At 71.7% G+C, this 112,488-nt stretch carries 106 protein-coding genes and 7 tRNA genes (2 of these 113 cut by a window edge); 27 read left to right on the forward strand and 86 right to left on the reverse strand.

The window, feature by feature from the left end; translation table 11 throughout:
* From carB to pyrR, 6 genes are all read right to left on the reverse strand, one after another.
* Window positions 1–1,260: the start of a carbamoyl-phosphate synthase large subunit gene (carB, locus tag ACH4UM_RS10270; RefSeq protein ID WP_398176111.1), read on the reverse strand. Its footprint begins 2,049 nt before the window's first position; only the first 1,260 of its 3,309 coding nucleotides appear in the window; its start codon is at window positions 1,258–1,260; its stop codon lies off the left edge, out of view.
* Window positions 1,253–2,410 carry a glutamine-hydrolyzing carbamoyl-phosphate synthase small subunit gene (carA, locus tag ACH4UM_RS10275; protein WP_398176112.1) on the reverse strand — a complete coding sequence of 386 codons (1,158 nt, stop codon included), beginning with the start codon at window positions 2,408–2,410 and terminating at the stop codon, window positions 1,253–1,255. The genes carB and carA overlap by 8 nt, the downstream gene beginning before the upstream one ends.
* Window positions 2,407–3,000 carry a hypothetical protein gene (locus ACH4UM_RS10280; RefSeq protein ID WP_398176113.1) on the reverse strand — a complete coding sequence of 198 codons (594 nt, stop codon included), beginning with the start codon at window positions 2,998–3,000 and terminating at the stop codon, window positions 2,407–2,409. The genes carA and ACH4UM_RS10280 overlap by 4 nt, the downstream gene beginning before the upstream one ends.
* Window positions 2,997–4,283 (reverse strand): dihydroorotase, encoded by a 1,287-nt coding sequence (locus ACH4UM_RS10285; protein WP_398176114.1) that lies wholly within the window; start codon window positions 4,281–4,283, stop codon window positions 2,997–2,999. Before ACH4UM_RS10285 ends, ACH4UM_RS10280 begins: the two co-directional genes overlap by 4 nt.
* Window positions 4,284–4,288: 5 nt before the next feature.
* Window positions 4,289–5,320, reverse strand: coding sequence for an aspartate carbamoyltransferase catalytic subunit (locus ACH4UM_RS10290; RefSeq protein ID WP_398176115.1), 1,032 nt, complete (start codon window positions 5,318–5,320; stop codon window positions 4,289–4,291).
* A 99-nt stretch (window positions 5,321–5,419) separates the two neighbouring features.
* On the reverse strand, window positions 5,420–6,004 hold the full coding sequence (gene pyrR, locus ACH4UM_RS10295) for a bifunctional pyr operon transcriptional regulator/uracil phosphoribosyltransferase PyrR (RefSeq protein ID WP_398176116.1): 585 nt from the start codon (window positions 6,002–6,004) through the stop codon (window positions 5,420–5,422).
* A 253-nt stretch (window positions 6,005–6,257) separates the two neighbouring features.
* On the opposite strand from pyrR, the gene bldD reads away from it, so the two are divergent.
* A complete protein-coding gene (gene bldD / locus ACH4UM_RS10300) occupies window positions 6,258–6,761 on the forward strand; it encodes a transcriptional regulator BldD (protein WP_018570201.1) in 504 nt (167 codons plus the stop codon).
* 181 nt (window positions 6,762–6,942) lie between these two features.
* Here the strand turns inward: bldD and nusB are convergent, their stop codons facing one another.
* The 18 genes from nusB to ACH4UM_RS10390 all read right to left on the reverse strand — a co-directional run bounded on the left by nusB (window position 6,943) and on the right by ACH4UM_RS10390 (window position 25,974).
* Window positions 6,943–7,386 (reverse strand): transcription antitermination factor NusB, encoded by a 444-nt coding sequence (nusB, locus tag ACH4UM_RS10305; RefSeq protein WP_398176117.1) that lies wholly within the window; start codon window positions 7,384–7,386, stop codon window positions 6,943–6,945.
* Between the two features lie 2 nt (window positions 7,387–7,388).
* Window positions 7,389–7,955: an elongation factor P gene (gene efp / locus ACH4UM_RS10310; protein ID WP_014671526.1), complete on the reverse strand. Its 567-nt coding sequence runs from the start codon at window positions 7,953–7,955 to the stop codon at window positions 7,389–7,391.
* A 48-nt stretch (window positions 7,956–8,003) separates the two neighbouring features.
* On the reverse strand, window positions 8,004–9,110 hold the full coding sequence (locus ACH4UM_RS10315) for an aminopeptidase P family protein (protein ID WP_398176119.1): 1,107 nt from the start codon (window positions 9,108–9,110) through the stop codon (window positions 8,004–8,006).
* Window positions 9,111–9,313: 203 nt separating this feature from the next.
* The gene (locus tag ACH4UM_RS10320; protein WP_398176121.1) at window positions 9,314–10,171 is read right to left on the reverse strand and encodes a Pro-rich N-terminal domain-containing protein; all 858 of its coding nucleotides are present in this window, start codon (window positions 10,169–10,171) and stop codon (window positions 9,314–9,316) included.
* Between the two features lie 182 nt (window positions 10,172–10,353).
* Complete coding sequence (gene aroB / locus ACH4UM_RS10325) at window positions 10,354–11,445, reverse strand: 3-dehydroquinate synthase (RefSeq protein ID WP_398176123.1); 1,092 nt, start codon at window positions 11,443–11,445, stop codon at window positions 10,354–10,356.
* Window positions 11,442–11,924, reverse strand: a complete 483-nt coding sequence (locus ACH4UM_RS10330) for a shikimate kinase (RefSeq protein ID WP_398176716.1) — start codon at window positions 11,922–11,924, stop codon at window positions 11,442–11,444. The genes aroB and ACH4UM_RS10330 overlap by 4 nt, the downstream gene beginning before the upstream one ends.
* A 32-nt stretch (window positions 11,925–11,956) precedes the next feature.
* A complete protein-coding gene (gene aroC, locus ACH4UM_RS10335) occupies window positions 11,957–13,141 on the reverse strand; it encodes a chorismate synthase (protein ID WP_398176125.1) in 1,185 nt (394 codons plus the stop codon).
* Window positions 13,142–13,275: 134 nt separating this feature from the next.
* Window positions 13,276–14,115 carry a shikimate dehydrogenase gene (locus ACH4UM_RS10340; protein ID WP_398176127.1) on the reverse strand — a complete coding sequence of 280 codons (840 nt, stop codon included), beginning with the start codon at window positions 14,113–14,115 and terminating at the stop codon, window positions 13,276–13,278.
* A complete protein-coding gene (gene mltG, locus ACH4UM_RS10345; RefSeq protein ID WP_398176129.1) occupies window positions 14,096–15,850 on the reverse strand; it encodes an endolytic transglycosylase MltG in 1,755 nt (584 codons plus the stop codon). Before mltG ends, ACH4UM_RS10340 begins: the two co-directional genes overlap by 20 nt.
* Window positions 15,851–15,971: 121 nt before the next feature.
* Window positions 15,972–16,436 carry a Holliday junction resolvase RuvX gene (ruvX, locus tag ACH4UM_RS10350; protein WP_398176131.1) on the reverse strand — a complete coding sequence of 155 codons (465 nt, stop codon included), beginning with the start codon at window positions 16,434–16,436 and terminating at the stop codon, window positions 15,972–15,974.
* 25 nt (window positions 16,437–16,461) lie between these two features.
* On the reverse strand, window positions 16,462–19,134 hold the full coding sequence (gene alaS, locus ACH4UM_RS10355; RefSeq protein ID WP_398176133.1) for an alanine--tRNA ligase: 2,673 nt from the start codon (window positions 19,132–19,134) through the stop codon (window positions 16,462–16,464).
* Window positions 19,134–19,493 carry a hypothetical protein gene (locus ACH4UM_RS10360; RefSeq protein ID WP_398176135.1) on the reverse strand — a complete coding sequence of 120 codons (360 nt, stop codon included), beginning with the start codon at window positions 19,491–19,493 and terminating at the stop codon, window positions 19,134–19,136. The genes alaS and ACH4UM_RS10360 overlap by 1 nt, the downstream gene beginning before the upstream one ends.
* Before the next feature lie 9 nt (window positions 19,494–19,502).
* Window positions 19,503–19,955 carry a DUF948 domain-containing protein gene (locus ACH4UM_RS10365; protein WP_398176137.1) on the reverse strand — a complete coding sequence of 151 codons (453 nt, stop codon included), beginning with the start codon at window positions 19,953–19,955 and terminating at the stop codon, window positions 19,503–19,505.
* A gap of 355 nt (window positions 19,956–20,310) precedes the next feature.
* The gene (gene rpsD / locus ACH4UM_RS10370) at window positions 20,311–20,925 is read right to left on the reverse strand and encodes a 30S ribosomal protein S4 (protein ID WP_398176139.1); all 615 of its coding nucleotides are present in this window, start codon (window positions 20,923–20,925) and stop codon (window positions 20,311–20,313) included.
* A 345-nt stretch (window positions 20,926–21,270) separates the two neighbouring features.
* Entirely contained in the window at window positions 21,271–22,626 is a 1,356-nt protein-coding gene (locus ACH4UM_RS10375) for a replication-associated recombination protein A (RefSeq protein ID WP_398176141.1), read from the reverse strand.
* Between the two features lie 69 nt (window positions 22,627–22,695).
* Window positions 22,696–23,352: a vitamin K epoxide reductase family protein gene (locus tag ACH4UM_RS10380; protein ID WP_398176143.1), complete on the reverse strand. Its 657-nt coding sequence runs from the start codon at window positions 23,350–23,352 to the stop codon at window positions 22,696–22,698.
* 640 nt (window positions 23,353–23,992) lie between these two features.
* A complete protein-coding gene (hisS, locus tag ACH4UM_RS10385; protein ID WP_398176145.1) occupies window positions 23,993–25,255 on the reverse strand; it encodes a histidine--tRNA ligase in 1,263 nt (420 codons plus the stop codon).
* An 11-nt stretch (window positions 25,256–25,266) separates the two neighbouring features.
* Window positions 25,267–25,974 carry an MBL fold metallo-hydrolase gene (locus ACH4UM_RS10390; protein WP_398176147.1) on the reverse strand — a complete coding sequence of 236 codons (708 nt, stop codon included), beginning with the start codon at window positions 25,972–25,974 and terminating at the stop codon, window positions 25,267–25,269.
* Window positions 25,975–26,141: 167 nt separating this feature from the next.
* On the opposite strand from ACH4UM_RS10390, the gene ACH4UM_RS10395 reads away from it, so the two are divergent.
* Complete coding sequence (locus tag ACH4UM_RS10395; protein WP_398176149.1) at window positions 26,142–26,966, forward strand: peptidylprolyl isomerase; 825 nt, start codon at window positions 26,142–26,144, stop codon at window positions 26,964–26,966.
* A 138-nt stretch (window positions 26,967–27,104) separates the two neighbouring features.
* Window positions 27,105–28,334: a DUF349 domain-containing protein gene (locus tag ACH4UM_RS10400; RefSeq protein ID WP_398176151.1), complete on the forward strand. Its 1,230-nt coding sequence runs from the start codon at window positions 27,105–27,107 to the stop codon at window positions 28,332–28,334.
* Window positions 28,335–28,419: 85 nt separating this feature from the next.
* Here ACH4UM_RS10400 and ACH4UM_RS10405 read toward each other — a convergent pair whose 3' ends face one another.
* The 16 genes from ACH4UM_RS10405 to pgsA form a co-directional block, all read right to left on the reverse strand.
* A complete protein-coding gene (locus ACH4UM_RS10405) occupies window positions 28,420–30,948 on the reverse strand; it encodes a RelA/SpoT family protein (protein WP_398176153.1) in 2,529 nt (842 codons plus the stop codon).
* Window positions 30,949–31,188: 240 nt separating this feature from the next.
* A complete protein-coding gene (locus ACH4UM_RS10410; RefSeq protein WP_398176155.1) occupies window positions 31,189–31,737 on the reverse strand; it encodes an adenine phosphoribosyltransferase in 549 nt (182 codons plus the stop codon).
* Window positions 31,734–32,852, reverse strand: coding sequence for a protein translocase subunit SecF (gene secF, locus ACH4UM_RS10415; RefSeq protein ID WP_398176157.1), 1,119 nt, complete (start codon window positions 32,850–32,852; stop codon window positions 31,734–31,736). The genes ACH4UM_RS10410 and secF overlap by 4 nt, the downstream gene beginning before the upstream one ends.
* 1 nt (window position 32,853) lies before the next feature.
* Window positions 32,854–34,644 (reverse strand): protein translocase subunit SecD, encoded by a 1,791-nt coding sequence (gene secD, locus ACH4UM_RS10420; protein ID WP_398176159.1) that lies wholly within the window; start codon window positions 34,642–34,644, stop codon window positions 32,854–32,856.
* Window positions 34,645–34,776: 132 nt separating this feature from the next.
* Window positions 34,777–35,274, reverse strand: a complete 498-nt coding sequence (yajC, locus tag ACH4UM_RS10425; RefSeq protein ID WP_398176161.1) for a preprotein translocase subunit YajC — start codon at window positions 35,272–35,274, stop codon at window positions 34,777–34,779.
* A gap of 163 nt (window positions 35,275–35,437) precedes the next feature.
* Window positions 35,438–36,508, reverse strand: a complete 1,071-nt coding sequence (ruvB, locus tag ACH4UM_RS10430; protein WP_398176163.1) for a Holliday junction branch migration DNA helicase RuvB — start codon at window positions 36,506–36,508, stop codon at window positions 35,438–35,440.
* Between the two features lie 22 nt (window positions 36,509–36,530).
* Window positions 36,531–37,136, reverse strand: a complete 606-nt coding sequence (gene ruvA / locus ACH4UM_RS10435; protein WP_398176165.1) for a Holliday junction branch migration protein RuvA — start codon at window positions 37,134–37,136, stop codon at window positions 36,531–36,533.
* Entirely contained in the window at window positions 37,133–37,681 is a 549-nt protein-coding gene (ruvC, locus tag ACH4UM_RS10440; RefSeq protein WP_398176167.1) for a crossover junction endodeoxyribonuclease RuvC, read from the reverse strand. Before ruvC ends, ruvA begins: the two co-directional genes overlap by 4 nt.
* A 148-nt stretch (window positions 37,682–37,829) precedes the next feature.
* Window positions 37,830–38,582, reverse strand: coding sequence for a YebC/PmpR family DNA-binding transcriptional regulator (locus ACH4UM_RS10445; RefSeq protein ID WP_398176169.1), 753 nt, complete (start codon window positions 38,580–38,582; stop codon window positions 37,830–37,832).
* Between the two features lie 50 nt (window positions 38,583–38,632).
* The gene (gene pdxT / locus ACH4UM_RS10450; RefSeq protein WP_398176171.1) at window positions 38,633–39,241 is read right to left on the reverse strand and encodes a pyridoxal 5'-phosphate synthase glutaminase subunit PdxT; all 609 of its coding nucleotides are present in this window, start codon (window positions 39,239–39,241) and stop codon (window positions 38,633–38,635) included.
* A gap of 27 nt (window positions 39,242–39,268) precedes the next feature.
* Window positions 39,269–40,183, reverse strand: coding sequence for a pyridoxal 5'-phosphate synthase lyase subunit PdxS (gene pdxS, locus ACH4UM_RS10455; protein WP_398176173.1), 915 nt, complete (start codon window positions 40,181–40,183; stop codon window positions 39,269–39,271).
* A 266-nt stretch (window positions 40,184–40,449) separates the two neighbouring features.
* Window positions 40,450–40,827, reverse strand: a complete 378-nt coding sequence (locus ACH4UM_RS10460) for a hypothetical protein (protein WP_398176175.1) — start codon at window positions 40,825–40,827, stop codon at window positions 40,450–40,452.
* 249 nt (window positions 40,828–41,076) lie between these two features.
* Window positions 41,077–41,619, reverse strand: coding sequence for a hypothetical protein (locus tag ACH4UM_RS10465; RefSeq protein ID WP_398176177.1), 543 nt, complete (start codon window positions 41,617–41,619; stop codon window positions 41,077–41,079).
* 136 nt (window positions 41,620–41,755) lie between these two features.
* Window positions 41,756–42,919 (reverse strand): glycosyltransferase family 4 protein, encoded by a 1,164-nt coding sequence (locus ACH4UM_RS10470; protein WP_398176179.1) that lies wholly within the window; start codon window positions 42,917–42,919, stop codon window positions 41,756–41,758.
* Window positions 42,916–43,845 (reverse strand): phosphatidylinositol mannoside acyltransferase, encoded by a 930-nt coding sequence (locus ACH4UM_RS10475; protein WP_398176181.1) that lies wholly within the window; start codon window positions 43,843–43,845, stop codon window positions 42,916–42,918. Before ACH4UM_RS10475 ends, ACH4UM_RS10470 begins: the two co-directional genes overlap by 4 nt.
* Window positions 43,842–44,573 (reverse strand): phosphatidylinositol phosphate synthase, encoded by a 732-nt coding sequence (pgsA, locus tag ACH4UM_RS10480; protein ID WP_398176183.1) that lies wholly within the window; start codon window positions 44,571–44,573, stop codon window positions 43,842–43,844. Before pgsA ends, ACH4UM_RS10475 begins: the two co-directional genes overlap by 4 nt.
* A gap of 230 nt (window positions 44,574–44,803) precedes the next feature.
* Here pgsA and ACH4UM_RS10485 point away from each other — a divergent pair, with 230 nt between their 5' ends.
* Both ACH4UM_RS10485 and ACH4UM_RS10490 read left to right on the forward strand, forming a co-directional pair.
* Window positions 44,804–47,011, forward strand: coding sequence for an elongation factor G-like protein EF-G2 (locus ACH4UM_RS10485; RefSeq protein ID WP_398176185.1), 2,208 nt, complete (start codon window positions 44,804–44,806; stop codon window positions 47,009–47,011).
* A gap of 181 nt (window positions 47,012–47,192) precedes the next feature.
* Window positions 47,193–48,860, forward strand: a complete 1,668-nt coding sequence (locus tag ACH4UM_RS10490) for a hypothetical protein (protein WP_398176187.1) — start codon at window positions 47,193–47,195, stop codon at window positions 48,858–48,860.
* Between the two features lie 30 nt (window positions 48,861–48,890).
* Here ACH4UM_RS10490 and ACH4UM_RS10495 read toward each other — a convergent pair whose 3' ends face one another.
* From ACH4UM_RS10495 to ACH4UM_RS10510, 4 genes are all read right to left on the reverse strand, one after another.
* Window positions 48,891–49,448: an HIT family protein gene (locus tag ACH4UM_RS10495; protein ID WP_398176189.1), complete on the reverse strand. Its 558-nt coding sequence runs from the start codon at window positions 49,446–49,448 to the stop codon at window positions 48,891–48,893.
* Window positions 49,449–49,533: 85 nt separating this feature from the next.
* Window positions 49,534–51,510, reverse strand: a complete 1,977-nt coding sequence (thrS, locus tag ACH4UM_RS10500; RefSeq protein ID WP_398176191.1) for a threonine--tRNA ligase — start codon at window positions 51,508–51,510, stop codon at window positions 49,534–49,536.
* Window positions 51,511–51,639: 129 nt separating this feature from the next.
* Window positions 51,640–52,875, reverse strand: coding sequence for a hypothetical protein (locus ACH4UM_RS10505; protein WP_398176193.1), 1,236 nt, complete (start codon window positions 52,873–52,875; stop codon window positions 51,640–51,642).
* Window positions 52,872–53,438, reverse strand: a complete 567-nt coding sequence (locus ACH4UM_RS10510) for a DUF4365 domain-containing protein (protein WP_398176195.1) — start codon at window positions 53,436–53,438, stop codon at window positions 52,872–52,874. The genes ACH4UM_RS10505 and ACH4UM_RS10510 overlap by 4 nt, the downstream gene beginning before the upstream one ends.
* A gap of 181 nt (window positions 53,439–53,619) precedes the next feature.
* On the opposite strand from ACH4UM_RS10510, the gene ACH4UM_RS10515 reads away from it, so the two are divergent.
* Window positions 53,620–54,348, forward strand: a complete 729-nt coding sequence (locus ACH4UM_RS10515; protein WP_398176197.1) for a 3'-5' exonuclease — start codon at window positions 53,620–53,622, stop codon at window positions 54,346–54,348.
* 514 nt (window positions 54,349–54,862) lie between these two features.
* On the opposite strand, the gene ACH4UM_RS10520 is transcribed toward ACH4UM_RS10515, so the two are convergent.
* The 5 genes from ACH4UM_RS10520 to ACH4UM_RS10540 form a co-directional block, all read right to left on the reverse strand.
* Window positions 54,863–54,934: transfer RNA gene (locus ACH4UM_RS10520), tRNA-Val, on the reverse strand.
* Window positions 54,935–54,973: 39 nt separating this feature from the next.
* Entirely contained in the window at window positions 54,974–55,420 is a 447-nt protein-coding gene (locus ACH4UM_RS10525; RefSeq protein WP_398176199.1) for an SRPBCC family protein, read from the reverse strand.
* Between the two features lie 443 nt (window positions 55,421–55,863).
* Window positions 55,864–56,073: a hypothetical protein gene (locus tag ACH4UM_RS10530; protein WP_398176201.1), complete on the reverse strand. Its 210-nt coding sequence runs from the start codon at window positions 56,071–56,073 to the stop codon at window positions 55,864–55,866.
* A gap of 309 nt (window positions 56,074–56,382) precedes the next feature.
* Window positions 56,383–56,454 (reverse strand) — tRNA-Val (locus ACH4UM_RS10535).
* A gap of 111 nt (window positions 56,455–56,565) precedes the next feature.
* On the reverse strand, window positions 56,566–57,030 hold the full coding sequence (locus ACH4UM_RS10540; RefSeq protein ID WP_398176203.1) for a TIGR02611 family protein: 465 nt from the start codon (window positions 57,028–57,030) through the stop codon (window positions 56,566–56,568).
* A 190-nt stretch (window positions 57,031–57,220) separates the two neighbouring features.
* Between ACH4UM_RS10540 and ACH4UM_RS10545 the strand changes: the two genes are divergently transcribed.
* Window positions 57,221–57,634, forward strand: a complete 414-nt coding sequence (locus tag ACH4UM_RS10545; protein ID WP_004002642.1) for an SsgA family sporulation/cell division regulator — start codon at window positions 57,221–57,223, stop codon at window positions 57,632–57,634.
* A gap of 304 nt (window positions 57,635–57,938) precedes the next feature.
* A complete protein-coding gene (locus tag ACH4UM_RS10550) occupies window positions 57,939–58,499 on the forward strand; it encodes a CGNR zinc finger domain-containing protein (protein WP_398176205.1) in 561 nt (186 codons plus the stop codon).
* Between the two features lie 79 nt (window positions 58,500–58,578).
* On the opposite strand, the gene ACH4UM_RS10555 is transcribed toward ACH4UM_RS10550, so the two are convergent.
* The gene (locus ACH4UM_RS10555; RefSeq protein ID WP_189707182.1) at window positions 58,579–58,731 is read right to left on the reverse strand and encodes a hypothetical protein; all 153 of its coding nucleotides are present in this window, start codon (window positions 58,729–58,731) and stop codon (window positions 58,579–58,581) included.
* Between the two features lie 165 nt (window positions 58,732–58,896).
* A complete protein-coding gene (locus ACH4UM_RS10560) occupies window positions 58,897–59,346 on the reverse strand; it encodes a hypothetical protein (RefSeq protein WP_398176207.1) in 450 nt (149 codons plus the stop codon).
* Between the two features lie 216 nt (window positions 59,347–59,562).
* Here ACH4UM_RS10560 and ACH4UM_RS10565 point away from each other — a divergent pair, with 216 nt between their 5' ends.
* Window positions 59,563–60,093: a DsbA family protein gene (locus tag ACH4UM_RS10565; RefSeq protein ID WP_398176209.1), complete on the forward strand. Its 531-nt coding sequence runs from the start codon at window positions 59,563–59,565 to the stop codon at window positions 60,091–60,093.
* Window positions 60,094–60,165: 72 nt separating this feature from the next.
* Here ACH4UM_RS10565 and ACH4UM_RS10570 read toward each other — a convergent pair whose 3' ends face one another.
* The 3 genes from ACH4UM_RS10570 to ACH4UM_RS10580 all read right to left on the reverse strand — a co-directional run bounded on the left by ACH4UM_RS10570 (window position 60,166) and on the right by ACH4UM_RS10580 (window position 62,935).
* Window positions 60,166–60,990, reverse strand: a complete 825-nt coding sequence (locus ACH4UM_RS10570) for a GNAT family N-acetyltransferase (RefSeq protein ID WP_398176211.1) — start codon at window positions 60,988–60,990, stop codon at window positions 60,166–60,168.
* 71 nt (window positions 60,991–61,061) lie between these two features.
* Window positions 61,062–61,883, reverse strand: coding sequence for an aminotransferase class IV (locus ACH4UM_RS10575; protein WP_398176213.1), 822 nt, complete (start codon window positions 61,881–61,883; stop codon window positions 61,062–61,064).
* Between the two features lie 2 nt (window positions 61,884–61,885).
* Entirely contained in the window at window positions 61,886–62,935 is a 1,050-nt protein-coding gene (locus ACH4UM_RS10580; protein WP_398176215.1) for a chorismate-binding protein, read from the reverse strand.
* A 177-nt stretch (window positions 62,936–63,112) separates the two neighbouring features.
* Here ACH4UM_RS10580 and ACH4UM_RS10585 point away from each other — a divergent pair.
* From ACH4UM_RS10585 to ACH4UM_RS10605, 5 genes are all read left to right on the forward strand, one after another.
* A tRNA-Gly gene (locus ACH4UM_RS10585) sits at window positions 63,113–63,185 on the forward strand.
* 37 nt (window positions 63,186–63,222) lie between these two features.
* A tRNA-Cys gene (locus ACH4UM_RS10590) sits at window positions 63,223–63,296 on the forward strand.
* A gap of 1 nt (window position 63,297) precedes the next feature.
* A tRNA-Val gene (locus tag ACH4UM_RS10595) sits at window positions 63,298–63,369 on the forward strand.
* A gap of 23 nt (window positions 63,370–63,392) precedes the next feature.
* A tRNA-Val gene (locus tag ACH4UM_RS10600) sits at window positions 63,393–63,464 on the forward strand.
* A 43-nt stretch (window positions 63,465–63,507) separates the two neighbouring features.
* Window positions 63,508–63,579 (forward strand) — tRNA-Val (locus ACH4UM_RS10605).
* A gap of 99 nt (window positions 63,580–63,678) precedes the next feature.
* Here ACH4UM_RS10605 and ACH4UM_RS10610 read toward each other — a convergent pair.
* The 3 genes from ACH4UM_RS10610 to ACH4UM_RS10620 all read right to left on the reverse strand — a co-directional run bounded on the left by ACH4UM_RS10610 (window position 63,679) and on the right by ACH4UM_RS10620 (window position 65,497).
* Window positions 63,679–63,972 carry a zf-TFIIB domain-containing protein gene (locus ACH4UM_RS10610; protein WP_398176217.1) on the reverse strand — a complete coding sequence of 98 codons (294 nt, stop codon included), beginning with the start codon at window positions 63,970–63,972 and terminating at the stop codon, window positions 63,679–63,681.
* Between the two features lie 80 nt (window positions 63,973–64,052).
* Window positions 64,053–64,997 (reverse strand): phosphotransferase family protein, encoded by a 945-nt coding sequence (locus ACH4UM_RS10615; RefSeq protein WP_398176219.1) that lies wholly within the window; start codon window positions 64,995–64,997, stop codon window positions 64,053–64,055.
* 305 nt (window positions 64,998–65,302) lie between these two features.
* A complete protein-coding gene (locus ACH4UM_RS10620) occupies window positions 65,303–65,497 on the reverse strand; it encodes a hypothetical protein (RefSeq protein ID WP_398176221.1) in 195 nt (64 codons plus the stop codon).
* 601 nt (window positions 65,498–66,098) lie between these two features.
* Here ACH4UM_RS10620 and ACH4UM_RS10625 point away from each other — a divergent pair.
* Window positions 66,099–67,538 (forward strand): protein kinase, encoded by a 1,440-nt coding sequence (locus tag ACH4UM_RS10625; protein ID WP_398176223.1) that lies wholly within the window; start codon window positions 66,099–66,101, stop codon window positions 67,536–67,538.
* 3 nt (window positions 67,539–67,541) lie between these two features.
* Here ACH4UM_RS10625 and ACH4UM_RS10630 read toward each other — a convergent pair whose 3' ends face one another.
* The 8 genes from ACH4UM_RS10630 to ACH4UM_RS10665 form a co-directional block, all read right to left on the reverse strand.
* Window positions 67,542–68,360, reverse strand: coding sequence for a TrmH family RNA methyltransferase (locus ACH4UM_RS10630; protein ID WP_398176225.1), 819 nt, complete (start codon window positions 68,358–68,360; stop codon window positions 67,542–67,544).
* 64 nt (window positions 68,361–68,424) lie between these two features.
* The gene (cobA, locus tag ACH4UM_RS10635) at window positions 68,425–69,657 is read right to left on the reverse strand and encodes a uroporphyrinogen-III C-methyltransferase (RefSeq protein WP_398176227.1); all 1,233 of its coding nucleotides are present in this window, start codon (window positions 69,655–69,657) and stop codon (window positions 68,425–68,427) included.
* Between the two features lie 182 nt (window positions 69,658–69,839).
* The gene (cobT, locus tag ACH4UM_RS10640) at window positions 69,840–74,039 is read right to left on the reverse strand and encodes a nicotinate-nucleotide--dimethylbenzimidazole phosphoribosyltransferase (protein WP_398176229.1); all 4,200 of its coding nucleotides are present in this window, start codon (window positions 74,037–74,039) and stop codon (window positions 69,840–69,842) included.
* Between the two features lie 395 nt (window positions 74,040–74,434).
* Window positions 74,435–75,649, reverse strand: coding sequence for a precorrin-6y C5,15-methyltransferase (decarboxylating) subunit CbiE (gene cbiE / locus ACH4UM_RS10645; RefSeq protein WP_398176231.1), 1,215 nt, complete (start codon window positions 75,647–75,649; stop codon window positions 74,435–74,437).
* A 123-nt stretch (window positions 75,650–75,772) separates the two neighbouring features.
* Window positions 75,773–76,411, reverse strand: a complete 639-nt coding sequence (locus ACH4UM_RS10650; protein WP_398176233.1) for a GNAT family N-acetyltransferase — start codon at window positions 76,409–76,411, stop codon at window positions 75,773–75,775.
* A 164-nt stretch (window positions 76,412–76,575) separates the two neighbouring features.
* Window positions 76,576–77,409, reverse strand: a complete 834-nt coding sequence (locus tag ACH4UM_RS10655; RefSeq protein WP_398176235.1) for a MetQ/NlpA family ABC transporter substrate-binding protein — start codon at window positions 77,407–77,409, stop codon at window positions 76,576–76,578.
* Between the two features lie 64 nt (window positions 77,410–77,473).
* On the reverse strand, window positions 77,474–78,211 hold the full coding sequence (locus ACH4UM_RS10660; RefSeq protein WP_398176237.1) for a methionine ABC transporter permease: 738 nt from the start codon (window positions 78,209–78,211) through the stop codon (window positions 77,474–77,476).
* Window positions 78,208–79,260, reverse strand: a complete 1,053-nt coding sequence (locus ACH4UM_RS10665) for a methionine ABC transporter ATP-binding protein (protein WP_398176239.1) — start codon at window positions 79,258–79,260, stop codon at window positions 78,208–78,210. Before ACH4UM_RS10665 ends, ACH4UM_RS10660 begins: the two co-directional genes overlap by 4 nt.
* 506 nt (window positions 79,261–79,766) lie before the next feature.
* Here ACH4UM_RS10665 and ACH4UM_RS10670 point away from each other — a divergent pair.
* Both ACH4UM_RS10670 and ACH4UM_RS10675 read left to right on the forward strand, forming a co-directional pair.
* Window positions 79,767–80,126: a hypothetical protein gene (locus ACH4UM_RS10670; RefSeq protein WP_398176241.1), complete on the forward strand. Its 360-nt coding sequence runs from the start codon at window positions 79,767–79,769 to the stop codon at window positions 80,124–80,126.
* A 1-nt stretch (window position 80,127) separates the two neighbouring features.
* Entirely contained in the window at window positions 80,128–80,550 is a 423-nt protein-coding gene (locus ACH4UM_RS10675; protein ID WP_398176718.1) for a hypothetical protein, read from the forward strand.
* On the opposite strand, the gene ACH4UM_RS10680 is transcribed toward ACH4UM_RS10675, so the two are convergent.
* The 3 genes from ACH4UM_RS10680 to ACH4UM_RS10690 form a co-directional block, all read right to left on the reverse strand.
* Window positions 80,540–81,037 (reverse strand): GNAT family N-acetyltransferase, encoded by a 498-nt coding sequence (locus ACH4UM_RS10680; protein WP_398176243.1) that lies wholly within the window; start codon window positions 81,035–81,037, stop codon window positions 80,540–80,542. The two genes, ACH4UM_RS10675 and ACH4UM_RS10680, sit on opposite strands and share 11 nt — an antisense overlap.
* Window positions 81,038–81,082: 45 nt before the next feature.
* Window positions 81,083–81,589, reverse strand: a complete 507-nt coding sequence (locus tag ACH4UM_RS10685; RefSeq protein WP_398176245.1) for an RNA polymerase sigma factor — start codon at window positions 81,587–81,589, stop codon at window positions 81,083–81,085.
* Window positions 81,590–81,680: 91 nt separating this feature from the next.
* A complete protein-coding gene (locus tag ACH4UM_RS10690) occupies window positions 81,681–82,859 on the reverse strand; it encodes a glycerophosphodiester phosphodiesterase (protein WP_398176247.1) in 1,179 nt (392 codons plus the stop codon).
* A gap of 275 nt (window positions 82,860–83,134) precedes the next feature.
* Between ACH4UM_RS10690 and ACH4UM_RS10695 the strand changes: the two genes are divergently transcribed.
* The gene (locus ACH4UM_RS10695; protein WP_398176249.1) at window positions 83,135–83,896 is read left to right on the forward strand and encodes a lysophospholipid acyltransferase family protein; all 762 of its coding nucleotides are present in this window, start codon (window positions 83,135–83,137) and stop codon (window positions 83,894–83,896) included.
* Between the two features lie 168 nt (window positions 83,897–84,064).
* Here ACH4UM_RS10695 and ACH4UM_RS10700 read toward each other — a convergent pair whose 3' ends face one another.
* The 5 genes from ACH4UM_RS10700 to ACH4UM_RS10720 all read right to left on the reverse strand — a co-directional run bounded on the left by ACH4UM_RS10700 (window position 84,065) and on the right by ACH4UM_RS10720 (window position 90,061).
* Entirely contained in the window at window positions 84,065–85,576 is a 1,512-nt protein-coding gene (locus ACH4UM_RS10700) for an MFS transporter (RefSeq protein WP_398176251.1), read from the reverse strand.
* Window positions 85,573–86,139, reverse strand: a complete 567-nt coding sequence (locus ACH4UM_RS10705) for a TetR/AcrR family transcriptional regulator (protein WP_398176253.1) — start codon at window positions 86,137–86,139, stop codon at window positions 85,573–85,575. The genes ACH4UM_RS10700 and ACH4UM_RS10705 overlap by 4 nt, the downstream gene beginning before the upstream one ends.
* A 122-nt stretch (window positions 86,140–86,261) precedes the next feature.
* The gene (locus tag ACH4UM_RS10710; protein WP_398176255.1) at window positions 86,262–87,233 is read right to left on the reverse strand and encodes an aldo/keto reductase; all 972 of its coding nucleotides are present in this window, start codon (window positions 87,231–87,233) and stop codon (window positions 86,262–86,264) included.
* A gap of 75 nt (window positions 87,234–87,308) precedes the next feature.
* Complete coding sequence (argH, locus tag ACH4UM_RS10715; RefSeq protein WP_398176257.1) at window positions 87,309–88,742, reverse strand: argininosuccinate lyase; 1,434 nt, start codon at window positions 88,740–88,742, stop codon at window positions 87,309–87,311.
* 122 nt (window positions 88,743–88,864) lie between these two features.
* A complete protein-coding gene (locus ACH4UM_RS10720; protein ID WP_398176259.1) occupies window positions 88,865–90,061 on the reverse strand; it encodes an argininosuccinate synthase in 1,197 nt (398 codons plus the stop codon).
* A gap of 198 nt (window positions 90,062–90,259) precedes the next feature.
* Here ACH4UM_RS10720 and ACH4UM_RS10725 point away from each other — a divergent pair, with 198 nt between their 5' ends.
* Entirely contained in the window at window positions 90,260–90,847 is a 588-nt protein-coding gene (locus ACH4UM_RS10725; RefSeq protein ID WP_398176261.1) for a pyridoxamine 5'-phosphate oxidase family protein, read from the forward strand.
* A gap of 444 nt (window positions 90,848–91,291) precedes the next feature.
* Here ACH4UM_RS10725 and ACH4UM_RS10730 read toward each other — a convergent pair whose 3' ends face one another.
* Entirely contained in the window at window positions 91,292–92,836 is a 1,545-nt protein-coding gene (locus tag ACH4UM_RS10730) for a sensor histidine kinase (RefSeq protein ID WP_398176720.1), read from the reverse strand.
* 29 nt (window positions 92,837–92,865) lie between these two features.
* Complete coding sequence (locus ACH4UM_RS10735; RefSeq protein ID WP_398176263.1) at window positions 92,866–93,597, reverse strand: response regulator transcription factor; 732 nt, start codon at window positions 93,595–93,597, stop codon at window positions 92,866–92,868.
* Window positions 93,598–94,002: 405 nt separating this feature from the next.
* On the opposite strand from ACH4UM_RS10735, the gene ACH4UM_RS10740 reads away from it, so the two are divergent.
* The 5 genes from ACH4UM_RS10740 to ACH4UM_RS10760 all read left to right on the forward strand — a co-directional run bounded on the left by ACH4UM_RS10740 (window position 94,003) and on the right by ACH4UM_RS10760 (window position 98,986).
* Entirely contained in the window at window positions 94,003–95,358 is a 1,356-nt protein-coding gene (locus tag ACH4UM_RS10740; protein ID WP_398176265.1) for a ferric reductase-like transmembrane domain-containing protein, read from the forward strand.
* Between the two features lie 43 nt (window positions 95,359–95,401).
* Window positions 95,402–95,887 (forward strand): FMN-binding protein, encoded by a 486-nt coding sequence (locus tag ACH4UM_RS10745; RefSeq protein ID WP_398176267.1) that lies wholly within the window; start codon window positions 95,402–95,404, stop codon window positions 95,885–95,887.
* Between the two features lie 59 nt (window positions 95,888–95,946).
* A complete protein-coding gene (locus tag ACH4UM_RS10750; RefSeq protein ID WP_398176269.1) occupies window positions 95,947–97,329 on the forward strand; it encodes a ferric reductase-like transmembrane domain-containing protein in 1,383 nt (460 codons plus the stop codon).
* A 75-nt stretch (window positions 97,330–97,404) separates the two neighbouring features.
* Window positions 97,405–98,193, forward strand: a complete 789-nt coding sequence (locus ACH4UM_RS10755; protein ID WP_398176271.1) for an FMN-binding protein — start codon at window positions 97,405–97,407, stop codon at window positions 98,191–98,193.
* A gap of 55 nt (window positions 98,194–98,248) precedes the next feature.
* Complete coding sequence (locus tag ACH4UM_RS10760; RefSeq protein ID WP_398176722.1) at window positions 98,249–98,986, forward strand: FAD:protein FMN transferase; 738 nt, start codon at window positions 98,249–98,251, stop codon at window positions 98,984–98,986.
* Between the two features lie 55 nt (window positions 98,987–99,041).
* Here the strand turns inward: ACH4UM_RS10760 and ACH4UM_RS10765 are convergent, their stop codons facing one another.
* The 8 genes from ACH4UM_RS10765 to ACH4UM_RS10800 all read right to left on the reverse strand — a co-directional run bounded on the left by ACH4UM_RS10765 (window position 99,042) and on the right by ACH4UM_RS10800 (window position 108,223).
* The gene (locus ACH4UM_RS10765; protein ID WP_398176273.1) at window positions 99,042–99,593 is read right to left on the reverse strand and encodes an arginine repressor; all 552 of its coding nucleotides are present in this window, start codon (window positions 99,591–99,593) and stop codon (window positions 99,042–99,044) included.
* Window positions 99,594–99,612: 19 nt separating this feature from the next.
* The gene (locus ACH4UM_RS10770; protein ID WP_398176724.1) at window positions 99,613–100,797 is read right to left on the reverse strand and encodes an acetylornithine transaminase; all 1,185 of its coding nucleotides are present in this window, start codon (window positions 100,795–100,797) and stop codon (window positions 99,613–99,615) included.
* Window positions 100,798–100,853: 56 nt separating this feature from the next.
* Complete coding sequence (argB, locus tag ACH4UM_RS10775; protein ID WP_398176275.1) at window positions 100,854–101,783, reverse strand: acetylglutamate kinase; 930 nt, start codon at window positions 101,781–101,783, stop codon at window positions 100,854–100,856.
* Window positions 101,780–102,931 (reverse strand): bifunctional glutamate N-acetyltransferase/amino-acid acetyltransferase ArgJ, encoded by a 1,152-nt coding sequence (gene argJ, locus ACH4UM_RS10780; protein ID WP_398176277.1) that lies wholly within the window; start codon window positions 102,929–102,931, stop codon window positions 101,780–101,782. Before argJ ends, argB begins: the two co-directional genes overlap by 4 nt.
* An 88-nt stretch (window positions 102,932–103,019) precedes the next feature.
* Entirely contained in the window at window positions 103,020–104,048 is a 1,029-nt protein-coding gene (gene argC, locus ACH4UM_RS10785) for an N-acetyl-gamma-glutamyl-phosphate reductase (protein WP_398176279.1), read from the reverse strand.
* Between the two features lie 54 nt (window positions 104,049–104,102).
* On the reverse strand, window positions 104,103–104,501 hold the full coding sequence (locus ACH4UM_RS10790) for a GtrA family protein (protein WP_398176281.1): 399 nt from the start codon (window positions 104,499–104,501) through the stop codon (window positions 104,103–104,105).
* Entirely contained in the window at window positions 104,501–105,451 is a 951-nt protein-coding gene (locus ACH4UM_RS10795; protein ID WP_398176283.1) for a glycosyltransferase family 2 protein, read from the reverse strand. Before ACH4UM_RS10795 ends, ACH4UM_RS10790 begins: the two co-directional genes overlap by 1 nt.
* Before the next feature lie 18 nt (window positions 105,452–105,469).
* Entirely contained in the window at window positions 105,470–108,223 is a 2,754-nt protein-coding gene (locus tag ACH4UM_RS10800) for a YfhO family protein (RefSeq protein ID WP_398176285.1), read from the reverse strand.
* Between the two features lie 361 nt (window positions 108,224–108,584).
* Here ACH4UM_RS10800 and ACH4UM_RS10805 point away from each other — a divergent pair, with 361 nt between their 5' ends.
* Together ACH4UM_RS10805 and ACH4UM_RS10810 are read left to right on the forward strand one after the other, a co-directional pair.
* A complete protein-coding gene (locus ACH4UM_RS10805; protein ID WP_398176287.1) occupies window positions 108,585–109,025 on the forward strand; it encodes a carboxymuconolactone decarboxylase family protein in 441 nt (146 codons plus the stop codon).
* Window positions 109,026–109,099: 74 nt separating this feature from the next.
* Complete coding sequence (locus ACH4UM_RS10810; protein WP_398176726.1) at window positions 109,100–109,543, forward strand: DUF6314 family protein; 444 nt, start codon at window positions 109,100–109,102, stop codon at window positions 109,541–109,543.
* Here ACH4UM_RS10810 and ACH4UM_RS10815 read toward each other — a convergent pair.
* The 3 genes from ACH4UM_RS10815 to ACH4UM_RS10825 form a co-directional block, all read right to left on the reverse strand.
* Complete coding sequence (locus ACH4UM_RS10815; RefSeq protein WP_398176289.1) at window positions 109,525–110,118, reverse strand: histidine phosphatase family protein; 594 nt, start codon at window positions 110,116–110,118, stop codon at window positions 109,525–109,527. The two genes, ACH4UM_RS10810 and ACH4UM_RS10815, sit on opposite strands and share 19 nt — an antisense overlap.
* A gap of 114 nt (window positions 110,119–110,232) precedes the next feature.
* On the reverse strand, window positions 110,233–110,670 hold the full coding sequence (locus ACH4UM_RS10820; protein ID WP_398176291.1) for a GNAT family N-acetyltransferase: 438 nt from the start codon (window positions 110,668–110,670) through the stop codon (window positions 110,233–110,235).
* 69 nt (window positions 110,671–110,739) lie between these two features.
* Window positions 110,740–112,185 carry a PLP-dependent aminotransferase family protein gene (locus tag ACH4UM_RS10825; RefSeq protein WP_398176293.1) on the reverse strand — a complete coding sequence of 482 codons (1,446 nt, stop codon included), beginning with the start codon at window positions 112,183–112,185 and terminating at the stop codon, window positions 110,740–110,742.
* Between ACH4UM_RS10825 and ACH4UM_RS10830 the strand changes: the two genes are divergently transcribed.
* On the forward strand, window positions 112,184–112,488 hold the 5' portion of the coding sequence (locus tag ACH4UM_RS10830) for a DMT family transporter (RefSeq protein ID WP_398176295.1). The gene runs 649 nt beyond the window's last position; 305 of the gene's 954 nt are visible here — the first part of the coding sequence; its start codon is at window positions 112,184–112,186; its stop codon lies off the right edge, out of view. The genes ACH4UM_RS10825 and ACH4UM_RS10830 overlap by 2 nt on opposite strands.

Below are 112,488 nucleotides of genomic sequence, written 5' to 3' on the forward strand. Positions count from 1 at the left end.
CGTCTCGCCGACGAAGGTGAACTGGCTGCCCTTCTTCTCCAGCGAGCGCAGCGCCTTCTGGAAGGCCTCGGTGAAGTTGCGGCCGATTGCCATGGCCTCGCCGACCGACTTCATGGTGGTGGTCAGCGTGGAGTCGGCCTGCGGGAACTTCTCGAAGGCGAAGCGCGGGGCCTTGACGACCACGTAGTCGAGCGTGGGCTCGAAGGAGGCCGGGGTCTCCTGCGTGATGTCGTTCGGGATCTCGTCGAGGGTGTAGCCGACGGCCAGCTTGGCGGCGATCTTGGCGATCGGGAAGCCCGTCGCCTTGGAGGCGAGGGCCGAGGAGCGCGACACGCGCGGGTTCATCTCGATGACGATGACCCGGCCGTCCTCGGGGTTCACCGCGAACTGGATGTTGCAGCCGCCGGTGTCGACCCCGACCTCGCGGATGACGGCGATGCCGATGTCGCGCAGGATCTGGTACTCGCGGTCGGTCAGCGTCATCGCCGGGGCGACGGTGATCGAGTCGCCGGTGTGCACGCCCATCGGGTCGAAGTTCTCGATGGAGCAGACGACCACGACATTGTCGTGCTTGTCGCGCATCAGCTCCAGCTCGTACTCCTTCCAGCCGAGGATGGACTCCTCCAGGAGCACCTCGGTGGTCGGCGACAGGGTCAGGCCCTGGCCTGCGATGCGGCGCAGCTCCTCCTCGTCGTGGGCGAAGCCGGAGCCGGCGCCGCCCATGGTGAAGGACGGGCGGACGACGACCGGGTAACCGCCGAGCTCGTCGACACCGGCGAGCACCTCGTCCATGGTGTGGCAGATCACGGAACGGGCGGACTCGCCGTGCCCGATCTTGTGCCGGACGGCCTCCACGACCTCCTTGAACTGGTCGCGGTCCTCGCCCTTGTGGATGGCCTCGACATTGGCGCCGATCAGCTCGACGCCGTACTTGTCCAGGACGCCGTTCTCGTGCAGCGAGATGGCCGTGTTGAGGGCCGTCTGACCGCCCAGGGTGGGCAGCAGCGCGTCCGGCCGCTCCTTGGCGATGATCTTCTCGACGAACTCCGGGGTGATCGGCTCGACGTAGGTGGCGTCGGCGATCTCCGGGTCGGTCATGATCGTCGCCGGATTGGAGTTGACTAGGACGACGCGCAGGCCCTCGGCGCGCAGGATGCGGCACGCCTGGGTGCCGGAGTAGTCGAACTCGGCGGCCTGGCCGATGACGATCGGGCCGGAGCCGATGACCAGGACGGACTGGATATCGGTGCGCTTAGGCACGCTGGCCCTCCATCAGGGAGACGAAGCGGTCGAACAGGTAGGCGGCGTCGTGCGGACCCGCGGCTGCTTCGGGGTGGTACTGGACGCTGAAGGCCGGCTTGTCGAGGAGCTGGAGGCCCTCCACCACGTTGTCGTTGAGGCAGACGTGGGAGACCTCGACGCGGCCGTAGGGGGTGTCGGACACCTGGTCGAGCGGGGCGTCGACGGCGAAGCCGTGGTTGTGCGCGGTGACCTCGACCTTGCCGGTCGTACGGTCCTGCACCGGCTGGTTGATGCCTCGGTGGCCGTACTTCAGCTTGTAGGTGCCGAAGCCGAGCGCGCGGCCCAGGATCTGGTTGCCGAAGCAGATGCCGAAGAGCGGCGTGCCGCGCTCCAGGACGGCGCGCATGACGGAGACCGGGTGGTCGGCGGTGGCCGGGTCGCCGGGGCCGTTGGAGAAGAACACACCGTCGGGGTCGACGGCGTACACGTCCTCGGCCGTGGCCGTGGCGGGCAGCACGTGCACCTCGATGCCGCGCTCGGCCATGCGGTGCGGGGTCATGCCCTTGATGCCGAGGTCGACGGCGGCGACGGTGTACTTCTTCTCGCCGATCGCGGGGACGACGTACGTCTCCTTGGTGGCGACCTCGGCGGAGAGGTCCGCGCCCGTCATCTCGGGGGCCTGGCGGACCTCGGCGAGCATGGTGCCGTCGTCGGGCAGCGCGTTGCCGGAGAAGATGCCGACGCGCATGGCGCCGCGCTCGCGCAGGTGGCGGGTGAGGGCGCGGGTGTCGATGCCGCTGATGCCCACGACGCCCTGGTGGCGCAGTTCCTCGTCGAGCGAGCGCCTGGCGCGCCAGTTGGAGGGCACGCGCGCGGGGTCACGGACCACGTAACCGGCCACCCAGATCCGCTTCGACTCGGGGTCCTCGTCGTTGACGCCGGTGTTGCCGACGTGCGGGGCGGTCATCACGACGACCTGGCGGTGGTACGACGGGTCGGTGAGGGTCTCCTGGTAGCCGGTCATGCCGGTGGAGAACACGGCTTCGCCGAAGGTCACCCCCACGGCCCCGTAGGCGCGGCCGCGGAAGATCCGGCCGTCCTCCAGGACGAGTACGGCGGGAGCTGCCTTGTGCCTCTGCGAGGCGGCTCCCTTGATGGAGGTCGTCATCGTTCGGCGCCTTCCGTGCTGTTTGTCTTGATCATGGAGTTGATGGCGTCGACCCACTCGTTGTGCTCGGCCGCATGGTCGGACCGGAAGCCGGAGTCGATCAGCCGTTCGCCGTGCGCCCAGGTCACGACGAGCAGTCCGCCCTCGGTGAGGACCTTGCCCGCGATGCCCTTGTCGAGCCGGGCCTCGCGCAGGGCGGCGACGGGGACGAAGAAGTCAGCCGCTCCGGGGCGTACCACGTCCAGGCCCGCGTCCGTCAGCGTGAGCTCGGCCCGGCTGCGGGTGCCGAGGCCGTGGGCCACGATGCGGTCCAGCCACTGCCCGGCGGTGGTGGAGCCGTGATAGCGGCCGCTCATGCTCAGTCTGGCCGGGCCGGGGTCGTCCGGCGCGCTGGGCAGCTCGGGCAGGTCGCCCTGGAGCGTGCCCCGCCACTTCCAGCCCTCGCGCATCAGCCAGTAGACCAGCGCGACGAAGAGGGCGAGTCCGACCAGCCAGCCGATGCGGGCGGCCCAGTCGGTGACCGCGGCCGACTTCCTGTCGGCGGCGAGTCCGGTCGCGAGCCCGGGTGCGAGCAGAGTTGCAGGTGTCACGTGAGCTTCCCGTCGACGAGCGTCGCCTTGCCCCGCAGCCACGTGTGGGTGACACGGCCCGGCAGCTCACGTCCCTCGTACGGGGTGTTGCGGCTGCGCGAGGCGAAGCCCGCGGGGTCCACCTGCCCACGGTATGCCGTGTCGACCAGCGTGAGGTTGGCGGGCTCACCAGCCGAGACGGGGCGCCCATGACCGGTGGCCCGTCCGATCCGGGCCGGCTTGAAGGACATGCGGTCGGCGACGCCCGCCCAGTCCAGCAGGCCGGTGTCGACCATGGTCTCCTGGACCACCGACAGAGCGGTCTCCAGCCCGACCATGCCCATGGCGGCCGCGGCCCACTCGCAGTCCTTGTCCTCGTGCGGGTGTGGGGCGTGGTCGGTGGCGACGATGTCGATCGTGCCGTCGGCGAGCGCCTCGCGCAGGGCGTGCACGTCGCGCTCGGTGCGCAGCGGCGGGTTGACCTTGTAGACCGGGTCGTAGGTGCGCACCAGCTCGTCGGTGAGGAGCAGGTGGTGCGGGGTGACCTCGGCGGTGACGTCGATGCCGCGGGACTTGGCCCAGCGGACGATCTCGACGCTGCCGGCCGTCGACAGGTGACAAATGTGGACGCGGGAGCCGACGTGCTCGGCGAGCAGCACGTCCCGGGCGATGATCGACTCCTCGGCGACCGCCGGCCAGCCGCCCAGGCCCAGCTCGGCGGAGACGACGCCCTCGTTCATCTGGGCGCCCTCGGTCAGCCGCGGCTCCTGCGCGTGCTGGGCGACGACACCGCCGAAGGCCTTCACGTACTCCAGCGCCCGGCGCATGATCACCGCGTCGTCCACGCACTTGCCGTCGTCGGAGAAGACGGTGACCCCGGCGGCCGACTCGTGCATGGCACCCAGCTCCGCGAGCTTCCTGCCCTCCAGGCCGACGGTGACGGCGCCGATGGGCTGCACGTCGCAGTAGCCGTGCTCCTGGCCCAGCCGCCAGACCTGCTCGACCACGCCGGCGGTGTCGGCCACGGGGAAGGTGTTGGCCATGGCGAACACGGCGGTGTAGCCGCCGGAGGCGGCGGCGCGGGTGCCGGTGAGCACGGTCTCGGAGTCCTCGCGGCCCGGCTCGCGCAGGTGGGTGTGCAGGTCGACCAGGCCCGGCAGCAGCACCTTGCCGCCGGCCTCGACGACCTCGGCGCCGTCGTCCGCGAGCGCCGTACCGACGGCCTCGACGACCTCGCCGTCGATCAGCACGTCCTGCGGGTCGCCGCCGAGCACCTTCGCACCACGGATCAGGATCTTGCTCATGTCTCTTACTTCTCCTCGGCGAAAGAGGTGTGCGCGGAGCGCTCGTCGGAAGGCTGGTGGTGGGAGACGGCCGGGCGGGCGTGGGTGACGGCGGGTTCGTTGCCACCGAGCAGCAGGTACAGCACCGCCATCCGGATGGAGACGCCGTTGGCGACCTGCTCGACGGCGGTGCAGCGCCCGGAGTCGGCGACCTCGGCGGTGATCTCCATGCCGCGGACCATCGGGCCGGGGTGCATCACGATGGCGTGCTCGGGCATCCGCGCCATGCGGTCGCCGTCGAGGCCGTAGCGGCGGGAGTACTCGCGCTCGGTCGGGAAGAAGGCGGCGTTCATGCGCTCGCGCTGGACGCGGAGCATCATCACCGCGTCCGACTTGGGCAGGGTGGCGTCGAGGTCGTAGGAGACCTCGCAGGGCCAGGACTCGATGCCGACCGGCAGCAGGGTGGGCGGGGCGACGAGGGTGACCTCGGCGCCGAGCGTGTGCAGCAGGTCGACGTTGGAGCGGGCGACCCGGCTGTGCAGCACGTCCCCGACGATGGTGATGCGCTTGCCGGACAGGTCCTGGCCGAGGCCCGCGTCCCGGCCGGTCAGCCGGCGGCGCATGGTGAAGGCGTCGAGCAGGGCCTGGGTGGGGTGCTGGTGGGTGCCGTCGCCGGCGTTGATGACGGCGGCGTCGATCCAGCCGGAGTTGGCCAGGCGGTACGGGGCTCCGGAGGCGCCGTGCCGGATGACCACGGCGTCGACGCCCATGGCCTCCAGGGTCTGGGCGGTGTCCTTGAGGGACTCGCCCTTGGACACCGACGACCCCTTGGCGGTGAAGTTGATGACGTCCGCGGACAGCCGCTTCTCTGCGGCCTCGAAGGAGATCCGGGTGCGGGTGGAGTCCTCGAAGAAGAGGTTGACGACGGTGCGGCCGCGCAGGGTCGGCAGTTTCTTGATCGGCCGGTCGGCGACCCGGGCCATCTCCTCGGCGGTGTCGAGGATCAGGACGGCGTCGTCACGGGTGAGGTCGGCGGCCGAGATGAGATGACGCTGCATCTGTCAGGCTCCGTAAGGCAGTTCATCGGGAGAATTCGGGCAGGCGGGCGCGCGGGTGGCGCACTCGCGGCGCGTACGGCGGTGCCGTACGCCGGAGTGCTACTGCTGCTCGCCCGGGGCGGCCGGCTTGGCGCCGAGCAGCACGGTGTCGCGACCGTCCTCCTCGGCGAGCTGGACCTTGACCGTCTCCCGCAGCGACGTGGGGAGGTTCTTGCCGACGTAGTCGGCGCGGATGGGCAGTTCGCGGTGGCCGCGGTCGACGAGGACCGCGAGCTGCACCGCGCGGGGGCGCCCGATGTCGTTCAGGGCGTCGAGCGCGGCACGGATGGTGCGGCCGGAGAAGAGCACGTCGTCGACGAGGACGACCAGGCGGCCGTCGATGCCGTCACCGGGGATCTCGGTGCGGGCCAGCGCGCGCGGCGGGTGCATGCGCAGGTCGTCGCGGTACATGGTGATGTCGAGCGAGCCACAGGGAACCTTGCGCTCGGTGATCTGCTCGAGCTTGGCTGCCAGCCGCTGGGCGAGGAAGACGCCCCGGGTCGGAATGCCGAGGAGCACCACGTCGTCGGCGCCCTTGGCGCGCTCGACGATCTCGTGGGCGATGCGGGTCAGTACCCGCGCGATGTCGGGGCCCTCGAGAACGGGCCGCGCATCGGAGGCTTGCGGATTTGCGTTCGTGTCCATACGAAACGGACCCCCTTCTCCGCCTCACGGGACGGACCTTAAAGGACGTCGGAATTGCGCCATCCACGGTAGCAGGTGCCGCCGGCCGCCCCGATCACCCCTTCGGCCCAACCGGGTGCCGCGGCCGCGGAAGAGACGGCGCGGACCGTTCGGCTTGACGCAGCAGAGTAACGCTGCGTAACCTCACAGTGAGTTACCAGCCGCGCGGCGGGAAACCAAGCCAGTCGCGTCGACACAGTGTCCGGGGAGCCATATGTCCAGCGAATACGCCAAACAGCTCGGGGCCAAGCTCCGGGCCATCCGCACCCAGCAGGGCCTTTCCCTCCACGGTGTCGAGGAGAAGAGCCAGGGCCGCTGGAAGGCGGTCGTGGTCGGCTCGTACGAGCGTGGCGACCGGGCCGTGACCGTTCAGCGCCTCGCCGAGCTGGCGGATTTCTACGGAGTGCCGGTGCAGGAGCTCCTGCCGGGCACCACCCCGGGCGGCGCCGCCGAGCCCCCGCCGAAGCTGGTCCTGGACCTGGAGCGGCTGGCCACGGTGCCGGCCGAGAAGGCGGGCCCGCTGCAGCGCTACGCGGCGACCATCCAGTCGCAGCGCGGTGACTACAACGGCAAGGTGCTCTCGATCCGCCAGGACGACCTGCGTACACTCGCCGTCATCTACGACCAGTCGCCCTCGGTCCTCACCGAGCAGCTGATCAGCTGGGGCGTGCTGGACGCGGACGCCCGCCGAGCGGTGGCGTCCCACGAGGAGGCCTGAGCCCCTCGGGCGCAGGCAGAGCTCAGCAGAAACGTGCCGCCGGGGTGGCCGGAACTTCACGGTTCCGGCCACCCCGGCGGCCTTCTGCGGGCCTGTGGGGGCACCCCCGCCCCGGTGGGCCGGGGACACGCCGAAGGGCCCGCAGCGCTGACGCTGCGGGCCCTTCGGCGGTGTCTGCCTCTCACGCCTCGTTGCTCGCGTCGCGGCGCAGCGAGGGCTTGAGCTCCTTCAGCCGGCCGAGCAGACCGTTGACGAACGAGGGCGACTCGTCCGTGGAGAACTCCTTCGCCAGCTGCACCATCTCGTCCAGCACGACGGCGTCCGGGGTCTCGTCCACCCAGATCAGCTCATAGGCGCCGAGCCGCAGGATGTTGCGGTCGACGACCGGCATGCGGTCGAGCGTCCAGCCGACGGCGTACTGGGCGATCAGCTCGTCGATACGGGTCGCGTGCTCGGCGTAGCCCTCGACCAGCTGCATCGTGTACTCGCTGACCGGCGGCTGCCGGGTGTCGGTCCGGGAGTGCCGGATCCAGTCCGCGAGGACGGTCAGGACGTCGGCGTCGCGCTGGTCGCCCTCGAAGAGGATCTGGAAGGCACGCTTGCGGGCCGTGTTGCGGGCAGCCACGGTTAGCTGTTCACCCGGCCGAGGTAGTCGCTCGTACGGGTGTCGACCTTGATCTTCTCACCGGTGGTGATGAAGAGCGGGACCTGGATCTGGTGACCGGTCTCCAGCGTGGCGGGCTTGGTGCCACCGGTGGAGCGGTCGCCCTGGACACCCGGCTCGGTCTCGGCGATGGTCAGCTCGACGGCGGCGGGGAGCTCCACGAAGAGCACCTCGCCCTCGTGCTGCGCGACGGTGGCGGTGAAGCCCTCGACCAGGAAGTTCGCGGCGTCGCCGACGGCCTTCCGGTCGATGTGCAGCTGGTCGTAGGTCTCCATGTCCATGAAGACGAAGTACTCGCCGTCCATGTAGGAGAACTGCATGTCGCGCTTGTCGACGGTGGCCGTTTCGACCTTGACGCCGGCGTTGAAGGTCTTGTCGACGACCTTGCCGGAGAGCACGTTCTTGAGCTTGGTGCGCACGAAGGCCGGGCCCTTGCCGGGCTTGACGTGCTGGAACTCGACGACGGACCAGAGCTGGCCGCCTTCGAGCTTGAGCACCATGCCGTTCTTGAGGTCGTTCGTGGAAGCCACGGTTGCTTCAATCTCCTGGACGTACGTGGACGACCCCGGGGCACGCGCCTACAACGCGAGCAGCTCCTTGGTCGTGATGGTGAGTAGCTCGGGTCCGCCGTCCGCCTCGGGGCGTACGACGAGCGTGTCATCGATCCGGACACCACCCCGGCCCGGGAGGTGGACCCCCGGTTCGACGGTGACCGGCACGCAAGCGTCCAGTTTACCCATGGCCGCCGGGGCCAACTGCGGGTCCTCGTCGATTTCGAGTCCGACGCCGTGCCCGGTGAGGGACTGCAGGCCCTCGGTGTACCCGGCGGAGTCCAGGACCTGCCGCGAGGCGCGGTCCACGTCGCGGTAGGCGGCGCCGGGGGCCAGCGCCTCCCGTCCGGCGCGCTGGGCGGCGAAGACCAGGTCGTACAGCTGGATCTGCCAGTCCGCCGGGGACGTGCCGATCACGAAGGTACGGCCGATCTCGCAGCGGTAGCCGCGGTAGGCGGCGCCCAGGCACACGGAGAGGAAGTCGCCCTCCTCGACCCTGCGGTCGGTGGGGCGGTGGCCGCGGCGCCCGGAGTTCGGGCCGGTGGCCACCGAGGTCGGGAAGGCCGGGCCGTCGGCGCCGTGGTCGACCAGGCGCCGCTCCAGCTCCAGGGCGAGGTGGCGCTCGGTGCGCCCGACGAGGATCGACTCCAGGAGCTCGCCGAGGGCCTGGTCGGCGATCTCGGCGCCGATTCTCAGACAGGAGATCTCCTCCTCGTCCTTGACCACCCTGAGCTGTTCGACCGCGCTGCCGAGATCGGCGAGACGGAGCCGGGGCGCGACCGAGGCGAGCGCCCGGTGGCGGGCCACGGTGAGGTGGTGTTCCTCGACGGCGAGCGAGTCGGCACCCTGGGCCTGGGCGAGATCGGCGGCGCAGACGGCCGCGTCGCCGCCGGGCTGGGGCAGGACCTGCACCACCAGCGCCTCGTCGGGACGCCCCTCGTGGGGCCGGTCGTCCGGTGGGCTCTGGCACACCAGCAGGTCCTCGCGCTTTCCGAGGAGCAGGACGGCACCCTGCGGGGCAGCGCCCGCCAGGTACCGCACATTGGCGGGACGAGTCACCAGCGCCGCCGCGCTGCCGCCCGCGTTGCAGCGCTCCCGTAGCCGGGTTCGGCGGGCCGCGTACACCTCTGACATGAACCGAGCGTAAGAGCGGTGGCCGGAAATCGCCGTTCGGGAGGGGCCGAGTGGGTCGCCTGCGGTCCGGTGGTTCGGCCCGGACGCCACGGGTGCGGGGCGGATCGCGCCCGCTCACCTTGCCGGAAGGGCGCGGGTCACTCCTGCCGGGCGGGCGCAGGTGACTCCAGCCGAGCGGGCGCGGGTGCGTCGGGGTACGGCGTTCACCACTGTGGCGGGCTGGCGATCGCCCGGGAGAGGACCTCATCCAGGAAGCGTGCCGTCGTCGGCACGTCGAGCTGGGAGTTGTCGATGATGGGGAGGCCGGAGCCGTACCAGCCGGCCATGCGGCCGTGGATACGGGCGACCTCCTCGTCGGTCAGGCGGCGGTTGCCGGTGCGCTCGGCGTTGCGCTCCAGGACGATGTCCAGGCCGGGGAGGAGGACGACCGGGAGCAGGCCGGGGCCCACATGGCGTTTCCAGCCACCGAGGCCGACGGCCGGGCGGTCGGGGAAGACGGCGTCGTCGAGGATGCACGAGATGCCGTTGGCGAGGAAGTTGCGCGCGGCGAAGCCGCAGGTGCGGCGGGCGAGGCGGTACTGCGCCTCCGAGTTGTCGTTCCACCCCGACTGCGGGTCGGCGAAGCCGGAGCGGACCCATTCGCGGACGTCGTCGAGGCTGATGTGCGCGGTGGGGACCCGGCGATGCTCGGCCCAGTACTTGGCGACGCTGGTCTTGCCGGCGCCGGCCGGTCCGATCAGCAGCACCGCGAGGAGGGTGGTGGTCGGATCGGGCGCGGCCTGGGCCGGGGGCGCGCTGGGCATGGCGACCGGTCCGCCCGGGGGCAGCCGGACGTGGCCGGTGGCCTCGGTGGGCGCGGGGACCGGTGGCACGGACGGGTGCGGCGCCCCGGGCACGCCCGGGTAGCCCGGTGCCGGGGGCGGCGGGGGCACGGGGGCGGATTCCTGGTGGGCGCCCGCGTGGTGCGGGCCCGGGTGGTGTGCGGCCGGCGACCAGCCGGTGGCCGGTCCGTGCCCCGGCTGGTGGGGCGGCGGCAGCGGAGAACCCACTGCGTGCTGCATCCGGTGCCACTCCGTCTCGTCACTGTTGGCTCGTTCGCCGCGGGCAATCGGCGCCGGCAGCGGGCCCGAACCCGCTCCGTACCGAACGGTACCGTCCCCGGCCGCCAGATGGTGAACGGCCGGGCGCGGCCCGAAGTGCCCGCTGACGCAAGGCGAATCGGGCGGATGACGCTCGGTGGGACTTACTGCCCCACCTCGCCGTACGCGGCGAGCAGCACGGCCGGGTCGGGGCCCTCCAGGACGGTGGGCTTGGCGAGGCCGTCCAGGACGATGAAGCGCAGCAGGTCGCCACGGGACTTCTTGTCGACCTTCATGGTCTCCAGCAGCTTGGGCCACTGGTCGTAGCGGTAGTGCAGCGGCAGGCCCACCGACTCCAGCACCGTGCGGTGACGGTCGGCGGTCGCGTCGTCCAACCGCCCCGCCAGACGGCCCAGTTCGGCGGCGAAGTGCATGCCCACCGCCACCGCCGCGCCGTGCCGCCACTTGTAGCGCTCGTTCTTCTCGATCGCGTGGCCGAGCGTGTGGCCGTAGTTCAGGATCTCCCTGAGGCCCGACTCCTTCAGGTCGGCGGAGACGACCTCGGCCTTGACCCGGATGGATCGCTCGATGAGTTCGGCGGTGTGCGGGCCGGCCGGGGTGCGGGCGGCCTCCGGATCGGCCTCGACGAGGTCCAGGATCACCGGGTCGGCGATGAAGCCGGCCTTGATGACCTCCGCCAGGCCGGAGACGTAGTCGTTGACCGGCAGCGAGTCCAGCGCCGCCAGGTCGCACAGCACGCCCGCGGGCGGGTGGAAGGCGCCCACGAGGTTCTTGCCCTCGGCGGTGTTGATGCCGGTCTTGCCGCCGACCGCCGCGTCGACCATGGCCAGGACGGTGGTCGGGACGGCGATCCAGCGCACCCCGCGCAGCCAGGTGGCGGCCACGAAACCGGCCAGGTCGGTGGTCGCGCCGCCGCCCACGCCGACGATGACGTCGGTGCGGGTGAAGCCGGACTGGCCCAGCGCCTTCCAGCAGTAGGCGGCGACCTCGGCGGTCTTGGCCTCCTCCGCGTTCGGCACCTGGATAGCGACGGCCTCGTAGCCCTGCTCCGCCAGGTCGGCGCGGAGCGCGTCCCCGGTCTCGGCGAGCGCCTCGGGGTGAACGACCGCGACCCGCTTGGCCCGGTCACCGATCAACCCGGCCAGTTCACCCAGGAGCTGACGGCCGACCAGGACGTCGTAGGGCGCGGTGCCCGCGGTGCCGCCGATGTGGATCCGCGTCACTGCCTCGCTCATGCTTCCTTCAACTCCACAGCGTCCAGGACGGATTGGGTGACGTCTTCGGGCGTACGGCCGTCGGTGGCCACCACTGCCGTGGCGACCTCCTCGTACAGGTGCCGGCGGGCCTCCATCAGCTCACGCCACTGCTTGCGCGGGTTGACCGCCAGCAGCGGGCGGGCCGCGTTCAGGCCCGTGCGCCTGACCGCCTCCTCGACGTCCATCGACAGGTAGACCACACGCAGTCCGGCGAGCAGTGCGCGTGTGTCCTCGTCGAGGATGGCCCCGCCGCCCAGGGCGAGGACGCCGTCGTGCTCGGCCAGCGCCCGCCGCACCGCGTCCTTCTCGACCGCGCGGAAGGTCTCCTCGCCCTCGTCGACGAAGATCTCGGCGATGGTACGGCCCTGGGCCACGACGATGTCGTCGTCGGTGTCCCGGTAGCCGACCCCGAGGCGGTCGGCGAGCAGCTGCCCCACGGTGGACTTGCCGACCCCCATCGGCCCGACCAGGACGACCACCGGTACCCCGGTCACCGGATCGCCAGGTTCTCGAGGTAGGAACGCACGTTGCGGGCGGTCTCGGCCACACTGTCACCGCCGAACTTCTCCGCCACCGCGTCGGCCAGGACCAGCGCCACCATCGCCTCGGCCACGATGCCGGCCGCGGGCACCGCGCACACGTCCGAACGCTGGTGATGGGCCTGCGCCGCCTCACCGGTGGAGACGTCCACCGTCCGCAGCGCCCGCGGCACCGTCGCGATCGGCTTCATCGCCGCCCGCACCCGCAGCAGCTCACCCGTGGAAAGCCCGCCCTCGGTGCCGCCCGAGCGGCCCGTGGCGCGCCTGATGCCCTCGTCGGTGGTGACGATCTCGTCGTGGGCCCTGGAGCCCGGCACTCGTGCGAGGTCGAAGCCGTCACCGACCTCGACGCCCTTGATCGCCTGGATGCCCATCAGTGCCGCCGCGAGCCGCGCGTCCAGCCGCCGGTCCCAGTGCACGTGCGAGCCCAGGCCCACCGGAACGCCGTAGGCCAGCACCTCCACCACACCGCCCAGCGTGTCGCCGTCCCTGTGGGCCTGGTCGATCTCCGCGACCATCGCCTTGGAGGCGTCCGCGTCCAGACAGCGCACCGGGTCCACGTCCAGCTTCTCGACGTCGGCGGGGGTCGGGTACACGCCGTACGGCGCCTTCGCCGACGCCAGCTCCACCACGTGGCTGACGATCTCGATGCCGGCCGTCTCCTTCAGGTACGACCGGGCGACCGCGCCCAGCGCCACGCGGGCGGCGGTCTCGCGGGCGCTCGCCCGCTCCAGGATCGGCCGGGCCTCGTCGAATCCGTACTTCTGCATGCCCGCCAGGTCGGCGTGGCCGGGGCGGGGACGGGTCAGCGGCGCGTTGCGGGCCAGCTCGGCCAGCTCCGCCGGGTCCACCGGGTCGGCGGCCATCACCTTTTCCCACTTGGGCCACTCGGTGTTGCCCACCATGACCGCGACCGGGGAGCCGAGGGTGAGCCCGTGCCGCACCCCGCCGAGGAAGGTGACCTCGTCGCGCTCGAACTTCATCCGGGCACCGCGTCCATATCCCAGGCGCCGACGTGCGAGGTGGTCCGCCACCATCTCCGTGGTGATCGGCACGCCGGCGGGAAGGCCCTCCAGCGTGGCGACGAGTGCGGGTCCGTGGGACTCCCCCGCGGTCAGCCAACGCAACCTGCTCAACGGTGCTCCTCATGCTCGCGCCCGGAACTGCGACGGCGCGACCAGGTGCGCGGCCCTGGCCCGCCACCTCCGATCCTCCCATGCCCGGGCCCTGAACCCGGCCGAGGTCCAGCAACCGGACGCCGGAGGGGACGTCAGCGCTCGGCCAGGGCCTTCTCGCCCGCCCTGCGCATGGCGTCCAGCGGGGCGGGGGCGCGGCCCGTCATCTGTTCCACCTGGAGGACCGCCTGGTGGACCAGCAGGTCCAGGCCGCTGACGACGGCGCCGCCGACCATGGACCAGCGGGCCGCGAGGGCGGTGGGCCAGGGCTCGTAGAGCACGTCGAACAGGGTGGCGGGCCGTTCGGGCACGGCGGTCGCCAGCGCGTCCGTGGTGCCGGCCGGCGTGGTCGCGACGACCAGCGGCGCCCGGAGCGCCTCGGCCGCGTCGGCCCAGTCCGCGGTGCGGACCTCCACGTCCAGCCGCTCGCCCCACTGCCGCATCTCGGCGGCCCGGGCCCCGCCGCGGACGTAGGCGACGACCTCGCCGGTGCAGACGCGGGCGAGGGCGGCCAGCGCGGAGGAGGCGGTGGCCCCGGCGCCGAGGATCGCGGCCGAGTCGACCTGCTCGATGCCGTGCTCGCGCAGGGCGGCGACCATGCCGGGCACGTCGGTGTTGTCGCCCAGCCGGCGGCCGTCCTCGGTGAATACGACCGTGTTGACCGCTTCGACGGAGGCCGCCGTCCCGCTGACCTCGTCGAGCAGCGGGATGACGGCCCGCTTCAGCGGCATGGTCAGCGACAGCCCCGCCCACTCGGGCCCGAGGCCCTCGAAGAACCCGGGAAGGCCGGCCTCGTCGATCTCGAACCGGTCGTACGACCAGTTCGCAAGCCTCAGTTCCTCGTATGCGGCCCGGTGCAGCACCGGGGAGAGGGAGTGAGCGATGGGCGAACCGAGCACGGCGGCCCGGCGGGCGTCAGTTGCCCGAGCTGGCATTGAACTTGTCCTTGAGCTTCTGGAATTCGGCGTAGGTCTTGGCGAATTCGGTCTTGTTCATACCGTCGGTCGCCACGAAGTAGATCCAGCCGTCGTCGGTGGGATTCAGCGCCGCCTTCAGCGCGTCATCACCCGGGTTGCCGATCGGTCCGGGCGGCAGCCCCTTGTTGGTATAGGTGTTGTACGGGCTCCGGTTGCTGTTGATCTCTTTTTCGCTGATGTGAATGTTGCTCTCGCCCTTCAGGTAATTGAAGGTGGAGTCGAACTGCAGCAGCTGGTTGGTCTCGGTGTTCGTGGGCTTGAGCCGGTTGTAGACCACCTCCGCCATCTTGCGGAAGTCGTCGTGGGTCTTGCCCTCGGCCTGGACGAGGCTCGCCACTGTGATCATCTGCAACGGACCGGCCAGGCCGAACTCCTTCGCCTTCGCGGCGAGGTTGTACCGTCCATAGGTCTGGTTGGCCTGCGTGACCATCTGCTTCAGCACCACCTCGGGCTTCATTCCCTTGGCAGCGGGATAGGTGCCCGGGGAGAGGAAACCCTCCAGCGGATCGAGGATCCTGCTGTTGCTGTTCGCCCAGCCCGGCAGCCCGATGGTCTTGTACTCCCTTGCGGCGATCTTCTTCGTGGTGCCGTCGGAGAGTTCGAGTTGTTTGTCGATCGCCGCATAGACCTGGGCATTGCGCTCGCCAGGCTTGACCAGCACATTGCTCTGGCTCCTGGGGTCGAGCATCAACGCGACGGCGCTCGCCGCTGACATTTCCTTCTTCAGCAGATAGGCACCGGCCTGGATCTGCTTTCCGTTCGGATTCTGGGACTGCGCGGCCACGAAGGCGTCCACGCTCTTGACGACGCCCGCCGCCTTCAGCGCACGGCCGATGTCGTAGCCGCCGGCGCCCTTGGGGATCTCGACGGTCACCGTCTCGCTGATGCCGTTGCCCGCGTAGTCCGGCGCGGTGCCGAAACGATTTTGGTAGAACTTGTACCCGTAATATCCGACACCGGCCACACCGCCGCCGAACACCATCACGACCACCAGGCAGGCGCATCCGTTGCGGCGCTTCTTGCTCTTGCCGCCCTTGCCCTTGCCGCCGCGGCCCTTGCGGTCGCCGCCTCCGCGGCCGTCCTTGGGGTCGTCGGCGTCGGGGCCGTCGTCGTCCTCGTCGTCATCGCCCGCGAAGAAGGGGTGCCCGTCCCCGTCGGACTCGGGCTCCGGGTCCCAGTCGGGCCGCGGCTCGGGGTTGGCGTTCCTACGGCCCGGCGGCTCCGGCGGCGGGTAGGCCTCGGGGGTGCCGTAGAAGTCGGGCTGCCCGGCGCCGTAGGGAGCGGCCTGCTGGCCGTACGGATCGGCGGGGTCGGCGGGATACGGGATGTGCGGCTGTGCCGCGTTGCCGTCCCAGCCGCTCTGCCCGTACTGCTGCTGGAGATGGCCGGCGTACCGCTGGTCGTACTGCTGGTGGCCCTGCTGGTCGTATTGCGGGGACTGCTGGTGGCCCTGCTCGTCGTAGTGCGGGTACTGCCCGCCGTAACCGGCCTGCTGCTCGTGGTCCCATTCGCCGTAGTGCGACTGCTGCGACTGCTGCGACTGCTGCGACTGCTGCGGATGGTGCTGCGAACGGCCGCCGTAGGGGGACTGCGGGCCGGCGTGGGCCTGCTGTCCTCCCCATCCGCCGTCCCCGTACAACGGGTCCTCCGGATGCCACGGTTCGGAGCCTGGGCCCCGGCCATACTCAGTCATCGATCCCCTAGAGCCGCGAGGCGGCGGTCACGCGGCTTCTGGCACGGCTCCCGTTCCGCCTCTTGCTGTGCGGCGGCTGTTCGAACACCGCCGCATCGCGCGGAACGTTACCGTATCGCGATCAGATGACCACTTCGACGCCCTCGCCGGGTGCTTTACCTGACACCCGTTCGGATTCCAGGGCCTGCTGCAGAATGATGACCGCGGCGGCCTGGTCGATGACGGAGCGTCCCTTCCTGGATTTCACCCCGGAGGCCCGTAGCCCCTGACTCGCCGTCACCGTGGTCATCCGCTCGTCCACCAGCCGCACGGGCACCGGGGCGATGCCCTTGGCCAGCTCCCCCGCGAAGGCGCGGACCTTGACCGCGGCCGGGCCCTCGCCCCCCTTCAGGGAGCGAGGAAGGCCGACGACGACCTCGATCGGCTCGTACTCCTCGACGAGCTGCCTCAGCCGGCGGTGGGCCGCCGGAATGTCACGCCCGGGGACGGTCTCCACCGGGGTGGCGAGGATGCCGTCGGGGTCGCACGAGGCGACCCCGATCCGGGCGTCCCCGACGTCGATCGCAAGCCGACGTCCTCTGCGCATTTTTGACCGTTTCCTTACCCGACCGTCACTTGGCGGTCTCGGCGACCAGCCGCTCGACGGCGTCGACGGCGTCGCCGACGGCGGCCGGGTTCTGGCCACCGCCCTGGGCGACGTCCGGCTTGCCGCCACCGCCGCCGCCGAGGGTCTTGGCGGCGGTGCGCACCAGGTCACCCGCCTTCAGACCGCGCTCACGGGCGGCCTCGTTGGTGGCGATGACGGTCAGCGGCTTGCCGCCCGTGACCGCGAAGAGGGCGACCACGGCGGCCCGGCCGCCCTGGATGCGGCCACGCACGTCGAGCACCAGCCTGCGCAGGTCGTCCGGCGTTGTGCCGTCCGGGACCTGGCCCGTGACGACGGCGACGCCCCGGACGTCCTTGGCGGACTCGGCGAGACCGGCAGCGGCCTGCAGGACCTTCTCGGCGCGGAACTTCTCGATCTCCTTCTCGGCGTCCTTCAGCTTGCCGAGCATGGCGGAGACCTTCTCCGGAAGCTCCTCGGGGCGGCCCTTGATCAGCTCCTGGAGCTGGGCGACGACCGTGTGCTCACGGGCGAGGAAGTTGTAGGCGTCGACGCCCACCAGTGCCTCGATACGGCGCACACCCGAGCCGATCGAGGACTCGCCGAGCAGCTTCACCAGGCCCAGCTGGGCGGTGTTGTGCACGTGCGTACCGCCGCACAGTTCCTTGGAGAAGTCGCCGATGGTGACCACGCGGACCCGCTCGCCGTACTTCTCGCCGAACTCGGCGATGGCCCCCTGCTTCCTGGCCTCGTCGATGCCCATGACATCGGCGCGCACGTCGAGGTCGCGGGCGAGCACCTCGTTGATCTTCTGCTCGACGTCGGTCATCACGGCCGTCGGGACGGCGGACGGGGAGCCGAAGTCGAAGCGGAAGCGGCCGGGCTGGTTCTCCGAACCGGCCTGGGCGGCCGTCGGGCCGAGGGCGTCACGCAGGGCCTGGTGGGTCAGGTGCGTGGCCGAGTGGGCGCGGGCGATGGCCTTGCGGCGGCGGGCGTCGATCGAGGCTTGGGCCTTGGCGCCGACCGTCACCTCGCCGACCTGGACGACGCCCTTGTGGACGTACACGCCCGGGACCGGCTTCTGGCAGTCGCGGACCTCGATGACGGCGCCGGAGTCGATCTTGATGCGGCCGGTGTCGCCGATCTGGCCGCCGCCCTCGGCGTAGAACGGGGTGCGGTCCAGTACGACCTCGACCTCGTCGCCCTCGGTGGCGGCCGGGGAGGAGACGCCGTCGACGAGGATGCCGACGATGGTGGACTCGCCCTCGGTGTCGGTGTAGCCGATGAAGTCGGTCTCGCCGGCACTGTCGGCGATCTCGCGGTAGGCGCCGAGGTCGGCGTGGCCGGTCTTCTTGGCCTGGGCGTCGGCCTTGGCCCGCTCCCGCTGCTCCTTCATCAGGCGGCGGAAGCCCTCTTCGTCCACGGAGAGGCCCTGCTCGGCGGCCATCTCCAGGGTGAGGTCGATCGGGAAGCCCCAGGTGTCGTGGAGCAGGAAGGCCTTGTCGCCGGAGAGCACCGCGCCGCCGGAGGCCTTGGTCTCGGTGACGGCGGTGTCGAGGATGTTGGTACCGGCCTTCAGCGTCTTCAGGAAGGCGTTCTCCTCGGCGAGGGCGACCTTCTCGATGCGCTCGCGGTCGGTGACCAGCTCCGGGTACTGCTGCCCCATCATGCCGATGACGACGTCGATCAGGTCCTTGACGACCGGGCCGGTGGCGCCCAGCAGGCGCATGTTGCGGATGGCGCGGCGCATGATGCGGCGCAGGACGTAGCCGCGGCCCTCGTTGCCGGGGGTGACGCCGTCGCCGATGAGCATCACGGACGTGCGCATGTGGTCGGTGACCACGCGCAGGGAGACGTCGGAGTCGTGGGCGTCGCCGTAGGCCACCCCGGTCAGCTCGGTGGCCTTCTTGATCACGGCCATGGAGGTGTCGATCTCGTACATGTTCTGCACGTCCTGCAGAATCATGGCGAGGCGTTCCAGGCCGAGACCGGTGTCGATGTTCTTGCTCGGCAGGTCGCCCAGGATCTCGAAGTTGTCCTTGCCGATGCCCTCACCCCGCTCGTACTGCATGAAGACGAGGTTCCAGATCTCCACGTACCGCTCGTCGTTGACGGCGGGGCCGCCCTCGACGCCGAACCCGGGGCCGCGGTCGTAGTTGATCTCGGAGCAGGGGCCGCACGGGCCGGGGACGCCCATGGACCAGAAGTTGTCCTTCATGCCCAGGCGCTGGATGCGCTCCTTGGGCACGCCGACGACCTCGTGCCAGATCTGCTCGGCCTCGTCGTCGTCCTTGTAGACGGTGATCCACAGACGTTCGGGGTCGAGACCGTAACCGCCCTTGTCCTGGGGTGCGGTGAGCAGCTCCCAGGCGTACTTGATGGCGCCTTCCTTGAAGTAGTCGCCGAAGGAGAAGTTGCCGCACATCTGGAAGAACGTGCCGTGCCGCGTGGTCTTGCCGACCTCTTCGATGTCGGGCGTGCGCACGCACTTCTGCACGCTGGTGGCGCGCGGGTACGGAGGCTTGACCTCGCCCAGGAAGTAGGGCTTGAAGGGCACCATGCCGGCCGGGACGAGGAGCAGAGTCGGGTCGTCCGCGATGAGCGACGCCGAAGGGACGACGGTGTGCCCGCGCTCCTCGAAGAAGCTCAGCCAGCGGCGGCGGATCTCAGCCGACTCCATCAGTGGTCCTCATTCCGGTTGTGCGAGTACGTCTGGTACGTCGGGTCCTCGACGTACTTCGGGTTGTTGCGGTTCTCGATGGCGGCGTACCGCCGGGGCGCGGGGAGTTCCTTGTCGACGGGTGCGTTCAGGCCGAGCGCGTCGCCGAGTTCGGCCTCCCGCTGGGCCATGTTGTCGCGGACGTCGAGCGCGAAGCCGACCGCGCGGTCCTTGATGCGGTGACCGGCCTCGAGCGCCTTGTTCGCCGCGGTCGCTGCGAGACTCTCGGGGGTCAGCTGCCTCAGCTTGCGGTTGACCTTGGTGGTGGCCCACACACCGGCGGCGACACCGGTGCCGAACCAGAACGTACGGCGGAACATCGCTAGTCCTTACTTCTCCCGGTTGTTCCGCTTCCCCCGCCGGGCGGCCGGGACGGTGCGGCCCACGATCACGGTACGCCTCGAGGTTCCGACGGGCACGTCCTCCGCCTTGCGGCCGCCGAGGGCCCGGCGCACGCCGTAGCCGAAGGCCGCGACCTTGACCAGGGGGCCGCCGAAGGTGGAGGCGACCGTGGTCGACAGCGCGGACGCGTTGGACGTGACCTCCTGGACGTCGGAGGCGATCGCGTCGACGCGGTCGATCTGGGTCTGCGCGGAGCGCACCGCCTGGGAGGCGTCGGCCAGCAGCGGAACCGCCTGGTCGGTCACGTCCGCCACGAGCTTGGTGGTCGCCCTGAGCGTCTGGGCCAGCCTCGTCAGTGCGACGGCGAGGAAGGAGACCAGGATCGCCCAGAACACGGCCACCAGGATCCCGGCCACCTCTCCACCGGACACTGTGCGCACCCGCTCCCTGAACGTGCAGTGAACATCGGAACCAAAAGAATCAGTGCACCGAGCCTATCGCGCCAAGGGTGGGGCTCCGTACCGGATTACCGCTCGCGCGGGTCTGAGAGGCGCGACGCGACGGCACGGTGCGATGACGGTCCAGTACGTTCCGGATCCCGCGCGCCGAACCCCGGTGCGCAGGTGTGTGGCGATCCCGCGCCCGGCCCTGGTTCGCCACCACGGCTGCGAGGCCACGGCACGCCGTTCGGGCCGGTGCCGGGGGCCGTGAAGACGCGTCAGCCCGCCGGCTCGCCCACCCGGAAGGGCGGGGAGACGGCGGGCTGACGTGCGGTGTGCTACGACCTGCCGGTGATCAGCGGGCGTAGTACTCGACGACGAGCTGCTCGTCGCAGATCACCGGGATCTCCTTGCGGTTCGGCTCACGGTCCAGGCGGAACGCCAGGGCCTTGAGGTTCACCTGCAGGTAGCGGGGGGTCTCGCCCTCGGGGGCGAAGCCGCCCTCACGGGCGATCTGGAAAAGCGTCTTGTCCTTGCTGCGGTCGCGGACCTGGATGACGTCGTCCGGACGCACGCGGTAGGACGGCTTGTCGACCTTCTGGCCGTTGACCTGGATGTGGCCGTGGACGACCATCTGGCGGGCCTGGTAGATCGTGCGGGCGATGCCCGAACGCAGGACCAGCGCGTCGAGACGGCGCTCGAGCTCGATGATCAGGGCCTCACCGGTCTTGCCCTGGACCTTGGAGGCACGCTCGTAGGCGCGGACGAGCTGGCGCTCGGACACGTCGTACTGCGCGCGCAGACGCTGCTTCTCGAGCAGACGGACCTTGTAGTCCGAGTTCTGCTTGCGGCCGCGGCCGTGCTCACCCGGCGGGTAGGGGCGGGCCTCGAAGTACTTGACGGCCTTCGGGGTCAGCGCGATGCCGAGGGCACGCGACTTCTTGACCTTGGGGCGGGACTGGTTCGCCATGGAACCGACACCTCGTGTTTTCTGTGCGAATACGGCTTCACCAGGGTTAGGGGAGGTCGCATCCGCAGCCGGGGAAACCCTGCGGGTCCGCATGGGACCTGCGGGGCAGCCGTTCCCCTGGTCTGGGCACATACGTGCAGCACGCGAGTGGCCCACCGACCGCGCCCGGAGCTCCGGGTGGTGGTGGGCTGCCCACGACACCGTTCGACGGTGCGCGACGCTCCTGGATCCCCGCCGCCCCGGGGCGGTGGGGTTCCGGCTGGATGTCCCGCTCTGGTGGCGTCCGGTCCCTCTTGCGAGGCGCCGGACACGGGACTCAGCACTTCGAGGAAGTTTACAGGGTGCTCAGGACCGCTTTCGACCGAGGTGCTTGCGGGTCCACTCCACCGCGTCGGCGTACCTCGCCTCGGCCCCGTGTCTGCCCGGGGTGTAGTACTCGCGGTCCTTGAGGGCGTCCGGTGCGTACTGCTGGGCGGCGATGCCCTCGGGCAGGTCGTGCGGGTAGACGTAACCCTGCGCGTGTCCGAGCTTGGCCGCGCCCTTGTAGTGCCCGTCGCGCAGATGGGGCGGCACGGCCCCGGCCAGTCCCTTGCGTACGTCCTCCAGGGCGGCGCCGATGGCCGTGGTCGCGGAGTTGGACTTGGGGGCCAGCGCGAGGGCGATGGTGGCGTGGCTGAGGGTGAGGGCCGCCTCGGGAAAGCCGATCATGGCGACGGCCTGGGCGGCGGCCACCGCGATCGGCAGCGCGCCCGGGTCGGCCAGGCCGATGTCCTCGCTGGCGGAGATCATCAGGCGGCGGGCGATGAAGCGGGGGTCCTCGCCGGCCTCGATCATGCGGGCCAGGTAGTGCAGCGCGGCGTCCACGTCGGAGCCGCGGATGGACTTGATCAGGGCGCTGGCGACGTCGTAGTGCTGGTCGCCGTCGCGGTCGTACTTCACCGCGGCCCGGTCGACGGTCTCCTCCAGCGTCGTCAGGGCGATCTCGCTCTCGCCCTTGTCGAGCGCGGCACCGGCGGCGGCCTCCAGGGCGGTCAGCGCGCGGCGGGCGTCGCCGCCGGCGATGCGCACCAGGTGGGCCTCGGTGCCCTCGGGGAGCGCCACGGCCCCCTTCAGGCCGCGCTCGCCGGTGAGCGCGCGGCGCAGCAGACCGCGGACGTCGTCGTCGGTGAGCGGTTCGAGGGTGAGCAGGAGGGAGCGGGAGAGCAGCGGGGAGATCACCGAGAAGTACGGGTTCTCCGTGGTGGCCGCGATCAGGGTCACCCAGCGGTTCTCGACCGCCGGGAGCAGGGAGTCCTGCTGGGCCTTGCTGAAGCGGTGGATCTCGTCGAGGAAGAGGACGGTCTCCTTGCCGTACCCGCCGGAGGCGCGGCGGGCGCCGTCGATGACCGCGCGCACCTCCTTGACGCCCGCGGTGATCGCCGACAGCTCCACGAAGCGCTTGTCCGTGGCCCTGGAGACGACATGGGCGAGGGTGGTCTTGCCGGTGCCGGGCGGGCCCCAGAGGATCACCGAGGAGGGTCCCGCGGGGCCACCCGCGCCCTCACCGACCAGCCGGCGCAGGGGCGAGCCGGGCTTGAGCAGGTGCTGCTGGCCCACCACCTCGTCGAGGGTGCGCGGGCGCATCCGGACCGCCAGGGGGCTTGCGGCCGGGTCTTTCTCCTGGCGTTCTTCGCTCGCGGCGGTGAACAGGTCGGACTCCACGCCGAAACCCTATGGCACGCCACTGACAACGAAGCCGGCGCCGGTGGGGCCCGGGGCCCCGGTCCCGGATCAGGCCCAGAGGGTGCTGCCCCAGCGGGTGAAGATCAGCATGGCGATCACACCGCAGTGCGTGACCGGGAGCACCCACGTGAACTCGGAGAGGAAGTTCTTCACCGGGCGCGGGGCGGGGAGGAAGTCGTTGCGGACGTTGAACGAGGTCACGTACCAGAACATGGTGATCGTGGCGACCCAGGCCAGCGAGCACCACAGGCACAGCGCGTTGATCCGGTACAGCGACTCGAACTGCAGCCAGGTGACGAAGCAGACACCGAACAGCGTGCCGAAGTTGAAGGTCAGCCAGTACCAGCGCGGGAAGGTGGCGCGGGCGAGCAGGCTCATGCCGACGCAGATCACGATGCCGTAGCAGACCAGGCCGAGCAGCGGGTTCGGGAATCCGAAGACGGCGGCCTGCTTGCTCTCCATGACGCTGCCGCAGGACACGATCGGGTTGAGGCTGCAGCTCGGGGTGAAGGTCTTGCCGCTGAGCTTGCCCTCGAGGATCTTCTGCTTGTCGATCGTGATGACCCACGCGGCCAGCAGTCCGGCCGCGCCGGTGATCACCAGCAGCAGGGCGAAGGCCCGGCTGCCGCCAACCGTCCGCGGCCCCTGGACCGCGTGCTCGGGTTCGGGCTCCGTGGAGACGTCTTTGACTGTCGTCTTGCTCATCACGCCGATTCCGTCACTTGTGAGTCGGGCCTTCTTCGGGCACGGCCATTGTGCCGCACACCCACCCGTGTCCACCGTCCGGTGGACACAAGGAGATACGCACGGTCGTCCCCGGACGTTCGGTTCCGGACAATGATCGGAACACGACGGCGAACGAGCGCGCGGTGCGCGTACGGGGACCGCGCAAGCGGTACGGAGACGTCACCCGCCGTCGGCGGCATCGACCTCGGCATCGCGAAAGGCGAGGTCTCCGGCCTGCTCGGGTCCCCCGGCGCAGGCATGGGCACCACGGCGGAGATCCTCCGGGGCAGCTCTTCCAGGGACGCGGACGGGGCGTCGGTCCCAGGTCGCAGACCCGGCGACCCGGCACGCGCGCGTGGCGCCCGTGCGCCGGAGTCGGAATCCTCCGGCAGGACGAATCGAACCCGCACGGTTGACGGTCCGCGGCGTCGACGCTCCACGCGGCCGCACGGCACTTCGCCCGCCACTGCCCGTACCCGCGCCGGCCCGGAGCAGGCGCGTGCGTGTGCAGGTGCGCGTGCAGGTGCGCGCAACGGGCCGGGCCGGGCGCCGGGCCGGACCGTCCGGAGACGAAGTACGCCGGGTGCCGTGCACGGCACCCGGCGGCTCTCCCGGCGGCTCAGCCGAGCCGCGACTCCAGTTCCGCCACGATCTCGTTCACGCCGATCGCCGTCTGCTCGCCGGACTCCATGTCCTTGAGCTGGACGACACCCTCGGCGAGGTCGCGTTCGCCGGCGACCAGGGTGTAGCGGGCGCCGCTGCGGTTGGCGTTCTTCATGGCGCCCTTGAGGCCCTTGTGGCCGTAGGAGAAGTCGGCGGCGATGCCGACCTTGCGCAGATCGGTGACCTTCGCGAACAGGACACGACGCGCGTCCTCGCCGAGCGGGACCGCGAACACGCTGGTGGTGGCGGGGAGTTGGAGCTCGACGCCCTCCGCCTCCAGGGCCAGGACGGTACGGTCCACGCCCAGCGCCCAGCCCACCGAGGGCAGCGCGGGACCGCCGATCATCTCGGACAGGCCGTCGTAGCGGCCGCCGCCGCCCACCGCGGACTGGGAGCCCAGACCGTCGTGGACGAACTCGAAGGTGGTGCGCGTGTAGTAGTCCAGGCCGCGCACCAGCTTGGGGTCGTCCTCGAAGGAGACGCCCGCCGCGGTGATCAGCTCGCGGACCTCCTCGTGGTACGCCTTGCACGCGTCGCACAGGTAGTCCCGCAGCAGCGGGGCCTCGGTCAGCTGCTTCTGCACGTCCGGACGCTTGTCGTCGAGCACCCGCAGGGGGTTGATCTCCGCCCGGCGCAGGGTGTCCTCGTCCAGGTCCAGGCCACGCAGGAAGTCCTGCAGGGCGGCCCGGTAGACCGGACGGCACTCCTTGTCGCCCAGGCTGTTGAGCAGGATGCGGAAGTTGCGCAGGCCCAGCGAGCGGTACGCCTGGTCGGCCAGGATGATCAGCTCGGCGTCGAGGGCGGGGTCCTCGGCGCCGATCGCCTCCGCGCCGACCTGGGAGAAGTGGCGGTAACGGCCCTTCTGCGGGCGCTCGTAGCGGTAGTAGGAGCCGGAGTACCAGAGCTTGACCGGCAGGTTGCCCGCCTTGTGCAGGTTGGCCTCCAGGGCGGCGCGCAGCACGGAGGCGGTGCCCTCGGGACGCAGGGCGAGCCGGTCGCCGCCCTTGGTCTCGAAGGCGTACATCTCCTTGGTCACGATGTCGGTGGACTCGCCGACCCCGCGGGCGAACAGCTCCACGCTCTCGAAGCCGGGTGTCTCGATGTAGCCGTAGCCGGAGTTGCGCAGCGGGGCGGCGATCGCCTCGCGGACCGCCAGGTACCTGGCGGAGTCCGGCGGGATCAGGTCGTACGTGCCCTTGGGGGCCTTGAAGGTGCTCACGAAGTTACTCGTCACATTCCTCGTCGGGGAGCTTCCGAGGCTCCCAGGCCGGCGGCCACCTGCCGCAGATAGGGGTTGGTGGCGCGCTCCTGGCCGATGGTCGTCTGGGGGCCGTGGCCGGACAGCACCACGGTCGAGTCCTCGAGCGGCAGGCACACGCGGGCCAGCGAGTCGAGCATCTCGGCCATGTCACCGCCGGGCAGGTCGGTGCGTCCGATGGAGCCGGCGAAGAGCAGATCCCCGGAGAAGAAGACCGACGGGACGTCCGCGGCCTCGGGCATCCGGAAGGTCACCGACCCCTTGGTATGGCCGGGCGCGTGCGCGACGGAGAACTCCAGGCCGGCCAGCTCCAGCCGCGCCCCGTCGGCCAGTGCCCTGACGTCGTCCGGCTCCCCCACGGTCAGCTCGCCCATCAGCGGCATCCCGATGGAGCGGCCCAGGGCCTTCCCGGGGTCGCTCATCATGTACCGGTCGGCCGGGTGGATCCAGGCCGGTACGCCGTGCGCGCCGCAGACCGGGACGACCGAGGCCACATGGTCGATGTGGCCGTGGGTGAGAACGACGGCGACGGGCTTGAGCCGATGCTTCTTCAGTGCTTCCTCGACGCCTTCGGCGGCCTGGTGGCCGGGGTCGATGATCACGCACTCCTCACCGGCGGCGGGGGCGACGAGGTAGCAGTTCGTCCCCCAGGCCCCGGCGGGGAACCCGGCAATGAGCACGATCGTCCTTCGTTGTGTCGATACGGGCGGCTGCAACTGTCGTCAGAGCCTACCGGCGCTGCCGGATCCTCAGCGAACCCATATACGGTACGGGGCACACGCAGGCGGTCGACCCACAGGACGCATGTGTACCGGTCGACACATCAGACGCATGAGGAGAGAACCCGGTGGTCACCCAGGAGCAGCGGCGGCGTCAGCTCGCCCGGGAGAAGTTCTTGCGGCAGCAGCAGCGGCGCACCGCCGCGCGGCGCAAGGCACGCATGCGCAACTCCGTGATCGCGTCGGTGCTGGGCGTGGTCGTCATCGGCAGTGTCGCGCTGTACACGACCGGGGTCCTCAAGAACGACAAGAACGGCAAGACCAACACGAGCGCGGACGTCACGCCCAGCGCCTCGGCCCCCAGCAAGGCGCCGGACCCGTGCGGGAAGCCGGCCGCGGGCTCGGTGCAGAAGCTGAGCTGGAAGACGGAGCCGGCGATGACGATCGACGCGTCGGCGAACTACACGATGAAGCTCGCGACGACGTGCGGCGAGATCGACGTGGCCATGAAGGCGGCGGCCGCGCCGCACACCGTGAACTCCTTCGGGTTCCTCGCCGGCAAGGGCTTCTTCGACCACACCAAGTGCCACCGGCTCACCACCCGGAACATCTACGTGCTGCAGTGCGGCGACCCGACGGGCACGGGCAGTGGCGGTCCCGGGTACACGATCCCCGACGAGAACCTCAAGGACAAAAGCCTGAAGGGCAACGTGTACCCGGCGGGCACGGTGGCGATGGCGAACACCGGGCAGAAGCACACCGGAGGGAGCCAGTTCTTCCTGGTCTACCAGGACAGTCAGCTCCCGCCCAACTACACACCGTTCGGTACGATTTCCGAATCCGGACTGAAGGTGCTGAAGAAGATCGCCACCGCGGGCGAGAACACCGGCGGCGGCGACGGAGCGCCGAACGCGACGGTCGTGATCAACAGGGCCACGGTCACGAAATCCTGACCGTCAACTGCGAAACTTCGGTCGCGCTGGATGCGGACAGGCAACCCGCTGGTCGCCTATGTTGGCCGTGACGAAACTGTGGACGATGCCCGGGGGAGCTTCGAAGCCCCCTCGCCGGCATCATGTGGAGGAGGCGCTGTGAGCAGCGACCCGTGGGGCCGCGTCGACGAGACGGGGACCGTGTACGTGCGGACGGCCGACGGCGAGCAGGTCGTCGGTTCCTGGCAGGCCGGCTCCCCCGAGGAGGCGCTGGCCTACTTCGAGCGCAAGTACGAGGGCCTGGTTGTCGAGATCGGCCTCCTCGAGAAGCGAGTGCAAACCACCGACCTGTCGGCGAAGGACGCCCAGGCGGCCATCGACCACCTGCGGGAGCAGGTGGACGCGCACCACGCGGTCGGCGACCTGGCTGCGCTGCGCATCCGCCTGGACAAGCTGGTCGAGACCGTCGAATCGCGGCGCGAGCAGCGCAAGGTGCAGCGCGCCCGGCAGGCCGACGAGGCCCGGCACGCCAAGGAGGCGCTGGTCACCGAGGCGGAGGAACTCGCGCAGTCCGATCAGTGGCGGGCTGCCGGTGAACGGTTGCGCGCGCTGGTGGACACCTGGAAGGGGTTGCCGCGGCTGGACCGCAAGTCCGACGACGAGTTGTGGCACCGCTTCTCGCACGCCCGGTCGGCGTTCTCCAAGCGGCGCAAGGCGCACTTCGCGCAGCTGGACGCGCAGCGCGAGGAGGCCCGCAAGACCAAGGAGCGGCTGGTCGCCGAGGCCGAGGCGCTGTCGGACTCGACGGACTGGGGCCCCACGGCGGCCCGCTACCGCGAGCTGATGACGGAGTGGAAGGCCGCGGGCCGCGCCCAGCGCGAGCACGAGGACGACCTGTGGAACCGCTTCCGCGGCGCCCAGGACGTCTTCTTCGCCGCCCGCAGTTCGGTGTTCGCCGAGCGGGACGCCGAGCAGGCGGAGAACCTGAAGCTCAAGGAGGAGCTGGCCGAGGAGGCCGAGAAGCTCCTGCCGATCACGGACCTGAAGGCCGCCCGGGCCGCCTTCCGCTCGATCAACGAGCGCTGGGAGGCCATCGGTCATGTGCCGCGGGACGCCCGTCCCCGGGTCGAGGGCCGGATGCACACGGTCGACCGGGCCATCCAGGAGGCCGAGGAGACCGAGTGGCGCCGGACCAACCCGGAGGCACGTGCGCGTGCCGAGGGTCTGACCGGTCAGCTCCAGGCCGCCGTGGACAAGCTGAGAGGCCAGATCGAGCAGGCACGGGCCCAGGGCAACACGGCCAGGGCCGACAAGCTCGAGAAGGAACTGGAGGGCCGCCAGGCGCTCCTGGACCAGGCTCTGAAGGGCCTGCAGGAGTTCGGCGGCTAGAGCAGATTCCGGCCACCCACGAGGCGAGGGCTCCCGTACGGGAGCCCTCGTCCGGTTTCTGACGCCTGTGCGCCCTGGCGGCGCTCTACGCCCTGCTGCGCGCCGAGGTCACCCGGTACACGTCGTAGACGCCCTCCACGCCGCGTACGGCCTTCAGGACGTGGCCCAGGTGCTTGGGGTCGCCCATCTCGAAGGTGAACCGGGAGGTGGCCACGCGGTCGCGGGAGGTCTGGACGGCCGCGGAGAGGATGTTGACGTGCTGGTCGGACAGCACCCGTGTGACGTCCGAGAGGAGCCGGGAGCGGTCCAGCGCCTCGACCTGGATGGCGACCAGGAAGACCGAGGACTGGGTGGGCGCCCACTCGACGTCGAGGATCCGCTCGGGCTCGCGGGACAGTGACTCCACGTTGACGCAGTCGCTGCGGTGAACCGATACTCCGCTACCGCGGGTGACGAAACCGATGATCGGATCGCCGGGTACGGGCGTGCAGCAGCGGGCCAGCTTGACCCACACGTCATCGACACCCTTGACGACGACGCCCGGGTCGGCGCTGGAGCGGCGCTTGCGGCCGCGTCCGCGCGCCGGCGGCACGCTCTCGTCGATCTCCTCGGTGGCGGCCTCCTCGCCGCCGAGGGCCTGGACGAGTTTCTGCACGACGTTCTGCGCGGAGACGTGGCCCTCACCGATCGCCGCGTAGAGCGCGGAGATGTCCGGGTAGCGCATCTCGTGCGCCAGGGTGACGAGCGAGTCGCCGGTGAGGATGCGCTGGATCGGCAGGTTCTGCTTGCGCATCGCGCGGACGATGGCGTCCTTGCCCTGCTCGATCGCCTCGTCGCGGCGTTCCTTGGAGAACCACGCCCGGATCTTGTTGCGGGCACGCGGCGACTTGACGAAGCCGAGCCAGTCGCGGGAGGGGCCGGCGCCGGTCGCCTTGGAGGTGAAGACCTCCACCAGGTCACCGTTGTCCAGGGTGGACTCCAGCGGTACCAGGCGGCCGTTGACGCGGGCTCCTATGGTGCGGTGGCCGACCTCCGTGTGGACCGCGTAGGCGAAGTCCACGGGGGTGGCGCCGGCCGGGAGCGCTATGACGTCGCCCTTGGGCGTGAAGACGAAGACCTCGTTGCGGGAGAGGTCGAAGCGCAGCGATTCGAGGAACTCGCCGGGATCCTCGGTCTCCTTCTGCCAGTCCAGCAACTGCCGCAGCCACGCCATGTCGTTGATGGCGGCCGTGTCCTTGCCGGCCTTGCCGGTGGGCTTCGGTGCGTCCGTGCGTACCTTGGAGGCGCCGGCGACGGCCTCCTGCTTGTACTTCCAGTGCGCGGCGATGCCGTACTCGGCGCGGCGGTGCATGTCGAAGGTGCGGATCTGCAGCTCGACCGGCTTGCCGTTGGGGCCGATGACCGTCGTGTGCAGCGACTGGTACATGTTGAACTTCGGCATCGCGATGTAGTCCTTGAACCGGCCGGGGACCGGGTTCCATCGCGCGTGCACGGTGCCGAGGGCGGCATAGCAGTCACGGACCGTGTCGACCAGGACACGGATGCCCACGAGGTCGTAGATCTCCGCGAAGTCACGGCCGCGGACGATCATCTTCTGGTAGACGCTGTAGTAGTGCTTCGGGCGGCCGGTGACGGTCGCCTTGATGCGGGCGGCGCGCAGGTCGGCCTGGACCTCGTCGGTGACGATCGCGAGGTACTCGTCGCGCTTGGGGGCGCGTTCGGCGACCAGGCGGACGATCTCGTCGTACATCTTGGGGTAGAGGATCGCGAAGGCGAGGTCCTCCAGCTCCCACTTGATGGTGTTCATGCCCAGGCGGTGGGCGAGCGGCGCGTAGATCTCCAGCGTCTCGCGCGCCTTCTTCTCCTGCTTCTCGCGCTTGAGGTAGCGCATGGTGCGCATGTTGTGCAGGCGGTCGGCGAGCTTGATGACCAGGACGCGCGGGTCCTTGGCCATGGCGACGACCATCTTGCGCACGGTCTCGGCCTGTGCGGCCTCGCCGAACTTGACCTTGTCCAGCTTGGTGACGCCGTCGACGAGCAGGGCGACGGTGTCGCCGAAGTCGCGGCGCAGCTGGTCCAGGCCGTACTCGGTGTCCTCGACGGTGTCGTGCAGCAGGCCGGCCATCAGCGTGGCCGGGTCCATGCCGAGCTCGGCGAGGATGGTGGTGACGGCGAGGGGGTGCGTGATGTACGGGTCGCCGCTCTTGCGCTTCTGGCCCCGGTGCCAGCGCTCGGCGACCTGGTAGGCGCGCTCGATCTGGCGCAGCGTCGAGTTCTCGATCTTCGGGTCGTTGCTGCGCACTATCCGCAGCAGCGGCTCCAGAACCGGGTTGTACGGGTTCGCGCGCTGGACGCCGAGGCGGGCGAGACGGGCGCGGACGCGGTTGGAGGATCCGGAGCGCGCGGGCTGCCCGGCGGCGGGCCGTACGGCCGGGGTGTGCGCGGGGCCCTCGGGCGGGGCCGGCTTGGGGCGCGAGGGCTCGGCCGACTTGCCGACGGGCGCGGCCTGGGTGTGCCCGCGAGTGTCGTGCTTCGCGTGCGGCGCGGGCTCGGCCGCGTGCGCCGAGGCGGACTCGCGCTCGGCGGCGGTCAGTGGCTGGGCCTCGTCTGGCAAGAGGACTCCTCGTGCGCGATACCGGGTCCCCCGGTCAGGCTCCGGAGACCCCATGGTAGCGATCCCGGGCTCCGGGATCGCCTCCAGCCCGATGTGCGGACCGTACACCGGGGCAAACGCCGGAGACGGGCGCCGGATTCCTCCGGGCCCGTCTCCCTGATGTGCCGCGGGTGTCCCACCGCTTGCGCGGACCCTTCGGGCTGGGGCCGGGCCCGGCCCCCGCGGCGGTCCGCGCGGTGCTCAGATCCTGAGCAGTGCCTCCAGCGGAGCCTGGCCCAGAGCCGGTTCCAGGCGGCCGCGGCCGCCCAGGAAGCCCAGCTCCATGAGGACCGCCAGGCCGGCGACCTCGGCTCCCGCCCTGCGGATGAGCTGTATCGAGGCCTCGGCGGTGCCGCCGGTCGCGAGCACGTCGTCGACGACCAGGACGCGGTCCCCGCTGGTCAGGTCCTCGGCGTGGACCTCGATCTCGGCGGAGCCGTACTCGAGGTCGTATGCCTGGCGCAGGGTGGCTCCGGGGAGCTTGCCCGCCTTGCGCACCGGGATGAAGCCCAGGCCCGCGCGGACGGCTACCGGGGCACCGAGGATGAATCCACGGGCCTCCAGACCGACGATCTTGGTCGCTTCCGTGCGCTCGGCGATCTCCGCGAGCGCTCCGGTGAGAGCGGTGAACGCCGGCGGGTCCGCCAGGAGCGGGGTGATGTCCTTGAACATCACCCCCGGCTCCGGGTAGTCGGCGACGTCACGGATGCGGCTGAGCAGCAGCTCCTGGACGTCGTCCGTCACGGTCATCGGCGCTTCCCCGAGGGCCGGCCACGGCCCCGGCTGCGGGACGCGGACTGGCCGCGCGGACCGACCACGGCGGGCGCGGCGTCCTCGGGCTCCTCACCGAACGGCGCGTCGGCGGCCTCTTCCGCCTGCGGCGCGCCCTGGGTCCCCGACTGCGCCCGCTTGGCGAGCACGCGCTTGCGCAGGGCCTTCATCTGCGGCTCGCGCTCCTTGAGGTCGGCGACGAGCGGCGTGGCGATGAAGATCGAGGAGTAGGCACCGGCCGCGAGGCCGACGAACAGCGACAGCGAGATGTCGTTGAGCATGCCCGCGCCGAGCACACCGCCGCCGATGAACAGCAGGCCCGCCACGGGCAGCAGCGCGACGACCGTGGTGTTGATCGAACGGACCAGGGTGCCGTTGATGGAGCGGTTGGCGAGGTCGCTGTAGGTCCAGCGGGTCTGCCGGGTGATGTCCCTCGTCTGCTCCTTGAGGCTGTCGAATACGACGACCGTGTCGTAGAGCGAGTAACCGAGGATCGTCAGCAGACCGATCACCGTGCCCGGCGTGACCTCGAAGCCCACGAGGGCGTAGATGCCGGTGGTGATGGTGATGTCGTGGATCAGGGCGACCAGCGCGGCCAGCGCCATGCGCCACTCGAAGGCGATCGCCAGGTAGACCACGACCAGGATCATGAAGATCGCCAGACCCTCCCAGGCCTTGTTGGCGATCTGCTGGCCCCAGCTCGGGCCGACCAGGTCGGCGTTGATCTGCTCCGCGTTGACGCTCAGGTCCTTGGCCAGCGTGTCCTTGATCTGGTCGGACTTGCCGGTGTCGATGCCGGCGATCTGGATGCGCAGGCTGCCGTCGCCGAGCTTCTGCACGATCGCGTCGTGGCCGGAGGCGTCCTTGGCGAACGTCTCGGCCTGGGTGACCGAGGTGCTCATGTGCTTCGGCGTGGTGAAGACCGCTCCGCCCTGGAACTCGATGCCCATGTTCAGGCCGCGCACCGCCAGGCCCACGATGGCCGTGATGGTGATCAGGATGGAGATGCCGTACCAGATCTTGCGGTTGGCGATGAAGTCGTAGCCGACCTCGCCACGGTGCAGTCGGGCGCCGAGGTTGCCGAGCTTCGACATCTCACGCCTCCTTCGTGTCGACAGGGCCGGCGGCAGGACCGGCGGGACGGCGGGTGCGGCGCAGCGGCGGCTTGGCACCCAGTCGCTTCGGGTCGAGGCCGGACCAGCTGTGGCCGTTCGCGAAGAACTTCCTGCGGGCCAGCAGCGTCATCAGCGGCTTGGTGAACAGGAAGACGACCACCACGTCGAGCAGGGTGGTCAGGCCGAGCGTGAACGCGAAGCCCTGCACCTTGCCGACGGTGACGATGAAGAGCACCGCGGCGGCGAGGAAGGACACGAAGTCGGAGACCAGGATGGTGCGCCGGGCCCGCGGCCAGGCGCGCTCCACGGCGGGCCGCAGCGAGCGGCCCTCACGGACCTCGTCCCGGATGCGTTCGAAGAACACGATGAACGAGTCCGCCGTGATTCCGATGGCGACGATCGCACCGCACACGGCCGGCAGGTTCAGCGCGAAGTGGATCGCCGGACCGAGCAGCGACATGATCACGTACGTGAGCGCCGCGGAGACCAGCAGCGAGGCGACGGCGATCAGGGACAGGCCGCGGTAGTAGGCCACCAGGTAGAGCACGACCAGGCCGAGGCCGATGGCGCCCGCGATGAGACCGGCGTGCAGCTGGTCACCGCCGAGTGCCGCGGTCACGGTGGTGACGCTGTCCTCCTTGAAGGTCAGCGGCAGCGCGCCGTAGGACAGCATGTTGGACAGGCTCTGCGCCTCCCGCTGGCTGAAGTGGCCGGTGATCTCCGCGTTGCCGCCGGTCAGCGCCTGGTTGACGAACGGGTCGGAGACGACGTTGCCGTCCAGGACGATCGCGAACTGGTTCTGCGGCGACTGGTTCTGGGCGAGCTTGCCGGTGATGTCCGCGAACTTCTTGGCGCCCTTGGAGGTGAACTCCATGGTGACGGTCCAGCCGGCGGCGCTCTGGGTGTTGAAGACGGCCTGCGCCTTCTTCACGTCGGTGCCGTCCACCGCGGCGGGGCCGAGGATGTACTTCTGCCACTGGTTCTGCGAGTTCTTGCCGCAGGCGACGGTCGGCTCGGTCGGCTTGACGCCCTTGCCCGCGGTGGCCCGGACGTCATCCTTGGTGCAGTCGAGCGCGGCGTACTGCGCCTGCAGCTTGCCGGCCGCGTCGGCGGCGGAGCCGCTGCTCGCGGAAGGAGGGGCGCTGGGGGTGGCCGGCGGGCTGGCGGAGGCCTTCGAGCCGGCGGACGCCGTGCTGCCCGCGGACGGCGTGGCGGCGGCCTTCAGGCCGTCGGTGAGCGCACGGCCCTGCGTGGTCGCGGTGGCCGACGGGGCCGGGGAGCCGGTGGAGGTCGCCTTCTGGTTGGCCTTGCCCGAGGGGCTGGAGGAGGCGCTCGGCGACGGACTGGCCGTGGCGCCGGCCCCGGAGACCTCGGTGGCGAGCACCGGCCGGAAGTACAGCTTGGCGGTGGTGCCGACCTGGTCCCGGGCCTCCTTGGAGTTGGTGCCCTTGGGGATGTTGACGATGATGTTGTCGGTCCCCTGGGTCTGGACCTCGGCCTCCGATACACCAAGACCGTTGACACGGCGGTTCATGATGTCGACCGCGGTGTCCATGTTGGCCTTGTTGATCGCGGATTCCTGACCGCGCTCGGGGACCGCCCTCAGCGTGATGCTGGTACCGCCGGCCAGGTCGATACCGAGACGCGGAGTGGTGTTCCCGGAAGCGAACATGCCTCCGGTGAGCGCCACGATGGCGATCAGGATGAGGGCCAGCGAGCGCCCTGGCTTGCTCTGGGCGCTCGCGCTCCGGCCCTTCTTAGGTGCTGCCACCTTCTCGTACTCCCTCTCGGGCCGCCCCGGGCCGGGTGGGCTCGGCGGCGGCCATGACATGGTGTCGGGATCCCGCACGAAGTGAAACACGCCCCAGGGCGCGCGGGCGGTGCCGCGCGCCCTGGGTGCCGACTACTTCGCCTCGGAGTCGCCGTCGGTCTTCTTCGGCTCTTCCTCCGCCTTCGCCTCGGCGGCGCCGTCGGCCGGCTCCTCGGCCGCGTCCTTCTTGCCGAGGTCGATGGGCTTGTCGTCGGAAGCGGCGGAAGCGTCGGCGGCGGGCTCGTCGGTCTCGGTGAGGGAGGAGGCGTCGTCCGGGACGATGCCGGCGTCGGACTTCAGGTCGTGCTCGACGCCGTGGACGATGCGGTTGTACTCGTCGTCGGTCAGGACGGTCGCGATCGCGTTCTTGGCGAACAGCAGCTCGACGCCAGGGCCCGCGTCGAGGAGGACCGTGTCGTCGTTGACCTCCTTGACCGTGGCGTACATGCCCCCGATGGTGCGGATTCCACTGCCGGGCTGCATCTGGTTCCGCATTTGGGCGGCCTGCTGCTGCTTGCGCTTGGCCGACCGGGTCATCAGGAACATGGCCCCGATGAGCACGATGAACGGGAGGAGGGTCACGAGACTCACGGGTCGGTACTTCCTTCACACGACCGCGAAGTGAGCGGCCTGATGGTTGGGGGTATGTGTGCCGCCGACAAGGGCGGCATCGGCGGAGTCTAAGCGAGTCCGCGCGCAAGGAACAACGCTCAGCATGGCACCTGGGTTCCTCCCTGGGCCAATGCCCGCACCGTCACGCCCCGAAGAGATCTTGTTGTCCGTGTCCCGCCGCCGGGGATCGGGGCGGGGTGAGGCCGAGGTGCGCCCAGGCGGCGGGCGTCGCGACGCGCCCGCGCGGGGTGCGGGCGAGCAGGCCCTCGCGGACGAGGAAGGGCTCGGCGACCTCCTCGACCGTCTCGCGCTCCTCCCCCACCGCGACCGCGAGCGTCGACAGGCCGACGGGGCCGCCGCCGAACAGCTTCAGCAGCGCCTGGAGGACGGCCCGGTCGAGCCGGTCGAGGCCGCGGGCGTCGACCTCGTAGACGGCCAGGGCGGCCGAGGCGATCTCGCGGGTGATGATCCCGTCGGCCTTGACCTGCGCGTAGTCCCGGACGCGGCGCAGCAGGCGGTTGGCGATGCGGGGCGTGCCCCGGGAGCGGCCGGCGATCTCGGCGGCGCCGTCGGCCTCGATCTCGAGGTCGAGCAGGTTCGCCGAGCGGTGCACGACGCGCTCCAGCTCGGTGGGCTCGTAGAACTCCATGTGGGCGGTGAAGCCGAAGCGGTCGCGCAGCGGGGGCGGCAGCAGGCCGGCGCGGGTGGTGGCGCCGACCAGGGTGAAGGGGGGCAGTTCGAGCGGGATGGCGGTGGCGCCGGGTCCCTTGCCGACGATGACGTCGACGCGGAAGTCCTCCATCGCCATGTACAGCATCTCCTCGGCGGGCCTCGACATGCGGTGGATCTCGTCGAGGAAGAGGACCTCGCCCTCCTGGAGGGAGGAGAGGATGGCCGCGAGGTCGCCGGCGTGCTGGATGGCGGGGCCGGAGGTGATGCGGATGGGAGCGCCCATCTCGGCCGCGATGATCATCGACAGGGTGGTCTTGCCGAGGCCGGGCGCGCCGGAGAGCAGCACGTGGTCGGCGGTCGCGCCGCGCGCGCGTGCGGCACGCAGGACGAGGTCGAGCTGCTCACGGACCTTCTCCTGGCCGATGAACTCGCCCAGGTCCTTGGGGCGCAGGGCGGCCTCGACGGCCTGGTCCTCGCCATCGGCGGACGCGCCGACGAGCCGCTCGGAGGCGGAGCTGCCGGTCGTGTCTTCCCAGTTCATGTCTGCCTCGGTACGTCGTGGATCAGCGGGCTCGGTTCAGGGTCTGCAGGGCCGCCCTCAGCAGCTGACCCACCTGGGGCGTACCCCCGGCCGCTTCGGCCTGCGGGGCCACGGCGGCCACCGCCTCGTCGGCCTCACGGGTGGCGTAGCCGAGACCGATGAGGGCGGCGTGCAACTGGTCGCGCCAGCCCTGGGTGACCGGGGCGCCCACGGCGGGGGCGCCGATCGGCTCGCCCAGCCGGTCCTTCAGCTCGAGCAGGAGCTTCTGGGCGCCCTTCTTGCCGATGCCGGGGACAGCGATGAGGGCCTTCTCGTCACCCGTGGCGACCGCGCGCCGCAGGGCGTCGGGTGTGTGCACCGCCAGCATCGCCTGGGCGAGCCGCGGCCCGACGCCGCTCGCGGTCTGCAGCAGCTCGAAGACCTGGCGCTCGTCGTCGTCCGCGAAGCCGTAGAGGGTCAGCGAGTCCTCGCGTACGACGAGGGAGGTGGCGAGCTTGGCCTGCCGGCCGATCCGGAGCGAGGACAGCGTGTTCGGCGTGCACTGCACGGCCATGCCGACACCGCCGACCTCGACCACCGCGGTGTCGGGGGCGAGGGCGGCGACGGTGCCGCTGACGAAGGCGATCATGCCGTACGGCCTTTCGTTGTCATCGGTGCTCCGGCCGCGTGCGCGGCGACGGCCCGCTGGAGCCGGTTCTGCGCGGAGGCGCGCCAGATGTGGCAGATGGCCAGGGCGAGGGCGTCGGCGGCGTCGGCCGGCTTCGGTGGCGCGCTGAGCCGCAGCAGCCGGGTGACCATGGCACCGACCTGCGCCTTGCCGGCGCGGCCGCTGCCGGTGACGGCGGCCTTGACCTCGCTGGGGGTGTGCAGCGCGACGGGGATGCCGCGGCGGGCCGCGCAGAGCATGGCGACGGCGCTGGCCTGGGCGGTGCCCATGACCGTACGCACGTTGTGCTGGCTGAAGACGCGCTCCACCGCGACGAACTCGGGCCGGTGCTCGTCCAGCCACTGCTCGATGCCCTGTTCCACGGCGAGGAGACGGTGGCTCAGGTCGGCGTCCACGGGGGTGCGCACGACGCCGACGCCGAGCATGGTCAGCGGCCGGCCCGCCACTCCTTCCACGACACCGACACCGCAGCGGGTCAGCCCCGGGTCCACCCCCAGTACACGCACGCGTGCCCCTCCCGTCGATCGCCTGTTTGGGCAGGCTATCGGGTGCCACTGACAACGCCCGGCACCAACGCCCGGCAAAGCGAGGGGCCGACGGGTGTTCTCCCGTCGGCCCGTCCAAATACCCCGCGACACCCCGCGCGCGGGGGCGTTACGCGTCGACCTTCTCCATGATCTCGTCGCTGACGTCGAAGTTGGCGAAGACGTTCTGCACGTCGTCGCTGTCCTCGAGCGCGTCGATCAGCCTGAAGATCTTCTTGGCGCCCTCCTCGTCCAGCTCGACCTGCATGGTCGGGACGAAGTTGGCCTCGGCGGAGTCGTAGTCGATGCCGGCCTCCTGGAGGGCGGTGCGGACCGCGACCAGGTCGGTGGCCTCGCTGATGACCTCGAAGGACTCGCCGAGGTCGTTGACCTCCTCGGCCCCGGCGTCCAGGACGGCGCCCAGGACGTCGTCCTCGGTCAGCCCGCCCTTGGGGACGATGACGACGCCCTTGCGGTTGAAGAGGTACGACACCGAGCCGGGGTCTGCCATGGAGCCGCCGTTGCGGGTCATGGCGACGCGAACGTCCGAGGCGGCGCGGTTGCGGTTGTCGGTGAGGCACTCGATGAGCACCGCGACGCCGTTCGGGCCGTAGCCCTCGTACATGATCGTCTCGTAGTCGGCGCCGCCGGCCTCGAGACCACCGCCGCGCTTGATCGCGGAGTCGATGTTCTTGTTCGGGACCGACTGCTTCTTGGCCTTCTGGACGGCGTCGTAGAGCGTCGGGTTGCCGTCGAGGTCGACGCCGCCCATCCGCGCCGCGACCTCGATGTTCTTGATCAGCTTCGCGAAGAGCTTGCCGCGCTTGGCATCGATGACGGCCTTCTTGTGCTTCGTCGTGGCCCATTTAGAGTGGCCGGACATCTGCCTGTCTCCTTCGCGTAACCCATCTCTGCAACGAACTGCCAGAGATCCTACAAGGACTCCGGTGTCCGGTTGGCGCGCACCATGTCGACGAACAGGGAGTGCACACGGTGGTCGCCGGTCAGTTCCGGATGGAACGACGTGGCCAGCGCGTTGCCCTGACGGACCGCGACGATGTGGCCGTCGTGCTCGGCGAGCACCTCGGCCCCGGCGCCGACGGACTCGACCCAGGGGGCGCGGATGAAGACGCCCTCCACAGGATCGCCCTCGATGCCGGTCACGTCGACCGCTGCCTCGAAGGACTCGTTCTGCCGCCCGAAGGCGTTGCGGCGCACGATCATGTCGATGCCGCCGATGGTCTCCTGGCCCGAGCGTGGGTCCAGGATCTTGTCGGCGAGCATGATCATGCCCGCGCAGGTGCCGTAGACGGGCATGCCGTCGCGCACGCGCGCGCGGAGGGGGTCCATCACTCCGAAGAGGACGGCCAGTTTGGAGATGGTGGTGGACTCGCCGCCGGGAAGGACGAGGCCGTCGACCTCGGCGAGCTCTTCGGGGCGCCGCACCGCCCTGGCCACGGCGTCGGCCGCGGCCAGGGCGATGAGGTGCTCCCGTACGTCGCCCTGGAGGGCCAGGACGCCTATGACGGGTGCGTCAGTCATGTGTTCGTGCGGTCCTCGGGAAGTGGTTTACCAGCCGCGGTTGGCGTAGCGCTCGGTCTCGGGGAGCGTGTCGCAGTTGATGCCGACCATGGCCTCGCCGAGGTTGCGGGACGCGTCCGCGATGATCTTCGGGTCGTCGTAGAAGGTGGTGGCCTTCACGATGGCGGCGGCGCGCTTGGCCGGGTCGCCGGACTTGAAGATGCCGGAGCCGACGAAGACGCCCTCGGCGCCGAGCTGGCGCATCAGGGCGGCGTCGGCCGGAGTGGCCACGCCACCGGCGGAGAACAGCACGACCGGGAGCTTGCCGAGCTCGGCGACCTCCCTGACCAGCTCGTAGGGGGCGCGCAGCTCCTTGGCGGCGGCGAACAGCTCGTGGTTGTCGAAGCCGCGCAGCCTGGCGATCTCGTTCTTGATCTGGCGCAGGTGACGGACGGCCTCGACGACGTTGCCGGTGCCGGCCTCGCCCTTGGAGCGGATCATCGCGGCACCCTCGGCGATGCGGCGCAGGGCCTCGCCGAGGTTGGTGGCGCCACAGACGAAGGGGGTGGTGAAGGCCCACTTGTCGGAGTGGTTGACCTCGTCGGCCGGGGTGAGGACCTCGGACTCGTCGATGTAGTCCACGCCGAGGGACTGCAGGACCTGGGCCTCGACGAAGTGACCGATGCGGGACTTGGCCATGACCGGGATGGAGACGGCGTCGATGATGCCCTCGATCATGTCCGGGTCGGACATGCGGGCCACGCCGCCGTCCTTGCGGATGTCGGCCGGGACCCGTTCCAGGGCCATGACGGCGACGGCGCCCGCGTCCTCGGCGATCTTCGCCTGCTCCGGCGTGACGACGTCCATGATCACGCCGCCCTTGAGCTGCTCGGCCATGCCGCGCTTGACACGGGCGGTGCCGGTCTCGGGGGTCTGGGCGGAGTCGGAAATCGTGGTGGACACGGGTGACCTCACTCGGGGAAAAGAGGGTTTGATGCAGCACTGAGGAAACGCGAGTGGATCAGTCCACGGCAAGGGCCAATGGGAAGCCGGTGGATCCTTTTCCCCCCGCGGCCCCGAACCGGGGTCCCGTGCGCGGTGCGGTGGCGTGCGCGCCCGCGTGGCCGCTCAGCGCGCCACCGCACCGCCTCGTATCTCCCGGGACGGGCTCAGGCGTGGGGCCCACCCGCCACGGGCACACACGGAGGGGCCCCATGACTTGCTTCGAATCACGCCGTATCCCCCGATGCGATACGTTCCCCCATGCCGCCCGGGGCGGCATCCATCCGACCGTGGTCAGCGGTCGCGGCCGCCACGATCGCACAACCCGGGTCGCGCGGCCACCGCAATCGGGGCGCGCCCATCCGGATGGTGTCGCAGACCACCGCGTGCAGACGCCGGCCGTGTACGTCGGTCATGTGCAGGCCGGCGCCGTAGTCGGTGCGCGCGGGGTGCGGTGGCCGCACGTCGATGCTGGGTTCGAGGTCGGGCTCCATGGCGCAGTATCCGCGCACGGCACGCGACGCCGGGTGGAAGAGGGGGTACTCGATGGTGTGGCCGGGGTTCAGCACCAGCCGGACGGGCGTGGACTTCTCCGGCTCCGACAAGACCGGCGGCACCCGCTGCGAACATGCAGCCCCACGCCCGCCCGGGCCAGGGCGGCACACACGGCACGGGCCCCGGACAGCACGCCTGGTGCTGTGACCGGCAAGGTTCACCGGCTCGCGACGCCCGGCACGGCACCTCGCCACCTTGTCGCATCACCCGAGTACATCCAGTACGCGGACGATGCTCCGCCTTGCGATGCACCGCACCGGACGCCGGGAGCTATCCGGCACACCCTTCCGGTCACAGCACTAGGCCGCCCGGTCCACCAGTGCCGCCGGCGGTTCGTCGTCCATCTCGAAGGCCATGGGGAAGGGGGCGTGGCCGGCCAGGCGGAACCAGCGGACCTTGCGGTGCTGGCGGAGTCTGCGGGCGGCGCCCACCGCGTCGTTGTGGAAGCGGCGGGCCATCGGCACCCTGCGCACGGCCTCGGTCAGCTCTCGCGCCGCCCCCTCTCCCCCGGGCGCCTCACGAACCGCCTCCACCTGCGGGGCCTCGGCGAACACGGCCCGCAGCGCCTGGCTCAGCTCGCTCTCGGCGACCTCTCGCTGCTCCTCCTCGGCCTGCCGGGCGGCGTGTGCGGCCTCGTAGAGCACGATCGAGGCGGCGGGGTCGAGTACTCCGGAGGTGGCGAGCTCCTGGGCCACCGAGGCGCGGCGCAGCAACTGGGCGTCGAGCGCGGCGCGGGCGGCGTCGATACGGGCGTGCAGCCGGTCCAGCCGTCCCGCCGTCCAGCCCAGGTACAGGCCGACGGCGACGAGCGCGACGAGGATCCAGATGAGGGTTGCGGTCACGGGCGGCAAGGCTACCGGGGCGCTCCGCCGGTTCGGCCGGGCCCTGTGCCGTGGGCCGGGTGACCGTCCCTGCGGACCGCCGCCCCCGGGCCCGCGCCATCGGCCCGACCGGCCTCGTGAACGGCCTCGTGCTCCCTCAGTCCCGCGCCAGCCCCAGTCGCGCCCGCAGGCCCGTCGCCCGCTCGTCCGTCGCCACCGCCGCCGCGCCCGCCGTCACCGTCTCGTACACCGAGAGGATGTCCGCGCCGACCGTCGACCAGTCGAAGCGGCGTACGTGGGCGCTGCCGCGCTCGCGCAGTTCGGCGCGGCGTTCGGGGTCGGCCAGGAGGCGTACGGCGGCTTCGGCCAGGGCGTCCGCGTCCTCGTTGGTGAACAGCTCGCCGGCCTTGCCCTGGTCCAGCACCTGGGCGAAGGCGTCCAGGTCGGAGGCGAGGACCGGGGCGCCGGCGGACATGGCCTCGACGAGGATGATGCCGAAGCTCTCGCCGCCGGTGTTGGGGGCCACGTACAGGTCGATGCTGCGCAGGAGGCGGGCCTTGTCCGCGTCGCTGACCATGCCGAGGAACTCAACGCGCGAGCGCAGCTCCTTCGGCAGGCGCTCCACCGCCTCCTCCTCGTCGCCCCGGCCGGCGACCAGCAGCCGGGTCTGCGGGCGGGCGGCGAGGATCTTCGGCAGCGCTCCCATCAGCACCGGCAGGCCTTTGCGGGGCTCGTCGATGCGCCCGATGAAGCCGATGGTGTCGCCCTGCCACTCCGGCCTGGGCTCGGCCTCGGCGAAGAAGTCGACGTCGACGCCGTTGGGGATGACCACCGCGTCACCGCCGAGGTGTTCGACGAGCGTACGGCGGGCGTACTCGCTCACAGCGATCCGCGCGCTGATCTTCTCCAGGGCGGCCTGGAGGATCGAGTACGCGGCGATCATCGCGCGCGAGCGCGGGTTGGAGGTGTGGAACGTGGCGACGATCGGGCCCTGGGCCGCCCAGCAGGTCAGCAGGCCCAGCGACGGCGAGGTCGGCTCGTGGATGTGGATCACGTCGAAGCGGCCCTCGTGCAGCCAGCGCCGCACCCGGGCCGCCGACAGGAACCCGAAGTTCAGCCGGGCCACCGAGCCGTTGTACGGGACCGGCACCGCGCGGCCGGCCGAGACGACGTACGGCGGCAGGGGGGTGTCGTCGTCGGCGGGGGCGAGGACGGACACCTCGTGGCCGAGGCGGATGAAGTACTCGGCGAGGTCGCGGATGTGGAACTGGACGCCGCCCGGCACGTCCCAGGAGTAGGGGCAGACGATGCCGATCCTCACAGGGTTCCCTTTCCGGCGCTCTCGGGGTCCCTCGCGGGATCGAGGTCGGCGAGCCACAGCCGCTGCAGCATGTGCCAGTCCTCCGGATGGTCGGCGATGCCGGTGGCGAAGGCATCGGCCAGCGCCTGTGTCATGACGGACGTCTTCTCGGCCCGCGTACCTGTCTCGGGCACCTCGATCGGGGGGTGCAGGCGCCCCTGCATGACGGGTGAGTCGTCGTACCAGAGAGTGACGGGCAGCAGCAGGGCGCCCGTCTGCTGGGCGAGCAGCGCGGGCCCGGCGGGCATCCGGGCCGTCTCCCCGAAGAACTTCACCTCGACGCCGGAGGCGGACAGGTCGCGGTCGGCGACCAGGCAGACCAGCCCGCCGTCGCGCAGCCGCCGGGCCAGGGTGCCGAAGGCGGTGCCGCCGCTGTGCGGCAGGACCTCCATGCCGAGGCCCTCCCGGTAGGCCACGAACCGGTCGTAGAGCGTCTCGGGTTTCAGGCGCTCGGCGACCGTGGTGAAGGGCGTTTCCAGCTTGGTGGTGACCCATGCGCCGGCCAGGTCCCAGTTGGCCAGGTGGGGCAGGGCGAGGACGACGCCCCGGCCGGCCGCCAGGCCGTCGGTCAGGTAGTGCAGGTCCTTGGGGGCGAAGCCCGTGCGGACCCGCTCCGCGCTCCAGGACGGGAGGCGGAAGGACTCCATCCAGTAGCGCAGATACGACCGCATGCCCGCGCGGGAGAGCTCCGCGAGGCGCTCGGGCGTCGCGTCGGGCACCACGCGCGCGTAGTTGCTCTCAAGGCGCTGCACGCCCTTGCCGCGGCGCTTCCAGGCGAGGTCGGCGATGGCGCGGCCGAGTCGTACGGCGGCCGGTTCGGGGAGCTTCTTCACGGTGCTCCAGCCGAGGCCGTACAGCGCGTCGGTGAGACGCTCCCGGGCACTCATTTCGCCGCCTCGCTCCCCCGGGCCTCCTGCCGGGCCGCCTCGGCCTCCGCCTCGGCCGACTCCCGGCGGACGGTCACGACGCGCTGGATCAGCGTGACGAGGCTGCCCGCGGCCACGATCCACAGGGCGACGGGCAGCAGGTACTGGATGCCGGGCACGCCGAACCTGTGCAGCCCCGCGAGGCCCGCGGCGACCAGCGAGATCACGAGGCGTTCGGCGCGTTCGACCAGCCCGTTGACGGCGACCGGCAGGCCGATCGACTCGCCGCGGGCCTTGGTGTACGACACCACCTGGCCGCTGGCCAGGCAGAAGATCGACACCGCGCACAGCACGTTGTCGTTGCCCTGGCCCGCGTACCACAGGGCGAAGCCGCCGAAGATGGCGCCGTCGGCCACCCGGTCGAGGGTGGAGTCCAGGAAGGCGCCCCAGCGGCTGGAGCGGCCGAGCTGGCGGGCCATGTTCCCGTCGACGAGGTCGGAGAACACGAACAGCGTGATCACGACCGTGCCCCAGAAGAACTCGCCCCGGGGGTAGAAGACCAGCGCGCCCGCGACCACTCCGGCCGTGCCGATGAGCGTGACCGTGTCGGGGCTCACGCCCCGCCGGATGAGAAACGCGGCGAACGGTGTGAGGACACGCGTGAAGAATGCACGCGCGTACTTGTTCAGCATGGCCTTCCCGAGGGTCGGTGTCGCCGGGCGGCCCCTGCTGGCCACCGGCGGGCCCAATCGTAGCCACGCGCGCGCGTGTGCGACGGCCGGGCACCCGCACCCCTCGCGAGCAGCACCGGCGGACGGCGCGCGAGTGCCGGTGGGCGGCGGGATCGGGTCCTTCGTATGGACGCAGCGTGACGGGAGTGGAAAGCTCGAAGAACCGCGGGCGTCGCAGGAGCCGCCAGTGCACGCGGTGCCGCGTGTCCGCGCCCACAGTGACCTCACCGTCAACGGGAGGCAGGATCATGGGCGACAAGGTGCAAACACACCCCGGAGCCGCCGGCAGGGCAATGGCGGCCGACCACCCCGCGTCCGTGCGGAATGTGGTGCTGGTCGGCCACTCCGGATCGGGCAAGACGACTTTGGTGGAGGCTCTCGCGCTGACCGCGGGAGCGGTGAACCGGGCGGGCCGCGTGGAGGACGGCGGCTCGGTCTCGGACTACGACGACATCGAGCACCGGCAGCAGCGCTCGGTACAGCTCTCCCTGGTGCCGGTCGAATGGGACGGCATCAAGGTCAACCTTCTGGACACCCCCGGCTACGCCGACTTCGTCGGGGAACTCAGGGCCGGTCTGCGTGCGGCGGACGCGGCCCTCTTCGTCGTCTCGGCCTCCGACGGCGTGGACGGCTCGACCCGCGTGGTGTGGGAGGAGTGCGCGGCCGTCGGCATGCCGCGCGCCATCGTGATCACGCACCTGGAGGCTGCCCGTGCGGACTTCGAGGAGATGACGCGGGTGTGCGCGGAGGCGTTCGGCGCGGACGACCCGGACGCGGTGCTGCCGCTGTATCTGCCGCTGCACGGGCCGCAGGGGCCGGACGGGCACGCGCCCGTGACCGGGCTGACCGGGCTGCTGACACAGAAGCTGTTCGACTACGCCTCCGGGGAGCGCAAGGAGTCCGAGCCCGGCGAGGACCAGCTGCCGCGGATCGAGGAGGCCCGCAACAGGCTCATCGAGGGGATCATCTCCGAGAGCGAGGACGAGACCCTCATGGACCGCTACCTCGGCGGTGAGCAGGTCGACCTCAAGACGCTCGTCCAGGACCTGGAGCGGGCCGTCGCGCGCGGGGTCTTCTTCCCCGTCCTGGCCGCCGCGCCCGCGGCCGAGGGCGCCAAGCAGGGCCTGGGCACGGTGGAGCTCCTGGAGCTGATCACCGGCGGATTCCCGACGCCGCTGGAGCGCGAGACGCCCGGCGTGACCACGATCGACGGCAAGCCGCGCGAGATCAGGGCGTGCGATCCCGGCGGGCCGCTGGTCGCCGAGGTCGTGAAGACCTCCTCCGACCCCTACGTCGGCCGGGTCTCCCTGGTCCGCGTCTTCTCCGGCACCCTGCGCCCCGACGAGACGGTGCACGTCTCCGGGCACGGGCTGGCCGACCGCGGGCACGAGGGCCGTGCCCTCCACGAAGCCGACGAGCGCATCGGCGCCCTGTCCACACCGTTCGGCAAGCAGCAGCGCCCGGTGACGCACGTCGTCGCGGGCGATCTCGCGTGCGTGGCGAAACTGGGCCGCGCCGAGACCGGCGACACGCTCTCCGCCAAGGACGATCCGCTGCTGATGGAGCCGTGGCAGATGCCCGACCCGCTGCTGCCGCTGGCCATCCAGGCGCACAGCAAGACGGACGAGGACAAGCTCTCCCAGGGGCTGTCCCGGCTCGTGGCCGAGGATCCGACGATGCGGCTGGAGCAGAACCAGGACACTCACCAGGTGGTGCTGTGGTGCCTGGGAGAGGCCCACGCGGACGTGGCCCTGGAGCGGCTGCGCAGCCGGTACGGCGTCCAGGTCGACGTCGTGCCGCACCGGGTCTCCCTGCGGGAGACGTTCGCGAACAGGGCGGCGGGGCGCGGCCGGCACGTCAAGCAGTCCGGCGGGCACGGGCAGTACGCGATCTGCGAGATCGAGGTGGAGCCGCTGCCTGGCGGCTCGGGCATCGAGTTCGTGGACAAGGTGGTCGGCGGTGCGGTGCCTCGGCAGTTCATCCCCTCGGTGGAGAAGGGCGTAAGGGCCCAGGCCGCCAAGGGAGTCGCCGCCGGATACCCGCTGATCGACGTCCGGGTCACGCTGCTGGACGGCAAGGCGCACTCGGTGGACTCCTCCGACGCCGCGTTCCAGACGGCGGGCGCGCTGGCGCTGCGGGAGGCCGCGGCCGGCACGAAGATCCATCTGCTGGAGCCGGTGGCCGAGGTGAGCGTGCTGGTCGGCGACGAGTACGTGGGCGCCGTGATGAGCGACCTGTCCGGACGGCGCGGCCGGGTGCTGGGCACCGAGCAGGTGGGCAGTGGACGCACACTCGTACGGGCCGAGGTGCCCGAGATCGAGATCGGCCGGTACGCGGTCGACCTGCGGTCCCTGTCGCACGGCACGGCCCGCTTCGACCGCCGCTACGTCCGGCACGAGCCGATGCCGCCCCAGGTCGCGGACCGGGTCCGTCAACAGGAGCGCGAAGCCTCGTAGTTGTCACGCCCGGCGCACAACCGGGCGGCTGCGCGGTGCTTCGGAACCCTTCCTTCCGAACAGGCGGGCGGCTTGGGCCGTCCGCCTCCGGACGCCGGTGGGTGCGGATACGCTGATGACCTGATCAACAGGTGTGCGGGGCAGGGAAGTCGGGAAGGCCGCAAGGGCAGGTGCGGCGGCAATGGGGGCGGCAGTGACGGACGGATTCGATTTCAGTCCCGGGGCGCAGGTGCCCCTGTCCGGTTCGGCGGGGCAGACGGCGGCGACGTACGCGCTGGCCTCGGCGGCGTACCGGGACGACGAAGTGACCAAGATCCTGGCCGCGGACAACGAGTGGCACCAGTCGGCGGTCGGTCTGCCGCGCCCATGGGCGCGGATCTTCCGCCCCAGGTTCGGCGAGGCGTTCTCCCGCGCGGTGATCGACCGGATGCTGGGCGCAGGGCGCAAGCCGCTCATCCAGTCATTCGGCCTCGAGCCCCAGGTGGTCGTGGAGCACTGCCTGGCGGCCCACCGCATCCGCCGCGAGCGGGACAACTGGCTCACGGCGGTGACGGTGCTGTGCGGGGTGCTGTTCCTGCCCGGCTTCCTCGTGTGGTTGCTGGTGTTCACGCTGCGCACCACCGTCAGCAGGCGGGAGGACAAGAGGGCCGGTGCCCTCGGCACCACGCTGCTGGTCGCGATGGGCGCCCTGGCCGTGCTTTTCCTGATCAAGATGCCGTTCCACGGCTTCTGGGCGTGGTACGCACGCGCGGCGGTCGTCATGCCGGTCGTCGGCTGGTTCTGGGCCAAGCAGATCTGCGAGCGCACGGCGCGCGACCTCAGGGAGCGCTGGGAGAGCCTGCTGGCCGGCGGCGGAGTGGGGGCCAAGATCCCCGAGGCGGTGCCCGGGAACCCCGGCGACGCGGCCGAGCAGGTGCGCAAGGAGCTCGCCCGGCTCAGCGCCGAGCAACGGTCCAACTCGGTCTTCTACGCCGGGCCCAAGGGCATACTCGGCATGGGCACCCGGTGGGGCAGCTGGCAGCTGGCCGAGGACCTGGTCTCCGCCGAGCCGGGCAAGGACTTCCACCCGTTCCGCAGCTGGGACGTGATCGTCGCGATCCAGGGCGGCCTGGGCATGCTGGAGCGCACGCCGATCAACACCGGCGGCTTCCCCAAGCCGTCCATCACGCACTGGATCGTCACGCCGATCGGGGAGAACGCCAAGGAGGTCTCCCGGCCGAGCGGCACGGACGTCGACACCTACACGGTCAGGACGCACGCCATACAGGACATCTGCAACAAGCAGCAGTTCGGCAGCGGCGACCGGCACTACCTCGGCGTGCAGTGGACGCTGTGGGACGGCCACCTGGTCATCACCATGCTGATCACCGTGACGGTGCTGCACGACACCCTGCGCATCGAGGTCACCGGGCACGCCCTCGGTCCGGTCAACCCCCTGTTCAACGAGAAGCCGGCGGCCAGGGAGAAGGAGGTCCAGAAGGCGTTCCGGTTCTGGGAGACCCGCAAGGTCAGGCTGCCCCTGATCGACGCCGACGAGGTGGTGCGGCTCGCCGCCCGCGCCCCGCTCACCGCCTACCCACCGCTGCTGAACTGGCTCGGCGGCAGCCTGACCCTGCCCGAGCCGTTCGGCCTGCGGCACGCCTGGGCCGACCAGCCCTGGCGCCACCGCTTCATGGCCGACGACGCACTGCGCGCCGCCACTCCGGTGCTGCGGGTGGTGCACGCGGCGGCGCTCAGGGTCCTGAAGGACAACGGCGTCGATGTGACGAAGTTCGGCTCCCGCTCGTCGGCCCTGAGCGGGGCGATCCAGGAGGCGATGCCCAAGAAGGCCGACCTGTACGACGCGTGAGACGCACGCCCGGCGTGCGCCCCGGTTCCGCTACGCGGGCCAGGCCTCCGCGAGCATCTTCCTGGTGTCGGCCAGGAGTTGCGGCAGCACCCTGGTGTGGCCGACCACCGGCATGAAGTTGGTGTCGCCGCCCCAGCGGGGCACGATGTGCTGGTGGAGATGGGCGGCGATGCCGGCTCCGGCGACCGCGCCCTGGTTCATGCCGATGTTGAAGCCCTGGGCGCCGGAGGCGGTGCGCAGGGCCGTCATGGCCTGCTTGGTCAGCTCCCCCAACTCGGCGGTCTCCGCCTCGGTGAGGTCGGTGTAGTCGGCGACGTGCCGGTACGGCACGGTCATCAGGTGCCCGCCGTTGTACGGGTAGAGGTTGAGCACGGCGTACACCTGCTCACCGCGCTTGACGATCAGGCCGTCCTCGTCGGACTTGGCCGGGATGGAGCAGAAGGGGCAGCCGTCGCCGACCCCCGGACCGGTCGGCTTGTTCTCGCCCTGGATGTAGGCCATCCGGTGGGGCGTCCACAGGCGCTGGAACGCGTCCTGCGTCCCCACTCCGATCTGCTGCTCCGGCTCACTCGTCATGCTAGGCAGCATATGGCTTCACGCCCTGGCACAGGGCAAGGCCCCCGGTGGGATGAGATCACCGGGGGCCGCCCACAGCCGCTGTCGGTAGCGCGGCTCAGACCTGAGTCCGCTCCTCGACGACCTTCACGATCTTCGCGATGGCCTCGTCGAGGGGGATGCCGTTCTCCTGGGAGCCGTCGCGGTAGCGGAAGGAGACGGCGTTGTTCGCCATGTCCTCGTCGCCCGCGATGACCATGAACGGCACCTTCTGCTTCTGTGCGTTGCGGATCTTCTTCTGCATCCGGTCCGAGGACGAGTCGACCTCGACCCGCAGGCCCTTCCTCTTCGCGGCCGCGGCGAACTTCTGGAGGTAGTCCACGTGCGCGTCGCCGATCGGGATGCCGATCGCCTGCACCGGGGCCAGCCACGCCGGGAACGCGCCCGCGTAGTGCTCCAGCAGGACCGCGAAGAAGCGCTCGATGGAGCCGAACAACGCGCGGTGGATCATGACCGGGCGCTGCTTGGAGCCGTCCGCGGCCGTGTACTCCAGGTTGAACCGCTCGGGCAGGTTGAAGTCCAGCTGGACCGTCGACATCTGCCAGGTGCGGCCGATCGCGTCCTTGACCTGGACGGAGATCTTCGGGCCGTAGAACGCGGCGCCGCCCGGGTCGGGGACCAGCTCCAGACCCTGCTTCTCGCCGACCTGGCGCAGGACCTCCGTGGCCTCCTCCCACACCTCGTCCGAGCCGACGAACTTCTCCGGATCCTTGGTGGACAGCTCCAGGTAGAAGTCGGTCAGACCGTAGTCGCGCAGCAGGTTGAGCACGAAGGTGAGCGTCTTGTCGAGCTCCTCGGCCATCTGCTCGCGGGTGCAGTAGATGTGCGCGTCGTCCTGGGTGAAGCCGCGCGAGCGGGTCAGGCCGTGCACGACGCCCGACTTCTCGTACCGGTACACGGTCCCGAACTCGAACAGGCGCAGCGGCAGTTCGCGGTAGGAGCGGCCGCGCGCGTCGAAGATCAGGTTGTGCATCGGGCAGTTCATGGGCTTGAGGTAGTAGTCCACGCCCTCGTCGAGCTGCATGGGCGGGTACATGCCGTCGGCGTACCAGTCCAGGTGGCCCGAGGTCTCGAAGAGCTTCCCCTTCGTCGCGTGCGGGGTGTAGACGAACTCGTAGCCCTCCTCCTCGTGGCGGCGGCGCGAGTAGTCCTCCATGACCCGGCGGATCGTGCCGCCCTTGGGGTGGAAGACGGCGAGGCCGGAGCCGATCTGGTCGGAGATCGAGAACAGGTCCAGCTCGTTGCCCAGCTTGCGGTGGTCGCGCTTCTCGGCCTCGGCGAGGAAGTCGAGGTACTGCTTCAGCTCGTCCTTGGACGGCCAGGCGGTGCCGTAGATGCGCTGGAGCATCGGGTTCTTCTCGCTGCCGCGCCAGTAGGCGGCCGCGTTGCGCATCAGCTTGAACGCCGGGATGAGGCGGGTGGAGGGCAGGTGGGGACCGCGGCAGAGGTCCTTCCAGCACAGCTCGCCGGTCTTGGCGTCCAGGTTGTCGTAGATGGTCAGCTCGCCGGCGCCGACCTCGACGTCCGCGCCGTCGTCGCTGGAGGCGGAGCCCTTGAGGCCGATCAGCTCCAGCTTGTACGGCTCGTCGGCCAGCTCCTCGCGGGCGGCCTCGTCGGTGACCACCCGGCGGGAGAACCTCTGCCCGCGCTTCTGGATCTCCTGCATCTTCTTCTCGACGGCCTTGAGATCCTCGGGCGTGAACGGCCGGGCGACGTCGAAGTCGTAGTAGAAGCCGTCCCTGACCGGCGGGCCGATGCCCAGCTTGGCCTCGGGGAAGATCTCCTGCACGGCCTGCGCCATCACGTGCGCGGTGGAGTGGCGCAGGATGTTCAGGCCGTCCTCGGAGGAGATCTCGACGCCCTCGACGGTCTCGCCGTCCGCCACCTCGTAGGTGAGGTCCTTGAGCTCTCCGCCCACGCGCGCGGCGACGATCGAGCGCTCGCCGGCGAAGAGGTCGGCGGCCGTAGTGCCCGTCGTCACCACGCGCTCTTCCCGCTCGGAATCGCGTTGGATGACCACACGGACGTCTGACACCGGTCTCTCCTGACTGCAGGTGGGGTGCGGCGCCATACCGGGAGCGCGCGCATGACTGGGATCGTACCGATTCGGGGCCGCCGACCGCGAAACGATTACCCTCGGTCCGCGCTCGCCCTCCGTCCGCACTCAGTCGCAGTCGTCCCCGGCGCACGCCTCCTCGAAGTAGTCGGTGTCCTCCGCGTTCTCCTGCATCGACTTCATCAGCCGGTCCCGCTCCTCGTCGTCCACGTGCACCGGCACGACTCCGGAGGCACCGGTGAGCCGGCGGAAGCCGCCGCGGCTCTCCAGCCTCCCGAGCACCCGCACCGGCAGGCCGACCAGGTGGGCGTGCCCGGCGATCCGGTAGTCCTCCTCCTCCAGGCTCACCCGCACGTACGGCACCTCGGCGCCGGCGATCACCCGCAGCCGTACGGTGCCCTCGCCGCGCGGCTCGGACCGGCGCATCCGCACCACCGTGCCGGTGAGCCGCACGGGCACCGACGGCTCGGCGCGCAGATAGCGGGCCCCCGCCTCGCGCAGCACGGGCAAATCGCCGGGCGAGAACTCGACGGCCTCGGCGGCGGCCACGCAGTCCTCGGGTATGCCGGCGGCGGGCGCCCACTCGACCGCGATCCGGGCGCCCTCCGTGCCGCGCACGAGCGAGACGAGGGCCTCGGTGAGCTCACGGCTGGCGCCCGCCGGGACGGCTCCGTCGAAGGCGTCCATGCCGCCGGTGGCCCGCTGGTAGTCGATGGCCTCGCGCACCGCGTACAGCGCCTGGTGGAGCCGCACGGCGAGCGGCCGTCCGGGATCGGCCGGCACGAAGGCGGTCAGCCGTCGGCCGTCGGCCGCGGAGCCGACGAGAACGTGCTCGAGACAGGCGGTGGCCGAGCGCCGGTGCCGGGCGCCGTGGTAGCCCGCCCGAGCGCGGGTGGCGAGCGCGGCGGCGAGCAGCATCTGCCGGGCGGCGGAGCGCAGCCGCTCCTCGACGGTCCAGGGCGCCGCGTCGGCCGGCCCGCCCGGCACGTCCCGCCACCAGCGGATCTCGTCGCTGGGCAGACAGAGCGCGACCAGCACCTCGCGCGCGGACGGCGTGCCGCTGCGGGCCAGGGCGTCGAGCGCCTCGCCGAGCAGGTCCTCGCTGTCGGGGAAGGCACGGCTCTCGGGCACCAGCAGGCTCGTTCCGGCACCCCCCGGGCCGGGCGGGGTCCAGCGGCCGTAGCGTCCGGCCGCGCCGCCGCGCCGCTGCCAGCCGTGCCGGCGCAGCAGGGCGCCCAGCACGGCCGGGTCGACGGCGGCGGGGTCGGGGGGCCGGTTCCAGGGAGCGTCGACCGGGTGCGGCCGCACCGGCCGCAGGGGCTCGTCGAGGGGGCGGTGCGTCATGGTCTGCCTCCCGTCCCTACCCGCGTCATGATCTCGCACAGGGCCCGGTCGTCGAAGATGCGCGAGGTCGGTATCCGCACGGTGGTGCGGTGCCGGCCGGTGACCGGATGGCCGGCGAGGTTGACCCAGTAGCAGCAGTGCCTGAGGTCGAGCCGGTCGTGGCCGGCCCGCAGCCACTGGTCCGGGGAACGCGGCACGATCATCACGACCAGGATCTTGTGCACCGAGACCGGGGTGCGGGCGAGCTTGGCAAGGTGGGCGTTGTCGAGCGTGAAGGAGAAGAACCGGCCCGGGGGGTTGGGCGGGATCTGGTACGTGCACTTCAGCTGCACCTTGATGGTCACCTCGTCGTCGACGGTGTGCCCGGGGGCGCTGTGACTGACGTGCCAGTCGATGCCGTTGTCGGGAAAGGGCTGCGACAGCGAGCAGCCGGCCGCCGCGGCGACCGCGTGCAGATATCCCACCTGCAGTGTCTCCATGCAGGCGGTGGTGGCGAGTGTGCCGCGCAGGGTGCCCGCACGCTCGGGCAGCAGCCCGCCCCGCTCGGGCTGCGCAATCGCCATGGCCAACAGCCTTCCACACCGAAACCAGTGTCGGGTGCATTCCCGCCGCGGGCCTGTGAACTGCAAAGACCCGTACTCCTGTTGTGTCCTTCCGGCGTACGGCGCAAACAGCCCGGGTATCACCAAACGGGCAGAAGACGGTGCGTCAGCTGCCTTGGGTGAGCGAGGAGTTGTGGTCTACATGACGTGCTGCTGGTACGAGGGGCCGCTGGCCGCCTTCGACACCGAGACCACGGGCGTCGACGTCGAGACCGACCGCATCGTGTCGGCCGCCGTCGTCGTCCAGGACGCCCCGGGCGCCCGGCCGCGGATGGCCCGCTGGCTGGTGAACCCGGGGGTGCCGGTGCCTGAGGAGGCGACAGCGGTGCACGGGCTCACGGAGGACCATCTGCAGCGCAACGGGCGCTGGCCGGCCCCGGTGATGTACGAGATGGCCGAGGAGCTCGCGGAGCAGGCCGCGCTCGGCCGTCCGCTGGTCGTGATGAACGCGCCGTTCGATCTGACGCTGCTGGACCGGGAGTTGCGCCGACACCGGGCCTCGTCGCTGGAGCGCTGGTTCGAGGCGTCGCCGCTGTGTGTGCTCGATCCGCGGGTGCTGGACAAGCATCTGGACCGCTACCGCAAGGGCCGCCGCACGCTGACCGACCTGTGCGCGCACTACGAGGTGGTCCTCCAGGGCGCGCACGACGCGGGAGCGGACGCGCTGGCCGCGCTGGAGGTCGTACGGGCTCTGGGGCGCCGTTTCGCGACCCGGCTGGACCGGCTGACGCCGACCGAGCTGCACACGCTTCAGGTGGGCTGGCACGCGGCGCAGGCGCGCGGTCTCCAGGCGTGGTTCGCGCGCACCGGATCGGAGGAGACGGTGGATCAGGCATGGCCACTGCGGCCGGAGTTGCCGATGGCGGCCTAGTGCTGGGGCCGGAAAGGTTCACCGGGAACCTCCGCCACGCCGCCCGCGCCACCGCCGACCCCGCCGTCGCAGCCGCCCGGGCTCCTGCCGCAGGAGCTGCCCGGGCTGCTCGAGGAGGGCGCGGTGCGCGAGCGTACGGAGGCGGCACCGAGTCCTACGGCGGTGCGGGCCCGAACCGCACCACCGGCGAGGACCGGTGCCGGGCGGGGACGGCGGCTGCCTCGACGGATTGCCGTCGGGCGGAGCCGAGGCCGAGGGCGACCGCCCAACGCCGGGTACAGCCGCACCCGGTCGTCGTCGAGCGGTTCCCCGCCCCGGCAGGCGCAGGGGTCGGCGAGGCAGCGCCGGAAGGCCCCGGTCCGCCGCCACCGGGCGCTGCCCCCGGCGGTGCGCCGGAGCAGTTCCCAGGCCCGCAGTCACAGCGCGAGGCCGGCGCCGAAGACGATCACGCCCGCGACGTTCCCCCATGGCAGCAGAAGAGCCGGTCCGCTGCTGCGGACCGGCTCTTTCCCGGTGGGCGATACTGGGTTCGAACCAGTGACCTCTTCGGTGTGAACGAAGCGCTCTCCCACTGAGCTAATCGCCCGGGAACGCACTGAACAATACAGGCCCCCGCACGCTTCGTTCAAACCGCTTCCAGGTACCGGAGCAGTCCGCGCCGCCCGGCCCGCATCATCAGCCGGTGGTTGGCGCGGAAGAGGGGCCGTCCTGGTACGGCCAGCCGTCTCAGCAGCGGCTTGCGCACGTCGACGACCTGGTCGTAGCGGGCGAGGGTGCCGGTCCCGTGGGCGGTGAGCGTCCAGCGCGCCGAGCCGTCGATGTCCCCGCTCATCGCGACTTCCAGCACGCCGGCCGCCGGGTCACGGCGCACCTCCCGCGCGGTGAAGGTCATGTCGTACGGCAGGAGGGAGCGGATGCGGATGACGCCGGTCGTGCCGTCGAGCCGGGTCACCCCGCGCACCTGCCGCCACCACCGCGGATAGTCCTCCACCCGCTCCAGCGCCAGGTACACGGCGGCGGGCGGCGCGGGCAGGGCCCACAGGCTGCGGAAGCGGTAGCGGGTCCAGTCCATGGCCCTTCAGTCTGCCCGGGCCACCCCCGGTTCCCCGGCATCTGAGTACGCGTACTCATGCCGTGCGGCGTGACGCGGACCACACTGATGCGCGAGCGCCGCCGCCCGTGAGGCGGCGCTCCCCCATCGGCCGGCTGCGAGGCCCACCGGCGACCAGGGCCGTCGGAGCCGCAGAACCCGGTCCAGGCGCGCCGGGCGAGCGCAGCATCGCCGGTCTGCACGGCGGCGCAGGCGTCGAGGCGCGAGTGGCCGGTGCGGCTCGACGCGCGCCTTCCGGCAGACCATTCTGCCGCTCACCCACACCACGGTGCTGGAGCCGGCCGGAACGGCGAACTGCCCGCCGTCGCCCTCGTCGGCCCGGTGACACCGGCGCGGAAGTCGTCCAGCCCCGGAACGCCGGCGTCGATCTGCGATCGGAGATCGAGCAGGACACTCCTCTTGTCCTACCTCCGAAGAAAAGTGACGGCGTTTTGGAAAACAACCGGGGGATATCCGCCACAGGCCTGCGCCTGGAACTCCTCCCAGAAAGAGACCTGGTCCGGGAAGTCCGTCTTCACCTTGCTCTTCGGGTACTTCTTCGCGAAGAGCGCGATGGTCTGGTTGATCCTCTTGACGCGTTCCTCGGCGCTCCATGACGAGTAACGGATCGTCACCGCCGCATTCCCCGAACCGCTTTCACCACGGCACCCGGCCGTGGCCGGAGTGCGAGCGCGGCCGCGGAAGCCCCGGCCGTTCAGGATCGTCGCGTCTCAAGACTCAAGGTTCGCTTGCTGCCCACAGGGCGCCCCGTCGGGACACGGCGGAGTGGACTCGATCGGTCGCCGCGGGTGAGGAAACGCGGGGCCGGGCGGCCGATGGGACGGCGGGCACAGGGGGGAGCCGGGGCCCGGGGCGAGACTCCGTCCGACGCGCAGACGACGGCGGCCCGCCTGCGCGATCGCAGACGGGCCGCCGGTTCCGGGTGGGCGATACTGGGTTCGAACCAGTGACCTCTTCGGTGTGAACGAAGCGCTCTCCCACTGAGCTAATCGCCCGGGCGCATGAAGAACATTACCGCATGTCAGGGGATGCCCGGGACCACGGGCCGCCAAAGGCCCGGCAGGAGACGCGCACCCGGCCCGGCCACCCGGCCGGAGCCGCCCGGTTCACTGGTTCCTGATGTTCCAGGGCATGGCGAGGCCGAACTTCCAGACGTAGATCCCGACCAGGACCGCGACGATCACCAGGCCGGTCGCCGTCAGGATGATGTTGCGACGGCGCACCTTCGGGTCGAGGGCGCGCTGGGCCGCCTCGGTGACCTTGCGCTTGGTCCAGCGCAGCACGAGCTGGGCCCAGACGAACTCGGTCGCCCAGATCGCCATGCCGCCGAAGATCACCACCCAGCCCGGCCCGGGCAGCGGGAGCATGACAATGCCGGCGCCGACGACGGCGAGTCCGACGACGAAGATCCCGACCTGCCAGCTGAGGTGCAGCACGCGGCGTGACCGCACGAATTCCGGCGCCCGCGAGCCCAGCCCGCGCCGGTCCTGCGCTTCTTCCGCCTCCGCCTCGCCCTTCGATCCGTCCGACGCCATGGCAACCTCGCCCGGCTCGTCACTCCCCGTATTCATACACAGAACCCTACCGGAGAGAAACAAGTCACCGTAATGGGCGTACCTCGCGAACAGGTTCTCGGCCGGAAGAGTTACCTAAAGCCAGGCAAAACACTCAGAGGGGTTTACAACGGCACCGTAGGTGGCATGTCGATTTCGCCGACGTGCGAATCCCCGAGCGCACACTGAGCGAAAGGCCCTGGCGCTTATGAACACCACGGTCAGCTGCGAGCTGCACCTGCGCCTCGTTGTGTCGAGCGAGTCCTCCCTGCCTGTCCCCGCAGGCCTGCGGTACGACACGGCCGACCCCTACGCCGTGCACGCCACCTTCCACACCGGAGCCGAGGAGACCGTCGAGTGGGTGTTCGCCCGCGACCTCCTCGCCGAGGGGCTTCACCGTCCCACAGGGACCGGCGACGTCCGTGTCTGGCCGTCGCGCAGCCATGGCCAGGGCGTCGTGTGCATCGCCCTGAGCTCTCCGGAGGGCGAAGCCCTCCTCGAGGCCCCGGCACGGGCCCTGGAGTCCTTCCTGAAGCGAACGGACGCGGCCGTGCCCCCCGGCACGGAACACCGCCACTTCGATCTGGATCAGGAGCTCTCGCACATCCTCGCGGAAAGTTGACGTCAGGCCCGGCGAGGCCCTTCAAGCTGCCCGTTGCCGTCCACTCGGGGAGACGGCTCGGGCCAGGACAACCGCATATGGGATGCGCCGGCACCGGCCCCTCACCGGGGCCGGTGCCAGTGCGTTCGCCGCAGCCGTCCGTGGCCGGCGGTGACGTACGGGTGGCCATCGCCGCCCGGTCCGGGACACAGGGGTACGCCCTTGGCCGAACCGCGTGTGCGGCGCTGCTCGGGTGACGGCCAAGCCACTACCATCGGCCTGCATCGGCGGGCGTGTGCCCGATCCCCAGGCCAGGGAGCGAAACGTGCTGATCACCCACGACACCCGGTGCGCGCTCGACACCGTGGTGGATCTGGTGAACACCGCGCCGGAGGACGACTCGGCGCCGGACGGGCTGGCGGACATCGCGGCGCTCGAGCACTTCGTGCGAAACCACAAAATGAGCGATGTCGGGGTGCTCTCGGAGTTCGACGTCTCGGCGGTGCGCAGGATCCGTGGCCGGTTCGCAGGGATCTTCGCCGCCCCGGACGCCTGGACGGCCGCGGGGATGATCAACGAGCTGGTCGCCGCGGCCGGCACCACACCCCGGCTCACGGACCACGACGGCTACGACTGGCATGTGCACTACTTCGCCCCCGGCGCCTCTGTGGCCGACCATCTTGCGGCGGACTGCGGAATGGCCCTGGCGTTCTTCGTGGTGGCCGGGGAGCAGGAGCGGCTGCGGCGCTGCGAGGCCCCCGACTGCCGGCGCGCCTTCGTCGATCTCTCCCGCAACCGCTCGCGGCGGTACTGCGACAGCCGGACATGCGGCAACCGGCTCCACGTGGCCGCCTACCGGGCACGCCGCAAGGAGGCCACGGGCTGACCCCGGGAAGCTCGGCGAGGCCGCGGACCCACTGTGTCGTCGGTCCCCGGCGGGTGGCGCCGAGGACCCACGGTACGGCTCACAGCAACAGCAGATCGTGCAACGCAGCCATGAGCAGCAGACACCCGATCACCGCCAGGAAGATCATCAGCGGCGGCTGGGAAAGGGCGAAGAGGCAACCGCGCGGCTCGTCCTGCTGCGGCGCGGCCTCGCTCTGTGTCGTGTCCACCATCTCGCGGCGATGATGACGCACCCGGCACCGGCCGTGTGATCAACACGCCCGGAATGCACGGCAGTTCGCCGGATTTCGTGATCTTCGTTTCGGTTCGGGCCGGGTCCTGAACGCTTCCGGGCACACCACGGACACCCTGTGTCGGTTCCGGCCGTCAAGCGACCGTCATATGCCGTGCTTCTTCAGGATGGCCTCGATGTCGCTGAAGTCGTCCCCGGTGCGCGGCGCGGCCGCCGGGCGCGCGGACGGCCGGGCCGCCGGGCGCGTGGCCGGGCCCAGGGACGGCGCCGAGGGCGCCGGAGCCACCCCCTCCGGTCCCGCCTCCCGGGCCGCCGCCCTGCGCTCCTTGCGCGTCCCGCCGCGGCGGCGCTCCACCGCACGTGTCGACGCCAGGAGCAGCCAGGCGCCGCCGAGCAGGGCGAAGCCCGCCCAGGCGGTCGGGCTGAGGGCGGTGGCGGACAGCCAGCCGACGATCCCGGTCATCACCAGGCCGACGGGGACGAGTGAGTAGGCCGCGATGCGGGCCGCGGCAAGGAAACGCCTGCGGTACGCCGTGACCGCGGCGATGCCCAGGCCGGCCGCGGAGACGGCGGAACAGACGGTCTCGGCAATCATCCGGTCCTCCAGGCAGCGCTCACCGGCTCGGGCAGTTCGTCCCTTCCATCCTGCACCGCCCCGGCCCCGGGAGGCCATGCTCCGGGCGGACATCAGGGACATCTCCGGGTCACCTCCTCCGCAGGTGCCGGTGGTGCCGCTTCCCTCAGGGGCGCCGGCCGGGGCCGCGCATGATCCGGATTGGGTGCCCCGAGGCGGGCCTGGGAGACTGGGCCCATGAGCGACTCCTCCCCCGCCCGCACCCCTGCCCCGGTTCTCGACGTCTGGTGCGAGCTCCAGTGCCCCGACTGCCGCGCCGCGCTGGCCGACCTGCGTGCCCTGCGTGCCCGCTACGGCGACCGGCTGGAGCTGCGGCTGCGGCACTTCCCGCTGGAGAAGCACAAGTACGCCTTCGCCGCCGCGCAGGCCGCCGAGGAGGCCGCCGAACAGGGACGGCTGTGGCCGTACGTGGAGGCGGTGCTCGGCCGGGTCGAGGAACTGGACCGGGCCGGCGAACCCCTCCTGGTCGAGGTGGCCCGCGAACTGGGCCTGGACGCCGAGGAGTTCGACACCGCGCTGATCGACGGGCGGCACATCCTGATCGTCGACGCCGACCAGGCCGAGGGCAAGGCCATCGGAGTGTCCGGTACGCCGACGTACGTCGTCGGCGGTGAGCTCCTGGACGGCGGCAAGAGCCAGGAGGGGCTGCGCGAGCGCGTCGAGGAGATCGCGGACCGGCTGCTGGCCGAGCGCGGGCAGGAGGACTGACCGGCCGCGCCGAGCGGGGAGAGACGGACCGCCCGTCCCCGCCCAGAGCAGTTCCTTGTGCCCCGTCCCCGCCTAGAGCAGTTCTTTGTACAGGGAGTAGCGGACCGGCTCGTAGCCCAGCGACTCGTACAACCGCTCCGCCGGGGTGTTCCCCGCGAAGACGTTGAGGCCCAGGACGCGCCGGCCCGCGGCCACCGCCTGCGCCTCGGCCAGCAGCATCAGGGAGCGGCCGTGGCCCCGGCCACGGAACCGCTCGTCCGCCTCGACGTCGTAGACGAAGGCCTTGTCCTCGGTGATCGCGATCCAGAGGGTGCCGACCGGAGTGCCCTCGTGTTCCAGGACGCTGAGCACCATGCCCGGTGTCGTGGGTCCCTGGGGCAGCAGCCGGGCGTGGTCGTCCTCCGACTTGGCCCACGCCTGCTCCGGGGGCACGCCGCGGCCGATCCAGCTCTGGGCGTAGGTGGCCTTGCCGTGTTCGAGCCACGGTCCGTACTCGGCCTGTGTCAGCGGGCGGCCCCGGCTGCCGGCGGGCAGTTCGGGCGCGGTGGCGTCCAGCCGCTTCTCCATGCCGCGGTTGCGATGGACGTAGCCGAGTGCCGTGACGAGCCGGACCGCGGCGGGCGAACCGGCGGGCACGGCGGTCTCGATCCGCTTGCACCCCCAGCCGCGCGCCACCTCCTCGGCGGCGAGCGCGGCCACCGTGCCACGGCCCCGGCGGCGGTCGGGCTCGTCGATGCTCAGATCGAGGATCCGGGCGACGGCCGGCCCGAAGACGGGGTGTGTCGCGAGGTGGATCACTCCGACCGGACGGCTGTTCACGCACACCCGGTAGCGCCGCGAACGGGTCCCGTCGGCGTGGTGCTGAAGCGGCTCGGCCGGCCGCAGGGTCGTGGTCATCAGGGCTGTTCTACCCCCCACCGGTCCCCGCGTCAGCCTCATTTCCGCGCTTTCGCGGACCTTCCCCGGTCCTACGGGTCCAGGTCGTTCCCGGCCCGCTCCTCGAAGATCCGCATGGCCTTGGCGGTCACCGGGCCCACCGCGACCGGCAGTTCGCGGCCGTCGACACGGTGCACGGCCTGGACGTCGCGCAGCGTGGAGGTGAGGAAGACCTCATCGGCCCGCTGGAGTACGTCCAGCGGCAGCTCGGTCTCCTTGGCGCCCGTCCACTCGATCGCGAGCTCGCGCGTGATCCCGGCCAGGCACCCGGAGGCGAGCGGCGGGGTGTGGATCTCACCGTCGAGGACGACGAAGACGTTGGAGCCCGTGCCCTCGCAGAGCTGGCCGACCGTGTTGCCGAACAGGGCCTCGGAGGCGCCGCGTTGGTGGGCGCGGGCGAGCGCCACCACGTTCTCGGCGTACGAGGTGGTCTTCAGGCCGGTGAGCGCGCCGCGTTCGTTGCGGGTCCAGGGGACCGTGACCACGGCGGTGGAGTCGGGACGGCGGGTGGTCTCTCCGAGGGCGACCACCACGGTCGGGCCCTGGTCGCCGCGGTCGGAGCCGAGCGGGCCGTGGCCGCCGGTGCAGGTGATGCGCAGCCGGCCGAGGGGCATCGGGTTGGCCTCGATGACGGCGGCGCAGGCGCGGCGGATCTCGTCGTGGTCCGGGTCGGGCAGTCCGAGGCCCTTGGCGGAGCGGGTCAGCCGGTCCAGGTGACGGGTGAGCGCGAAGGGCCTTCCCCCGGCCGCCTTCACCGTCTCGAAGATGCCGTCGCCCACGGTGAGCCCGTGGTCGAGGACGGAGACGCGGGCGGACTCGATGTCCTGCAACCCGCCGTTGAGCCAGATCTTCACGTCTACAGTCCCTCTCCGGTGTCCTCGTACGTGCCCGACGCTACCGCGAGCAGCCGGGCCGCCTTCAGCTCGGTCTCCCGCCACTCGCCCTCGGGATCGGAGTCCCAGGTGATGCCGGCGCCGGCGCCGAAACGCAGCACGGCCGTGCCGTCGGCGCTCCGGTCGATCCAGAAGGTGCGGATGCCGACGGCCAGCTCGCCCGTCCCGCGGTCGGCGTCGACCCAGCCGATGCCGCCGCAGTAGGGGCCGCGGGGCGCGCTCTCCAGGGCGTCGATGATCCGCAGTGCGCTCGACTTGGGGGCGCCGGTTATCGAGCCGGCCGGGAAGGCGGCGTCGAGCAGCTCCGGCCAGCCGGCGTCGGCGCGCAGCTCGCCGCGGACCGTGGAGACGAGGTGGACCAGGCCGGGGTGCTTTTCGACGGCGCACAGGTCGGGGACGGTGACGCTGCCTGTGGCGCAGACGCGCCCGATGTCGTTGCGGACCAGGTCCACGATCATCACGTTCTCGGCGTGGTCCTTCGCCAGGAGTTCGGCCTCGGTGCGGGCGGTGCCCTTGATCGGGCCGGACTCGACGGTCCGGCCGGCACGGCGCAGGAAGAGCTCGGGGGACGCGGTGGCGATCTCCACGCCGTGCCCGGGCAGCCGAATCGTTCCGGCGTACGGCGCCGGGTTGCCGCGGGCCAGTACGGCGGTCAGGGCGTCCACGTCCGCGTCGGGCACGACCGGCGCGGACAGCACGCGGCAGAGATTGACCTGGTAGACCTCGCCGGCCGCGATGTGCTCGCGAATGCGCCGTACGCCCGCGGTGTACGCGGCGCGGTCGAGCGACGACGTCCAGTCGCCGGTGGCCGGGCCCCGCCACCGGCCGGGCGCCGGGGCCGGCACGGGCTCCTGCCGTACGTCCCGGAAGCGGGCGCAGGTCAGCCTGCCCTCGTAGTCCGCGGCCACCGCCCAGAAGCCGGTGGAGTCGAGGGCTGCGGGGTCGCTGGTGACGTCGGTCAGGCCGGTGGCCAGCCGGCCACCGAAGCGGGCGAGAGGAGGCAGGTCGAGCACGCCGTCGAGTCTATGGCGGGTGCCGCGCGGCCGTCCCGGGGGTGTCCTCCCGGGTGCCTGACCAGGTCCTCCCGTGGACGCAGCGCAGCACGCTGCACAAACGCGTTTTTGTACTGGCACCGGAATCCGCTAGAGTTCAACACGTCGCCGGGACGCGCAAGCGATCCGAAACGACAGGCGGACGTAGCTCAGTTGGTAGAGCGCAACCTTGCCAAGGTTGAGGTCGCGAGTTCGAGCCTCGTCGTCCGCTCGAAGGAAGAGGGGTCCCCCGGGTCCCCCGCACTCCTGGTGGAGTGGCCGAGAGGCGAGGCAACGGCCTGCAAAGCCGTCTACACGGGTTCAAATCCCGTCTCCACCTCCAAGGACGATTAGCTCAGCGGGAGAGCGCTTCCCTGACACGGAAGAGGTCACTGGTTCAATCCCAGTATCGTCCACTGGAGCCTCAGGGCTTCGACCCGCGCGATTAGCTCAGCGGGAGAGCGCTTCCCTGACACGGAAGAGGTCACTGGTTCAATCCCAGTATCGCGCACGCAGTGTCCGTGATCGGCTCTTCGGAGTGATCGCGGCCCCGAGGACGATTAGCTCAGCGGGAGAGCGCTTCCCTGACACGGAAGAGGTCACTGGTTCAATCCCAGTATCGTCCACACACATCGAAGCCCCCGGCCGTCTCGTACGGCCGGGGGCTTCTTCGTGGCCGGACCACGGGCGGGACCACGGGCCGAGCCATGGGCTCGGCCCGCAGCTCAGCTGGAGAACAGCATGTGGCCGAAGCTCTTGTGCCGGTGGTGGCTGTAGTGACCGTGGCCGCCGCCGTGGTGGCCGCCGTGCGCGGCGCCCCAGGCCGGGGCCGGCGGGGTCGGGTAGGCCTGCGGGGCGGGCGGGGGCGGCGTGGGCTGGGACCACTGGGACTCCAGGCGGGTCAGCGCCTCCAGCTCGCCGTAGTCGAGGAATATGCCGCGGCAGCCGCTGCACTGCTCGATCTGAACGCCGTTGCGGTTGTAGGTGTGCATCGGCGCATGGCACTTCGGACACTGCATCGTCGGCTCAACTCCTCGCCGGTCGGTCCTGCTTCGGGTATCGCCAGGACAGACTCTGTCCGGCTGCGGTCGGTTGCACCCTACTTCGGCGGACCGCCGGCCAACTCCGGGGGGACCCGACTCATTCTTTCGCAGGCGTCCACCACGGCCTGTTCGACCTCGTCCAGCGGGCGGTCCGCCCCGATCGCCTTGGCGACGGCCAGGGCGGCGGTCTGCACGGTGAGGGCACGGGCCGGGACGTCCAGGGCGGGCCAGGGGTCGCCGTACGCGGGGACGGCCGGGCCGCCGGCCGCGCGGTAGGCGGTCAGGAAGCGGGTCCACTCGTCGGGCGGGAGCAGTCCGCAGGCGTACCAGGCCGCCGGACGGGCCAGGTCCCAGGCGGGGACGCCGGTGCCGAGGTCGTCGACGTCGATGAGCAGCCAGGGACCGTCCGGAGCCGGGTGGCGGAGGAGCTGGCCGAGGTGCAGGTCGCCGTGGCAGAGGGTGCCGGAGTCCGGCATGGGGGCCTCGGCGCGGGCCCAGGGCGGGAGGGCCGCCCAGGCGTGGAGGACGGGGCGCCGGGCGGGGTGGCGGCCGGCTGCCGGGGCGGCCCGGAGGCGGGCGATGGCCCGGGCGGCCTTGACGGGGCCGCGCATGTGGGGCAGCGCGGCTGGGGCGGGGCTGCGGTGCAGGCGGGCCAGGAGGGTGGCGGCGGCTTCCCAGGGCGCGGCGTCGGGGGTGCCGGGGTCCACGGGGGTGCCGTAGGGCCAGAAGGTGACGAGGCGGTCGTGGAGTGGGGTGGGGGTCGGGCCGAGCGGGGGCAGGAGGATACCGGGGAGGCGGGCCGCCACGGTGAGGCGGAGGGCGAGTTCCGTGGGGTCGGTGGCGGGGGCGTGGGCCTTCGCCACGATGCCGGCGTGGCGGACGACTGCGGCGTCGGGGCGGTCGGCGAGGACGGTCGCCTCGCAGGCGCAGCCGTTCACGTCGGTGTGGGCCGCCCTTTCGACCTGCGCGGTCAGTTCGGGCAGCAGGGCGTCGGCTGTCACGGGGCTCCCTGGGGGACGGCGGCGACCGAGAGCCTACGTGAGCGGGAGGGCCGCCCGGCCGTTCCGTACCCCACCGAGGCAGCCGTTCCGTACCCCCTCGGGTACCTCCCGGAAGTTCGCAGGTACAGACAGGCACGACATTCGCAGACGCGGGCACGACCACCCGCAGTCCGCGCGGGCAGAGCAATGCCGGCGCAGCTCCCCAGCTGCGCCGGCATTTTGCCGTCCGCCGCACCCCCGTCCCCACGGGGTTTCATGGGTGGATGTCCCCGCCCGGACCGCTCTTCCGGGCCTGGGGTCGCCGCTCAGCGCCCCAGCATCACACCCACGGACGACGCCTGTGTGGCCACTGTGTTCCAGCCGTCGAAGACGAGCAGGAGCAGGGCCGCCAGGGGAAGGGCCATCAGCGTCGCCACCAGGGGGTGGCGGCGGCCCGTGCGGCGGGTGCGCGCGAGGCGTCCCTGTGCGCGGAGCAGCGCCCGCGGTGCCGTGTGGGCCATGGTCCCTCTCCCGACCGTCTTGGTTGTCGTTGGCAGCGGCGGGTGTCTGACCTCGGGGGACGAGTGCTGCACCCGCCGCTTGACCTCAAATCTAGGCGCGCGGCGGGTATCGGTCGTCATGCCCTCGTACCGATTGCCGGGCCTCCCGGAGGATGAGCCGTGACTTGGGGACTACTCCCCTGGGTGGAGAAGCGGTCCCAGGTCTCGGGGTCTTCCCCGAGGGGGCGCCCGGAGTGCCCGGCTTTCCCTGGTCGAGGGAGGAACCCACCGGGTGACTTCGATCACTTCCACCGCCCTCCGGAGCACCCCCGTCGCCACCGGGCGGCCCGCACCGGGCGCGGGCGCACGGCACGGACGGGTCATGGCCACGGCTGTCGCGGCCGCTCGCGCGCGTGCGGCTCCCGCGCGCCCAACCTCCCTTCCCCACCAGGGGGTTCGGATCACTGGTGTCCGCGGACGGTACCCCTCGCGCACCTGGTGACCCTCCTTCAATTTCCGTACCGGGCACTGACAATCGATCGGGTCGAGAGGGCGCGGCCTCTGCGCGCGAGCGGCCCCGGAAACGTAAGCTGTGGCTCGTCACAGGGACCGGGCAGCGGGGATGAACATGGCGATGATGCGCCTGAGGCGCGAGGACCCGCGTGTCGTCGGCTCTTTCAGGCTTCACCGACGGCTGGGCGCGGGCGGAATGGGCGTGGTCTACCTCGGCTCCGACCGCAAGGGCCAGCGGGTCGCGCTGAAGGTCATCCGGCCGGATCTGGCCGAGGACCAGGAGTTCCGCTCGCGGTTCGCCCGCGAGGTCTCGGCGGCGCGGCGGATCCGTGGCGGGTGCACGGCGCGGCTGGTGGCGGCGGACCTGGAGGCGGACCGGCCGTGGTTCGCCACGCAGTACGTGCCCGGGCCCTCTCTGCACGACAAGGTGGCCGACGAGGGTGCGCTGGGCGCGGCGGAGGTGGCGGCGATCGGGGCCGCCCTGTCCGAAGGGCTGGTCGCCGTGCACGAGGCCGGGGTCGTGCACCGGGATCTGAAGCCCTCCAACATCCTGCTGTCCCCGAAGGGCCCGCGGATCATCGACTTCGGCATCGCGTGGGCGACCGGCGCCTCGACGCTCACGCACGTCGGCACCGCGGTCGGCTCGCCCGGCTTCCTCGCCCCGGAGCAGGTGCGCGGCGCCGCCGTGACCCCGGCCACCGACGTGTTCTCGCTGGGAGCGACCCTGGCGTACGCCTCGACGGCCGACTCGCCGTTCGGGCACGGCAGTTCCGAGGTGATGCTGTACCGGGTGGTGCACGAGGAGCCCCAGCTGCACGGTGTACCGGACGCGCTCGGTCCGCTCGTCAGGGCCTGTCTGGCCAAGGACCCCGAGGAACGGCCCAGCACGCTGCAGCTGTCGCTGCGGCTGAAGGAGATCGCCGCGCGCGAGGCGCAGGGCCTGGGCGACGTGCGTCCGCCCGCGCCGCGCGCCGCCGAGGCGGACCGTCCGACGGGGCGGCTCGTCGACACGTATCCCGAACAGCAGCGTGCCGCCCACCCGGACATGCACCACACCGCGTACCCGGACCAGCAGCGGGCCGGCCGTGCCGAGCAGGCGCGCTTCCCGCGGCGCCCGCAGGGGGGCTCCCCCGGCACTCCCGCTCCGCGCGGCACCGTTCCGCCTTCGCGGGGCGGCACCCCCGCGCGCCCGGGCGGTGCCGCCCAGGGCCGCGGGAGCGGCTCGTCCTCCCGTACCGGCGGCGGTCCGCGGCCGACTCCGACGGCCCGGAACGGCTCGCGCACGGGCAGCGGCAGCCGCCCCGTTCCGCGCGGCGGCAGCGGGAGGCCGGGCCCGCGCGGCACGTCGACCGGCCGACGGCCCGCCAATCCCCGGCTGCTGCGGCAGCGCCTGTTCGTGTTCGTGGTGGTGACGCTGCTGGTCGCGCTCGGTATCGCGGCGGCGCAGGGCTGCCAGGGCCCGTCGCGGGGACTCGGCGGTGACGGCGGCGTAAGGGTGGAGCAGGGGCGCGGTGCGGGAGACGCCTCCGCGCCCGGTGCCGGCGAGTAGCGCCTACGTCCCGGCCCGGCCCGTCGCCACCGCGTAGAAGGCGACCGCGGCGGCCGCGCCGACGTTGAGCGAGTCGACGCCGTGGGACATCGGGATGCGGACCCACTCGTCGGCGGCCACCAGCGCCTGGGTGGACAGGCCGTCGCCCTCCGCGCCCAGCATCAGGGCGACCCGGTCCATCCGGTGCGGGGCGGCCTCGTCCAGGGATGCGGCCTTCTCGTCGGGGGTGAGGGCGAGCAGCGTGAAGCCGGCCTCGCGGACCGAATCCAGGCCCTTGGGCCAGGTGTCGAGGCGGGCGTAGGGCACGGAGAAGACCGCGCCCATCGAGACCTTCACGCTGCGGCGGTAGAGCGGGTCGGCGCAGTCCGGGGAGAGCAGGACCGCGTCCATGCCGAGGGCCGCGGCGGAGCGGAAGATCGCCCCGATGTTGGTGTGGTCGTTGACGGACTCCATGACCGCGACCCGGCGGGCGGTCTGGAGCAGGTCGGTGGCCGTGGGAAGCGGTTTGCGCTGCATGGAGGCGAGGGCGCCGCGGTGCACGTGGTAGCCGGTGACCTGTTCGGCGAGTTCGGGGCCGACCGCGTAGACGGGGGCGGGGAGTTCGTCGATGACGTCCCGCATGACGTCGACCCACTTGGCGGACAGCAGCATCGAGCGCATCTCGTACCCGGCGTCCTTGGCCCGGCGGATGACCTTCTCGCCCTCGGCGATGAACAGGCCCTCGGCGGGTTCGCGCTTGCGGCGCAACTCGACGTCGGTCAGACCCGTGTAGTCGCGCAGGCGCGGGTCGTCGGGGTCCTCAACGGTGATGAGATCGGCCACAGGGTGATACTGCCTTGTCCTGGGTACGGTGCCAACGGCTCGGAACGAGTCATGTTACCCGCGGTTACGCGGAGGCGGGCGGCCCCACCGCGACGACCTCGCCGATGACGATGACGGCCGGCGGCTTCACGTCCTCGGCGCGGACGGTCTCGGCGACCGTGGCGAGGGTCGCGTCGACGCGGCGCTGGGCGGCCGTGGTGCCCTCCTGGACCAGGGCGACCGGGGTGTCCGGGGACTTGCCGTGCGCCACGAGCGTCTCGGCGATCCGGCCGATCTTGTCGACGCCCATGAGGATGACCAGGGTGCCGGTCAGCTTCGCCAGGCTCGGCCAGTCGACCAGGGAGCGCTCGTCGTCGGGGGCCACGTGACCGCTGACCACGGTGAACTCGTGGGCCACCCCGCGGTGCGTGACGGGGATGCCGGCCGCGCCCGGGACGGAGATGGAACTGGAGATGCCGGGGACCACCGTGCACGGGATGCCGGCCTCGGCGAGCGCCTGGAGCTCCTCCATGCCGCGGCCGAAGACGTAGGGGTCGCCGCCCTTGAGCCGGACCACCGACTTGCCTTGCCTGGCGTGCTCGATGAGCGCGTTGTTGATGGCCTCCTGGGCCATGTAGCGGCCGTAGGGGATCTTCGCCGCGTCGATCACCTCGACGTGCGGCGGGAGTTCGGCGAGCAGGTCGCGCGGGCCGAGGCGGTCGGCGATCACGACGTCGGCCTCGGCGAGCAGCCGGCGGCCGCGGACCGTGATCAGGTCCGGGTCACCGGGGCCCCCGCCGACCAGGGCGACGCCGGGGGTGCGGGTGCGATGGTGCGGGGCGACGAGGGTGCCGTCCCGCAGGCCCTCGACGACCGCGTCGCGGATGGCGGCGGTGTGCCGGGGGTCGCGGCCGCGCGCGTCGGTGGTCAGCACGGCGACCGTGACGCCCTCGCTGTGGCCGGTGGCCGGGGTCCAGGCGGTCGCCGCGTCGGCGTCGTCGGAGCGCACGCACCACACCCGCCGGCGCTCCGCCTCGGCCGAGGCACGCGTGTTCGCGTCGTGGTCGCTGGTGGCGATCAGGGCGTACCAGGCGTCGGCGAGGTCGCCCTCCTCGTAGCGGCGCCGCTGCCAGGCGATCTCACCCGCGTCCGCCATGGCCTCGACGGAAGGGGTCGCCTCGGGCGAGACGAGCACGATGTCCGCGCCCGCGGCGATGAGCGCGGGCAGACGGCGCTGGGCGACCTGGCCGCCGCCGAGGACGACCACGCGGCGGCCGAGGAGGCGGAGGCCTACGGGATAGGCGGGGTGTTCGGCCATGGGGGTGCGGCTCCTCGTCCGGGCGGTCGCAGCGGCGCTGCGGGGTGGAGGCAGTCGAAGCGGTCGAATGGGCGCTACGGCTCCGGAGCGGCCCTGACGTGGGGATTTTAGACGTGGGTTCAGCGTACGGCGGGGCCGGGGGGGCGCGCAGGAGCGCAAACCCGCCGACCCCGGCCACGGAGCTACTTCTCCGTGACGCCCGCCGAGTCGAAGGTCGCGACCTCGTGCATCGCTCTCGCGGTGCTCTGCACCAGCGGCAGGGCGAGCAGCGCGCCCGTGCCCTCGCCCAGGCGCAGGTCGAGGTCGACCAGGGGGCGCAGGCCGAGCTTGTTGAGAGCGGCGACATGTCCCGGTTCGGCGCTGCGGTGGCCGGCGATGCAGGCCGCCAGCACCTCCGGGGCGATCGCGCGGGCGACCAGCGCGGCGGCACCGGCGCTCACGCCGTCCAGGATCACCGGCGTACGCAGCGAGGCACCGCCGAGGAGCAGGCCGACCATCGCCGCGTGCTCGAAGCCGCCGATCGCGGCGAGGACGCCGATGGGGTCGGCCGGGTCCGGCTGGTGGAGTTCCAGGGCGCGGCGGACCACCTCTGTCTTGCGGGCCAGGGTCTCGTCGTTGATGCCTGTGCCACGACCGGTGACCTCGGCCGGGTCGGCGCCGGTGAAGACCGAGATGAGCGCCGCGGACGCGGTGGTGTTGGCGATACCCATCTCACCGGTCAGCAGCGCCTTGTTGCCGGCCGCCACCAGGTCGCGGGCGGTCTCGATGCCGACCTCGATGGCCTTCTTGGCCTCCTCGCGGGTCATCGCGGGGCCGGTGGTCATGTCGGAGGTGCCCGCGCGGACCTTGCGGGGCAGCAGGCCCGGGGTGGCCGGGAGGTCGGCGGCGACGCCCACGTCCACGACGCAGACCTCGGCGCCCACCTGACCCGCGAAGGCGTTGCAGACCGCTCCCCCGCCCAGGAAGTTGGCCACCATCTGGGCGGTGACCTCCTGCGGCCAGGGGGTGACGCCCTGGGCGTGCACACCGTGGTCGCCGGCGAAGATCGCGACGGCGGCGGGCTCCGGGATCGGCGGCGGGCACTGCCGGGACAGGCCGGACAGCTGCGCGGAGATGATCTCCAGCATGCCGAGCGCACCGGCCGGCTTGGTCATCCGCTTCTGCCGCTCCCATGCCTCGCCGAGCGCCTTGGCGTCCAGCGGGCGGATCTGGGCGACGGTCTCGGCGAGCAGGTCGTGCGGGTCCTCGCCGGGCAGCGCGCGCCGGCCGTACGTCTCCTCGTGCACGACCCAGGACAGCGGGCGGCGCTTGGACCAGCCGGCCTGCATCAGCTCGGGCTCGTCCGGGAACTCGTCGACGTAGCCGACGCAGAGGTAGGCGATGACCTCCAGGTGCTCGGGCAGGCCGAGGGCGCGGACCATCTCGCGCTCGTCGAAGAAGCTGACCCAGCCGACACCGAGGCCCTCGGCGCGGGCGGCGAGCCAGAGGTTCTCGACCGCGAGGGCGGCGGAGTACGGCGCCATCTGCGGCTGGGTGTGGCGGCCCAGGGTGTGGCGGCCGCCGCGGGTCGGGTCGGCGGTGACGACGATGTTCACCGGGGTGTCGAGGATGGCCTCGATCTTCAGTTCCTTGAACTGCTTGGCCCGGCCCTTGGGCAGCGACTTGGCGTAGGCGTCGCGCTGGCGCATGGCCAACTCGTGCATGGCGCGCCGGGTGTCGGCCGAGCGGATGACGACGAAGTCCCAGGGCTGCGAGTGGCCGACGGACGGCGCCGTGTGGGCCGCCTCCAGGACACGCAGCAGCACCTCGTGCGGGATCGGGTCGCCGCGGAAGCCGTTGCGGATGTCGCGGCGCTCGCGCATCACCTTGAGCACGGCCTCGCGCTCGGCCTCGTCGTAGCCGGGCGCGGCCGGACCGGTGGACTGTCGTGCCTCTGCCACTGCGGCCGCGCTCTCTTCCTGCTGCTCTGCCTGGTCCTGCTGCTCTGCCTGGTCCTGCTGGTCTTGCCGGACTTCGTGCTCTTCCTGGTCGGCGACCCGAGTGGCCAGGTCGTCCGCGTGCTGGACGACTTCGGGGTCGGGCTCCCCGACGGCCGCGGCGGGAACGGCGCCGCCGTCACGGGGTGCGGGGACCGTGGCGACCGGTTCCTGGGGTGCCTCCTGGGCGGCGGGCCGCGGCGTCCGAGCGGCGAGCTGCTCGGCCGGCACCACGAGCGGGTGCGGCGGGGTGGGGGCCAGGTGCGGGGTGGTCGGCACCGAGCCCTCGACCGGCACGAACTGCCCCAGGGGCTGGCCGGGCTGGGGCTGCAGCGGGACGCCGGCAGGGAGGGCGGTGCCCTGGTTCTGCTCGTCCGGGGCACCGGGCACTGACGGGACCGCTCCTTGCGGGGCGGAGGGGGCTTCGGCGGGTGCCTCGGGCGCTTCTTCGGAAGCCGCGAGTGCCTCGGGCGCTTCTCCGGGTGCCGCGAGTGCCTCCGGGGCTTCTCCGGGTGCCGCGAGTGCCTCCGGGGCTTCTCCGGGTGCCGCGGTGTTGGCCACTTCCGGGGCGTCGGCTGCCTCAGGGGTGTTGGCCACTTCCGGGGCGTCGGCTGCTGCCGGGGCCACGGCTGCGTCGGGGGCGGTCGCCGCCCCGGTCGGCTCGATGGCCTCGGGAACGGTGAACGGGGGCTGTGCCTCCCCCGGTTGCTGGACGGCTTCCGGGCCGGTGGGGGCCGCCATCTGCGGGTGGGCGGAGTCGACGGGCAGCGCGGTCTGCGGCCCCTCGGGCGCGGGGGCGGTGGCGTCCGGGGTGGCGGCCTGCTGGGCGGGGTACGCGTGCGGGGCGGCCGTCCCGGCGGCGGGCCGGGGCGTGTCCGGTCCCAGCGGGGCGTTCGGATCGCGCACGGCCGCGTCCGCGCTGTGGGTTGCGGGCGACGCGGTGGCCTCCGGTACTTCCGTGGCCGCCGGTACTTCCGGTGCTTCCGGTGCCGCCGGTGCTTCCGGTGCCGCCGCCGGCGGCTGCTGGTCCATGGCGAGGGCATGCGCCTGCTCGGCCTGCTGTCCGAGTTGCGGTCCCTGCGGGTCACCGGGTGCGGGGAAGCCCGCGGCGGGCGTCGCGGTGGCCTCGGCGGCCGCCGGCGAGGGGTGAGCAGTGTCCGCGGGTGCCGGGACGGGCGTGGTCTCGGGTGCCTGAGGGTTCGGGGTCTGCGGCTGTGACTGCGCCTGTGCCTCGTCGAACGCGGCCGCTTCCTCGGGGAGTTGCGCGGTCTCGTCGGCCTGCCGAGCCTCGGGGGCCTGCGCCGTTGCGGTGGCCCGCCCGGCTTCGAGGGCTTGGCCGGCGACCGGAGCGTGGGCGGCCTCCGGTGCCTGGCCGGCCTCGGGTGCGGTCGCTTCGGGGGCCGGGTCCGGCCCGGCGGCGTCGGCCGCGGCCATGGGGGCCGGTCCGGCCTCCGCATCGTCCGTGCCCTCATGGCCGGCCTCCCCGGCCGCCCGCTCCGCTTCGCCTTCCTCGCCCCCGGCTGCGTACCCGGCCTCGGGCCCCTGCCCGCCCACAAGGATCCGGGCGCCCTCCGGCTCGTGGCCGGGCTGGGCTTGCTGGGCTTCAGCCTGGTCCTGGGGCGCGTACCCGGGGTCCGGAGTTTGCCCGGCTTCCGGAGCCTGCCCGGCCTCCGGAGCGTTCGCGGCGGCGGGAGCGGCCGCACCGGCCTGGGCCGCGAGCCGGGCCATGGCGGCCTGGGCGGCGTCGCCCGGCTCGGCGTCCGGAACAACCGTTTCCGCAGCCTCCGCCTCCGCACCCACCTCGGGCATCGGCGCAGCCGCCGCGGCCGCGTGCACGGCCTGAGCAGCGGCCTGAGCACCGGCCTGAGCAGCGGCCTGGGCGCCCCAGGGTGCGGCGCCCTGGGGGCCCATCTCGCGCAGTAGGGGGGTGTCGAGGTACTCGGGGCCGGTCGTGGGCGGACCGGGCTGCCGGACCGGCGCGCCGGCCGGGCCGCGGTCGGCCAGGGAGCGGACCGGGCTGGCGGAGGCGTCCGGGATCGGCGGCCCTAGGTGCAGCGGCCGGCGCGGGGGCGCCGCCCCGGCGGGCATGGTGGTGACCGTGGGCATGACGGGCGGCGTGTGCGCCTGGTCGGGGTGCAGGACGCCGCCGAGGTCGACGGAGCCGCTGTCGCGGCCGGATGTCTCGTGCGGGCCCGGCTCGTGGACGGCCTCGACGACCGGCTCCGGGACGGGTGGGGGCACTTCGTTGCCCCATGCGCCATGGGAGCCCGGCAGCAGCAGGTCTTCGTCCTCGGCGGGAGACTCGGAGAGGTAGGTGTACGCGCCGTGCGCGGGGACGCCCGGCTGCTCCACCATGCCTGCACTCTCCGGCAGCCCCTCGCCCGGGACCTGGCCGGTGTCGGTCATGCGTACCCCTCGCCCATCGGTTTAGTGCTTCTACGACCAGCTCACCCGGAGCGGCGCACCGACCGCCCCGCAGTGAAGAACGAGCGTCCGTGCCCAGCGGCACGAACGACCCGCCCGTAAAAGGCGACAAAGCCATTGAGTGGCATTGTTGCGGTCGTTCCGCCGCGGCGACAGCGTGATCCGCGACGGTCCGCTGTGGACTGCGCCACGTTGCGCGTCCTCCGGTTCCGCCGTACCACACCCGCCCCAAAACGGACGGGTTTTCCGGACATTGACGAACGAAGTTCCGGGCCACCCAGTGCGGTACAACGATCGGCCAGCCTACCGCGCGCGGTACGACAACCCGATCACGGGGCGCGGTCCGCGAGGCCCGCCCGTCGCCCGGCCACGACCCCTCATCGAGGCGCTTCGCGCTCCGGCAGTTCCCCGGTGAGAAGGAAGACGACACTGCGTTCCTTCTCCGTCCAGGCACGGGTGTCGAGTTCGACGGACTGCAGCAGGGCGCACTCGACCTGGTAGCCGTGCTCGGTGAGGTCGCGGCCGACGAGTTCGGCCGCGTCGCGGGTCGCGGCGTGGGTGACGATGCGCTGGGGACGCCGGTCGGCGACCGCCAGGACCACGGCCGCTCCTCCGCCGCCGACGCGGACGACGTCCGGTTCGGGCAGGTTCTCCAGGATGTGCGGGGCACTGCCGTGCACCACCTGCAACTGGACGCCGAAGCGGCGCGCGGCGGCCTCGGTGCGGGCGCAGGCCTCCCCGTCGCGGTCGACGGCGATGACGGCGGCGCCGCCCCGGGCGGCCTCGGTGGCGAACGCGCCGCTCCCGCAGCCGATGTCCCACACGAGGTCACCGACGCGCGGCCCGAGCCGGGCGAGTTGGGCGGCTCGCAGGAGATCGGTCTCGCCCTCGCCGAGCGTGCCGCCGTAGGCCTCGGCGGGCTGGGTCCAGCCGCGCGGTCCGGCCGCCGGGTCGCGCCCGGAGATCCAGCCGCCGCCCTCGCCACCGGCCCGGCCGCCGATGACGATGACGACGTTCGGGTCGCGCCAGGTGTGGTCGGCGGCCTTGTCGGAGGTGACGACGGTGACCTGCTCCCGCTCGGTGCCCAGCTCCTCGCAGATGACGAAGGTGCGGTGCACCCCCTCCAGCAGCAGGCCCAGCTCGGCGGGGCCGGCGCCGGGAGCGGTCAGCACGGCGACCTTGGTGTGGGCTCGGCACACATTCACCGCGCGTCGAAGGGTGCGCTTGTGTGCGACCACCACTTGGGCGTCGTCCCAGGGCATCCCGGCGCGGGCGAAGGCGGCGGCCACCGAGGAGACCGCGGGGACGACCTCGACCTCCAGGCCGAACTCGGGTGCGCGCAGGGCCCGTACCACCCCGAAGAAGGCCGGGTCCCCATCGGCGAGGACCACGGCGGTGCCGCGGTGGGCGGCGATACGGCGGGCGGCGAGGGCCACGCTGCCGAGGCGGATGCGCTCGGCGGTGGGGGGCACCTCGGGCCGCGCCAGGTGGTGGGCGGCACCCGCCACGAGGGTGGCGGCACCGAGGGCACCGCGCGCCGCGTCGGTCAGCGGCGAGCCGTCCCAGCCGATCACCGTGACCCGGTCGGCCATCGTCGTTCAGTCTCCTGGGGATTGATCAGGTCGTCGCGGTACGGGCGCCCGCAGGCGGCTCCGTGAGGTTACCTGGTGAGGGGCCGGGGCGCGCGCCTGGGCGGTGGCGGCGTGGGCCGTCCCTCAGTTCCAGTCGGAGAACGAGGTGAAACCACCGATGTCGGCGAGCTCCCCGTCCGCGCCGTCCAGGTCCTCCGGCAGCAGGCTCCACACGATGTAGTCGGTGCGGACGTCGGTCCAGGTGCCGTCCTCGGTGCGCATGTGGGCTATGCAGGCGTTGCGCAGCACGCCCTCGCTGATGCAGCCGATCTTCTGGGCGACCTGCTGGGATGCGGTGTTGTCGGCGGCGGTGCGCAGCTCGATGCGCTCGAACTTCTGGTCGCCGAACAGCCACTGGGCGGTGACCAGGGCCGCCTCGGAGGCGTAGCCCTCGCCTCGGGCCCAGGGGGCGATGACGTACGACAGTTCGGTGGACCGGACGTGCCAGTTGGTCCTGGCCAGCTGGACGATGCCGACCAGGCGCTGGGTGAGGAACTCGGTGACCGCGAGGTCGAGACCCCGCCCCGCCGCGCGCTCGGCCGGGGCGTACTCGGTGATCCAGGAGCGGGCGCGCTCCTCGGTGAAGGGCTGGGGGACGTCGGTCCAGGCGGCGACCTGCTCGTCGTTCATCATCTCGGCCAGGGCGGCGACGTCGTCCTCGTCGAGGGGACGCAACACCAACCGCTCCGTACTGATGGACACGTTGGGGAAGGTGCTCGTCATGCGCCGCTCCGTTACCTTCGGTGAGACTTCAGGGCCTTGCTGAACTGCCCAGCATGCAGCATGAAAGCACCGAACCGCAGCACGGGGTCCACACCCGGTGAGGGAGCGGACCCCGTGCGTGGCGATACGCGGGTGTACGCGAGGTCAGTTCACGGCCGGCGGGTTCAGAAGGACGGGATGACCGAGCCGGCGTACTTGTCCTCGATGAACTTCTTCACCTCGGGCGAGGTGAGGAGCTTCGCGAGCTTCTTCACCCGCGGGTCCTTCTCGTTGCCCTTCTTGACCGCGAGGAAGTTTCCGTACGGGTTGTTCTTCGCGGACTCCAGGACGATGGCGTCCTTGGCGGGCTTCAGACCCGCGGAGATGGCGTAGTTGCCGTTGACCACCGCGGCGTCCACGTCGTCCAGGGAGCGCGGGGTCTGGGCCGCCTCGACCTCCTTGAACGTGAGGTTCTTCGGGTTCCTGGCGATGTCCTGCGGCGTCGCCTCGGTGCCCACCCCGCTCTTGAGCGTGATCAGCCCGTTGGCGTCCAGCAGCTTCAGGGCCCGTGCCTCGTTGACGGTGTCGTTGGGGATGGCGACGGTCGCACCGCTCTTCAGCGCGTCGGCCTTCTTGACCTTGTGGGAGTACAGGCCGAGCGGCTCCAGGTGCACCGTGACGACCGGGACGATGTGGGTGCCGCGCTTCTTGTTGAAGTCGTCGAGGTACGGCTGGTTCTGGAAGTAGTTGGCACCGACGGACCCGTCCTCGGTCGCCGTGTTCGGCGTGACGTAGTCGGTGAACTCCTTGACCTCCAGGTCCAGGCCCGCCTTCTTCGCCAGGTTGTCCTTGACGAAGTTCAGGATCTCGGCGTGCGGGGTGGGGCTCGCGGCGACGACCAGCGGGCCGCTGTAGTCGGAGGCGGCGGAGGAGCTCTTGCCGGAGCCGCAGGCGGAGAGCCCGAGGGTGAGGGCTCCGGCGGCGAGGACGGCGGTGGTGATCTTGGCGGTGTTACGCACGAAAAGTGCCTTTCCTTGGGTGGTGCGACCCCGTCGTGGGTGTGACGGGGAGATCGGGGGGACGTCAGGCGGCCTTGCTCACGTCGGCCGCCGCGGGCTCCTTCGCCCTCAGCAGCCGCAGCCTCGGCGCCGGGCCGGAGCGGCCGCCGCGCCGGTGCAGGGAGCGGGACGCGAAGTCGCCGGCGAACTGGATGAGGGAGATGACCACGGCGAGGACCGCCACCGTGATCCACATCAGCTGGGTCTCGAAGCGCTGGTAGCCGTAGCGGATGGCGATGTCGCCGAGGCCGCCCGCGCCGACCGTGCCGGCCATCGCGGAGTAGCCGATGAGGGCGACGACCGTCGTGGTGGTGGAGGAGATCAGCGAGGGCAGGGACTCGGGGACGAGGACCTTGCGCACGACGGTCCAGGTGTTGCCGCCCATCGCCTGGACGGCCTCGACGAGTCCGCCGTCCACTTCGCGGACCGCCGTCTCGACCAGGCGCGCGAAGAAGGGGATGGCGCCGACGGCCAGCGGCACGATGGCGGCTTCACGGCCGATGGTCGTACCAGTGACCCAGCGGGTGAAGCTCATCAGGGCGACCATGAGGATGATGAACGGCATCGAGCGGGCGATGTTCACCACCTGGCCGATGACCTTGTTCGCCACCACATGCTGCAGCAGTCCGCCCTGGTCCGTCAGGACGAGGAGGATGCCGAGCGGGAGTCCGCCGAGGACGGCGATGAGCGTGGACCAGCCGACCATGTAGAGGGTGTCCCAACACGCCTGGGACAGCAGGGGCTGCACCTCGGACCAGCTCACTTGGCACCTTCCTCGACGAGCGGGGTCCTCTGCGCCGCGTTGTCGGCGTTGCCGGCGACGTCGATCCGCAGCCCCTGTTCGCGCAGGAAGCCGATGGGCACCACGTTGTCCTCGTAGCGGCCGGGCAGTTCGATGCGCATCCGGCCGATCTGGAGGCCGCCGACGGTGTCGATGGCCGCGCCGAGGATCGATATGTCGATGTTGTAGGTGCGGGCCAGCTGCGAGACGACGGGCTGGGTGGCGGCCTCGCCGTGGAAGGTGACGTCGAGGACGGTCCGGTCCGGGCCGAAGGCCTCGCCGCCGACCGGGAAGAGCGCGGCGGCCAGTTCCGAACCCGGGGTCGCGAGCAGTTCGCCGACGGTGCCGGACTCGACGACGCGGCCCCGCTCCATGAGCGCCGCCGAGTCGCAGACCGACTTCACGACGTCCATCTCGTGCGTGATGAGCAGGACGGTCAGGCCGAGCTGCCGGTTCAGGTCGCGCAGCAGCTGGAGGATGGAGCGGGTGGTCTCCGGATCGAGAGCGCTGGTGGCCTCGTCGGACAGCAGCACCCTGGGGTCGCCGGCGAGGGCGCGGGCGATGCCGACGCGCTGCTTCTGGCCGCCGGAGAGCTGGGCGGGGTAGGTCCGCGCCTTGTCGGTGAGGCCGACGAGGTCGAGCAGTTCGAGCGCCTTGCGGGAACGTTCCTTCCCCGACTTGCCGAGGATCTCCAGCGGCAGCTCGACGTTGTCCTGGACGGTGCGCGAGGACAGCAGGCTGAAGTGCTGGAAGACCATGCCGATCCGGCTGCGCGCCCGCCGCAGCTCCTTGCCGGCCCGGGGTCCGCGCCCGGCCAGGGCCGTGAGGTCCTGGCCGGCGACGGTGACCGTGCCGGCGGTGGGACGTTCCAGCAGGTTGACGCAGCGGATGAGCGAGGACTTGCCGGCGCCGGACTGGCCGATGACGCCGTACACCTCGCCTTCGCGGACATGCAGGTCGACGCCGTCGAGGGCGGTGACCTCGCGACCGCGCGAGCGGTAGACCTTGGTCAGGCCCGATGTGGTGATCACGTGGGTTTCCGTCACTGTCGAGTGCGCGGCGCGTCGTGGGCGCCGGGCACGGCATTCATGGTCGGGTACAGCCAGAACGCAGCACGGTTCTCGCAAAGACACTGAAAGCGGGAAGAAACGTGCACGCGGGGGCGGAGCTCAGCCGGCCACGCCGGCCGGACCGGACGCGGGAGCGGGCATGAGCGGGCTCTCGCTTCGGGGCGCGAGGCTCAGGTGGTGCAGGGGCCCTCTAGAAGGCGCACATTCGACGCACAGGACACATACAACGAGCACCGGGCGTCATGGTCGCCTCGGTCGCAGGGTTGCGGTCGCTCGTCGTGGTCATGCGATCAGTAAACCAGACCTGCGGTGCCGACCCGGACGCGCTGTCCGGATAGTGGACAGCGGTGGACACGATTCGCCCAGGACAGGGCCCTGGTCCGCGTCACTGTGGCCAGCGCCACGGCCGTGGGCGCTCCCCCGGGGCCGGGCACGGCGGGGCGTTTGGGCCGTAATAAGGTCACTCCATGCTTGCTGCCCTGACGCTGATGACCGGCGTCGCCGCGCTGCTGCTGGCCGCCTGGTGCGGCTGGGCGGCCTACCGTGACCAGCCGACCAAGGACTGGCACTTCATCGGCATGGCCGTGGTCTCGCTGCTGGCCGCGGTGCAGCTGGTGCTCGGGATCGTGGCGCTGGCGCGGGGCGAGAAGCCGGCGCAAGGGACGACGATCTTCGTTGCGTATCTGCTGGGCGCCTTCGCGTGCGTGCCGGCGGCCGGGTTCATGTCGCTGGCCGAGCGCACCCGCTGGGGTTCGGTGACGGTCGCGGCCGGCGGGGTCGTCCTCGCCGTCCTGGAGGTGCGGCTCTATGACATCTGGGGAGGGTGAGATGGCCACCGTGGAGGAGAAGCCCGTAAGGACGCGGCTCATCAGCGGGCCGGGAATGCCGCTCGTCTGGTTCTACGGCGTGATGGTCGTCGGCGCGGTCTCGCGCTCCGTCTACCAGATCGCCACCGACTTCGGCCGGGCGCCGCTCGCGTACTCGCTGTCCGCGGTGGCCGGCCTCGTGTACGGGTTCATCACGTACACGCTGGTGCGCGGCGGGGAAACCGCCCGCAGGGCGGCGCTGGTGTGCTGCGCCGCCGAGCTCGCGGGGGTGCTGATCGTCGGCACGTGGACGCTCGTGGAGCCGTCCGCGTTCCCGGACGCGACCGTGTGGTCGGACTACGGCATGGGCTACGTCTTCATTCCGGTGCTGCTGCCGCTGTCCGCGATGTACTGGCTGCGCAGGGCCCGGACCGTCACGCCGTAGCCGCGTACGTCCCGGCCGGCTTCTCCAGAACGATCAACGGTACGCCGTCGTCGCCCTGGGAGGTGCCCACCGCCTGGTAGCCCACCCGCCGGTACAGGCGCAGGTTGCCCTCGCTGCGGTGGCCGGTGTGCAGCCGGAACCTGGTGGCGCCGCGCTCCTCGGCCAGCGCCGACTCGGCCGCGCGCAGCAGGCGGGCGCCGATCCCGTGGCCCTGGAGGCGGGGGTGGACGCAGAGCTTGCCGATGGCGGCCGCGCCGTCCTCGGTGACCCGGCCGCACACCGAGCCGACCACTTCCTCGCCGAGGCGCGCCACGAAGACGCAGTCCCCGGCGACCTCCTGGCGCACGGAGTCCAGGCTCTGGACGAGCGGGTCGATGCGGTAGTTCCCGTACAGCGCCGCCTCGCTCTGGAAACACAGGTACTGCAACCTGAAGATCTGCTCCGCGTCCTGCTCGGTCGCCGCAGAGATGGTCACGCTCATGCCCATGTGCGCACGCCTCCCGCTCACCTGATCGCCTGTCGTCCCCCACTCCTATCCCCGCGCTTCGCGGGCCGCAACCTCCGGTGTGAGCAGCCGACGCAGACAACCCAGGCATCGGGAACGTTCCGGGCCGAGACTGCCCTGTGAGATACCCAACTCCCCCGCGATCTCCCGGTATGTGAGGTCTCTGGGTGACAACAGCGCCTCCAGCAGCCGGGGGCAGCGGCCGGGCAGCCGGCGCACCGCGTCGCGCAGGGCACGGCGGCGGGCGGCGGCCAGGGCGAGTTGTTCGGGCCCGCGCTCACTGTCGTCGGCGGGCTCGAGGCCGTAGGGCCGCTCGATGGTGGTCGTGCGGCGGGTGCGGCGCGCCTCGGAGCGGACGGCCTTGCGCAGCCAGCCCTGCGGGTCGTGCGGCGGGGCGTCGGCCGCCAGGCGCTCCAGCAGCCGGACCCAGACGGCCTGCTCCAGGTCCCCCGGTTCGGTTCCGCAGGCGTGTGCCTCCGCCGTGGCCTCGGCTACGAGCAGGGGGCGCAGGGCGGTGAGCATGTCGTGCCTCATACGAGTCACGACGCGGCCGCCCCGGCACGGGTTGCCGGAGCGGCCGGGTGTTCACCCCCGGGCGGGGCGGGGCGGTCGCCCGCTTGACGGATCAGCGGCTCAGGAAGTCCTCCCGGGCGAGCAGCCCGGTGTCCGCGTTGTCGGTGAAGACGCCGTCGATGCCGGTGGCGAAGTACGCCTGGAACACGCCGAAGACGTCACCGTAGGCGTCCGCGGCCGTGCCCTTGCGGAACCTGGGCGGCAGGAAGGGGTTCTCGTTGCGCATGGTGTAGGGGTGCAGGATCAGGCCCGCGGCGTGCGCGTCACGGACGAGGGTGCTCGGCTCGGTGAGGTTGCCGTCCGCGTCCTTGGGGATGACCAGGTCGACGGTCGGGCCGATGCCCTGGGCGTAGGAGGCGATCTCCTTCAGGCCCTCGGGGGTGATGAGGTCGGCGACCGTACGCGGGTCGCCCGCCTCCACGAAGTCGTAGGGCCGGGTGTTCGCGCCCGACAGCAGCACGACGAGCGGGTTGCCGACGAGCCTGTTCAGCCGCTGGATGCTGCCCGGTTCGAAGGACTGCAGGATGACCGGCGAGTTCTTCTTGTCCTTGCCGTGCTCGCGCAGCAGCTTTGCGACCCGCTCCTCCAGACCGAGGCCCAGCTTGCGGAAGTATGTCGGATGCTTGGTCTCGGGGTAGATCCACACCTGCCGGCCTCGCCTGCGGGTCTGCTCGTCCTGCCACTTGAGGACCTCTTCGAAGGTGGGGATCTCCCAGCGGCCGTTGTAGAGGGTGTTGTGCGGGCGGTTGGCCGGGATGCGCTCGATCGCGCGCAGCGTCTTCAGTTCGGCGAGGGTGAAGTCCTCGGTGAACCAGCCGGTGGTGGGCACCCCGTCGAGGGTCTTGGTGGTCTTCCGGCCGGCGAACTCGGGGTGGTCGGCGACGTCCGTGGTGCCGCCGATCTCCGGCTCGTGCCGGCACACCAGGTGGCCGTCCCTGGTGGGCACCAGGTCACCGGCCTCGACGACATGGGCGCCGAGGCCGAGGGCCAGGTCGTAGGAGCCGAAGGTGTGCTCGGGCCGGTAGCCGGCGGCACCCCGGTGGCCGATGATCGTGGGGACCGGCAGGCTCTTCAGCCCGCCGCCACCGCCGTGGCCCCCGGTGGCGCCCTGCGCGGCGGCGGCCGCGCCGGGCAGCCCGAGGACCGCTCCGCCCGCCCCGAGCACCGCGGCGCCGAGCAGCGCCCGGCGTCCCGTCCCGCGTGCCTGCCCGTCCGGCTTCTGTGTCCCCATGACCGCCTCCTGCTCTCGTGTCGTCCGTGCGCGCCGATCGTAGGTGTGTGCGGATGACGGCACCGGCGCCGCCGGGTGATGCTGCGCCGAATACGCGGGTGACGCCGGATGTCGTGAGCGCGTGGAGGGGTGACGCCCCGTCGGCATGGCCGGAGGCGGGGAGGGAACCCGGGGTGAGCGAGGTCGGTCACATCGTTCCGGGCGGTTACCGGGTCACGGCGGGTCTCCCGCGCAGGTAAACGTGTGTCAACACTACGTAAGACGTGGTGAGCCCGATGTGCATTCCGCCCCGGGCCACGAGTATCGTCCTCACCTGCACAGACTCATACGCATCTTTTGACAATCCCTTGACACCGGAGGGCCCGTTGTCCCGCTTCGCGCTCATCAAGGCAGTGCTCGGACCGATCATGCGCCTGATGTTCCGCCCACGGGTGGAGGGCGCGGAGCGCATCCCGGGCGACGGCCCGGTCATCCTCGCCGGCAACCACCTGACGTTCATCGACTCGATGATCCTGCCGCTGGTCTGCGACCGCCAGGTCTTCTTCATCGGCAAGGACGAGTACGTCACCGGCAAGGGCCTCAAGGGCCGGCTGATGGCCTGGTTCTTCACCGGCGTCGGCATGATCCCGGTGGACCGCGACGGCGGCAAGGGCGGCGTCGCGGCGCTGATGACCGGCCGCCGGATCCTGGAGGAGGGCAAGGTCTTCGGCATCTATCCGGAGGGCACCCGCTCCCCCGACGGCCGCCTGTACCGCGGGCGCACCGGCATCGCGCGGCTGACGCTGATGACCGGCGCGCCGGTGGTCCCGTTCGCCATGATCGGCACGGACAAGATCCAGCCGGGCGGGTCGGGCATGCCGCGGCCGAGCCGGGTCACGGTCCGCTTCGGCGAGCCGATGGAGTTCTCGCGCTACGAGGGCATGGACCGCGACCGGTATGTGCTGCGCGCGGTGACCGACTCGGTGATGGCCGAGGTCATGCGGCTCTCCGGCCAGGAGTACGTCGACATGTACGCCACCAAGGCCAAGGCTGCCTAGTGCTGTGGCCGGAAAGGTTTGCCGGATAGCTCGCGGCGTCCGGTGCGGTGCATCGCAGGGCGGAGCATCGCCCGCGTACTGGATGTACTCGGGTGATGCGACAAGGCGGCGAGGTGCCGTGCCGGGCGTCGCGAGCCGGTGAACCTTTCCGGTCGCAGCACCAGGTCCTCACAGCCGCTGCCCCTTCAGCAGGAACCACGCCGCGCCTGCCGTGGCGAGCAGTACCGCCGCACCGGCTCCCGACGCCAGGTGCAAACCGTGCACGAAGGACTCCCGGGCCGCGCTCAGCAGCGCCTCGGAGGTGTGGGCAGGCAGGCCTGCCGCCGCCTCCACCGCACCGCCCAGTGACTCGTGGGCCGCCGGCGGTGTGCCTGCCGGGCCGGTGAAGTCGCGGTAGACGCCGGTCACGATGGAGCCGAGCAGCGCGATGCCGAGGGCCGCGCCGAGTTCGTACGCCGTCTCGGAGACCGCCGAGGCGGCGCCCGCCTGGTCCTTGGGCACACCGGCGAGGATCACGTCGGCGGTCACCGTGAAGGAGAAGCCGGCGCCCACGCCGACCACCAGCAGGGCCGCCCCGAGCAGCGGATAGCCGGTCGAGCCGCTGAGCGTGGTCAGCGCGGCGAGCGCCAGGCCGACGGCGGCGAGGCCGCCGGAGACCACGGCCCTGACCGAGAAGCGCCGGGCCACGCGGCCGGCGCAGAGTCCGGCCGCCACCGCGCCCACGGCGGCGGGCAGTTCGGCCAGCCCCGCCTCGAACGGCCGCCTGCCCTGCACCAGTTGCAGATACTGGGAGAGGAAGAAGACCAGGCCGGACATGCCGAGCACGGTCAGCAGATCGGCGAGGACGGCGCCGCTGAAGCCACGGCTGCGGAAGAGCCGTATGTCCAGCAGCGGGGCGGGCAGAGTGAGCTGGCGGCGCACGAACCAGTACAGCGCGGCCGCGCCGAGCAGCCCCGTGCCGAGGACCGGCCCGGTGAACCCGTGGGTGGCGGCCTCCTTCACCGCGTACACGACGGCGATCATGCCGACCAGCGACAGCAGCACGCTTGCCACGTCCCACGGGCCCGGGTCGGGGTTGCGGGACTCGGGCAGCATCCTGACGCCGACCAGGACGAGGACCGCCATCACCGGCAGGTTGATGAGGAAGACCGAGCCCCACCAGAAGTGTTCGAGCAGGAATCCGCCGGCGATGGGACCGATGGCCGTGCCGGCGGAGGCGGTCGCGCCCCAGACGCCGACGGCGAGGCTGCGCTCGCGGGCGTCGTGGAAGAGGTTGCGGATCAGGGCGAGCGTGGCGGGCATCAGGGTGGCGCCCGCGACACCGAGCAGCGCCCGGGCGAGGATCAGCATCTCCGGCGTCGCCGCGTAGGCGTTGAGGACGGAGACCGCGCCGAACGCGGTGGCGCCGCCGAGCAGGACGCGCTTGCGGCCGATGCGGTCGCCGAGGCTGCCCATGGAGACGAGCAGACCGGCGATGACGAACGAGTACACGTCGCCGATCCACAGCAACTGGGTGCCGGAGGGCCTGAGGTCCTCGCTGATGTAGGGGGTCGCGAGACCGAGGACGGTCGCGTCTACGGCCACCAGCAGCACGGCCAGGACGAGGACGCAGAGCGCGAGCCAGCGGCCCGGGCGCTCCTTGGTCTCCGCCGCACGAACCGGCTGCAGGGTGCTGGTCATGATTCCTCTCTTCGTGGTGTGTCGTGCCGCAGGGCGCCGCCGAGCAGGAGCTCGACGATCATGTGCGTGAAGTCGTTGCGGGCCACCCGGCCCTCGGCAACGGCCCACGCGCCGGACGCCAGCAGGCCGTACAGCGCCTCGGTGAGCCAGCCCGGGGTGAGGTCGATGCGGAACTCGCCGGCGGCCTGGCCGCGCCGGAACAGGGCCGCGATCCGGTCGTCGATGCGGGACCAGCCCGCGTTCTGCTCCCCGCCCTCGAACAGCTGGTTCTCGGTGTACAGGAAGGCGAGCAGTGCGGCCGCCGGCTCGATCTCGCGCACCAGCCGCCGTACGGCCTCACCGGCGGGCCCCTCGTCGAGGCGGGCCGCGTCGAGAGCGGTCTCGCACTCCTGGATGCCGAGCGTCTCCAGCGCCCGTACGAGCGCGTCGCGCCCCGCGAAGTGGCGGTGCAGCGTGGCCCGGCTGATCCCGGCCGCCTTGGCGACCTCGTCCATGGTGGCGGTGGACTTCCGGGTGAGCAGGGCGGCTGCGCTGCGCAGCACGTGTTCACGATCGACGGCCATGCGACAACAATACCCCATGCGAGACACCTCTGTCTCACCATGGGCATACAGGTCTCAGCGACCGCTCCTCAAACGCTCCTGAAACGGTGCCCAAACGGGCCTCGGAAGACGGTGCCGCGGGCTCAGTGCCAGGGCAGCTGTCCGCGTTGCTCCCAGTAGACGTGCGGGTCCTCGGCCAGCGCGTCGAGGCGCGCGAGCCGGTCCGCGTCGAGGTCGACGGCCGGGGCGTGCAGGTTGGACACGAGCTGCCCCACGGTGGCCGCGCCGGAGAGGACGACCCCGGCCCACGGGCGGCACAGGATCAGGGCGAGGGCGACCGCGTCGCAGCCGAGGCCGGCCTCCCGGGCCACGGCCTTCAGGGCCTCGGGCGCGTACGGCTCGGCGAGCCGTCCGTTGGCCATGCCCTCCTTGACGATCACCGTCAGCCCGGCGTCGTGCGCCTCGGCGAGGGCCGGACCCGCGGAGGTCTCCAGGGCGTTGTACGTCGACTGGACGGTACGGAAGAGGGGCTCGCCGTCGACGGTGACGGCGAGGGCGGCCCGGATGGCGTCGGCCTGGGCCGGGCCGCTGGTGGAGAATCCGACGGTCAGGCCCTGCGCGGCGGCCTCGGCGAGCCGGGCGTGCAGCTCCTTGTCGGTGAGGGCCGGGCTGTCCGGGGTCACCGAGTGGATCTGGTACAGGTCGAGCCGGTCGCCGAGCAGCTGCGCCGTCTCGGCGCGCTGGCGCTCGTACGTCGCGAGGCTGTGGTCCTTGACCTCGTGCCTCTCGGCGTCGATGGTCCACTTCGCGGTGTAGGTGTAGCCCCACTTGCTGCCGATGACGACGTCGTCGACGTCGGGCCGGGCCTTCAGCCAGGCGGCGAGGAACTCCTCGGACCGGCCGTAGGAGCGGGCGGCGTCGAAGTAGCGGACGCCCTGCGCGTAGGCGGCGTCCAGCAGTTCGTGTGTGCGCTCGCGCAGGGCGTCGACGGTGCGGTCGGCCGGGAGGTCTTGCTCGCGGCCGAGGTTGATGTAACCGGGCCGCCCGACGGCGGCGAGCCCCAGGCCGATGTGGCAGGTGGGCGTCGTGGCCGAGGCCAGTCGGGCGAAGGGCATCGCGGGCTCCGTTCCGGTCGGTTCCTTACGGCTGGGAACCAACCTAACCCGCGCCGCCCTTCACGTCTCGACCTGCTACTTCTTCCGCTTGGCGGTGGCCCAGGCGTGCTGCACCGCCACGTCGGCCCTCAACTCGGCGAGTTGCACGGCCACCGCGCTCGGGGCGGTGCCGCCGCGCCCGCTGCGGGAGGCGAGGGCGCCCGCGACGTCGAGGACCGTGCGCACCTCGGGGGTGAGATGGGCGGAGATCTTCGCGAACTGCTCGTCGGTCAGCTCGTCCAGCTCCTTGCCCTCGGCCTCGGCCACCTTCACGCACTCGCCGGCCACCTCGTGCGCCACCCGGAACGGCACGCCCTGCCGGACCAGCCACTCGGCGATGTCGGTGGCCAGCGAGAAGCCGGCCGGTGCCAGCTCCTCCAGGCGTTCGCGGTGCACGGTGAGGGTGGCGATCATGCCGGTGAAGGCCGGGAGCAGAACCTCCAGCTGGTCGCAGGAGTCGAAGACGGGCTCCTTGTCCTCCTGCAGGTCGCGGTTGTACGCCAGCGGGAGCGCCTTCAGGGTGGCGAGCAGGCCGGTCAGGTTGCCGATCAGCCGGCCGGACTTGCCGCGGGCCAGCTCCGCGATGTCCGGGTTCTTCTTCTGCGGCATGATCGACGAGCCGGTGGAGAAGGCGTCGTGCAGGGTCACGAAGGAGAACTCCTTCGTGTTCCAGATGATGACCTCCTCCGCGATCCGGGAGAGGTTCACGCCGATCATCGCGGTGATGAAGGCGAACTCGGCGACGAAGTCACGGGAGGCCGTGCCGTCGATGGAGTTGCCGACGCTGCCGTGCTCGAAGCCCAGGTCCTCGGCCACCGCCTCCGGGTCGAGCCCCAGGGAGGAACCCGCCAGGGCGCCGGAGCCGTACGGGGACACGGCCGTCCGCTCGTCCCACTGGCGCAGCCGCTCGGCGTCCCGGGACAGCGACTGCACGTGCGCGAGGACGTGGTGGGCGAAGAGGACCGGCTGGGCGTGCTGGAGGTGGGTACGGCCGGGCATCGCCACGTCGGGGTGTGCCTCGGCCAGGCCGATCAGCGCGTCCTGGAGGTCGGCGATCAGGCCGCCGATGATCCGGGCGTGGTCGCGCAGGTACATGCGGAAGAGGGTGGCGACCTGGTCGTTGCGGGACCGGCCGGCGCGCAGCTTGCCGCCGAGGTCGGGGCCGAGGCGCTCCAGCAGGCCGCGTTCCAGGGCGGTGTGCACGTCCTCGTCGGCGATGGTGCCCACGAAGCCGCCGGCCGCCACATCCGCTTCGAGCTGGTCGAGCCCGGCCAGCATGCGCCGGAGTTCGTCGTCCGTGAGCAGCCCCGCCTTGTGCAGCACGCGCGCGTGGGCGCGTGAGCCGGCGATGTCGTAGGGCGCGAGCCGCCAGTCGAAGTGGACGGACGCGGACAGCTTCGCCAGGGCCTCGGCGGGACCGTCGGCGAAGCGGCCGCCCCAGAGCCGTACGTCACCGCTGTTGCTGCTCACTTGCGTTGCTCCTCGAAGATGGCGATGTGCGGCCGCCTCCCCACTCTCGGCAAGCAGCGAGGCGGCCGTCAGGCTAGTGCGTGTGAGGGGTCGTCGGGCGCCTGCGCGCGGGCCGCGCCAGGCTATGCCTGCAGATCACGCTTCGCGGCGATCTTCGACGACAGGCTGTAGATGTCGATGAAGCCCTTGGCCGCGGACTGGTCGAAGGTGTCGCCGGTGTCGTAGGTGGCGAGGTTGAAGTCGTACAGCGACTCCTGGGAGCGCCGGCCGGTGACGACCGCGCGGCCGCCGTGCAGGGTCAGCCGGATGTCGCCGGAGACGTGCCGGCTCGCCTCGTCGATGAAGCCGTCCAGGGCGCGCTTGAGCGGGGAGAACCACTGGCCGTCGTAGACCAGTTCGCCCCAGCGCTGCTCGACCTGCCGCTTGTAACGTGCCAGTTCGCGCTCGACGGTGACGTTCTCCAGCTCCTGGTGGGCGGTGATCAGGGCGATCGCACCGGGAGCCTCGTAGACCTCGCGGGACTTGATGCCGACCAGGCGGTCCTCGACCATGTCGATCCGGCCGACGCCCTGGGCCCCGGCGCGCTCGTTGAGCTGCTGGATGGCCTGCAGCACGGTGACGGGCTTGCCGTCGACGGCGACCGGGACGCCCGCCTTGAAGGTGATGACCACCTCGTCGGGGTCGCGCTGCACGGCCGGGTTCTGGGTGTACTCGTAGATGTCCTCGATCGGGGCGTTCCAGATGTCCTCGAGGAAGCCGGTCTCGACGGCGCGGCCGAAGACGTTCTGGTCGATGGAGTACGGGGACTTCTTGGTGGTCGCGATCGGGAGGTTCTTCTCCTCGCAGAACGCGATCGCCTTGTCCCGGGTCATCGCGTAGTCGCGGACGGGGGCGATGCACTTGAGGTCGGGGGCGAGGGCGACGATGCCGGCCTCGAAGCGGACCTGGTCGTTGCCCTTGCCGGTGCAGCCGTGGGCGACCGTGGTGGCGCCGTGCTTCTTGGCGGCGGCGACCAGGTGCTTGACGATCGTCGGCCGGGACAGGGCGGAGACCAGCGGGTAGCGGTCCATGTAGAGGGCGTTGGCCTTGATCGCCGGGAGGCAGTACTCGTCGGCGAACTCGTCCTTGGCGTCGGCGACCTCGGCCTCGACGGCGCCGCACGCGAGGGCGCGCTTGCGGATGACGTCCAGGTCCTCGCCGCCCTGGCCGACGTCGACCGCAACGGCGATGACCTCGGCGCCCGTCTCCTCGGCGATCCAGCCGATGGCGACGGAGGTGTCCAGACCGCCCGAATAGGCGAGTACGACGCGCTCGGTCACGGGTTTCTCCTCACAGTGCATTCGCTGACATGCATGAGTATGCAGAACTCTGCATGGTTCGTCAATCTCCGGTCGGCGGGGCGCGCGGCCCGGGCGGCGCACGGACCGCGCGGGGGCGGCCGCGGTGGGCGCGACCAGGTTCCCCGGAAAGCCGAAACTCCTTAGACCCTCGAAAGAAGTCCGCGATAATCGCTGGACATGGGAAAGACCTATGAGCGCATAGACGGCAGGCTCCGCACCTTCATCGAGGAGCAGCCCCTCTTCTTCACCGCGACCGCTCCGCTGGCCGGCGACGGCACGGTCAACCTCTCCCCCAAGGGCCTCAAGGGCTCCTTCGCGGTGCTCGACGAGCACACCGTGGCCTACCTGGACTTCGCCGGGTCCAACGCGGAGACGATCGCGCATCTGCGCGAGAACGGCCGGATCACGCTCATGTGGTGCGCCTTCCAGGGCCCGCCCAACATCGTGCGCATCCACGGCCGGGGCGAGCCGGTCTTCCGCGGCGACCCGCGCTTCGGGGAGCTCTTCGCCCACTTCCCGGACATCGACCCGGCCGCGCACGGGCTGCGCGCGATCATCGTGGTGCGCGCCGGGCTGATCCGGGACACCTGCGGCTACGCGGTCCCCTTCATGGCCTACGAGGACGACCGGGACCTGCACGGCAAGCGCTTCGCGCGGGAGGACGACGCCTCACTGAGCGAGTACTTCACCAGGAAGGAGCACGTGGCCACCAGCCTGGACGGACTGCCCGGGCTGCCGTTGCCGCTGCCGCCCTCCAGCGTCTGAGCCGTGTGCCCCGGTGTCGCCGCCGCCCTCGCGTCCGCGTCCCTCCCCGTGCCCGGCGCCGCGCCGGCCGGTGACCCGCCGGGCGGAACCCGCATGCCCCGCCGGCGGGTGCACCAGGACTCCTGGTGGTGCCAGGACATCGGCTCCCGCTCCGGCAACCGCTGGACCGGGCCGCGCCCCGCCGACTGCCGGGCCGCCGAGTCCGGGCACCCGGCCTCCTGCGCCGGGCAGTGCGCGTACGCGCTCGTGGCCGGCTTCAGCCACGGCCGCCCGGTGCGCGGCCGGGGAGCCGGGGTCCTCCTGCGCGTGGGCGGGGCCGGGGCGACGGCCGGCTGCGTACCGGTGCCGGAGTCGGCCGTGCGGCGGATCCCTGCCCGGGACCGATCCGGCACGCGGGCCGCAGCTCGCGATCGGGGCACAGGGCGGGGCCACGGCGCTCAGCCGTCACCGATACCGGGCGGCCTCGCCGTCGCCCGCCGGGCCGGCCGGCAACCGCACCGTGAACGTCGTCGAGCCCGGACGGCTCTCCAGGCCCACGCTTCCGCCGTGCGCCTCGGCCACCGCCGCCACGATCGACAGGCCGAGGCCCGCTCCGGCACCGCCGGAGGGGTCCGTGCGGCGGCGGTCGGCACGGGTGAAGCGTTCGAAGACGCCCGGCTGGACCTCCACGGGGACGCCGGGACCGTCGTCGTGGACCCGGAGGACGGCCGTGCCGTCCCCGGTCCCGGTGCGCTCGGTCTCCAGGGTCACCGACACCTTGGTGCCCACGGGTGTGTGCAAACGCGCGTTGGCCAACAAGTTGGCCAACACCTGTTGCAGGCGGTGGGCGTCGCCGGTCACCATCACCGGCTCCTCCGGCAGCTCCATCGTCCAGCGGTGCTCGGGGCCCGCGGCCCGGGCGTCCGTGACCGCGTCCAGCACCAGCCGGGTGAGGTCGACGGGACAGCACTCCAGCGGGCGGCCGGCGTCGAGGCGGGCCAGGAGCAGCATCTCGTCGACCATCTCACCCATCCGGGCGGACTCGGCGGCTATCCGTTCCAGGGCGCGTGTGACCTCGGGCGGCACCGGGCCCGGGTGCAGCAGCGCGAGCTCCGCGTGGCCGCGCACCGAGGCGACCGGGGTGCGCAGCTCGTGGCTGGCGTCGGCGGCGAAGCTGCGCAGCCGCTCCTCGCTGGCGTGCCGTTTGGTCAGCGCGTCCTCGACGTGGTGGAGCATGCGGTTGAAGGCGGCGGCGACCCGGCCCACCTCGCTGCGTGGGTCCGCCTCGGGTGCCCTCGGCGGCAACGCGACCTCGCCGCTGGCCAGCGGCAGCTCGCTGACCCGGGTGGCGGTCGCCGCTACGCGGCTGAGCGGGCGCAGCGACCAACGCACCCACAGGGCTCCGGCGACGCCCGTGATAGCGAGGGCCAGGCCGAAGACCACGAAGGCGACCATCTCCAGCCGGTGGACGGTCGCCTCCACCGGCTCCAGCGGCAGCCCGGTGATCAGCACGTCGCCGTCCAGGCCCCGGGCGGCGACGACCCGGTAGCGGTGCAGGGCCGACAGCACGACCGTGTGGCACCTGCCGTCGACCGGCACCCCGGCCAGCTGGGCCCGGTCCCGGGCGGTCATGCGCACGGTCAGGTCGGTGGAGTAGTCCGCGTCGGCGTCGGGCACCACCGCGGCGTTGGTCACCCTGCCGTCGACCAGGCGCACGCCGAGCGTGCCGGAGGCCTGGCGGCGGGTGTCGCCGTGCTCGTCGCCGTCGTGGTCGCTTTGGGGCAGGGTGCCGTGCTCCAGGCTGGCCGGGAACCGGGCGCCGAGGTCCCGCAGCTGCTGGTCCACGCGGCTGGCGAGGAAGCCGTCCAGCTCGACCACGGCGGCCACGCCGACGGCGGCGCAGCTCACGGCGAGCAGCACGGCCAGGCCCGCGGTCAGCCGGGCCCGCAGGGTGCGCGGGCGTGGCAGGCGGGCGAGGAGCCGCCCCGCCCTCAGCAGCGCGGCCCGCACCCGCCCGCCGATCCCGGCGCGCGACCCGCTCACCGGACCACCGGCTTCAGCACGTACCCCGCCCCGCGGACCGTGTGGATCATGGGCTCGCGGCCCGCGTCCACCTTCTTGCGCAGGTAGGAGATGTACAGCTCCACCACATGGGCCTGGCCGCCGAAGTCGTAGGACCACACGCGGTCGAGGATCTGCGCCTTGCTGAGCACCCGGCGCGGGTTGTGCATCATGAAGCGCAGCAGCTCGAACTCGGTCGGGGACAGCTCGATCAGCTCGCCGCCCCGGGTGACCTCGCGGGCGTCCTCGTCCATGACCAGGTCACCCACGGTCAGTCGCGGGCCGTCCTCGAGTTGCCGGGCCATCCCGGCGCGGCGCAGCAGCCCGCGCAGCCGGGCGACGACCTCCTCCAGGCTGAACGGCTTGGTCACGTAGTCGTCGCCGCCCGCGGTGATCCCCGCGATGCGGTCCTCCACCGCGTCCCGCGCGGTGAGGAAGAGCACACAGACGTCCGGCTGCACGGCGTGCAGCTCGTGCAGCACCGCGAAGCCGTCGGTGTCCGGCAGCATCACGTCGAGCACCACGGCGTCGGGCTGCAGCTCACGGGCCTCGGCGACGGCCGCGGCCCCGTCGCCGGCGGTGCGGACCTCCCAGCCCTGGTAGCGCAGGGCGCCGGAGAGCACCTCGGCGAGGTCCGGGTCGTCGTCGACGACGAGGACCCGTACGGGGGTGCCGTCGGGGCGGGCGAGGACGGGGCGGGGTGTGTTCATGGTCCCTCCAGCATCCCCCAGGCCCGCAATCCGTCCGCGGCGCCCGTCCCTCTGAGTTTCCTGTGAGTGGCCTCTGGGCCTGGCGAGTGACTCCTGCCCGCACGAGTGACCTCTGTGGATGCAGTGACCTCTGCGTACCCGGGTGCCGCCTGCACATCCGGGTGCCGCCTGCGTACCCGGGTGCCGCCTGCGCACCCGGGTGCCGCCTGCGCACCCGCGTGACCTGCGCACCGCCGTGGGAGCGCCGGCGGATCGGCGCCGCTGTGCGACCGCCGGGATGTGAGCTCTGCGTGAGCGTCCGCTCTGAGTTCTCTGTGGGGTGGGCCCGCGGCCCCGGATTTCAGAGCGCCCTCAGAAGTTCGCCCCGCACAGTTGCGTACCGGACAGGCGAAAGGACGCGAACACATGACAACGGTGTACGAGCGGCGGGCTGCGGCACCGCCCGTACCACTGGCGCCCCGGCGTTCTCCGGCGGGTGCCGTGCTCGCGCTGCTGTGGGCCGGGGCCGCCGCGGTGGTCGGTCTGTGGTGGTACGACACGTCCTCCGTGGTGGGGGCGGCGGGCTGGCTGACCGGCGCCGGGCGGATGGCGGGGCTGCTGTGCGGCTACTCCTGCGCGGTGCTGGTGGGGCTGATGGCCCGGGTGCCGGTGCTGGAGCGGCGGGTGGGCTCGGACCGGGTGGCGCGCTGGCACGCGATGGCCGGCCGGTACACGGTGTGCCTGCTGGTCGCGCACGTGGTGCTGATCCTCGCCGGGTACGCCGCCCAGGACCGGGCCTCGCTCGTGCACGAGGCGGTCACGGTGGTGCTGGACTACCCGGAGATGCTGAAGGCCACCGCCGGCACGGTGATCCTCTTCGCGGTCGGCATCACCTCCGCGCGCGCGATGCGCCGCCGCACCAGTTACGAGTTCTGGTACTACGTGCACCTGCTCACCTACGCCGCCGTCTTCCTCGCCTTCGGGCACCAGCTGGCGCTGGGCAACGAGTTCAACGGGCACACGGTGGCCACGGCCGCCTGGTACGCGCTGTACCTGGGCGTCGCCGCGCTGGTGCTGTGGTTCAGGATCCTCGCCCCGGTGCGGCTCAACCTGCGGCACCGGATGCGCATCGAGGCGGTGCACAAGGAGGCGCCCGGCGTGTACTCCGTCGTCGTGCGCGGGCACCGGCTGGACGAACTGGGCGCGCAGCCGGGGCAGTTCTTCCGCTGGCGGTTCCTCGCCGAGGGCATGGGCTGGACGTCGACGCCGTACTCCCTGTCCGCGCCGCCCCGCCCGGACCTGCTCCGCATCACGGTGAAGGCGCTCGGCGACCACAGCGCGGCGGTGCCGCTGCTGCGGCGGGGCACCCGCGTGTGGGCGGAGGGCCCCTACGGGTCGATGACCGCCGACCGGCGCACCTCCCACAAGTCGCTGCTGATCGCGGCCGGGGTCGGCATCACCCCGTTGCGGGCGCTGTTCGAGACCCTGCCCGGCGACGTCACCCTGCTCTACCGGGCCCGCACCGCGGAGGACCTGGCCCTGGGCGGCGAGCTGGAGGCCATCGCCCGCTGGCGCGGGGCACGGGTGCTGTACGCGCTCAACGGCCCGCGCGGCGAGCGCCCCAGTTTCACCGTCGAGTCCCTGCGCGGCGCCGTCGCCGACCTGTCCGGGCACGACGTGTACATCTGCGGTCCGCACGCCTTCGCCCAGGACCTGTACACGGTGCTGCGCGCCGCCGGGGTGCCGGACCGCCGTATCCACCACGAGTCGTTCGAACTGTGACTGTTGTGAATGCCATGAGTCCCGCGGGAGTTGTGAGGCCGTCGTGCACGCGTTGAAGAAGAGCCGTCCGCTGCGCCGCGTGGTGCTGGCCAGCGCCGCCACCGTCTCCGGGCTGGTGATGCTGCTGTCGCTGAAGCCGCACACGCCGCCCGAGATCGCCGCGGCGCCGGCGCCGGCCCCGTCCAGCGGTTCGAGCGCCGCGGCCGGGTCCGGCGGGTCGGGCGGGTCGTCGTCGAGCGGCAGGAGCACCGGTACCAGGACGGTCACCGGGCAGACCGTCCAGACCCGTTGGGGCCCCGTCCAGGTGCGGATCACGGTGAAGAACGGCAGGATAACGAACGTGACCGCGGTCTCCTATCCCTCGGACAACCCGCACGACCAGGAGATCAACAGTTATGCGATCCCCCAGCTGAGGAGGGAAACTCTGGCCGCGCAGAGCGCGAACATCGACTCCGTGTCCGGCGCCACGTACACGAGTGACGGGTACAGGCAGTCGCTGCAGTCGGCACTGGACTCGGCGGGGCTCTGAACACTCGGCGCATCAGCCGCGTATCTGTGGGCCAAGGGTCAAATCCCCACGGAGGAACCGTGACCACCACGCTCGCAGGAGGCCGCGCCGCCCGGCGTCAGACGATGCGCCGCATCCGGCCACGCCGCTCCCCCGCCGTCCCGCTGCTGCTCGCCCTCTGGGCGGGCGCGGCGGGCGTCATCTGGCTGTGGTGGATGAACACCCCATCCATCGCCGACACCAACGGGAAGATCCTGAACGCGGGCCGGATCACCGGGCTGCTGGCCGGCTATCTCATGGCGCTGGTCGTGCTGCAGATGGCGCGCGTGCCCGCCCTGGAGCGACGGGTCGGCTCCGACCGGGTCGCCCGCTGGCACGCCATGAGCGGCCGTTACACCATCTGCCTGGTCCTCGCGCACGTCTTCCTCATCATGTGGGGCTACGCGCTGCAGGCGGGCAAGTCGCTCGGCGACATCGTCCAGCAGACCATCGACTCCATCAACCAGCTGCCCGACATGGGCAAGGCCGCCATCGGTACGGGCCTGCTCGTCGTGATCGGACTGATCTCGATCGGCCCGGTCCGCCGCCTGATTCCGTACGACGCCTGGTACCACGTGCACCTGTTCACGTACGCCGCGGTGTTCCTGACGTTCTGGCACCAGATCACCACCGGCAACGACTTCGCCGTCGAACCGGTGGCGAAGACCTTCTGGTACGGCCTGTACGGCGCGGTGACGGCGCTCGTGCTCTGGTACCGGATCCTCACCCCGATCCGGTTGAACCTGAAGCACCGGATGCGGGTCGAGGCTGTCATCGAGGAGACACCGGGGATCGTGTCGGTGCTGATCGGCGGCCGGAAGCTGCACCGGATGGGCGCGGAGGCCGGGCAGTTCTTCCGCTGGCGGTTCCTGGCGCCGGGGATGCGGTTCAGCTCGCACCCGTACTCGCTGTCGGCGGCGCCCCGCCCGGATCTGCTGCGCATCACCGTGAAGGCGATCGGCGACCACAGTGCCCGGCTGCGTGAGCTCACCCCCGGCACCCGGGTGTGGGCGGAGGGCCCCTACGGCGCGCTCACCGCCGCCCGCCGCAGCCGCGGCAAGGTGCTGCTGGTGGCGGGCGGTGTGGGCATCACCCCGATGCGGGCGCTGTTTGAGACGCTGCCCGGCGCGGCCGGCGACATCACCCTCCTGTACCGGGCCAACAGCACTCAGGACCTGGCCCTGTGGGACGAACTGGCGAAGATCTCCGACGAGCGCGGCGCCCGGCTGATGTACGCGGTCAACAGCCCCGACGGCGAACGCCCCGACATCTCCGCGGAGACCCTGCAGCGGAAGATCGCCGACATCGACCGCCACGACGTCTTCATGTGCGGCCCGCCCGGTTTCGCGCAGTCGGTGTACGAGGCACTGCGCGGCGCGGGAGTCCCCGCCCGCCGTATCCATCACGAGTCGTTCGAGATGTGAGCGACGGGAACGTCCGGAAAAACCACGGGACTTACGGGACTTACGGGACTCCCGGGAAATCAGGAGCTCAGAGGCATGAGGAAGAGCCACCCCATCCGGCGCGCCGTGCTGGCCGGCGCCGCGACCGTGTCCGGCATAGTGCTGCTGCTGTCGCTGAAGCCGGCCTCGGGTCCGGCCGCCGCGTCGGCGGCCGGCGCGGCCCCGCAGCAGACGGCGGCGGCACAGGAGTCGCCGCAGGGCGGCAGCGGTGCGCAGAAGACGGGCACGCAGACCGTCACCGGCGACGTGGCCACGACGCAGTACGGCAACGTGCAGGTCCGGCTGACCGTCAGCGGGGGGAAGGTCGTCAAGGCGGAGGCCGTGCAGGCGCCCAAGGGCGGGCTGAGCGACCAGAAGACCGCGACGGCCGTGCCCAAGCTCAACCAGGAGGCGGTGGCGGCCGGCAACGCCAACATCGACGCGGTGTCCGGGGCGACGTACACCAGCGGCGGGTACCGGAAGTCGCTGCAGTCGGCACTGGACAAGGCGAAGGCGGCCGCGGGTTCCCCGTCCGGGTCCTCCGCCGGCTCCTCCGGCTCGGGTGCCGCCCAGGCGCGCACCGTCACCGGCAAGGTCGCCCAGACCGAGTACGGGCCCGTCCAGGTGAGGATCACGGTCAGCAACGGGAAGATCACCAAGGCCGACGCGGTGCAGGCGCCCAAGGGGGGCCTCAGCGACCAGAAGACCGCGATGGCCGTCCCCAGGCTCAACCAGGAGGCGGTGGCGGCCGGCAACGCCAACATCGACGCGGTGTCCGGCGCCACCTACACCAGCGGCGGCTACAAGCAGTCGCTGCAGTCGGCACTGGACCAGGCCGGTGGCTGAGGCAGTGACCGAGCCGGCCGACGCTCCCGCCGCGGTGCGTCATGCGGAGGAGGTCATGGGGACCGTCTTCTCCTTCGACGTCCGCGGCGGGGAACCCGACGCGGTCCGGGCGGCGCTGCGCGAGGCGGTCGCCGGACTGCACCGGGCCGACGAGCTGTTCAGCACCTACCGCGACGACAGCCAGGTCTCCCGGCTGGCCCGCGACGAACTCACCGTCCAGGAGTGCGACCCCGAGGTCGCCGAGGTCCTGGAACTCGGCGCCGAGGCCGAGCGGGTCAGCGACGCCTGGTTCAGCCTGCGCTACGGGGGGCGGCTGGACCCGACCGGCATCGTCAAGGGCTGGGCCGCCGAACGGGCGGCCCGGCGGATCGCGGCGGCCGGGGCGAGCGGGGTCAGCGTGAACGGCGGCGGCGACGTCCAGCTGCTCGGCACGCCCGAGCCGCAGCGGCCGTGGCGGGTCGGCGTGTCGGATCCGCTGCGCCCCGGCGGGCTGGCGGCGGTGATCTCCGCGGCCGGCACCGCGGAGCTGGCTGTGGCCACCTCCGGCACCGCCGAGCGCGGCGCCCATATCATCGATCCGCGCACCGGCAGGTCCGCGGTCACGGACCTGGTGGCGGTCACGGTGGTCGCCCCCCGCCTGACCTGGGCGGACTGCTGGGCGACGGCGGCGTTCGCGATGGGCGCCCGGGAGGGCCTGGCCTGGCTGGAGTCCCTGCCGGACGTGGAGGCGCTGCTGATCACGGCGGGCGACGAGGTGCGCTGTACGGGAGGGCTGGCCCGGCGGCTCGGCTGAGCCGCCCACGTCCAGGGCACGGCCGGCTCAGTGCCCGTTCTGGGCCACGGCCGGCTCAGTGCCCGTTCTGGGCCAGCCGCAGCAAGTGGTCCGCCAGCGCCTGCCCGCCACCGGGATCCCGGCTGATCAGCAACAGCGTGTCGTCACCCGCGATCGTCCCGAGGATGTCGTGCAGCTCGGCCTGGTCGATGGCCGACGCCAGGAACTGCGCGGCCCCCGGAGGAGTCCTCAGGACCACGAGGTTCGCCGACGCCTCCGCCGAGATCAGCAGCTCCTGCGACAGCCGCCGCATCCGCTCCTCCTTGGCGGACTCCCCCAGCGGCGCGCGAGGCGTGCGGAAGCCACCCTCGCTCGGCACCGCGTAGATGAGGTCGCCGTCGGTGTTGCGGATCTTCACCGCGTTCAGCTCGTCGAGGTCCCGCGACAGCGTCGCCTGAGTGACGTTCAGACCGTCGTCGGCGAGCAGTTTCGCCAACTGGCTCTGGGAGCGCACCGGTTGCCGGTTGAGGATGTCCACGATCCGGCGGTGGCGTGCGGTGCGGGTCTGCGGCAAGGCGGGCCCGGAGGCCCCGGCTTCGGTCTGCCCGTGGTCCTGCGCCTGACTCATCGTCGTCCCATTCTCCGGATCATCGGTCCCCGCCTGCCACGTCCAGGATGCCGGGCAGCGCCCCGAGGAAGGCGTCCACCGCGTCGTCGCCGAGGTTCAGCGCAGGCATCAGCCGTACGACGTCGGGGGCGGGCGCGTTCACCAGGAAGCCGGCCTCCTGAGCCGCCTGCTGCACCTGGGGTGCGAGCGGCTCGGTGAGCACGATACCCAGGAGCAGGCCCGCGCCCCGGACATGGGCGACCAGCGCGTGCCCGGAAGACTCGATTCCGTCGCGCAGCTTCTCACTGAGCCGCTTGACGTTCTCCAGCAACCCCTCGCCCGCGATGGTGTCCAGGACGGCGAGCCCGGCCGCGCAGGCCACCGGGTTGCCGCCGAAGGTGGTGCCGTGCTGGCCGGGTTGGAGCAGTTCGGCGGCGCGCCCGAAGGCGACGGTCGCTCCGAGCGGCAGCCCGCCGCCGAGGCCCTTGGCGAGCGTGACGACGTCCGGCAGGACGCCCTCGTGGGCCTGGTACCCGAACCAGTGCCCGGTACGGCCGATGCCGGTCTGCACCTCGTCGAGGACCAGGAGCGAGCCGGTGGCCGCCGTGATCGCCCGGGCCGCCTTCAGATAGCCGGCCGGGGGCACCACGACGCCGTTCTCGCCCTGGATGGGCTCGATGACGACGAGGGCGGTCTCCTCGGTGACCGCGGCGGCCAGCGCCTGCGCGTCCCCGTAGGGCACGTGGGTGACATCGCCGGGCAGCGGCAGGAACGGCTCCTGCTTGCCGGGCTGGCCGGTGAGCGCCAGGGCGCCCATGGTGCGGCCGTGGAATCCGCCCTGGGTGGCGACCATGTGCCGGCGGCCCGTCAGGCGGCCGATCTTGAAGGCGCCCTCGTTGGCCTCGGCGCCCGAGTTGCAGAAGTAGACCTTGCCGTCACGGCCGAAGAGCTGCAGAAGGCGCTCGGCGAGGGCGACGGGCGGTTCGGCGATGAAGAGGTTGGAGACGTGCCCGAGGGAGGCGATCTGCCGGCTCACGGCCTCGACCACCGCGGGATGGGCATGGCCGAGCGCGTTGACCGCGATGCCGCCGACGAAGTCGAGGTACTCCTTGCCGTCGGCGTCCCACAGCCGGGCGCCCTCGCCGCGCACCAGGGGCAGCCGCGGGGTGCCGTAGTTGTTCATGAGCGCGCCCTGCCACCGCGTGGTCAGTTCCTGGTTGCTCACGCCCTGACTGCTCCGGTTCCGGTTGCTCGAGTCCTGGGTGCTCAGGTCCTGGGTGCTCACGACTCCCCCTGTTCGTCCGGCACGACCATCGTGCCGATGCCCTCGTCGGTGAAGATCTCCAGCAGGATCGAGTGCTGGACCCGGCCGTCGATGACGCGGGCGGTGGTGACGCCGTTGCGTACGGCGTGCAGACAGCCCTCCATCTTCGGGACCATGCCCGAGGACAGCTCCGGCAGCAGCTTCTCCAGCTCGCTCGCGGTCAGGCGGCTGATCACCTCGTCGGAGTTCGGCCAGTCCTCGTAGAGGCCCTCGACATCGGTGAGGACCATGAGGGTTTCGGCGCCCAGTGCCGCGGCGAGTGCCGCGGCCGCCGTGTCGGCGTTGACGTTGTAGACATGTCCGTCGTCCTGGCTGCGGGCGATGGAGGAGACGACCGGGATGCGGCCGTCGGCGAGCAGCGCCTCGATCGCGCCGGTGTCGATCTGGGTGATCTCGCCCACCCGCCCGATGTCGACCAGCTCGCCGTCGATCTGCGGCTGGTGCTTGGTGGCGGTGATGGTGTGCGCGTCCTCGCCGGTCAGGCCCACGGCGAGCGGGCCGTGCTGGTTGAGCAGCCCGACCAGCTCCCGCTGCACCTGTCCGGCCAGCACCATGCGTACGACATCCATGGCGTCCTCGGTGGTCACGCGCAGACCGGCCTTGAACTCGCTGACGATGCCGTGCCGGTCCAGGGCGGCGCTGATCTGCGGGCCGCCGCCGTGCACGACCACCGGCTTGAGACCGGCGTGCCGCAGGAAGACGACGTCCTGGGCGAAGGCGGCCTTCAGCTCCTGGTTCACCATGGCGTTGCCGCCGAACTTGATGACGACCGTCTTGCCGTGGTGCCGGGTCAGCCAGGGCAGCGCCTCGATGAGGATCTGTGCCTTGGGAAGCGCGGTGTGTTTACGGGTCGTGCCCGACTTCGCGGATGGGCTGGAGTCGCTCATGAGGAGTAGACGCTGTTCTCGTGGACGTAGTCGGCGGTGAGGTCGTTGGTCCAGATGGTGGCGGTCTCGGCGCCGGCGGCGAGGTCGGCGACGACGTGCACCTCGCGGTAGCGCATGTCGACCAGCTCGCGGTCCTCGCCGACACCGCCGTTCCTGCACACCCAGACGCCGTTGATGGCGACATTGAGCTGCTCGGGCTCGAAGGCGGCGGAGGTGGTGCCGATCGCGGACAGTACGCGGCCCCAGTTGGGGTCCTCGCCGTGGATGGCGCACTTGAGGAGGTTGTTGCGGGCGATGGAGCGGCCCACCTCCACGGCGTCGCGCTCGGTCGCGGCGTTGATCACCTCGACCCTGATGTCCTTGCTGGCGCCCTCGGCGTCCCGGATCAGCTGCTGTCCGAGGTCGTCGCACACGGCCCGTACGGCCTCGGCGAACTCCTCGTGGACCGGAGTGACTCCGGAGGCGCCGGAGGCGAGCAGCAGCACCGTGTCGTTGGTGGACATGCAGCCGTCGGAGTCGACGCGGTCGAAGGTGACCCCGGTGGCCGCGCGCAGGGCCCTGTCGAGTACGGCGGCGTCGAGGTCGGCGTCGGTGGTGAGGACGACGAGCATGGTGGCGAGGCCCGGGGCGAGCATGCCGGCGCCCTTGGCCATGCCGCCGACGGTCCAGCCGTCCCTGGTCACCACGGACGTCTTGTGGACCGTGTCGGTGGTCTTGATGGCGATGGCCGCCTTCTCGCCGCCGTGCTCGGAGAGCTGGGCGGCGGCCGTCTCAACTCCCGGCAGCAGCCTGTCCATCGGGAGCAGCACGCCGATGAGGCCGGTGGAGCAGACGGCGACCTCGATGGGGCCGATCCCGAGCACGTCCGCCACCTTCTCGGCGGTGGCGTGGGTGTCCTGGAAGCCCTTGGGCCCCGTACAGGCGTTGGCGCTCCCCGAGTTGAGGATCACGGCGGACAGCCGGCCCTCCTTGAGGACCTGCTGCGACCACAGCACCGGGGCGGCCTTGACGCGGTTGGAGGTGAAGACGCCCGCGGCGGCGCGGCGGGGCCCGGTGTTGACCACGAGGGCCAGGTCCGGGTTGCCGTTCTCCTTGATTCCGGCGGCGATGCCCGCCGCCTGGAATCCCTTGGCGGCCGTGACGCTCACTGCATCTCCCTGTTCGCTTCTCCGCCCGTGCAGCGCAGCGGTGCGGCCATCTTCGTCGTCTGCGGCCCGGTGGCTGCACGTGCGTCACTCACGGTGCGACTCCGATCGTGGAAAGTCCGGTGGTCTCGTCGAGACCGAGGGCGATGTTCATGCTCTGCACGGCACCGCCCGCGGTGCCCTTGGTCAGGTTGTCGATGGCGCTGATCGCGATGACGCGGTGCGCTGCGGGGTCGTACGCCACCTGGATCTGTGCGGCGTTGGAGCCGTACACGGAGGCGGTGGCCGGCCACCGTCCCTCGGGGAGGAGGTGGACGAAGGGCTCGTCCGCGTATGCCTTCTCGTAGGCGGCGCGCACGGACTCCGCGGTGACCCCCGGCCGCGCCTTGGCGCTGCAGGTGGCGAGGATGCCGCGGGGCATCGGGGCGAGGGTGGGCGTGAAGGAGACGGTGACCGGCTCCCCGGCGGCCGCGCTGAGGTTCTGGATCATCTCGGGGGTGTGCCGGTGGCCGCCGCCGACGCCGTAGGGGGACATGGACCCCATGACCTCGGAGCCGAGCAGGTGGGACTTGGGCGCCTTGCCCGCGCCGGAGGTGCCGGAGGCGGCGACGATCACGGCCTCGTTCTCGGCGAGTGAGGCCGCGTACGCCGGGAAGAGCGCGAGGGAGGCGGCCGTGGGGTAGCAACCGGGTACCGCGATGCGCTTGGACCCCTCCAGCGCAGCGCGGGCACCCGGAAGTTCGGGGAGGCCGTAGGGCCAGGTGCCGGCGTGCGGGGAGCCGTAGAACCGCTCCCAGTCCGCCGGGTCCTTCAGCCGGAAGTCGGCACCCATGTCGATGACGAGGACGTCCGGGCCGAGTTGCTCGGCGACGCCGGCGGACTGGCCGTGCGGCAGCGCGAGGAGGACGACGTCGTGGCCGGCGAGCGCCTCGGGGGTGGTCTCGGCGAGCATCCGGCCGGCCAGCGGCAGCAGGTGCGGCTGCAGCGCGCCGAGCCGCTGACCGGCGTTGGAGTTCCCGGTCAGGGCGCCGATCTCGACCTCGGGGTGTGCCAGGAGCAGACGCAGCGCTTCTCCGCCCGCGTACCCGCTCGCTCCGGCGACCGCCACACGTACAGCCATGAACCCTCCTCCTCGATGGCATGACTATACGTATCGCTGCACGTTTATGCAATCCTATGCGGTGTCCACCCCGGGCAGCATGATCCAGCGGGAGACGACGAAGGTCACCGGGATCGCCGCCGCCGAGGCCAGCAGGGGGGCGAAGCGGCTGCCGGCGTGCAGGACGCCGACGATGACGTACACGCCGGTCGTGGTGATCAGGAAATTGGCGGCGTTGGTCAGGGGGAACAGCAGGAATTTCCGCCAGGTCGGCCGGATCCGGTAGGTGAAGCGCGCGTTCAGGAAAAAGGATCCGGTCATGCTGAGCAGGAATGCCAGCACATGCGCGGCGAGATAGGGCAGACGGGTGAGGAACAACAGGTAAAGACCGTAGTACGTGGCCGTGTTGACGGCGCCGACGACGGCGAAGGTGAGGATCTGCCTCGGTATCGGGCGCGTGATCAGGGTCCGCATCAGGGAATGAGGTCTTTCGTCCGTTCCACGTTGGTCGCCTTCACCAGGAAGTGCGGACGGCCCTTGACCTCGTAGTAGATCCGGCCGGTGTACTCCCCGATGACCCCCAGCATGACCATTTGCACTCCGGCCAGCGCGGTGACGGCTGTGATGATCGTGACATAGCCGGGCGTCTGCACGCCGTTGACGAGCGCGGCGATCACGATCCACGCCGTGTACAGCCCGGCGCACAGCAGCAGGCCCATGCCGAGGTGGAGGGCGGCGCGCAGGGGCCGGTTGTTGAAGGAGAGCAGCCCGTCCAGCCCGTAGTTGAGCAGGGACTTCAGCGTCCAGGAGCTGCCGCCCTGTTCGCGCAGGGCGTTCTCGTACTCGAAGGTGGTGCTGGGGAACCCCACCCAGGCGAACAGCCCCTTGGAGAAGCGGTTGTACTCGGTGAGGGCCAGCACCGCGTCCACCACGCGCCGGGACAGCAGCCTGAAGTCGCCCACTCCGTCCACCAGTTCCACGTCGATGAGCCGGTTGACCAGACGGTAGTACAGGCGGGCGGTGACGGTGCGCGTGAACGGGTCGCCGCTCCTGCTGCGCCGGGCGATGACCTGGTCGTAGCCCTGCCCGCGGAGCTTCACCATGCGCTCGATCAGTTCCGGCGGGTGCTGGAGGTCCGCGTCCATGACGACCACCGAGTCTCCCGAGGCGTGGCGCAGACCGGCGAGCAGCGCCGCCTCCTTGCCGAAGTTGCGGCTGAAGGAGACGTACCGCACGCGCGGGTCGCACTCGGCGAGTTGTTCCAGCACCGCGAGGGTGCGGTCGCGGCTGCCGTCGTCGACGTACACGAACTCCATGTCGTGGCCGAGTGGCAGCAGTTCGTCCGCGACCTTCTGGACCTCCTCGTGGAAGCGCGCCAGCACGGCTTCTTCGTTGTAGCAGGGTGCGACGATCGAGATGAGCACGGTCCCTCCCGGGGCACGTCAGTGAGCGCCGGTCGTGCGCTCGAGCGGGCGTGTGGTGGTGCGCGGTGCGGGGCTGCCCGTGTCCCGCCGGCGGCGGACGGCGGTGAGGGCGCCGAGCAGGGTCAGGGCCAGGAGCGAGGCGCCCCCGACGGTGGCGCCCAGCCGCAGACCGGGCGGATGGAAGGTGCAGGTGAGGCTGGTCGAGGAGCCGTCGAGGGGGACGGCGATCAGCCCGTGGTACTCCCCGGCGGGCACGGCCGGAGCATGGCCCGTGGCACAGCGCCATCCGGCGATCCGGGGCGCCGCGACGACGGCGGTGCCCCTGCTGCCGGCGGGGAGCTCGGCGTGGACGGTCCCGTCGGAGACGGTCACCTCGGTGGCCCCGGTGACCTTCAGCCGGTGGACGGCGGCGCGCAGCCGGGCGGTGTCCAGGCAGCCGACGGCGCCGTCCGGGACGGTGCCGGCCCGGTCGGGGGACAGCTCGATCCGCAGCCGTCCGGAGGACGGGACCGTGCCGAGCCGCTGCATGGCGGCGATCTTGGTGACGGGGTGGTCGGCGCGGAACCGTCCGGTCGGTCCGGGCGCAAGGCCGCCGCCCGGCCCGCGGGAGCCGTCGCCGGTCAGGCGTGCGGTGCCCGAGAAGTGCGGCGCCCACAGGTACACCTCACTGCCGGCCGGGCACCGGGCCGTGATCGCCGGCCTGCGCACGGCGCCCGGGCCGGGAGCACCGATCAGCAGGCCCGGCCGGTCGTCGGTGCTGCGGTCCGGACGGCGGCCGGCGCTGGTGCGCACGGTGATGCGGGGCACGGTGTAGACACGGGTGCCGAGCAGCAACTCCTGGTTGCGGTAGGGCGACGGGCCGAAGGCCGGCACCCCGGAGCGCGTGGGTGCGGTGAAGGGCCGCACCGTGACCAGGGGCGGTACGTCCTGCCGGGACACGGTCACCCGGCTGCCGTCCTGCGGGAACCAGTTCTGGTGCGGGTCCGGCGGGGAGTGCACCCGGGCGCCGACGGAGAAGATCGCGTCCGTGACGGAGTTGTCCAGGCTCTGCAGGTTGCGGCCGCGTGAGGTCCAGCCGTCGCCGAGAGCGGTGAGCGTGCGGCTGAGGACGTCGGAGGTGAGGCTGCTGTAGTACTGGGCGCCCTGGCCGTCCACCAGCAGCGGATCGTTGCCGACGGTCTGCTCCCGGCCCGGTTCGGTGCGGTGGCGGGGCCAGTCGTCGGCCTGGGCGATCGCGTCCGCCTGTTCCCGCTGCCGTGCTCCCCAGGGCGCGTAGTCGTCCATGTGCGCGAGCCGCAGCCGGGTGGCCACGGCTGAGGTGGCCGTGGCCTCGCCGAGCTGCGCGCCGATGAGCAGCACGACGGCGAGAGAGGCGAGCCTGGCGCGGCGCACGGCACCGGCCGCACGCGTACCCGCCGGACCGGCCGGAGACGGACCGGCCGGAGACGGACCCTCTTCGGCGCGCTGCGCACCGCTGCCCGCGCGTTCCGGGCCGGCCGCGCGGCCCAGCAGGAACAGCCCGCCCAGCGCGCCCAGGGCGGCGCAGAGCAGCACCGGCCAGACGAAGGAGCGCACCAGGGCGCTTCGGCTCGCGAGCGCGGCGATCAGCCCGAGCGCGGCGGCCGCCGCGCCCAGCGCGCGCAGGTCGGGCGGGCCATAGGAGAGCGTGTGCCAGGCGGCGATCACCAGCAGTGCGCACAGCACGAAGGTCTGGCGGTACTGGCTGCCGTTCGGGGTGGTGAAGGCGTGCCAGAGCAGATGCGTCGGCGCCCACTGCATCGACAGCGTCACGGCGACCACCAGCAGCGTCCACCCCGCGCGCACCCGCCGGGGCGCCGCCCGGTGGAAGGGCAGGGCGAGGGCGAGCAGCAGCGCGGTGGTGCCCACGAAGAGGGCCGGCGTGCCGAAGCCGTACGTCGCCGGCAGCAGCCGGGCCAGCAGGTCGTCCGTCGCCACCGGGACGAACTGCCCGGCCCGGACCGGGTAGGCGTGCTTCGTGCCGAAGTAGACCACCGTCACCAGCGGTGCGGCCAGGCCCACCCCGAGTGCGACGGTGACGGCGGCACGGCCGGCCGCCGCGAGGGCCCGCCGGCGCGGCGGACCGGTCAGCCACAGCCGCAGCAGCAGCACCAGGGCGGCGCCGAGCGTGGCCATGTACGCGGTGTAGAAGTTGGCGATCCAGGCGACCGCGACGACCAGCACGCCCAGAAGACGGCGCCGTCCGGTCAGCGTCCATTCGCCGACCAGGCACAGCAGCGGCAGGGCGACGAGCCCGTCGAGCCACATCGGGTTGTACGCGGCGTCCGCCACGCTCCAGCCGCACAGGGCGTACGACGCGCCGAGCAGGCCCGCGGCCCACCAGCGGCCGGGGCGCAGGACGAGCAGCAGCCAGGCCATGGCGGCACCGGCGAACGCCGTCTTCAGCACGGTGATCACGTACACCGCGAGGTCGATCTCGTCCCGCGGGAACACTCCGACGAGCAGGGCGAACGGGCTGCTGAGGTACGTGCCGAGATCGGGCAGGAAGCTGGAGCCGAAGCCGGACTGCCAGTTGACGAGGAGGCCGCCGTCGGCCCGTCCGTGCAGCAGGTCCCACAGGTGCGCGTGGAACGGCACGTACTGGTTGCCCAGGTCGTTGACGCTGCGGGTACGGGGACCGAAGGGGTAGCTGCGGGCGACGGCGTCGGCGGCGCAGAACGCGGTCACGGTGATCACCGCGGCGAGCAGGGCGGCGGCCCGCCGCGGTCTCCCCCGCAGGGCTGAGCGGTCCATCCTCGGCAGGCTCCCAGGCAATTCGGGACGTACGGTTTCCCGGCGGGGATGTCACTCCCCGCGCGGAGTTGATTCGCCGACTTAGACGGGCGGTCTTTCCGGTTGGTTGTGTGGTCCCGGGAAAATTCCGGGGAGAATTCCGAATACCCCTCATGACTTCAATGGGCCCGTTACCACCGGGGAAACAAAAGTCGTCCCGGAAATGATTTGACGGTTAATGAATTCGCGTGCGGGCCCGCCGCGAGGCCGCCCTTGACTTGGAGTGCGCTCCAGGTTCTACGGTCTTCCCGAGATCACGGAACGACGAACGGCAGCTCGACGAACGGCAGCTCGACGGGTGGCCGGGAACGGACGAACGGACATGAGCGAGAGCACCACCCGTGAAGAGCGTTTCGCCCGCGGCCTGGAGGTGCTGCGGTCCGTCGACGGCGAGGCGGGGCAGCGGGTCGTCGACTCGCTCGCCGACATCAGCCCGGAACTCGGCCACCAGGTCGTCGCCTGGGCCTTCGGCGAGATCTACGACCGGCCGGGGCTGGCCCCACGCGACCGCCAGCTGGTCACCCTGGGCATGCTCACCGCGCTCGGGGGCTGCGAGGCCCAGCTGGACGTGCACGTCAACGCGGCACTCAACGTGGGCCTCACGCCGGAGCAGATCACGGAGGCGCTGCTGCACTCGGCCGTCTACTGCGGCATACCGAAGGCCCTGAACGCCACCTTCGCCGCCAAGAAGGTGTTCGGCGAGCGCGGGCTGCTGCCGCTCGGACAGCGGCCCGCGGACGGCACCCCGGCCGCCTCTGCCTGATACCTGATATACGAGGACGAGGCAGGGGCACGCCATTGCGCGTGCGGGAACGACGCGGCGAGGGAGCGGGCGCGATGGTCGGGTACTGGCCGGTGCCGGACGCGTTCGCGTATCTGGCCGGGCGGTGGCGGGTCGAGCGGTCGGTGCGGGATCTGGCGAGCGGCGAGGAGGGCCGCTTCACCGGGAGCACCGTCTTCACTCCCCTGGAAGGCGCCGGTCTGCTGCACCGGGAAGCGGGCACCTTCGTCTGGCAGGGCGTCGCCCGGCCCGCCGCACGGACGCTGCGTTTCCTGCCGGGAAGCGCGCCCGGGACGGCGGACGTGCGGTTCGCGGACGGGCGGCCCTTCCACGACCTGGACCTGCGCACCGGGCGGCACACTGCCGGCCATCCCTGTGCGGCCGACCTCTACCGGGGCGGGTTCACAGCCCTGGACGCCGACCGCTGGCGCACGGTGTGGCGCGTGGGTGGCCCCGCGAAGGACCTGGTGCTGACGACGGACTACACGCGCGAGGGCTGAGCCGGCACGCCGTCCAGCCGGAGGTTCCAGCGGCCCCCGCGGCCGGTGACGGTGGTCGTCGACAAAGGGCGCACGTCGATGCTCCAGTACGTCGACGGGGGCACCCTCAGGGCGTAGACCAGGGCGGCGCGGATCACCGAGGGTTCGGCCACGGCGACGATGCGGCCGCCGTCATCGACCGGCCGGGTGTCCAGCCAGCCGCCGACGCGGCCGATGAACGACAGCAGCGACTCGCCGCCGTGCGGGGTTCCGCGCGGGTCGGCGAGCCAGGCGTCCACGGCCTGCGGTTCACGGGCCATCGCCTCGCCGAGGGTGAGCCCGCGCCAGCGGCCCATGTCACAGTCCCGCAGGGCGAGCTGCGAGAGGGGGGCGTAGCCGAGGGCGTCCCCGGTGGCGCGGCTGCGCGGAGTCGGTGAGCAGTAGCGCAGCTCGGCGGCCGCCAGCGGCAGCAGGTCGTGGGCGACGCGCTGGACGTCGCCCCAGCCCGCCTGGTCCAACGGCCGGTCGTCCTGGAAGCGCTCGGCGAGCAGCGAGGAGCTGCGCGCGGCGGCGACGAACGTGACCCGAACTGCCATGCGGCGATCGTGAGCCGCTCAACTGCGCAGGTCAAGAGGCATCGCCCAGGGGTTACCGAGGGTGCGTGAAACCTTACTTCGAGGTCAGGGACAAGGAGGGAACCGCAGGACATATCACTCCAAAACGAGCGCCATCCATCGCTCGGGCAGCTCCAGCGGCCGGAAGCCGAGCTTCTCGTACACCCCGTGCGCATCCTGCGTGGCGAGCACGATCCGGCGCAGCCCACAGGGCCGCAGGTGCTCACATACGGCACCGACGAGCGCCGTACCGATCCCCTTGCCGCGCACGGCCGGGTCCACGTAGACGTCGCACAGCCATGCGAAGGTCGCCCGGTCGGTCACCACCCGCGCATACGCCACCTGTTCACCCGAAACGATGTCGAAAACCCCGAAGTTGAGCGAGCCGTCCATCGCCCGCCCATGCTTCTCGCGCGCCCGCCCGACCGCCCAGTACGCGTCGGTGGACAGCCACCGGTGCACGCGGTCGGCGTCGATCCGGTCGGGATCGGTGGAGATCTCGTAGCCGTCGGCGAGGCGCGGGGTGTCGGTCATGGCGGGAGACTCGCAGCCGGGGTTCGGTGGTGTCGAGCCGTTTTCGCCGGCCCGGACGGCGCTTCGGCGTCACAGCGCCTCGTCGCAGGCGGCGCGCAGCCGTCGTACGCCCTCGGCGATCTCGCCCGTGCCGGCGACCGCCGCGAAGCTCAGCCGGAGGTGGGCGGCCGGGGGTTCGGCGCTGAAGTACGGTCGGCCCGGGGTGATCGCGACACCCGCCCGCAGGGCGGCGGCGGTCAGGGCGGCCTCGTCGGTGCCGTCGGGCAGGCGCAGCCACAGGTGGTAGCCGCCGGACGGGATGTGCGCGAGGGCGAGCTGCGGCAGGCCCAGTCGCAGCGCGGCCGTCATGGCGGCGCGGCGGGTCTTCAACTCGGCCGAGACCGACCGCAGATGGCGTGGCCAGGCGGGTGAGCCGACGAGTTCGAGGGCGGCCTCCTGCAGCGGTCTGGGCACGAAGAAGGCGTCCACCACCTGGATCGCGCGCAGGCGTTCGAGGACCGGGCCCCGGGCGGCCAGCGCGCTCACCCGGAAGCTGGGCGAGGTGGCCTTGGTCAGCGAGCACACGTGCACCACGACGCCGTCGGGGTCGTCGGCGGCCAGCGGGGGCGGCAGCGGTCCGGCGTCCTCGTGCACGAGCCGTCGCACGAAGTCGTCCTCGACGACGAAGGCGCCGGCCTCGCGGGCGGTCCGCAGCACCTGGGCGCGCCGGGCGGGGGCGAGCTGGGCACCGGTGGGGTTCTGGAACAGCGGCTGGCAGACGAACACGCGGGCACCGGTCGCCCGGAAGGCCCCGGCCAGCAGGTCGGGGCGCACACCGTCGGCGTCCACCGGTACGGGCACCGGCCGCAGCCCGGAGGACCGGGCGATGGCCAGCATGCCCGGGTAGGTGGGCGATTCGACGAGCACCGGGGCGCCGGGCGGGGCCAGCGCGCGCAGGGTGGTGGTGAGTGCGGACTGACCGCCGGCGGCGATCAGGACCTCGGCGGCGGTGACGGTCCCGCCCGGCCCGCCGATGCTCCGTGCGAACCACTCGCGCAGTTCCGGCAGTCCCTCCAGCGGCGGCCGCCCCCAGGCCCCGGGGCGGCGGCCGGCCCGGGAGAGTGCGGCGGCCATGGCCCGCTCGGGCTGCAGCGAGGGGTGCAGATAGCCCCCGTTGAACTCGATCACCCCCGGCGGCGGCGCGGCGAGCGAGACCGTGACGCCGGAGGCGTCGACCGTGCGCGGCACGAGGTCGCCGGCGCCGTCCGCGCTGAGCGCAAGCTCCTGCCAGGAGGTGTCGCCGGCGGGAGCGGGCGGCCCGGCCGACGGCTCCGCGCGGAACGCGCCGGCACCGGGGCGGGTGACCACGAGCCCCTCGGCGGCGAGCTGCGCCAGGGCGCGGGACACGGTCACCGGGCTCACCCGGTACCGCTCGACCAGGGCCCGGCTCGACGGGAGCTTTCCTCCTGGCGAGTAGCGGTTCAACTCCTGCCGCAGCTGTTGGGCGAGGTCATCGACGCTGCTACGCTGTTGCATGAGAGCACAGAGTAGCGCTATTGCCTCCCACACGATAGCAGTGGGCGCCCCGCCGCCGACCGCCGGAAGCGGCCCCGCCGGGCGGCGGGCCGTCCGGAGCCGCTCCGGCGTCGTCCAGGCCGCCCTCGGCGTCGTCGCCTTCTCCCTCACCTTTCCGGCCACCGCCTGGGGCCTGGAGGGCTTCGGGCCCTGGTCGCTGGTGGCCGTGCGCAGTGTGCTCGCCGCGGTCATCGCGGGCGGCTGTCTGCTGGCGCTGCGCGTCGCGCCGCCCGCACGCCGGCACTGGCCCGGGCTGGCGGTCGT

The sequence above is a fragment of the Streptomyces sp. NPDC020801 genome (assembly GCF_044334385.1).
Taxonomy (GTDB): Bacteria; Actinomycetota; Actinomycetes; order Streptomycetales; family Streptomycetaceae; genus Streptomyces.

Bases quoted from the DNA above. Each gene is read 5' to 3' on its own strand.
- carA (WP_398176112.1), bottom strand. From the start codon at position 2,410: ATGACGACCTCCATCAAGGGAGCCGCCTCGCAGAGGCACAAGGCAGCT.
- ACH4UM_RS10285 (WP_398176114.1), bottom strand. From the start codon at position 4,283: ATGAGCAAGATCCTGATCCGTGGTGCGAAGGTGCTCGGCGGCGACCCG.
- ACH4UM_RS10290 (WP_398176115.1), bottom strand. From the start codon at position 5,320: ATGCAGCGTCATCTCATCTCGGCCGCCGACCTCACCCGTGACGACGCC.
- pyrR (WP_398176116.1), bottom strand. From the start codon at position 6,004: ATGGACACGAACGCAAATCCGCAAGCCTCCGATGCGCGGCCCGTTCTC.
- bldD (WP_018570201.1), top strand. From the start codon at position 6,258: ATGTCCAGCGAATACGCCAAACAGCTCGGGGCCAAGCTCCGGGCCATC.
- ACH4UM_RS10315 (WP_398176119.1), bottom strand. From the start codon at position 9,110: ATGTCAGAGGTGTACGCGGCCCGCCGAACCCGGCTACGGGAGCGCTGC.
- ACH4UM_RS10320 (WP_398176121.1), bottom strand. From the start codon at position 10,171: ATGCAGCACGCAGTGGGTTCTCCGCTGCCGCCGCCCCACCAGCCGGGG.
- aroB (WP_398176123.1), bottom strand. From the start codon at position 11,445: ATGAGCGAGGCAGTGACGCGGATCCACATCGGCGGCACCGCGGGCACC.
- ACH4UM_RS10330 (WP_398176716.1), bottom strand. From the start codon at position 11,924: ATGGGGGTCGGCAAGTCCACCGTGGGGCAGCTGCTCGCCGACCGCCTC.
- ACH4UM_RS10340 (WP_398176127.1), bottom strand. From the start codon at position 14,115: ATGCCAGCTCGGGCAACTGACGCCCGCCGGGCCGCCGTGCTCGGTTCG.
- mltG (WP_398176129.1), bottom strand. From the start codon at position 15,850: ATGACTGAGTATGGCCGGGGCCCAGGCTCCGAACCGTGGCATCCGGAG.
- ruvX (WP_398176131.1), bottom strand. From the start codon at position 16,436: ATGCGCAGAGGACGTCGGCTTGCGATCGACGTCGGGGACGCCCGGATC.
- alaS (WP_398176133.1), bottom strand. From the start codon at position 19,134: ATGGAGTCGGCTGAGATCCGCCGCCGCTGGCTGAGCTTCTTCGAGGAG.
- ACH4UM_RS10360 (WP_398176135.1), bottom strand. From the start codon at position 19,493: ATGTTCCGCCGTACGTTCTGGTTCGGCACCGGTGTCGCCGCCGGTGTG.
- rpsD (WP_398176139.1), bottom strand. From the start codon at position 20,925: ATGGCGAACCAGTCCCGCCCCAAGGTCAAGAAGTCGCGTGCCCTCGGC.
- ACH4UM_RS10380 (WP_398176143.1), bottom strand. From the start codon at position 23,352: ATGAGCAAGACGACAGTCAAAGACGTCTCCACGGAGCCCGAACCCGAG.
- ACH4UM_RS10410 (WP_398176155.1), bottom strand. From the start codon at position 31,737: ATGACCGTGACGGACGACGTCCAGGAGCTGCTGCTCAGCCGCATCCGT.
- secF (WP_398176157.1), bottom strand. From the start codon at position 32,852: ATGTCGAAGCTCGGCAACCTCGGCGCCCGACTGCACCGTGGCGAGGTC.
- ruvB (WP_398176163.1), bottom strand. From the start codon at position 36,508: ATGAACTGGGAAGACACGACCGGCAGCTCCGCCTCCGAGCGGCTCGTC.
- ruvA (WP_398176165.1), bottom strand. From the start codon at position 37,136: ATGATCGCCTTCGTCAGCGGCACCGTCGCCGCCCTCGCCCCCGACACC.
- ACH4UM_RS10445 (WP_398176169.1), bottom strand. From the start codon at position 38,582: ATGTCCGGCCACTCTAAATGGGCCACGACGAAGCACAAGAAGGCCGTC.
- pdxT (WP_398176171.1), bottom strand. From the start codon at position 39,241: ATGACTGACGCACCCGTCATAGGCGTCCTGGCCCTCCAGGGCGACGTA.
- ACH4UM_RS10475 (WP_398176181.1), bottom strand. From the start codon at position 43,845: ATGAGTGCCCGGGAGCGTCTCACCGACGCGCTGTACGGCCTCGGCTGG.
- ACH4UM_RS10485 (WP_398176185.1), top strand. From the start codon at position 44,804: ATGGGCGACAAGGTGCAAACACACCCCGGAGCCGCCGGCAGGGCAATG.
- ACH4UM_RS10490 (WP_398176187.1), top strand. From the start codon at position 47,193: ATGGGGGCGGCAGTGACGGACGGATTCGATTTCAGTCCCGGGGCGCAG.
- ACH4UM_RS10495 (WP_398176189.1), bottom strand. From the start codon at position 49,448: ATGCTGCCTAGCATGACGAGTGAGCCGGAGCAGCAGATCGGAGTGGGG.
- ACH4UM_RS10505 (WP_398176193.1), bottom strand. From the start codon at position 52,875: ATGACGCACCGCCCCCTCGACGAGCCCCTGCGGCCGGTGCGGCCGCAC.
- ACH4UM_RS10510 (WP_398176195.1), bottom strand. From the start codon at position 53,438: ATGGCGATTGCGCAGCCCGAGCGGGGCGGGCTGCTGCCCGAGCGTGCG.
- ACH4UM_RS10515 (WP_398176197.1), top strand. From the start codon at position 53,620: ATGACGTGCTGCTGGTACGAGGGGCCGCTGGCCGCCTTCGACACCGAG.
- ACH4UM_RS10525 (WP_398176199.1), bottom strand. From the start codon at position 55,420: ATGGACTGGACCCGCTACCGCTTCCGCAGCCTGTGGGCCCTGCCCGCG.
- ACH4UM_RS10540 (WP_398176203.1), bottom strand. From the start codon at position 57,030: ATGAATACGGGGAGTGACGAGCCGGGCGAGGTTGCCATGGCGTCGGAC.
- ACH4UM_RS10545 (WP_004002642.1), top strand. From the start codon at position 57,221: ATGAACACCACGGTCAGCTGCGAGCTGCACCTGCGCCTCGTTGTGTCG.
- ACH4UM_RS10555 (WP_189707182.1), bottom strand. From the start codon at position 58,731: ATGGTGGACACGACACAGAGCGAGGCCGCGCCGCAGCAGGACGAGCCG.
- ACH4UM_RS10560 (WP_398176207.1), bottom strand. From the start codon at position 59,346: ATGATTGCCGAGACCGTCTGTTCCGCCGTCTCCGCGGCCGGCCTGGGC.
- ACH4UM_RS10565 (WP_398176209.1), top strand. From the start codon at position 59,563: ATGAGCGACTCCTCCCCCGCCCGCACCCCTGCCCCGGTTCTCGACGTC.
- ACH4UM_RS10570 (WP_398176211.1), bottom strand. From the start codon at position 60,990: ATGACCACGACCCTGCGGCCGGCCGAGCCGCTTCAGCACCACGCCGAC.
- ACH4UM_RS10610 (WP_398176217.1), bottom strand. From the start codon at position 63,972: ATGCAGTGTCCGAAGTGCCATGCGCCGATGCACACCTACAACCGCAAC.
- ACH4UM_RS10620 (WP_398176221.1), bottom strand. From the start codon at position 65,497: ATGGCCCACACGGCACCGCGGGCGCTGCTCCGCGCACAGGGACGCCTC.
- ACH4UM_RS10625 (WP_398176223.1), top strand. From the start codon at position 66,099: ATGAACATGGCGATGATGCGCCTGAGGCGCGAGGACCCGCGTGTCGTC.
- cobA (WP_398176227.1), bottom strand. From the start codon at position 69,657: ATGGCCGAACACCCCGCCTATCCCGTAGGCCTCCGCCTCCTCGGCCGC.
- cobT (WP_398176229.1), bottom strand. From the start codon at position 74,039: ATGACCGACACCGGCCAGGTCCCGGGCGAGGGGCTGCCGGAGAGTGCA.
- cbiE (WP_398176231.1), bottom strand. From the start codon at position 75,649: ATGGCCGACCGGGTCACGGTGATCGGCTGGGACGGCTCGCCGCTGACC.
- ACH4UM_RS10650 (WP_398176233.1), bottom strand. From the start codon at position 76,411: ATGACGAGCACCTTCCCCAACGTGTCCATCAGTACGGAGCGGTTGGTG.
- ACH4UM_RS10670 (WP_398176241.1), top strand. From the start codon at position 79,767: ATGCTTGCTGCCCTGACGCTGATGACCGGCGTCGCCGCGCTGCTGCTG.
- ACH4UM_RS10675 (WP_398176718.1), top strand. From the start codon at position 80,128: ATGGCCACCGTGGAGGAGAAGCCCGTAAGGACGCGGCTCATCAGCGGG.
- ACH4UM_RS10680 (WP_398176243.1), bottom strand. From the start codon at position 81,037: ATGGGCATGAGCGTGACCATCTCTGCGGCGACCGAGCAGGACGCGGAG.
- ACH4UM_RS10685 (WP_398176245.1), bottom strand. From the start codon at position 81,589: ATGAGGCACGACATGCTCACCGCCCTGCGCCCCCTGCTCGTAGCCGAG.
- ACH4UM_RS10690 (WP_398176247.1), bottom strand. From the start codon at position 82,859: ATGGGGACACAGAAGCCGGACGGGCAGGCACGCGGGACGGGACGCCGG.
- ACH4UM_RS10695 (WP_398176249.1), top strand. From the start codon at position 83,135: ATGTGCATTCCGCCCCGGGCCACGAGTATCGTCCTCACCTGCACAGAC.
- ACH4UM_RS10700 (WP_398176251.1), bottom strand. From the start codon at position 85,576: ATGACCAGCACCCTGCAGCCGGTTCGTGCGGCGGAGACCAAGGAGCGC.
- ACH4UM_RS10705 (WP_398176253.1), bottom strand. From the start codon at position 86,139: ATGGCCGTCGATCGTGAACACGTGCTGCGCAGCGCAGCCGCCCTGCTC.
- ACH4UM_RS10710 (WP_398176255.1), bottom strand. From the start codon at position 87,233: ATGCCCTTCGCCCGACTGGCCTCGGCCACGACGCCCACCTGCCACATC.
- ACH4UM_RS10725 (WP_398176261.1), top strand. From the start codon at position 90,260: ATGGGAAAGACCTATGAGCGCATAGACGGCAGGCTCCGCACCTTCATC.
- ACH4UM_RS10735 (WP_398176263.1), bottom strand. From the start codon at position 93,597: ATGAACACACCCCGCCCCGTCCTCGCCCGCCCCGACGGCACCCCCGTA.
- ACH4UM_RS10740 (WP_398176265.1), top strand. From the start codon at position 94,003: ATGACAACGGTGTACGAGCGGCGGGCTGCGGCACCGCCCGTACCACTG.
- ACH4UM_RS10755 (WP_398176271.1), top strand. From the start codon at position 97,405: ATGAGGAAGAGCCACCCCATCCGGCGCGCCGTGCTGGCCGGCGCCGCG.
- ACH4UM_RS10760 (WP_398176722.1), top strand. From the start codon at position 98,249: ATGGGGACCGTCTTCTCCTTCGACGTCCGCGGCGGGGAACCCGACGCG.
- ACH4UM_RS10765 (WP_398176273.1), bottom strand. From the start codon at position 99,593: ATGAGTCAGGCGCAGGACCACGGGCAGACCGAAGCCGGGGCCTCCGGG.
- argB (WP_398176275.1), bottom strand. From the start codon at position 101,783: ATGAGCGACTCCAGCCCATCCGCGAAGTCGGGCACGACCCGTAAACAC.
- argC (WP_398176279.1), bottom strand. From the start codon at position 104,048: ATGGCTGTACGTGTGGCGGTCGCCGGAGCGAGCGGGTACGCGGGCGGA.
- ACH4UM_RS10790 (WP_398176281.1), bottom strand. From the start codon at position 104,501: ATGCGGACCCTGATCACGCGCCCGATACCGAGGCAGATCCTCACCTTC.
- ACH4UM_RS10800 (WP_398176285.1), bottom strand. From the start codon at position 108,223: ATGGACCGCTCAGCCCTGCGGGGGAGACCGCGGCGGGCCGCCGCCCTG.
- ACH4UM_RS10805 (WP_398176287.1), top strand. From the start codon at position 108,585: ATGAGCGAGAGCACCACCCGTGAAGAGCGTTTCGCCCGCGGCCTGGAG.
- ACH4UM_RS10810 (WP_398176726.1), top strand. From the start codon at position 109,100: ATGGTCGGGTACTGGCCGGTGCCGGACGCGTTCGCGTATCTGGCCGGG.
- ACH4UM_RS10815 (WP_398176289.1), bottom strand. From the start codon at position 110,118: ATGGCAGTTCGGGTCACGTTCGTCGCCGCCGCGCGCAGCTCCTCGCTG.
- ACH4UM_RS10820 (WP_398176291.1), bottom strand. From the start codon at position 110,670: ATGACCGACACCCCGCGCCTCGCCGACGGCTACGAGATCTCCACCGAT.
- ACH4UM_RS10825 (WP_398176293.1), bottom strand. From the start codon at position 112,185: ATGCAACAGCGTAGCAGCGTCGATGACCTCGCCCAACAGCTGCGGCAG.